Source organism: Shimia sp. (genome assembly GCF_022448905.1).
Taxonomy (GTDB): domain Bacteria; phylum Pseudomonadota; class Alphaproteobacteria; order Rhodobacterales; family Rhodobacteraceae; genus Shimia.
Genome location: NZ_JAKVCW010000003.1, coordinates 56,086 through 165,696 on the forward strand (window position 1 = coordinate 56,086; position 109,611 = coordinate 165,696).

General features: G+C 58.5%; 121 protein-coding genes and 1 tRNA gene (2 of these 122 cut by a window edge). 56 read left to right on the forward strand and 66 right to left on the reverse strand.

Annotated elements, in window-relative coordinates:
- Positions 1–92, forward strand: partial view of an adenylate/guanylate cyclase domain-containing protein gene (locus tag MK208_RS04195; RefSeq protein WP_294114214.1) — the end only. 1,639 nt of this gene lie to the left of the window's left edge; only the last 92 of its 1,731 coding nucleotides appear in the window; its start codon lies off the left edge, out of view; it ends in the stop codon at positions 90–92.
- Positions 93–154: 62 nt separating this feature from the next.
- Here MK208_RS04195 and MK208_RS04200 read toward each other — a convergent pair whose 3' ends face one another.
- Positions 155–478 carry a DUF6476 family protein gene (locus MK208_RS04200; RefSeq protein ID WP_294114216.1) on the reverse strand — a complete coding sequence of 108 codons (324 nt, stop codon included), beginning with the start codon at positions 476–478 and terminating at the stop codon, positions 155–157.
- On the opposite strand from MK208_RS04200, the gene MK208_RS04205 reads away from it, so the two are divergent.
- The 3 genes from MK208_RS04205 (at position 477) to MK208_RS04215 (ending at position 3,680) form a co-directional block, all read left to right on the forward strand.
- Entirely contained in the window at positions 477–1,505 is a 1,029-nt protein-coding gene (locus MK208_RS04205; RefSeq protein WP_294114218.1) for an RluA family pseudouridine synthase, read from the forward strand. The genes MK208_RS04200 and MK208_RS04205 overlap by 2 nt on opposite strands.
- Positions 1,506–1,709: 204 nt before the next feature.
- A complete protein-coding gene (gene rpoH / locus MK208_RS04210) occupies positions 1,710–2,606 on the forward strand; it encodes an RNA polymerase sigma factor RpoH (protein ID WP_294114221.1) in 897 nt (298 codons plus the stop codon).
- A 105-nt stretch (positions 2,607–2,711) separates the two neighbouring features.
- Positions 2,712–3,680 carry a Gfo/Idh/MocA family oxidoreductase gene (locus MK208_RS04215; RefSeq protein ID WP_294114230.1) on the forward strand — a complete coding sequence of 323 codons (969 nt, stop codon included), beginning with the start codon at positions 2,712–2,714 and terminating at the stop codon, positions 3,678–3,680.
- 89 nt (positions 3,681–3,769) lie between these two features.
- On the opposite strand, the gene MK208_RS04220 is transcribed toward MK208_RS04215, so the two are convergent.
- The 3 genes from MK208_RS04220 to prfA form a co-directional block, all read right to left on the reverse strand.
- Positions 3,770–4,426, reverse strand: a complete 657-nt coding sequence (locus tag MK208_RS04220) for a DUF4167 domain-containing protein (protein WP_294114232.1) — start codon at positions 4,424–4,426, stop codon at positions 3,770–3,772.
- A 222-nt stretch (positions 4,427–4,648) separates the two neighbouring features.
- Entirely contained in the window at positions 4,649–5,482 is an 834-nt protein-coding gene (gene prmC, locus MK208_RS04225; protein WP_294114235.1) for a peptide chain release factor N(5)-glutamine methyltransferase, read from the reverse strand.
- On the reverse strand, positions 5,479–6,528 hold the full coding sequence (gene prfA / locus MK208_RS04230; RefSeq protein ID WP_294114238.1) for a peptide chain release factor 1: 1,050 nt from the start codon (positions 6,526–6,528) through the stop codon (positions 5,479–5,481). The genes prmC and prfA overlap by 4 nt, the downstream gene beginning before the upstream one ends.
- 118 nt (positions 6,529–6,646) lie before the next feature.
- On the opposite strand from prfA, the gene MK208_RS04235 reads away from it, so the two are divergent.
- Complete coding sequence (locus tag MK208_RS04235) at positions 6,647–6,901, forward strand: hypothetical protein (RefSeq protein ID WP_294114559.1); 255 nt, start codon at positions 6,647–6,649, stop codon at positions 6,899–6,901.
- Here the strand turns inward: MK208_RS04235 and MK208_RS04240 are convergent.
- The 3 genes from MK208_RS04240 to MK208_RS04250 form a co-directional block, all read right to left on the reverse strand.
- The gene (locus MK208_RS04240; protein ID WP_294114241.1) at positions 6,833–7,228 is read right to left on the reverse strand and encodes a DUF1499 domain-containing protein; all 396 of its coding nucleotides are present in this window, start codon (positions 7,226–7,228) and stop codon (positions 6,833–6,835) included. The two genes, MK208_RS04235 and MK208_RS04240, sit on opposite strands and share 69 nt — an antisense overlap.
- Before the next feature lie 133 nt (positions 7,229–7,361).
- Positions 7,362–8,321, reverse strand: a complete 960-nt coding sequence (gene speB / locus MK208_RS04245; RefSeq protein ID WP_294114243.1) for an agmatinase — start codon at positions 8,319–8,321, stop codon at positions 7,362–7,364.
- A gap of 109 nt (positions 8,322–8,430) precedes the next feature.
- Positions 8,431–9,591 carry a M20 aminoacylase family protein gene (locus tag MK208_RS04250; RefSeq protein WP_294114246.1) on the reverse strand — a complete coding sequence of 387 codons (1,161 nt, stop codon included), beginning with the start codon at positions 9,589–9,591 and terminating at the stop codon, positions 8,431–8,433.
- A 65-nt stretch (positions 9,592–9,656) separates the two neighbouring features.
- Here MK208_RS04250 and mazG point away from each other — a divergent pair, with 65 nt between their 5' ends.
- Together mazG and MK208_RS04260 are read left to right on the forward strand one after the other, a co-directional pair.
- On the forward strand, positions 9,657–10,487 hold the full coding sequence (gene mazG / locus MK208_RS04255) for a nucleoside triphosphate pyrophosphohydrolase (RefSeq protein WP_294114249.1): 831 nt from the start codon (positions 9,657–9,659) through the stop codon (positions 10,485–10,487).
- 72 nt (positions 10,488–10,559) lie between these two features.
- Positions 10,560–11,573 carry a Fe(3+) ABC transporter substrate-binding protein gene (locus MK208_RS04260; protein ID WP_294114251.1) on the forward strand — a complete coding sequence of 338 codons (1,014 nt, stop codon included), beginning with the start codon at positions 10,560–10,562 and terminating at the stop codon, positions 11,571–11,573.
- Between the two features lie 54 nt (positions 11,574–11,627).
- On the opposite strand, the gene MK208_RS04265 is transcribed toward MK208_RS04260, so the two are convergent.
- The 3 genes from MK208_RS04265 to MK208_RS04275 form a co-directional block, all read right to left on the reverse strand.
- On the reverse strand, positions 11,628–12,038 hold the full coding sequence (locus MK208_RS04265; protein WP_294114253.1) for a hypothetical protein: 411 nt from the start codon (positions 12,036–12,038) through the stop codon (positions 11,628–11,630).
- Positions 12,039–12,274: 236 nt separating this feature from the next.
- The gene (locus MK208_RS04270) at positions 12,275–13,462 is read right to left on the reverse strand and encodes a membrane dipeptidase (RefSeq protein ID WP_294114255.1); all 1,188 of its coding nucleotides are present in this window, start codon (positions 13,460–13,462) and stop codon (positions 12,275–12,277) included.
- A gap of 87 nt (positions 13,463–13,549) precedes the next feature.
- Positions 13,550–13,990, reverse strand: coding sequence for a hypothetical protein (locus MK208_RS04275; RefSeq protein ID WP_294114257.1), 441 nt, complete (start codon positions 13,988–13,990; stop codon positions 13,550–13,552).
- Positions 13,991–14,147: 157 nt separating this feature from the next.
- Between MK208_RS04275 and MK208_RS04280 the strand changes: the two genes are divergently transcribed.
- A complete protein-coding gene (locus MK208_RS04280) occupies positions 14,148–14,633 on the forward strand; it encodes an NAD(P)H-dependent oxidoreductase (RefSeq protein WP_294114259.1) in 486 nt (161 codons plus the stop codon).
- A 4-nt stretch (positions 14,634–14,637) separates the two neighbouring features.
- On the opposite strand, the gene MK208_RS04285 is transcribed toward MK208_RS04280, so the two are convergent.
- Both MK208_RS04285 and MK208_RS04290 read right to left on the reverse strand, forming a co-directional pair.
- Complete coding sequence (locus tag MK208_RS04285) at positions 14,638–14,970, reverse strand: hypothetical protein (protein ID WP_294114260.1); 333 nt, start codon at positions 14,968–14,970, stop codon at positions 14,638–14,640.
- 200 nt (positions 14,971–15,170) lie between these two features.
- Complete coding sequence (locus MK208_RS04290; RefSeq protein WP_294114262.1) at positions 15,171–15,593, reverse strand: helix-turn-helix domain-containing protein; 423 nt, start codon at positions 15,591–15,593, stop codon at positions 15,171–15,173.
- A gap of 83 nt (positions 15,594–15,676) precedes the next feature.
- On the opposite strand from MK208_RS04290, the gene MK208_RS04295 reads away from it, so the two are divergent.
- A complete protein-coding gene (locus MK208_RS04295) occupies positions 15,677–16,576 on the forward strand; it encodes an NmrA family NAD(P)-binding protein (RefSeq protein ID WP_294114264.1) in 900 nt (299 codons plus the stop codon).
- A gap of 58 nt (positions 16,577–16,634) precedes the next feature.
- On the opposite strand, the gene MK208_RS04300 is transcribed toward MK208_RS04295, so the two are convergent.
- Positions 16,635–18,464 carry a M3 family oligoendopeptidase gene (locus MK208_RS04300; protein ID WP_294114266.1) on the reverse strand — a complete coding sequence of 610 codons (1,830 nt, stop codon included), beginning with the start codon at positions 18,462–18,464 and terminating at the stop codon, positions 16,635–16,637.
- A gap of 128 nt (positions 18,465–18,592) precedes the next feature.
- On the opposite strand from MK208_RS04300, the gene MK208_RS04305 reads away from it, so the two are divergent.
- Complete coding sequence (locus MK208_RS04305) at positions 18,593–19,423, forward strand: fumarylacetoacetate hydrolase family protein (RefSeq protein ID WP_294114268.1); 831 nt, start codon at positions 18,593–18,595, stop codon at positions 19,421–19,423.
- A 69-nt stretch (positions 19,424–19,492) separates the two neighbouring features.
- Here the strand turns inward: MK208_RS04305 and MK208_RS04310 are convergent, their stop codons facing one another.
- Positions 19,493–20,446 (reverse strand): alpha/beta hydrolase, encoded by a 954-nt coding sequence (locus tag MK208_RS04310; protein ID WP_294114270.1) that lies wholly within the window; start codon positions 20,444–20,446, stop codon positions 19,493–19,495.
- The gene (locus MK208_RS04315) at positions 20,446–20,736 is read right to left on the reverse strand and encodes an SCP2 sterol-binding domain-containing protein (protein ID WP_294114272.1); all 291 of its coding nucleotides are present in this window, start codon (positions 20,734–20,736) and stop codon (positions 20,446–20,448) included. The genes MK208_RS04310 and MK208_RS04315 overlap by 1 nt, the downstream gene beginning before the upstream one ends.
- Positions 20,737–20,851: 115 nt before the next feature.
- On the opposite strand from MK208_RS04315, the gene MK208_RS04320 reads away from it, so the two are divergent.
- The 6 genes from MK208_RS04320 to MK208_RS04345 all read left to right on the forward strand — a co-directional run bounded on the left by MK208_RS04320 (position 20,852) and on the right by MK208_RS04345 (position 26,720).
- Positions 20,852–21,400: a tetratricopeptide repeat protein gene (locus tag MK208_RS04320; protein ID WP_294114276.1), complete on the forward strand. Its 549-nt coding sequence runs from the start codon at positions 20,852–20,854 to the stop codon at positions 21,398–21,400.
- Positions 21,401–21,432: 32 nt separating this feature from the next.
- Positions 21,433–24,249, forward strand: coding sequence for a helicase-related protein (locus tag MK208_RS04325; RefSeq protein WP_294114278.1), 2,817 nt, complete (start codon positions 21,433–21,435; stop codon positions 24,247–24,249).
- 4 nt (positions 24,250–24,253) lie between these two features.
- Entirely contained in the window at positions 24,254–24,631 is a 378-nt protein-coding gene (locus MK208_RS04330) for an RNA-binding S4 domain-containing protein (protein WP_294114281.1), read from the forward strand.
- A gap of 52 nt (positions 24,632–24,683) precedes the next feature.
- Complete coding sequence (gene fdxA, locus MK208_RS04335; RefSeq protein WP_294114282.1) at positions 24,684–25,022, forward strand: ferredoxin FdxA; 339 nt, start codon at positions 24,684–24,686, stop codon at positions 25,020–25,022.
- 296 nt (positions 25,023–25,318) lie between these two features.
- Positions 25,319–25,828 carry a CarD family transcriptional regulator gene (locus tag MK208_RS04340; protein WP_294114284.1) on the forward strand — a complete coding sequence of 170 codons (510 nt, stop codon included), beginning with the start codon at positions 25,319–25,321 and terminating at the stop codon, positions 25,826–25,828.
- 121 nt (positions 25,829–25,949) lie between these two features.
- Positions 25,950–26,720, forward strand: a complete 771-nt coding sequence (locus tag MK208_RS04345; RefSeq protein ID WP_294114285.1) for a potassium channel family protein — start codon at positions 25,950–25,952, stop codon at positions 26,718–26,720.
- On the opposite strand, the gene cobS is transcribed toward MK208_RS04345, so the two are convergent.
- Positions 26,717–27,481 carry an adenosylcobinamide-GDP ribazoletransferase gene (gene cobS, locus MK208_RS04350; protein WP_294114286.1) on the reverse strand — a complete coding sequence of 255 codons (765 nt, stop codon included), beginning with the start codon at positions 27,479–27,481 and terminating at the stop codon, positions 26,717–26,719. The genes MK208_RS04345 and cobS overlap by 4 nt on opposite strands.
- Positions 27,482–27,564: 83 nt before the next feature.
- Here cobS and cobT point away from each other — a divergent pair, with 83 nt between their 5' ends.
- Positions 27,565–28,575: a nicotinate-nucleotide--dimethylbenzimidazole phosphoribosyltransferase gene (cobT, locus tag MK208_RS04355; protein WP_294114288.1), complete on the forward strand. Its 1,011-nt coding sequence runs from the start codon at positions 27,565–27,567 to the stop codon at positions 28,573–28,575.
- 21 nt (positions 28,576–28,596) lie between these two features.
- Here the strand turns inward: cobT and MK208_RS04360 are convergent, their stop codons facing one another.
- Together MK208_RS04360 and MK208_RS04365 are read right to left on the reverse strand one after the other, a co-directional pair.
- Positions 28,597–30,477 (reverse strand): cation:proton antiporter, encoded by a 1,881-nt coding sequence (locus tag MK208_RS04360; RefSeq protein WP_294114291.1) that lies wholly within the window; start codon positions 30,475–30,477, stop codon positions 28,597–28,599.
- Positions 30,478–30,506: 29 nt separating this feature from the next.
- Complete coding sequence (locus MK208_RS04365; RefSeq protein WP_294114294.1) at positions 30,507–30,962, reverse strand: Lrp/AsnC family transcriptional regulator; 456 nt, start codon at positions 30,960–30,962, stop codon at positions 30,507–30,509.
- Positions 30,963–31,116: 154 nt separating this feature from the next.
- On the opposite strand from MK208_RS04365, the gene hppD reads away from it, so the two are divergent.
- Positions 31,117–32,214, forward strand: coding sequence for a 4-hydroxyphenylpyruvate dioxygenase (hppD, locus tag MK208_RS04370; RefSeq protein ID WP_294114296.1), 1,098 nt, complete (start codon positions 31,117–31,119; stop codon positions 32,212–32,214).
- A gap of 151 nt (positions 32,215–32,365) precedes the next feature.
- The gene (locus MK208_RS04375) at positions 32,366–34,090 is read left to right on the forward strand and encodes an amidohydrolase (protein ID WP_294114299.1); all 1,725 of its coding nucleotides are present in this window, start codon (positions 32,366–32,368) and stop codon (positions 34,088–34,090) included.
- A gap of 15 nt (positions 34,091–34,105) precedes the next feature.
- On the opposite strand, the gene MK208_RS04380 is transcribed toward MK208_RS04375, so the two are convergent.
- The 3 genes from MK208_RS04380 to MK208_RS04390 form a co-directional block, all read right to left on the reverse strand.
- A complete protein-coding gene (locus MK208_RS04380) occupies positions 34,106–36,859 on the reverse strand; it encodes a hypothetical protein (RefSeq protein ID WP_294114301.1) in 2,754 nt (917 codons plus the stop codon).
- A gap of 215 nt (positions 36,860–37,074) precedes the next feature.
- Positions 37,075–38,364 carry an O-acetylhomoserine aminocarboxypropyltransferase/cysteine synthase family protein gene (locus MK208_RS04385; RefSeq protein ID WP_294114303.1) on the reverse strand — a complete coding sequence of 430 codons (1,290 nt, stop codon included), beginning with the start codon at positions 38,362–38,364 and terminating at the stop codon, positions 37,075–37,077.
- Between the two features lie 244 nt (positions 38,365–38,608).
- Complete coding sequence (locus MK208_RS04390; protein WP_294114306.1) at positions 38,609–39,613, reverse strand: hypothetical protein; 1,005 nt, start codon at positions 39,611–39,613, stop codon at positions 38,609–38,611.
- A 105-nt stretch (positions 39,614–39,718) separates the two neighbouring features.
- Between MK208_RS04390 and MK208_RS04395 the strand changes: the two genes are divergently transcribed.
- Positions 39,719–40,162 carry a hypothetical protein gene (locus tag MK208_RS04395; protein ID WP_294114308.1) on the forward strand — a complete coding sequence of 148 codons (444 nt, stop codon included), beginning with the start codon at positions 39,719–39,721 and terminating at the stop codon, positions 40,160–40,162.
- A 14-nt stretch (positions 40,163–40,176) separates the two neighbouring features.
- Here MK208_RS04395 and MK208_RS04400 read toward each other — a convergent pair whose 3' ends face one another.
- Positions 40,177–40,842, reverse strand: coding sequence for a TetR/AcrR family transcriptional regulator (locus MK208_RS04400; protein WP_294114310.1), 666 nt, complete (start codon positions 40,840–40,842; stop codon positions 40,177–40,179).
- Between the two features lie 64 nt (positions 40,843–40,906).
- Between MK208_RS04400 and MK208_RS04405 the strand changes: the two genes are divergently transcribed.
- Genes MK208_RS04405 through MK208_RS04420 form a run of 4 tightly spaced genes read left to right on the forward strand, consistent with a single transcriptional unit; the run spans position 40,907 to position 44,848 of the window.
- Positions 40,907–42,220 (forward strand): NAD(P)-binding domain-containing protein, encoded by a 1,314-nt coding sequence (locus MK208_RS04405; RefSeq protein ID WP_294114312.1) that lies wholly within the window; start codon positions 40,907–40,909, stop codon positions 42,218–42,220.
- Positions 42,220–43,128 (forward strand): bile acid:sodium symporter family protein, encoded by a 909-nt coding sequence (locus tag MK208_RS04410; RefSeq protein WP_294114313.1) that lies wholly within the window; start codon positions 42,220–42,222, stop codon positions 43,126–43,128. The genes MK208_RS04405 and MK208_RS04410 overlap by 1 nt, the downstream gene beginning before the upstream one ends.
- Entirely contained in the window at positions 43,125–44,063 is a 939-nt protein-coding gene (locus MK208_RS04415; protein ID WP_294114315.1) for an SDR family oxidoreductase, read from the forward strand. Before MK208_RS04410 ends, MK208_RS04415 begins: the two co-directional genes overlap by 4 nt.
- A gap of 2 nt (positions 44,064–44,065) precedes the next feature.
- Positions 44,066–44,848 carry an SDR family NAD(P)-dependent oxidoreductase gene (locus tag MK208_RS04420; protein WP_294114318.1) on the forward strand — a complete coding sequence of 261 codons (783 nt, stop codon included), beginning with the start codon at positions 44,066–44,068 and terminating at the stop codon, positions 44,846–44,848.
- Positions 44,849–44,879: 31 nt separating this feature from the next.
- Here the strand turns inward: MK208_RS04420 and MK208_RS04425 are convergent, their stop codons facing one another.
- Both MK208_RS04425 and MK208_RS04430 read right to left on the reverse strand, forming a co-directional pair.
- On the reverse strand, positions 44,880–47,168 hold the full coding sequence (locus tag MK208_RS04425) for a calcium-binding protein (protein ID WP_294114321.1): 2,289 nt from the start codon (positions 47,166–47,168) through the stop codon (positions 44,880–44,882).
- A 229-nt stretch (positions 47,169–47,397) separates the two neighbouring features.
- Positions 47,398–47,481: transfer RNA gene (locus MK208_RS04430), tRNA-Tyr, on the reverse strand.
- Positions 47,482–47,619: 138 nt separating this feature from the next.
- Here MK208_RS04430 and rlmB point away from each other — a divergent pair.
- The 3 genes from rlmB (at position 47,620) to MK208_RS04445 (ending at position 49,575) form a co-directional block, all read left to right on the forward strand.
- Positions 47,620–48,399 (forward strand): 23S rRNA (guanosine(2251)-2'-O)-methyltransferase RlmB, encoded by a 780-nt coding sequence (rlmB, locus tag MK208_RS04435; protein ID WP_294114322.1) that lies wholly within the window; start codon positions 47,620–47,622, stop codon positions 48,397–48,399.
- A 108-nt stretch (positions 48,400–48,507) separates the two neighbouring features.
- A complete protein-coding gene (locus tag MK208_RS04440; protein ID WP_294114325.1) occupies positions 48,508–48,867 on the forward strand; it encodes a hypothetical protein in 360 nt (119 codons plus the stop codon).
- A gap of 240 nt (positions 48,868–49,107) precedes the next feature.
- Positions 49,108–49,575: a CoA-binding protein gene (locus MK208_RS04445; protein WP_294114328.1), complete on the forward strand. Its 468-nt coding sequence runs from the start codon at positions 49,108–49,110 to the stop codon at positions 49,573–49,575.
- Here the strand turns inward: MK208_RS04445 and MK208_RS04450 are convergent.
- The 7 genes from MK208_RS04450 to hisA all read right to left on the reverse strand — a co-directional run bounded on the left by MK208_RS04450 (position 49,572) and on the right by hisA (position 54,781).
- The gene (locus MK208_RS04450; protein WP_294114329.1) at positions 49,572–51,305 is read right to left on the reverse strand and encodes an ATP-binding protein; all 1,734 of its coding nucleotides are present in this window, start codon (positions 51,303–51,305) and stop codon (positions 49,572–49,574) included. The genes MK208_RS04445 and MK208_RS04450 overlap by 4 nt on opposite strands.
- 109 nt (positions 51,306–51,414) lie before the next feature.
- Entirely contained in the window at positions 51,415–51,951 is a 537-nt protein-coding gene (locus MK208_RS04455) for a hypothetical protein (RefSeq protein ID WP_294114331.1), read from the reverse strand.
- A gap of 66 nt (positions 51,952–52,017) precedes the next feature.
- On the reverse strand, positions 52,018–52,335 hold the full coding sequence (locus MK208_RS04460) for a phosphoribosyl-ATP diphosphatase (RefSeq protein ID WP_294114333.1): 318 nt from the start codon (positions 52,333–52,335) through the stop codon (positions 52,018–52,020).
- Positions 52,332–53,129: an imidazole glycerol phosphate synthase subunit HisF gene (gene hisF, locus MK208_RS04465; RefSeq protein WP_294114336.1), complete on the reverse strand. Its 798-nt coding sequence runs from the start codon at positions 53,127–53,129 to the stop codon at positions 52,332–52,334. The genes MK208_RS04460 and hisF overlap by 4 nt, the downstream gene beginning before the upstream one ends.
- Positions 53,130–53,213: 84 nt before the next feature.
- Complete coding sequence (locus MK208_RS04470) at positions 53,214–53,681, reverse strand: DUF2867 domain-containing protein (RefSeq protein ID WP_294114339.1); 468 nt, start codon at positions 53,679–53,681, stop codon at positions 53,214–53,216.
- A gap of 69 nt (positions 53,682–53,750) precedes the next feature.
- A complete protein-coding gene (locus MK208_RS04475) occupies positions 53,751–54,062 on the reverse strand; it encodes a hypothetical protein (RefSeq protein WP_294114342.1) in 312 nt (103 codons plus the stop codon).
- The gene (gene hisA / locus MK208_RS04480; protein WP_294114343.1) at positions 54,059–54,781 is read right to left on the reverse strand and encodes a 1-(5-phosphoribosyl)-5-[(5-phosphoribosylamino)methylideneamino]imidazole-4-carboxamide isomerase; all 723 of its coding nucleotides are present in this window, start codon (positions 54,779–54,781) and stop codon (positions 54,059–54,061) included. The genes MK208_RS04475 and hisA overlap by 4 nt, the downstream gene beginning before the upstream one ends.
- Before the next feature lie 171 nt (positions 54,782–54,952).
- Between hisA and MK208_RS04485 the strand changes: the two genes are divergently transcribed.
- Complete coding sequence (locus MK208_RS04485; protein ID WP_294114345.1) at positions 54,953–55,345, forward strand: DUF2147 domain-containing protein; 393 nt, start codon at positions 54,953–54,955, stop codon at positions 55,343–55,345.
- A gap of 66 nt (positions 55,346–55,411) precedes the next feature.
- Here MK208_RS04485 and MK208_RS04490 read toward each other — a convergent pair whose 3' ends face one another.
- Positions 55,412–55,948 carry a peroxiredoxin-like family protein gene (locus MK208_RS04490; RefSeq protein ID WP_294114347.1) on the reverse strand — a complete coding sequence of 179 codons (537 nt, stop codon included), beginning with the start codon at positions 55,946–55,948 and terminating at the stop codon, positions 55,412–55,414.
- Positions 55,949–56,041: 93 nt separating this feature from the next.
- Here MK208_RS04490 and MK208_RS04495 point away from each other — a divergent pair, with 93 nt between their 5' ends.
- Positions 56,042–56,767 carry an AraC family transcriptional regulator gene (locus MK208_RS04495; protein WP_294114350.1) on the forward strand — a complete coding sequence of 242 codons (726 nt, stop codon included), beginning with the start codon at positions 56,042–56,044 and terminating at the stop codon, positions 56,765–56,767.
- Positions 56,768–56,849: 82 nt separating this feature from the next.
- Here the strand turns inward: MK208_RS04495 and hisH are convergent, their stop codons facing one another.
- Entirely contained in the window at positions 56,850–57,488 is a 639-nt protein-coding gene (hisH, locus tag MK208_RS04500; RefSeq protein ID WP_294114352.1) for an imidazole glycerol phosphate synthase subunit HisH, read from the reverse strand.
- Between the two features lie 82 nt (positions 57,489–57,570).
- Positions 57,571–58,176, reverse strand: coding sequence for a TetR/AcrR family transcriptional regulator (locus MK208_RS04505; RefSeq protein ID WP_294114353.1), 606 nt, complete (start codon positions 58,174–58,176; stop codon positions 57,571–57,573).
- A 97-nt stretch (positions 58,177–58,273) separates the two neighbouring features.
- Here MK208_RS04505 and MK208_RS04510 point away from each other — a divergent pair, with 97 nt between their 5' ends.
- Entirely contained in the window at positions 58,274–58,912 is a 639-nt protein-coding gene (locus tag MK208_RS04510) for a DUF2306 domain-containing protein (protein ID WP_294114354.1), read from the forward strand.
- Positions 58,913–58,954: 42 nt separating this feature from the next.
- Here the strand turns inward: MK208_RS04510 and MK208_RS04515 are convergent, their stop codons facing one another.
- Both MK208_RS04515 and hisB read right to left on the reverse strand, forming a co-directional pair.
- A complete protein-coding gene (locus MK208_RS04515) occupies positions 58,955–59,794 on the reverse strand; it encodes a DUF1963 domain-containing protein (RefSeq protein ID WP_294114356.1) in 840 nt (279 codons plus the stop codon).
- A gap of 118 nt (positions 59,795–59,912) precedes the next feature.
- A complete protein-coding gene (gene hisB, locus MK208_RS04520) occupies positions 59,913–60,500 on the reverse strand; it encodes an imidazoleglycerol-phosphate dehydratase HisB (RefSeq protein ID WP_294114358.1) in 588 nt (195 codons plus the stop codon).
- Between the two features lie 131 nt (positions 60,501–60,631).
- Here hisB and MK208_RS04525 point away from each other — a divergent pair, with 131 nt between their 5' ends.
- A complete protein-coding gene (locus MK208_RS04525) occupies positions 60,632–60,871 on the forward strand; it encodes an Lrp/AsnC ligand binding domain-containing protein (RefSeq protein WP_294114360.1) in 240 nt (79 codons plus the stop codon).
- Between the two features lie 23 nt (positions 60,872–60,894).
- Positions 60,895–61,278: a nuclear transport factor 2 family protein gene (locus MK208_RS04530; protein ID WP_294114362.1), complete on the forward strand. Its 384-nt coding sequence runs from the start codon at positions 60,895–60,897 to the stop codon at positions 61,276–61,278.
- On the opposite strand, the gene guaD is transcribed toward MK208_RS04530, so the two are convergent.
- Entirely contained in the window at positions 61,275–62,561 is a 1,287-nt protein-coding gene (gene guaD / locus MK208_RS04535; protein ID WP_294114364.1) for a guanine deaminase, read from the reverse strand. The two genes, MK208_RS04530 and guaD, sit on opposite strands and share 4 nt — an antisense overlap.
- Before the next feature lie 143 nt (positions 62,562–62,704).
- Here guaD and mgtE point away from each other — a divergent pair, with 143 nt between their 5' ends.
- Together mgtE and MK208_RS04545 are read left to right on the forward strand one after the other, a co-directional pair.
- Complete coding sequence (gene mgtE / locus MK208_RS04540) at positions 62,705–64,093, forward strand: magnesium transporter (protein WP_294114365.1); 1,389 nt, start codon at positions 62,705–62,707, stop codon at positions 64,091–64,093.
- A gap of 13 nt (positions 64,094–64,106) precedes the next feature.
- Positions 64,107–64,664, forward strand: coding sequence for a 5-formyltetrahydrofolate cyclo-ligase (locus tag MK208_RS04545; RefSeq protein ID WP_294114368.1), 558 nt, complete (start codon positions 64,107–64,109; stop codon positions 64,662–64,664).
- A 3-nt stretch (positions 64,665–64,667) separates the two neighbouring features.
- On the opposite strand, the gene MK208_RS04550 is transcribed toward MK208_RS04545, so the two are convergent.
- The gene (locus MK208_RS04550; protein WP_294114369.1) at positions 64,668–64,925 is read right to left on the reverse strand and encodes a DUF333 domain-containing protein; all 258 of its coding nucleotides are present in this window, start codon (positions 64,923–64,925) and stop codon (positions 64,668–64,670) included.
- Here MK208_RS04550 and MK208_RS04555 point away from each other — a divergent pair.
- The 4 genes from MK208_RS04555 to MK208_RS04570 all read left to right on the forward strand — a co-directional run bounded on the left by MK208_RS04555 (position 64,916) and on the right by MK208_RS04570 (position 69,942).
- Positions 64,916–66,316, forward strand: a complete 1,401-nt coding sequence (locus MK208_RS04555; protein WP_294114370.1) for a hypothetical protein — start codon at positions 64,916–64,918, stop codon at positions 66,314–66,316. The two genes, MK208_RS04550 and MK208_RS04555, sit on opposite strands and share 10 nt — an antisense overlap.
- Positions 66,317–66,394: 78 nt before the next feature.
- The gene (locus tag MK208_RS04560; RefSeq protein ID WP_294114371.1) at positions 66,395–67,213 is read left to right on the forward strand and encodes a TIGR00282 family metallophosphoesterase; all 819 of its coding nucleotides are present in this window, start codon (positions 66,395–66,397) and stop codon (positions 67,211–67,213) included.
- Between the two features lies 1 nt (position 67,214).
- Entirely contained in the window at positions 67,215–68,102 is an 888-nt protein-coding gene (locus MK208_RS04565; RefSeq protein WP_294114372.1) for a DMT family transporter, read from the forward strand.
- Positions 68,103–68,163: 61 nt separating this feature from the next.
- On the forward strand, positions 68,164–69,942 hold the full coding sequence (locus tag MK208_RS04570; protein ID WP_294114373.1) for an SLC13 family permease: 1,779 nt from the start codon (positions 68,164–68,166) through the stop codon (positions 69,940–69,942).
- A gap of 197 nt (positions 69,943–70,139) precedes the next feature.
- Here the strand turns inward: MK208_RS04570 and lpdA are convergent, their stop codons facing one another.
- From lpdA to MK208_RS04605, 7 genes are all read right to left on the reverse strand, one after another.
- On the reverse strand, positions 70,140–71,870 hold the full coding sequence (lpdA, locus tag MK208_RS04575; RefSeq protein ID WP_294114375.1) for a dihydrolipoyl dehydrogenase: 1,731 nt from the start codon (positions 71,868–71,870) through the stop codon (positions 70,140–70,142).
- A gap of 11 nt (positions 71,871–71,881) precedes the next feature.
- Positions 71,882–73,141 (reverse strand): dihydrolipoyllysine-residue acetyltransferase, encoded by a 1,260-nt coding sequence (gene aceF, locus MK208_RS04580; protein ID WP_294114377.1) that lies wholly within the window; start codon positions 73,139–73,141, stop codon positions 71,882–71,884.
- A 23-nt stretch (positions 73,142–73,164) separates the two neighbouring features.
- Positions 73,165–75,819 (reverse strand): pyruvate dehydrogenase (acetyl-transferring), homodimeric type, encoded by a 2,655-nt coding sequence (gene aceE / locus MK208_RS04585; protein WP_294114378.1) that lies wholly within the window; start codon positions 75,817–75,819, stop codon positions 73,165–73,167.
- A gap of 199 nt (positions 75,820–76,018) precedes the next feature.
- Positions 76,019–77,371 carry a nucleobase:cation symporter-2 family protein gene (locus tag MK208_RS04590; RefSeq protein ID WP_294114380.1) on the reverse strand — a complete coding sequence of 451 codons (1,353 nt, stop codon included), beginning with the start codon at positions 77,369–77,371 and terminating at the stop codon, positions 76,019–76,021.
- 64 nt (positions 77,372–77,435) lie between these two features.
- Positions 77,436–77,945, reverse strand: a complete 510-nt coding sequence (locus MK208_RS04595) for an ureidoglycolate lyase (RefSeq protein ID WP_294114383.1) — start codon at positions 77,943–77,945, stop codon at positions 77,436–77,438.
- The gene (gene puuE / locus MK208_RS04600; RefSeq protein ID WP_294114384.1) at positions 77,942–79,357 is read right to left on the reverse strand and encodes an allantoinase PuuE; all 1,416 of its coding nucleotides are present in this window, start codon (positions 79,355–79,357) and stop codon (positions 77,942–77,944) included. Before puuE ends, MK208_RS04595 begins: the two co-directional genes overlap by 4 nt.
- A 129-nt stretch (positions 79,358–79,486) precedes the next feature.
- Positions 79,487–80,413 (reverse strand): LysR family transcriptional regulator, encoded by a 927-nt coding sequence (locus MK208_RS04605; RefSeq protein WP_294114560.1) that lies wholly within the window; start codon positions 80,411–80,413, stop codon positions 79,487–79,489.
- A 162-nt stretch (positions 80,414–80,575) separates the two neighbouring features.
- Here MK208_RS04605 and gph point away from each other — a divergent pair, with 162 nt between their 5' ends.
- Together gph and MK208_RS04615 are read left to right on the forward strand one after the other, a co-directional pair.
- Positions 80,576–81,229, forward strand: a complete 654-nt coding sequence (gph, locus tag MK208_RS04610; protein ID WP_294114387.1) for a phosphoglycolate phosphatase — start codon at positions 80,576–80,578, stop codon at positions 81,227–81,229.
- A 104-nt stretch (positions 81,230–81,333) separates the two neighbouring features.
- A complete protein-coding gene (locus MK208_RS04615) occupies positions 81,334–81,909 on the forward strand; it encodes a PA14 domain-containing protein (protein ID WP_294114389.1) in 576 nt (191 codons plus the stop codon).
- Positions 81,910–82,025: 116 nt separating this feature from the next.
- On the opposite strand, the gene MK208_RS04620 is transcribed toward MK208_RS04615, so the two are convergent.
- The 5 genes from MK208_RS04620 to MK208_RS04640 all read right to left on the reverse strand — a co-directional run bounded on the left by MK208_RS04620 (position 82,026) and on the right by MK208_RS04640 (position 84,662).
- Entirely contained in the window at positions 82,026–82,700 is a 675-nt protein-coding gene (locus MK208_RS04620) for a hypothetical protein (RefSeq protein WP_294114391.1), read from the reverse strand.
- 44 nt (positions 82,701–82,744) lie between these two features.
- Entirely contained in the window at positions 82,745–83,491 is a 747-nt protein-coding gene (locus tag MK208_RS04625) for a hypothetical protein (RefSeq protein ID WP_294114394.1), read from the reverse strand.
- 61 nt (positions 83,492–83,552) lie between these two features.
- Entirely contained in the window at positions 83,553–83,993 is a 441-nt protein-coding gene (locus MK208_RS04630; RefSeq protein ID WP_294114398.1) for a hypothetical protein, read from the reverse strand.
- 92 nt (positions 83,994–84,085) lie between these two features.
- Positions 84,086–84,379 carry a hypothetical protein gene (locus MK208_RS04635; RefSeq protein WP_294114400.1) on the reverse strand — a complete coding sequence of 98 codons (294 nt, stop codon included), beginning with the start codon at positions 84,377–84,379 and terminating at the stop codon, positions 84,086–84,088.
- A 43-nt stretch (positions 84,380–84,422) separates the two neighbouring features.
- A complete protein-coding gene (locus tag MK208_RS04640; RefSeq protein ID WP_294114402.1) occupies positions 84,423–84,662 on the reverse strand; it encodes a ribbon-helix-helix protein, CopG family in 240 nt (79 codons plus the stop codon).
- A 315-nt stretch (positions 84,663–84,977) separates the two neighbouring features.
- On the opposite strand from MK208_RS04640, the gene MK208_RS04645 reads away from it, so the two are divergent.
- Positions 84,978–85,319, forward strand: a complete 342-nt coding sequence (locus MK208_RS04645) for a hypothetical protein (RefSeq protein WP_294114404.1) — start codon at positions 84,978–84,980, stop codon at positions 85,317–85,319.
- Between the two features lie 4 nt (positions 85,320–85,323).
- Here MK208_RS04645 and parE read toward each other — a convergent pair whose 3' ends face one another.
- Positions 85,324–87,282, reverse strand: coding sequence for a DNA topoisomerase IV subunit B (gene parE, locus MK208_RS04650; protein WP_294114405.1), 1,959 nt, complete (start codon positions 87,280–87,282; stop codon positions 85,324–85,326).
- Positions 87,283–87,666: 384 nt separating this feature from the next.
- On the opposite strand from parE, the gene MK208_RS04655 reads away from it, so the two are divergent.
- The gene (locus tag MK208_RS04655; RefSeq protein WP_294114407.1) at positions 87,667–88,104 is read left to right on the forward strand and encodes a hypothetical protein; all 438 of its coding nucleotides are present in this window, start codon (positions 87,667–87,669) and stop codon (positions 88,102–88,104) included.
- A gap of 122 nt (positions 88,105–88,226) precedes the next feature.
- On the opposite strand, the gene MK208_RS04660 is transcribed toward MK208_RS04655, so the two are convergent.
- Both MK208_RS04660 and MK208_RS04665 read right to left on the reverse strand, forming a co-directional pair.
- Positions 88,227–89,003, reverse strand: a complete 777-nt coding sequence (locus tag MK208_RS04660) for a transporter substrate-binding domain-containing protein (protein WP_294114409.1) — start codon at positions 89,001–89,003, stop codon at positions 88,227–88,229.
- A 232-nt stretch (positions 89,004–89,235) separates the two neighbouring features.
- Positions 89,236–90,537, reverse strand: a complete 1,302-nt coding sequence (locus tag MK208_RS04665) for a dienelactone hydrolase (protein WP_294114410.1) — start codon at positions 90,535–90,537, stop codon at positions 89,236–89,238.
- Positions 90,538–90,776: 239 nt separating this feature from the next.
- On the opposite strand from MK208_RS04665, the gene ppk2 reads away from it, so the two are divergent.
- Positions 90,777–91,730: a polyphosphate kinase 2 gene (ppk2, locus tag MK208_RS04670; RefSeq protein ID WP_294114413.1), complete on the forward strand. Its 954-nt coding sequence runs from the start codon at positions 90,777–90,779 to the stop codon at positions 91,728–91,730.
- Here the strand turns inward: ppk2 and MK208_RS04675 are convergent.
- The gene (locus tag MK208_RS04675; protein WP_294114415.1) at positions 91,727–92,371 is read right to left on the reverse strand and encodes a DUF2461 domain-containing protein; all 645 of its coding nucleotides are present in this window, start codon (positions 92,369–92,371) and stop codon (positions 91,727–91,729) included. The genes ppk2 and MK208_RS04675 overlap by 4 nt on opposite strands.
- Before the next feature lie 107 nt (positions 92,372–92,478).
- On the opposite strand from MK208_RS04675, the gene MK208_RS04680 reads away from it, so the two are divergent.
- A complete protein-coding gene (locus tag MK208_RS04680) occupies positions 92,479–93,876 on the forward strand; it encodes an MATE family efflux transporter (RefSeq protein ID WP_294114417.1) in 1,398 nt (465 codons plus the stop codon).
- Between the two features lie 75 nt (positions 93,877–93,951).
- Here MK208_RS04680 and MK208_RS04685 read toward each other — a convergent pair whose 3' ends face one another.
- Both MK208_RS04685 and MK208_RS04690 read right to left on the reverse strand, forming a co-directional pair.
- Complete coding sequence (locus tag MK208_RS04685; protein WP_294114419.1) at positions 93,952–94,359, reverse strand: hypothetical protein; 408 nt, start codon at positions 94,357–94,359, stop codon at positions 93,952–93,954.
- 28 nt (positions 94,360–94,387) lie between these two features.
- Entirely contained in the window at positions 94,388–95,590 is a 1,203-nt protein-coding gene (locus MK208_RS04690; protein WP_294114562.1) for a pyridoxal phosphate-dependent aminotransferase, read from the reverse strand.
- Between the two features lie 81 nt (positions 95,591–95,671).
- Between MK208_RS04690 and MK208_RS04695 the strand changes: the two genes are divergently transcribed.
- The 3 genes from MK208_RS04695 to MK208_RS04705 all read left to right on the forward strand — a co-directional run bounded on the left by MK208_RS04695 (position 95,672) and on the right by MK208_RS04705 (position 96,961).
- A complete protein-coding gene (locus MK208_RS04695; RefSeq protein ID WP_294114420.1) occupies positions 95,672–96,073 on the forward strand; it encodes a helix-turn-helix transcriptional regulator in 402 nt (133 codons plus the stop codon).
- Between the two features lie 5 nt (positions 96,074–96,078).
- Complete coding sequence (locus MK208_RS04700) at positions 96,079–96,372, forward strand: succinate dehydrogenase assembly factor 2 (RefSeq protein WP_294114421.1); 294 nt, start codon at positions 96,079–96,081, stop codon at positions 96,370–96,372.
- A gap of 91 nt (positions 96,373–96,463) precedes the next feature.
- On the forward strand, positions 96,464–96,961 hold the full coding sequence (locus MK208_RS04705; protein WP_294114422.1) for a winged helix DNA-binding protein: 498 nt from the start codon (positions 96,464–96,466) through the stop codon (positions 96,959–96,961).
- 181 nt (positions 96,962–97,142) lie between these two features.
- Here the strand turns inward: MK208_RS04705 and MK208_RS04710 are convergent, their stop codons facing one another.
- Together MK208_RS04710 and MK208_RS04715 are read right to left on the reverse strand one after the other, a co-directional pair.
- Positions 97,143–97,913 carry a DUF1194 domain-containing protein gene (locus MK208_RS04710; RefSeq protein ID WP_294114424.1) on the reverse strand — a complete coding sequence of 257 codons (771 nt, stop codon included), beginning with the start codon at positions 97,911–97,913 and terminating at the stop codon, positions 97,143–97,145.
- Complete coding sequence (locus MK208_RS04715; protein WP_294114426.1) at positions 97,880–98,308, reverse strand: VOC family protein; 429 nt, start codon at positions 98,306–98,308, stop codon at positions 97,880–97,882. The genes MK208_RS04710 and MK208_RS04715 overlap by 34 nt, the downstream gene beginning before the upstream one ends.
- 207 nt (positions 98,309–98,515) lie before the next feature.
- Between MK208_RS04715 and MK208_RS04720 the strand changes: the two genes are divergently transcribed.
- From MK208_RS04720 to MK208_RS04730, 3 genes are all read left to right on the forward strand, one after another.
- On the forward strand, positions 98,516–99,349 hold the full coding sequence (locus MK208_RS04720) for a thymidylate synthase (RefSeq protein ID WP_294114428.1): 834 nt from the start codon (positions 98,516–98,518) through the stop codon (positions 99,347–99,349).
- Between the two features lie 2 nt (positions 99,350–99,351).
- On the forward strand, positions 99,352–99,828 hold the full coding sequence (locus MK208_RS04725; RefSeq protein ID WP_294114430.1) for a dihydrofolate reductase: 477 nt from the start codon (positions 99,352–99,354) through the stop codon (positions 99,826–99,828).
- Between the two features lie 120 nt (positions 99,829–99,948).
- Positions 99,949–100,248, forward strand: coding sequence for a hypothetical protein (locus MK208_RS04730; protein WP_294114435.1), 300 nt, complete (start codon positions 99,949–99,951; stop codon positions 100,246–100,248).
- A gap of 78 nt (positions 100,249–100,326) precedes the next feature.
- Here MK208_RS04730 and MK208_RS04735 read toward each other — a convergent pair whose 3' ends face one another.
- A complete protein-coding gene (locus tag MK208_RS04735; RefSeq protein ID WP_058240518.1) occupies positions 100,327–100,533 on the reverse strand; it encodes a cold-shock protein in 207 nt (68 codons plus the stop codon).
- A gap of 210 nt (positions 100,534–100,743) precedes the next feature.
- Between MK208_RS04735 and MK208_RS04740 the strand changes: the two genes are divergently transcribed.
- Positions 100,744–101,058 (forward strand): ArsC/Spx/MgsR family protein, encoded by a 315-nt coding sequence (locus tag MK208_RS04740; protein ID WP_294114564.1) that lies wholly within the window; start codon positions 100,744–100,746, stop codon positions 101,056–101,058.
- A gap of 52 nt (positions 101,059–101,110) precedes the next feature.
- On the opposite strand, the gene MK208_RS04745 is transcribed toward MK208_RS04740, so the two are convergent.
- The 6 genes from MK208_RS04745 to thrS all read right to left on the reverse strand — a co-directional run bounded on the left by MK208_RS04745 (position 101,111) and on the right by thrS (position 106,206).
- Positions 101,111–101,635: a DoxX family protein gene (locus MK208_RS04745; RefSeq protein WP_294114441.1), complete on the reverse strand. Its 525-nt coding sequence runs from the start codon at positions 101,633–101,635 to the stop codon at positions 101,111–101,113.
- The gene (locus MK208_RS04750) at positions 101,636–102,400 is read right to left on the reverse strand and encodes a DNA-binding domain-containing protein (protein WP_294114444.1); all 765 of its coding nucleotides are present in this window, start codon (positions 102,398–102,400) and stop codon (positions 101,636–101,638) included.
- A complete protein-coding gene (locus MK208_RS04755) occupies positions 102,397–103,254 on the reverse strand; it encodes a DUF692 domain-containing protein (protein WP_294114446.1) in 858 nt (285 codons plus the stop codon). Before MK208_RS04755 ends, MK208_RS04750 begins: the two co-directional genes overlap by 4 nt.
- 11 nt (positions 103,255–103,265) lie before the next feature.
- The gene (locus tag MK208_RS04760; RefSeq protein WP_294114449.1) at positions 103,266–103,568 is read right to left on the reverse strand and encodes a DUF2282 domain-containing protein; all 303 of its coding nucleotides are present in this window, start codon (positions 103,566–103,568) and stop codon (positions 103,266–103,268) included.
- A gap of 127 nt (positions 103,569–103,695) precedes the next feature.
- On the reverse strand, positions 103,696–104,001 hold the full coding sequence (locus MK208_RS04765) for a DUF2282 domain-containing protein (RefSeq protein WP_294114451.1): 306 nt from the start codon (positions 103,999–104,001) through the stop codon (positions 103,696–103,698).
- Positions 104,002–104,256: 255 nt separating this feature from the next.
- Positions 104,257–106,206, reverse strand: coding sequence for a threonine--tRNA ligase (gene thrS / locus MK208_RS04770; protein WP_294114453.1), 1,950 nt, complete (start codon positions 106,204–106,206; stop codon positions 104,257–104,259).
- A gap of 160 nt (positions 106,207–106,366) precedes the next feature.
- Between thrS and MK208_RS04775 the strand changes: the two genes are divergently transcribed.
- The 5 genes from MK208_RS04775 (at position 106,367) to MK208_RS04795 (ending at position 109,581) form a co-directional block, all read left to right on the forward strand.
- Positions 106,367–107,128, forward strand: a complete 762-nt coding sequence (locus MK208_RS04775; protein WP_294114455.1) for an alpha/beta hydrolase — start codon at positions 106,367–106,369, stop codon at positions 107,126–107,128.
- Between the two features lie 104 nt (positions 107,129–107,232).
- Positions 107,233–108,108, forward strand: a complete 876-nt coding sequence (locus MK208_RS04780; protein WP_294114457.1) for an alpha/beta fold hydrolase — start codon at positions 107,233–107,235, stop codon at positions 108,106–108,108.
- Between the two features lie 20 nt (positions 108,109–108,128).
- The gene (locus MK208_RS04785; protein ID WP_294114566.1) at positions 108,129–108,578 is read left to right on the forward strand and encodes a VOC family protein; all 450 of its coding nucleotides are present in this window, start codon (positions 108,129–108,131) and stop codon (positions 108,576–108,578) included.
- A 59-nt stretch (positions 108,579–108,637) separates the two neighbouring features.
- The gene (locus MK208_RS04790; protein WP_294114459.1) at positions 108,638–109,348 is read left to right on the forward strand and encodes an alpha/beta hydrolase; all 711 of its coding nucleotides are present in this window, start codon (positions 108,638–108,640) and stop codon (positions 109,346–109,348) included.
- A complete protein-coding gene (locus MK208_RS04795) occupies positions 109,345–109,581 on the forward strand; it encodes a hypothetical protein (protein WP_294114461.1) in 237 nt (78 codons plus the stop codon). Before MK208_RS04790 ends, MK208_RS04795 begins: the two co-directional genes overlap by 4 nt.
- On the opposite strand, the gene MK208_RS04800 is transcribed toward MK208_RS04795, so the two are convergent.
- Positions 109,578–109,611 carry the final stretch of an LLM class flavin-dependent oxidoreductase gene (locus tag MK208_RS04800; protein WP_294114464.1) on the reverse strand. Its footprint extends 956 nt past the window's final position, so only the last 34 of its 990 coding nucleotides appear in the window; the start codon falls outside the window, past its right edge; it ends in the stop codon at positions 109,578–109,580. The genes MK208_RS04795 and MK208_RS04800 overlap by 4 nt on opposite strands.

Below are 109,611 nucleotides of genomic sequence, written 5' to 3' on the forward strand. Positions count from 1 at the left end.
AGCTGGCCGCCGTGCGCCTCAAGGGCTACGCCGATCCAATCCCGGTATTTGCCGCGCAGGCTGAGACCAAACAGTTGGAACACCTGCCCTGATCTTCTCATTCCACAAATATCCTGGGGGAGGCGCAGCCTGCTGCGCCGGGGGCAACGCCCCTTTACTCGCTGACCGTCGCCCCAAACGCGCCTGGAGACAATACCACTTCCTGACGCAAAGCGCCGGTGATGCGGTCGTGTATCAAAATGCGGTTGTCCTCGGTCACAATCGCCACCCAGCCGTCGCCCATCGTGACCGCCTGCGCCACCGCGCCGTCTTCCAGCACAAGGTTTTCCGGCAAGATTGGGCCATCTTCACGGAAGCGCATGACAAGCAGGACAACCAAGGCTAAAAGCCCGACAACCATAACCACCGTCATGCCCGTTACCAACAGGCGCAGGAAGCGCAGGTTGGCGGGTTCAATTGGTTCCGGAGAAGAGTCCATGGCTGAGGCCCTTGTAGAATTTGTGATTGCGGACAACCCGCCCAAGCGTCTTGATAAGGCGCTTTCGCGCGATGTGCCAGTGGAAGCCAGTTTGAGCCGCACCCGCTTGGCAAAGCTGATTGCCGAGGGCAGCGTGACGCTGGACGGCGCGGTTGTGACCGACCCCAAGCTCAAAGTGGCGGGCGGCGAGTTGGTAGTGATCACCGTTCCGGTAGCCGAGGAAAGCCACATTGGGCCGGAAGACATCCCGCTTGAGGTGATCTGGGAAGATGATGATCTGATTGTGATCAACAAACCGGCGGGCATGGTGGTGCATCCGGCACCGGGCACGCCCAATGGCACGCTGGTGAATGCGCTGCTGCATCATTGTGGCGACACGCTGTCCGGGGTGGGCGGCATGAAACGGCCCGGGATTGTGCATCGGATCGACAAGGAAACCAGCGGGTTGCTGGTGGTGGCCAAAACCGATGCGGCCCACCAAGGCCTTGCGGCGCAGTTTGAGGCCCACACGGTAGAGCGCTACTACCGCGCGGTCTGTTACGGCGTACCGGATGCCAACGATCCGCGTTTGCGGGGTGTGCGCGGGGTGAACTTTGAGCCTGGAAACATCATGAAAGTGACCACCCATCTGGCGCGGCACAAGACCGATCGGCAACGTCAGGCGGTGTTGTTTGAAGGCGGGCGTCATGCGGTGACACGGGTGCGGATTGTCGAGCCTTTTGGCGATCCAGCGGTGGCCTCATTGGTGGAATGCTGGCTGGAAACCGGGCGCACACACCAAATCCGCGTGCATATGGCCCATGCGGGCCACGGGCTGATCGGCGATCCGGTTTATGGCGGGCGGCGCAAACTGGGCGAAAAGGCGATTGGCGTGAAAGGTGCGGCGGCGGCCAAAGCCTTTGCGCGGCAGGCGTTGCATGCGGCTGTGTTGGGTTTTGAGCACCCGGTGACAGGCGAAGACTTGCGGTTTGAGGCGCCTTTGCCAGAGGATATGGCGCAGTTGATCGCGGACCTTGGCGGACAGTAACGGGCGGAATTCTGTCTGTAACAAACTGCACGTGGCTGTGAGAAATCCTGTCAGCCATGGAAAGCCATCAGCGAAAAACTTACTATGAGAGTCAGAAATTTGCGCGCCGAGGTTGAAACCGTCCGTTAGCGCCCTACATGGATGTTAAAGGTTTAAACATACGCGCATTTAAGCAGCGTAAGACAGACAAGGGAGGCATTCGCCATGAGCAACTACAAAAATCTGCCGGCACCCACACCAGAAGGTGGCCTCAACCGGTATCTTCAGGAAATTCGCAAGTTCCCGCTTCTGGAGCCAGAAGAAGAGTACATGCTGGCCAAACGCTGGGTCGAAGAGCAAGACGCTGATTCCGCGCATAAAATGGTGACGTCGCACCTACGCCTCGCGGCCAAAATTGCCATGGGTTATCGCGGCTATGGCTTGCCACAGGCCGAAGTGATTTCCGAGGCCAACGTCGGTCTGATGCAAGCGGTGAAGAAGTTTGACCCTGAAAAGGGTTTCCGTCTGGCGACCTATGCCATGTGGTGGATCCGTGCGAGCATTCAGGAATATGTGCTGCGCAGCTGGTCCATGGTGAAGCTGGGCACCACCTCGGCGCAGAAGAAGCTGTTCTTCAACCTGCGTAAGGCGAAAGCCCGGATTGGTGCGTTGGAAGATGGCGACCTGCGTCCAGAGAATGTGCAGCGGATTGCCACCGATCTTGGCGTGACCGAGGATGAGGTGATTTCGATGAACCGGCGCCTGTCCGGTGGGGATGCCTCGCTGAACGCACAGGTTGGCACCGAAGGTGAAGGCACCATGGAGTGGCAGGACTGGCTGGAAGATGAAACCGCCAACCAGGCTGCGGACTATGAGGCAAAAGACGAGCTGGACGCCCGCCGCGAGCTTCTAGTGGAGGCCATGCACGTGCTGAACGATCGCGAGAAGGACATTCTGACTCAGCGCCGTTTGGCGGAGAAGGCGGTCACCCTGGAAGACCTGAGCGGTCAGTATGATGTGAGCCGTGAGCGGATCCGTCAGATTGAGGTGCGGGCCTTTGAAAAACTGCAGAAACGGATGCGCGAGTTGGCGGCGTCGCGTGGGATGCTGGCCGCGCATTAAGCGCCTCGCAGATGAAAAACCGAAACCGGCCCCGCAATGGGCCGGTTTTTTGTTGTCCGCTGGAGCGGAGTGGCTAGGGTGGGCGCACCAAATGGGAGCGCTATCATGACCACCTCACCTGTCCGTTGGGGCATCCTCGGAGCCGCCAATTTTGCCAAGACCACCATGGGGCCCGCGATCCATGCGGCCAAGGGGGCACAGCTTGCTGCTGTAGCGTCTTCCAGTGCTGATAAGGTTGCGGGTTTTGCGGCTTTTGCGCCCGGGGTGCGGCATCATCAGAGCTATGAGGACATGCTGGCCGATCCGGAAATTGACGCGGTTTATGTCCCGCTGCCCAATCACCTGCACGTAGAGTGGGGGATCAAAGCGCTGGAGGCGGGCAAGCCGGTGTTGATTGAAAAGCCGGTGGGCATGGATGTGGCCGAAATCGACAAATTGATCAAGGCGCGGGATGCGGCCGGGGTGTTGGCGGCGGAGGCTTATATGATTGTGCACCATCCGCAGTGGCAACGAGCGAAGTCACTGTTGGCCGAGGGCGCGATAGGCAAATTGGTGCATGTGAATGCGGCGTTTTCGTTTTTCAACGATGACACCGGTAACATTCGCAATCAGGCGGCGGCTGGCGGCGGCGGGCTGCGCGACATTGGGGTGTACGTGATGGGCGGCGTGCGGTTTGCCACCGGGCAGGAGCCGGTGCAGCTTGATTACGCGCGGCTGCAGTGGGAGCACGGTGTCGACACCTTTGCCGACATGGGCTTCACCTTTGACGGCTTCACCTATCAGGCCTACACCTCGATCCGTTCAGCGCCGCGCCAAGAGGTGCATTTCCATGGCGAGAAAGGGCTTATGACGCTGACCTGTCCGTTCAACGCGGGCAAGTTTGATCAGGCGGAGTTACACATGTCGATGCCGGATCAGACCAAGCGGATCGAGCGCTTTCCGGTGGTGAACCAATATGTGCAGCAGGTGGAAGCCTTTGGCCGCACCATTCGGGAGGGCGAGACCTATGCTTGGCCGCTGGAGCAGGCGCGAGGCACGCAAGCGATGATGGATCAGGTGCTGGCGCAGGGCTGACGCTGCGCTGTCAGGCACCTAGCAGACAAAAGAAAACCCCTCGCAGGCGTGTGCTTGCGAGGGGTTTGTTGTTTGATAAGCAGGCCGGATTATTCCGCGGCTTTGCTTTCTTCCACAGGCGCAGACTCTGCCGGGGCCTCAGCCTTTTTGGAGGAGCGGCGTGGTTTCTTCTCAGATTTCTCCGCTGGTGCGTCGGCCTTGTCTTCCGCCTTTTTGCGCGGTGCCCGTTTGCGGGGTGCTTTCTTGGGCGCAGGCGTTTCGGCCTCTGGTGTCTCCACCAGATTGCTTTCGGCCACATCCACGATCAGGTCGGGCTGATCCGCTTCGGATGGGTCTACAACGGGCTGCGCGTCGGCTTCGACAGGGGCAGGGGCTTTGTCGCGGTTGCCACCGCCATTGCCTTCGCGTTCCTGACGTTCCATGCGCTCGCGGCGTTCGCGGTCGCGTTCGGCCTGACGTTCGCGGTTCTGGCGGTCCTGCTCTTCGCGGCGCGCTTCTTGTTCGCGCTGCGCTTCGTTCAGCATGCGCTGATAATGTTCGGCATGCTGCTGGAAGTTTTCCGTGGCAACGCGGTCATTGCCCAACTGGCTGTCGCGGGCGAGCTGGTTGTATTTGTCGATCACCTGCTGAGGGGTGCCTCGCACCTTGCCCTCTGGGCCGGAGCTGTCAAACACGCGGTTGACGATGTTGCCGGAGGGACGGTTGCGGTTAGATTTATTCCGCGAACGTGACTTCGAAGATCTCATTGTTTTTGTAATCCAGCCTTGGTCAATGGCAATCGCTCATCCCGTTTCACGCCTCGTGCGCTCTGTCTTCCGGGGGCGACAATTTATGGCTTGATGTCCAATCGGGACCGCCCGCAAATGGGGCATCCACCAAAAGGACACGAACTTGATATTGCGCCTTGGGCGTTCGCACAAGTGCTTTTATCGCGCCAAAGCTTGCAAAAGGGAAAATTTGCGTGGGTTTTAGGCCTTTTGACCGATCACCACGCGGTCGCGCCCGTCCAGATCGGGCTTGATGGCGACGTTTGTCAGGCCCGCTTCGGTGAAGAGGGCGGCCACGTCTGGGCCTTGTTGCCAGCCAACTTCCACCATGAGCCAGCCGCCCGCATTGAGGTGCGCTGGTGCGCCAGCGGCGATTTTGCGATAGGCGGTGAGGCCATCCGCCTCATCGGTGAGCGCCAAGCGTGGCTCATAAGACAGCTCAGGAGCGAGCTTGGGCATTTCGTCGAGTGCAATGTAGGGCGGGTTGGAGACGATCAGGTCGAAGGTGTGGTCCACTTTGCTGAACCAATCGCTTTCCAGCAAAGTCAGACGATCCGCCAGTTCAAACGCCTCGGCGTTTTGCGTCGCCACGGTTAGAGCGGCGGCAGAGAGGTCGGTCGCGACGCCTTTAGCAGTTGGCGCCTCGGCCAGAATGGACAGGATGATCGCGCCGGTTCCGGTGCCCATGTCCAGCACGTTTGCGAAACGCGTCCCAAGGGCCAGCGACACGAGAATTTCGGTTTCTGGGCGGGGATCCAGTGTGTCGGCTGTGACGATGAACTCGTGATTGTAAAACGCGCGTTTGCCAAGCATGTGGGACACAGGCTCGCGGGCTTGGCGGCGAGTCAGCAGCACTTCCAGTGCAGCGGCTTGTTCCGCTGTGGCCGCTTCGCGCAGTTCCAACGTGAGACGGTCGGGGCGTATGCCGGTGGCGTGACTGACCAGAAGGCGGGCTTCTTTGACCGGATCGTTGACCGGGATGGCTTGCAAGACCTCAACAGCGCGTTTCACCAGCGCGGCGATGGTGCCGGTCACCCGTTCATCTCCGCCAGTGCGGTGGCCTGTGCATCGGCCGTGAGTGCGTCGATGGTCTCATCAAGGTCGCCTGCCATCACCTGATCCAGCTTATAAAGCGTGAGGTTGATGCGGTGGTCGGTCATGCGGCCTTGGGGGAAGTTGTAGGTGCGGATGCGCTCGGACCGGTCGCCGGAGCCCACTTGACCGGCGCGTTCGGCGGCGCGCTCATCGGCCAGACGTTGGCGCTCCAGATCAAACAGACGGGTTTTCAGAACCTGCATCGCGATCTCACGGTTGCGGTGCTGCGATTTCTCGGAACTGGTTACAATGATACCAGTAGGAAGGTGGGTGATGCGCACGGCGGAATCGGTGGTGTTCACGTGCTGACCGCCAGAACCGGACGCGCGCATGGTGTCGATGCGGATGTCGTTGGCGTCGATCTGGATGTCCACGTCTTCGGCTTCGGGCAGCACGGCCACGGTGGCAGCAGAAGTGTGAATGCGCCCTCCGCTTTCGGTGGTGGGCACGCGCTGTACACGGTGCACACCGGATTCGTATTTCATGCGGGCAAAGACGTTTTCGCCTTTGATATGCGCCACCACCTCTTTGATGCCGCCCAGTTCGGTGGCGTTCTCTTCGAGGATTTCAAGCTTCCAGCCGCGGGTTTCGGCATAGCGCTGGTACATGCGCAGGAGGTCTCCGGCGAACAAGGCCGCCTCGTCGCCGCCAGTGCCCGGGCGGATTTCCAGAATGGCGGGGCGGGCGTCAGCCGCATCTTTGGGCAGGAGTGCGAGTTGTAGAGCGTGCTCGGATTCGGGCAGGGCGGCGCGCAATTCTGGCAGCTCTTCTTCGGCCAGGTCTTTCATGTCCGGATCAGAGAGCATCTCTTCGGCTTCTTCGATATCGCTGAGAAGCTTTTGGTAGGCCTGCACCTGTTCCACCACCGGCTTGAGATCGGAATACTCTTTGGCAAGCGCGGCAATATCGCCGCTGCCCTCGGCCATCTGGGCCTCAAGGAACTCAAAACGTTGGGTGATCTGATGCAGTCGTTCTATTGGTATCATGCCGCTAAGTGGGACAATACGCGGGTTTGGTCAAGGGCAGGGTTTGCGCTATACTGGGCGTATGAAACAGCTGACCCTGATATTTGCCCTTTTGGCGAGCACGGCCACGGCGGATGGCATGATCAACGGCGTGCCGGTGGATTGTTATTGTACCGACAAACAAGGCCAGCGCATCGAGATTGGTGAGACCATCTGTTTGCAGGTGGATGGGCGCATGTTCATGGCGCAGTGCCAGATGTCGCTGAATGTACCGATGTGGCGGGAGATTTCGCCCGGATGCCTGAGCTCCAGTCTGAAAGCGCCGTTACAGAGCGTCGATCCAAGCCTCGACGCGGTTGGCGTTCACGCCAAAATCCTTGCGTCCAAATCGTGAGCGGCCATAGACCTTGAGCATGTCACCGTCCTGATAGGCGGTGGTGTAGTCGGGGTAGGCCAGGAGTTTGGAGCGGGTCACATAGGTGACCATGCCCTCGTCAACAGAGCCGGCAAGCACGGTGGTGCGCGGCGTACCGACCGCCACTTGATGAAACCGGGCCAAACCGTCGCGGCCAGACATTACCAGACGTCGAACGGAGTTCTCATTGTCGCTGTTATGGGCGACCTGCGGTTCCTTGTGCCACTTGGCAAGATCGCTTGGGGCCACGCGCACGTAGACGGCAAAGCCAATGGCCAGCACAACGATCAACCATAGAAATGTCATTTTCCGCACCCCACTCTCACAGGCTTAAGCGCTGCGCCCCCGTTTTAGAGATCATACGCTTTGACGCGCCAGGTAGATCACCCGACGCCTGCAACCTAAGGGGCGCTTGTGCTGGTTTCCAGAGGGGTGCGAATTAACGCCGCGTCCATCCCCAGAGGCATATCAATTCTAGGGCAATATGCGCCCCGGCCACGGCGGTCGCGCCGGTGGTGTCAAATGGGGGGGAGACCTCGACCACGTCACCACCGACCAGATTGATACCGGCAATGTCGCGCAAGATGATGCTGGCCTGACCACTAGTGAGGCCTCCCCAAACCGGCGTGCCGGTGCCAGGGGCAAAGGCCGGGTCCAACCCGTCGATGTCAAAGGTCAGATAGGTGGGGTGGTCGCTCAGGATGTTGCGGATTTTCTGTGCCACGGCCACCGGACCTGTCTCATGCACTTCCCGCGCGTCGATGATGTTGAAGCCAAGCGTGTCTGGGTTTTCGGTGCGGATGCCAACTTGCACTGAGCGCTTGGGGTCGATCAGACCGTCTTTGACGGCCTTATAGAACATGGTGCCGTGGTCGATGCGGTTGGGTTCGTCATCGGCCCAAGTGTCGGTGTGGGCGTCAAATTGCAACAGGCTCAGCGGACCAAACTTCTCGGCATAGGCTTTGAGGATCGGGTAGGTGATGTAGTGATCGCCGCCCAAAGCAATGCTGGCTGCGCCGCCTGCAAGAATGCCGCGAATGTGGTTGGTCAGCGCCTCGGGGAAGTCGGCCACGCGGGCGTAATCAAAAGCCACATCGCCATAGTCCACGATGTTCAGTTCGCTCATCGGGTCGTAGCCCCAGCCATAGGGCGGGTCAAACGCCTGAATGGCGCTGGCCTCGCGGATGGCGCGGGGGCCAAGGCGGGTGCCGGGGCGATTGGTCACGGCTTGGTCAAAGGGGATGCCGGTCACGGCGATGTCGACGCCGGTGAGGTCTTTGGAATAGCGGCGGCGCAGGAAAGACGTGGCCCCGCCAAAAGTGTTTTCAAAGCTCAAGCCGCGCGGGTCGTCGCGGGTGAAGGCCATATCAACTTGGGTTTTGGCATCTTCCAGTGCCATGGGCGTGTTCCTTCCTGCAGAATTTGATCAAATTTCGCAAATTCCCCGGAAAGGTCAAGCCTGAAGAGGTGGCGCGGGCGATCTTGTGACAAGACCGCCCGCAAATTGCTTACAGCGGCTGCGCGGTTTCCACCAAGCGGGCAAAGAACGACGCGCCGATCGGGGAGATGTCGTCGTTAAAGTCAAACGCCGGGTGATGCAGGCCCGCGCCTTCGCCCGCGCCCAGGAAGAGGTAAGCGCCGGGGCGGGACTCGAGCATGTAGGAAAAGTCTTCTGCGCCCATTTCCATGCCCTGATCCGCGTTTACCGCCACGTCGCCAGCGATGTCGCGCGCCACGTCAGCGGCAAAAGCAGTTTGCGCCTCGTGGTTCACGGTGGCGGGGTAGCCCACGTCGATGTTCAGTTCTGCCTCAAGGCCATAAGCCGCAGCGGTGCCTTTGGTTATTTCGTCCAGACGGCGGTGGATCATGGCCTGCACCTCTTTGTCAAAGGTGCGGATGGTGCCGTTGATAAAGCCGCCATCAGGGATCACGTTGTCGGCGGAGCCGGCGTGAATCTGGGTGACGGAGACCACACATTCGTTGCGAGTGTCGTGGTTGCGGCTGACGATGGTTTGGATGGCGTTGACCATGGCCACCGCAGCGACAACCGGGTCGATGGTGTCTTGCGGGTAGGCGCCGTGGCCGCCTTTGCCTTGCAGCTTGATGGTAAAGCTGTCCACGGCCGCCATGATGGGGCCGGGCGTGGTGTGAAACTCGCCAATTGGAAGGCCAGGCACGTTGTGAATCGCGTAGATGTCTTTCACGTCAAAGCGCTCCATCGCGCCTTCTTCAACCATCACACCCGCGCCGCCGCCGTCTTCTTCGGCAGGCTGGAAGAACAGCGCCACACGGCCGGAGAACTTGCGGGTTTCCGCGAGGTATTTGGCGGCACCAAGCAGCATGGTGGTGTGCCCGTCATGCCCACAGGCGTGCATTTTGCCGTCCACAGTGCTGGCGTGGTCCAGGCCGGTGATTTCATCCATCGGCAGGGCGTCCATGTCGGCGCGCAGGCCCATGGTGGGGCCGTCGCCCTGACCGTTGATGATCGCAACCACGCCGGAGGTCGCAATGCTTTCGTGGATTTCGTCAACGCCAAACTCCTTCAGACGCTCCACCACAAAGGCTGCGGTCTCGTGGCAATCAAACGCCAGCTCGGGGTGGGCATGCAGGTGGCGACGCCAGCCCTTCATTTCGTCGGAAAAATCGGCAATACGGTTTACAACAGGCATGGGTGGACACCTTCTCTGAATGGTCGTTCAGTTAACATCAAAAGCAAATTCCGGAGCGCGACGCAATGGCCGAAGATCCTCTTATCCTCAATCCCAATGGCGGATTGCCGCGTCTTCTGGAGATCATGCGGCGCTTGCGCGATCCGGAGACCGGCTGCCCTTGGGATATTGAGCAGGATTTCGCGACCATCGCACCATACACCATCGAGGAAGCTTATGAAGTTGCGGATGCGATTGAGCGCGAGGCCTGGGACGAGTTGAAGGGAGAGCTGGGCGATCTGCTGTTTCAATCGGTGTTTCATGCGCAGATGGCGACGGAACGAGGCCTGTTCACCTTCGATGAGGTGGCGGACGCAATGTCGGACAAGATGGTGGCGCGCCATCCGCATGTGTTTGGCAACGAAAACCGAGATAAGTCTCCTGAACAACAAACCCGCGACTGGGAAACCGTGAAGGCGGCAGAACGGGCAGGGAAGGCGCAAAAAGGCACGCTGGATGGGGTGGCGCTTGGGCTGCCAGCGTTGCTGCGCGCGGTGAAGCTGCAGAACCGCGCGGCGCGGGTTGGGTTTGACTGGCCGGACATCTCTCAAGTGGTTGACAAAATTGTTGAGGAAGCCGGAGAGCTGGCCGAGGCACGGGACACGCTGTCGCAGGCGGAGATCGAAGAAGAGTTTGGCGACATGCTGTTTGTTATCGCCAATCTGGCGCGGCATTTGAAGATCGACCCCGAGGCGGCACTGCGGGCCACAAACGCCAAGTTTGTCAGGCGGTTTGAGGGGGTTGAGGCCAAGCTGAAAGCCCGCGGGAAGACCCCGCAGGAGAGCGACCTTGCAGAGATGGATGCGCTTTGGGATGAGGTCAAAGCGGAAGAGAAGGCCGCTCGCGCAGGATCGTGATCTTGGTCGCATTGACCTGACTAAAAAACTCGGGCAAGGCTGGGTCATCGTAACTTCCACGTGGGTGATGACATGACAAAAGTGTTTACAACGTCGATCTTTCTGGCGGCCGCAGCGGCCACCGCAGCGCCGGTTCTGGCAGATGAGGTCAACGTTTATTCCTACCGCCAGCCAGAGTTGATCAAGCCTTTGACCGATGCCTTTACTGAAGAGACCGGTATCAAGGTGAATGTGGCCTACCTGAAAAAGGGTATGGTTGAACGTCTGTTGGCTGAAGGGGAACGCTCTCCTGCGGACCTCGTGCTGACCGTAGATATTTCCCGTCTGAACGCGGTGGTGGAGGCGGGTGTCACCCAGCCGGTCACAAGCGACGTGATCACCGCGAATGTGCCAGAAGCCTATCGTGACCCAGAAGGCCACTGGTTTGGTCTGACCACCCGGGCGCGCATCATCTACGCCTCTAAGGATCGCGTAGCCGAAGGTGAAGTAACCACCTACGAAAATCTGGCGGACCCGAAGTGGAAAGGGCGCATTTGCACCCGCTCCGGCACCCATGCCTACAACGTTGCTCTGACTTCCGCGATTCTGGAGCACCACGGCGCAGAAGAGACCAAAGCCTGGCTGGAAGGCGTGAAGTCCAACCTGGCGCGCAAGCCACAGGGCAACGACCGCGCGCAGGTGAAGGCGATCTGGGCGGGGGAATGTGACCTGGCCGTGGGCAACACCTACTACATGGGCAAGATGCTCAAAGACAAAGAGCAGCAGGCCTGGGCGGACAGCGTGAACATCGTGTTCCCGACATTTGAGGACGCAGGTACCCACGTAAACATCTCCGGCATCGCGCTCACCAAGGCGGCGCCAAACAAAGAGAACGCCATCAAGATGATGGAATTCCTGACCGGTTCTAAGGCGCAGGAAGTCTATGCGACTGCTAACTTTGAGTACCCGATTGCACCGGGGACCGAAGCGGACGCCTTGGTTCAAAGCTGGGGTGAGTTTACGCCGGATGATGTGAACCTGATGACACTTGCGGGCCACCGTGGCGAGGCGCTCAAGCTGATCGAGCAGGTTGATTTCGACGGCTAAGCTGGCTGTTGAGCGAGACGAAGAGGGCGGTCTTTGGACCGCCTTTTTTTGGTGTTAGAGTTTTCGCCACGCCGCTGTTGCTGACGAAATGTGAGTTAAGAGGACAAGTAGAACCGCCAATAGGGTGCCCAGACCTGCAGCCGCCGTAACTTTCTCAATCCAGTAGAGTAGGGGAGTAGTAACCGCCCAAATGTGTCCACCACCTTGCTGTGCAACATAGAGAAAAAAGAGGCCGCCCTCCCGCTTTGCATCAATCGCGCCCGTGAAAAAAAATAAAGCGATCCGAAGTAGCCATCCCACGGCAAGTGTTGGTAGCAAAACGAGCACACCGGCCCACCACGATGCAGAGTATTGTCGAAACTCGTAGTCTGCGAGCAACCGACAAAACTCTAACAATTTGAGGGTCAGTCTATGACGCGAGATCGCTTGTATCTTTCGCTTCATCCAAACAATGGGATGAATCATGTGCAGTAACAACTCTTTTCGCGTGATCGTGTTTGGCGGCAAATGCGGTTGCTCCAAGTCTTTAGTTCTTAAAGTGTTGTCCTTTACATAATATCGCAATCGACAAACTCAATGATCTTAAGTTGTTGGCTGTAGCGTCCTTTTTCGGGCGCCACGTGATGTTGGTGACGCATTCGTCTGAATTGTTGAAGCCGCGTCATGCAGGACACCGCGCCGGCTGGGATCGTCGTTCAAGATCATTTCAATCTTGCCCGCAGCACCCGCAGCATGTTCTCGCCCATAACCTTGCGGATTTGTGTTTCGCTCAATCCCGCGTCCATCAGCGCTTGGGTCAGCGCCGCCAACTCGGAGGTGTCAAATGCCGTACCAACAGAACCGTCAAAATCCGAACCCAAGGACACGTGGTTTTCCCCCAATAGGTCCACGGCCGCCTTTACGGTTTTGGCCACGCCCGCCGGGCTGTCGTCACAGGTCACGTCGGCCCAATAGCCGATGCCCACCACGCCGCCGCCCTGATCCATGCCGTTTTGCACAATGGCCTGCATCAGCGCGTCTTCGTAGTTTCGCTTCACCGGGCAATTGCCGTAGATGCCGGTGTGGCTGACGATCATCGGCATGTCGGTCATCTCGATGACCTCGCGCGCCACCTGTGGGCTGGAGTGGGCCACGTCGATCACCAGATTGCGCTCTTCCACGGCTTTCACCACCGCGCGGCCAAACTCGGTTAGGCCTTTGTTGCCAATGCCATGCAGCGAGCCGCCGAGTTCATTGTCAAAGAAGTGCTGCAGGCCAATCACGCGGTAGCCGACGTCTTGCAGCTTTTGCAGGTTGTCGAGGTTGCCTTCCAGAGGGTGGGCGCCTTCGATGCCCAACATGCCGGCGACCACGGTTTTGCCAGCGGCGCGGTCGGCCAGTACCGCGTCCAGCTCGGCTTTGGTGCGCACGATGCGCAGTTCACCGTCAGAGCGCTCCTCTGCGTCATGCAAACGTTCCGCCTGATAGACAGCACGCTCAAAGATGCTGTCCCAGGTGCGGGGCGGCCACATCTGGCCCACGGCCAGAAGCGTGATGTTGTCGCGCGCATCGGCGGAGTTGCTGTCGTAGTTTTGGCCTGCAGGAGATTTGGTCACGGCGGTAAACACCTGCACCGCCACGTTGCCTTCGATCAGGCGGGGCAGGTCGACGTGGCCGCGATTGGCGAGTTCCAGCGGGTCGCGTTTCCACAACAGCGTGTCGGCGTGCCAGTCGCCCACGGTGAGGCTGGCGTGCAGGTTTTTGGCGGCGTCGCTGACCGCGTAGGGTTCGTGGTCTTTGACCGTGTTGCGCGATTTCTCCACATGGCCCGGTGCGACGATCAGAAAGGCGGCCACGGCCACCGCAACAACAAACAACAGGCGTCCCAGCCATTTCCCCAAGGTGCGCATGTGCTCTCCCCCAATGCGTGTGTTTCACCGCAGCCTAGGAGCCACGGCGTGTTTGTCAAAGGTTGACGTTGGGGGACTTGCGTTTGGCTACATACGGACGCAGTTGATCGGCGCTGTGTCGGCGGACAGGATCATGTAGTTGTCTGACGTGAACGTCACTTTGGCGCTGGCATCGCTGCCTTCCAGAAGGGCTTGGCGCAGGCTCTCGGCCTGTTCGCTGCGCAGGGCGTCTTGGCCGTCGATGGTGAGCTTGCTGACGTAGGTAGAAACGGGCGTATCGCTGAGCGTGCTATTGACCAGTTGATAGTCAGACCGATAGCGCGCCTGGGCGCTGACCTCTTGGTCCAATCCGAGGAAGTCGATGTTCACCAAGGCATCCAGACGACCACTGTCTGTGAAAGTCACGTTGGATACGGCGTTATTGTCTACAGTGGATCGCACGCAGGTCCAGGTGCCAACAATCGATTGTGCCGAGGCCAGAGGCGCGGTGCAGAGGGCAAGGGCTGCGGCGGCAAACAGGGCTTTCATGTCGGGTCTCCCTTGGGACAACAGGCGCACAAAACACGCAGAGACTGGTTCTGTAAAGCGTAGTGCAGGAGGTCGCGTGCTTCAATCGTTGAGTGTGATTGTTTCGGGGGGCGACGGGCGGCTATGGTGGCGGTGATGCAACGGCCAAGGGGCAGACATGGCGCAGGTTTTGATTGTCTATCACTCCCGCACAGGGGGCAGCCAGCAAATGGCGGAAGCGGCCTTTGCGGCGGCGCAGACCGAGGGGGAGGCGCGGCTGTTGCGGGCGGAAGAGGCGAGGCCTGAGGATGTGCTGGCGGCGGACGGCTTTCTGTTTTGCGCGCCGGAAAACCTCGCCGCGCTGTCGGGCGCGATGAAGGAGTTCTTTGATCGCTGTTACTATCCGGTTCTTGGGCAGGTCGAGGGACGGCCTTACGCGCAAATGATCTGTGCGGGATCAGATGGAGATGGCGCGGCCCGGCAATTGGCGCGGATTGCGACGGGGTGGCGGCTCAAAGAAGTGCAGCCGCCGCTGATTGTCTGTACCCACGCGCAGACGGAAGAGGCGATTTTGGCGGTGAAGGTGATTGGGGCGGCGGACTTAGAGCGCTGTGCAGAGTTGGGCGCGGCGCTGGGAGCCGGGCTGGCCATGGGAGTGTTTTGAGCGGTCAGTCGGAGGTGCGCTGACACGCAATAGTGTCGCCGTAGGAGGCCAGCGACATTGAGTTTTGGGTCAGGCTGACAACCTTTGTTGGGGTGTCGTCTTCGGCAAGCAGAAACTCTTGCAGTTCCTTGGTGTCCGAGTGGTTTTTGATGTCAAAACCGTCAGCGGTCAGGGAGACCAGCTCTTTTGTCAGGGTTTTGTCTTTTAGGACACCTGAGGGCAAAAGCTCATAGGTGCTGCGCGCTCTGACCACACCGCGGATTTCAATCTGGCTTTCCTCGAAGGCAAGTTCCAAGCGGGTGTCCAGATGGCCGTCTGAGCCGAAAGTCAAAGTCACGTCCAGCTCGCCTTCGTGGTTTTTGTCAAAGCAATGCCACGCGCCCTGAATGCGAGGCTCCGCAGCCTGCAACGACGCTGCAAAAACTGTGGTTATTGCAAAAATTAAAATAGCGCCGCGCATCGTGAAATCCTTACTGGGAGATCCATGGAGAAGTCGTAAATTGGTGTTTTGACTTTCGATAGTTCACCTATCGCAAGTCATTTTTGAAGGGCGTCATACTCGCTTTGCGCCTGTTTGATGTCCGCATCATACTCTACCGCCCAATTTGCCAAACCGGTGATATGGCTCAATAGCGAGTGCCCCAGTGGGGTCAGGCTGTATTCCACAGACGGCGGGCGGGTATCGAACACTTTGCGGTGTACAAGGCCGTCACGTTCTAAGCCGCGCAAAGTGACGGTCAGCATCCGCTGAGAAATGCCCGCTACTGCGCGCAGCAAGGCGCGGAACCGTTCCGGGCCACGCCCAAGACGCAGCACCACCAACACGCTCCATTTGTCGCCAACGCGGTCTAAAACATCCCGTACCGGACAAGCACCGCTGAACTCATTGGCCACCCATGCGTCGACGCCGTCATTCATCGCCTGAATGTCGGAGGTGGTTACTTCTGTGTGCCTATCCAACGAATTAGTGCCTCCTTTTGCCGCCAAACCAAGTCTCCTAAGTGTGGTTCTCAACAGTAACCACCATACCATGGAGAACCACTATGAACCAGACCGTTGCAATTTTCGGCGCCACTGGCGCGCAAGGTGCCCCGGTTGTGCAGGAAGCGCTTGCCAATGGATTGACTGTCCGCGCCGTCGCACGTGACGTTGCCAAAATCTCGGAAATGCATAGCGAAGCGCAGGCTTATGCCGCGACTTTGGATGATGTTGACGCCATTGCCCGTGCTCTGAACGGCGTGGACGCCGCTTTCCTGCACCTGCCAGCTCCGGCCAATCCAGAAGACCCGCAAACTTGGATGACCGCGTTTTTCACTGCAGCCCATCAAGTGAATTTGCCGCTGTTGGTGTTTACAACCGGCGGAACAACAGGAGACCGCTATCCCTCTTCGATCATGATTGACGCGACCACGGGCGGTATGAGGGCGGTTTTGAACAGCGGTATTCCTTCGATTGTGTTGCAACCGACAATCTACTTGGAGAATTTTCTACCCGGTTTCCTAACACCCCGCCTGCAAAGCGAAGGTGTGTTGGATTACCCACCGCTACCGGAAACGATGAAAGTGACCTGGACCTCGCATTTTGATCAGGCCCGGGTGGCAGTGGCTGCGCTGACCCGTCCGGATTTGGCCGGGCAGAGCTTTGAAATTGGCACGCCTGCACCGCTGACCGGTGGTCAATTGGCGGAGTTGCTGGCTGGTTGGGTGGATCGTCCCGTGTCTTTTGTTCCCCAGACCGCAGCGGCGCTTGGCGCACAGGTGGCAGAAGCGTTCGGAAACCCGGGAATGGGGCATATGCTGACCGATATGTACGGTACGCTGGCCACAATGGGGGATGACGACATGTGCATTGATACGCAGCTGGTTGAAGAGACCTTTGGTGTCACGCTGACCACTGTTGCGGACCACATCAAAAGCTGGGGCAAAGCTGCGGCGGCTGCTTAAGGAAAAGGGCCGGGGAGATTTTCCCGGCCCTTTATCATTCGCGCTTTGGCTCGCGGGCTTATTCCATCGCCTCAAGCTCGTCGATCATCGACGAAATCATGCTCAGGCCCTTGTCCCAGAACTTCGGATCAGAGGCGTCCAAGCCAAAGGGCGCAAGAAGTTCTGAGTGGTGCTTGGAGCCACCGGCTTTGAGCATCTCGAAGTATTTGTCCTCAAAGCCTTCGTCGCCCTCGGCATACACCGCATAGAGCGCGTTTACGAGGCCGTCGCCAAAAGCGTAGGCATAGACGTAGAACGGCGAGTGTACGAAGTGCGGGATGTAGGCCCAGAAGGTCTCATAGCCGTCCATGTACTCAAATGCTTCGCCAAGGCTTTCGGCCTGCACCGACATCCACAGCGCGTTGATGTCTTCTGGTGTCAGCTCGCTTTCGCGGCGGGCGGCGTGCAGTTTGCACTCAAAATCGTAGAACGCGATCTGGCGCACCACGGTGTTGATCATGTCCTCAACCTTGCCCGCCAGCAGGATTTTGCGTTGCTCCTGGGTTTCGGCCTTGTCCAACATGGCGCGGAAGGTCAGCATTTCGCCAAAGACCGACGCGGTTTCCGCCAATGTCAGCGGAGTGGAAGACAGCATTTCGCCTTGCTCCGCCGCCAAGACTTGGTGCACGCCGTGGCCCAGTTCGTGCGCGAGGGTCATCACATCTCGGGGTTTGCCGAGGTAGTTCAGCATCACATAGGGGTGCACGTTGGTCACGGTGGGGTGGGCAAAGGCGCCCGGTGCTTTGCCCGGTTTCACACCCGCATCGATCCAGCCTTTGGTAAAGAACGGTTCGGCCAGCTCACCTATACGCGGATCAAATGCGTTATAGGCGTCCATCACGGTTTTCTGGGCAGTGTCCCAATCCACAGTCGTAGGGTCTTCCATTGGCAGGGGCGCGTTGCGGTCCCAGACCTGCATCACCTCTAGACCGAGCCATTTGCGCTTCAGCTCATAATAGCGGTGGCTGAGTTTTGGATAGGCGGCCACAACCGCGTCACGCAGGGCCTCGACCACCTCCGGCTCCACATCGTTGGAGAGGTGACGGCCGGTTTGTGCGGTCGGCATGTTGCGCCAGCGGTCGATGACCTCTTTTTCTTTGGCAGCGGTGTTGTGCACACGGGCGAAGATTTTGATGTTTTCGGCAAAGACTTCGGCCAGTTCGCGCGCCGCCGCTTCACGCTTTTCGCGGTCCGGGTCGGTCAGGAAATTCAGTGTGCCTTCGATGTTGAGCTCTTCGCCGTTCACGTTGAAGGTCAGGCCCGCGATGGTTTCGTCAAACAGGCGCTCCCAAGCGTCGCCCACCACGCCAAGATCATGCAGGAACTTCTCCAGCTCATCGGAAAGCTGGTGTGGTTTCATTGCGCGGATGCGGCGAAAGACCGGCTCATAACGGGCAAGTTCCGCGTTTTCTGCAAAGGCGGCGGAGAGCCTGTCGTCTTCGATGCGGTTCAGTTCCAGCGTGAAGAACACCAGAGGTGTGGAGAAGTTTGTCAGCTTTTCCTGCATGTTGGCCATGAACTGCGCGCGTTCGGCGTCTGTGGTCAGCTGGTAATAGCGCAGACCGGCGTAGGACATGATGCGGCCAGAGGTCTGGCTGATCTTCTCGTTGCGCTGCACACAGGTCAGCAGGTCGCTCGCAGACAGATCGGCCAGCTTGCCTTCGTAATCGGCGGCAAAGGCGGCACATTCGCCTTCCAGCCATTCCAGGTCAGCAGTCAACTCAAGTGCGTCGTCACCTGTATACAGGTCGCTCAAGTCCCACTCGGGCAGGTCGCCAAACTCATTTGCGCCGGAAGAGGCGTTTGCATCGCGCAGAAGATCAGGGGCGGGGAAGGGAAGGTTCAGCATGGAAGCGGCCTTTGTTCAGAAAACTGTTGGGGATCAGATAGGCAGAGCGGGGCGGGAGGTTCAAGAGGGGGTTGCACTCCTTTGCGCAGCGCGGGAGCATGGTGGCAAGTCAAAGACGGAGGATTGAGATGCGGTTTGTACGGTATGGCGAACGTGGGGCAGAGAAGCCCGGCGTGTTGGACAAAGCGGGACAGGTGCGGGATTTGTCCGGCGTGGTGGCAGATTTGGCTGGCGGCGTGTTGGCGGACCTTCCGGATGTGGATCCGGAAAGCCTGCCGTTGGCGGAAGGCGATCTGCGCCTTGGCGCGCCGGTGGGGCAGGTCGGCAAATACCTGTGCATTGGTCTGAACTACTCCGACCACGCCGAAGAGGCTGGGATGGACATCCCCAAAGAGCCGATCCTGTTCATGAAAGCCACCAGCGCCATTGTCGGCCCAGATGATCCGGTGATCCTGCCGCGTGGGTCTGAGAAAGGCGACTGGGAGGTGGAGCTGGCCGTGGTGATTGGCAAGGCAGCGAAATATGTCTCCAAGGAAGACGCGTTGCGCCACGTGGCGGGCTATACCATTGCCAATGATGTGTCTGAGCGCAGTTTGCAGATTGAGCGTGGCGGGCAATGGACCAAAGGCAAGAGCTGCGACAGCTTTGGGCCGCTGGGGCCGTGGCTGGTGACGCCGGATGAGGTGAGCGACGTGCAGGACCTTGCGCTGACTCTGGACCTCAATGGGGAGCGGGTGCAGACCGGCTCCACCGCGTCGATGGTGTTTGGCGTGGCGGAGATTATTTCGTATCTCAGCGAAATGATGACCTTGCATCCTGGCGATGTGATTGCCACCGGCACGCCGCCCGGTGTGGGTATGGGCTTTAAGCCGCCGCGCTATTTGCAAGCGGGGGACGTGATGGAGCTAAGCATCGCGGGTCTGGGCAAACAGCGACAGCGGGTGATGCGGGACGGGTGATGTGCGCCAACGAAGGGACGTGAGGGGCCAGCCCCTCACACGCCCCGAGATATTTGGAGAATGAGAAAGCTAGGTGTTGTGGCTGTCATAAAAGGCGGCGCAGGCGTCAAAGATGTGGGTGCGTGTTTCCGGCACTTCCATCAGGACTTCGTGTTCGCCGGCTTCAATCAGGTCAAGGGTGCCATTTGGCCAGCGGGCCATGCGTTTGTGCACGTCCTCAGTGTTCACAATGCGCTCGTCCGTTCCAAGGAAGGTCAAGCAGGGGATGTCTGGCGAAGGGCGTGCACGCAGGCGTCGGCATTCCTTGAGCGCCTCATAGACCCAGTTGATCGCGGGCCCTGCCAGCGCGAGATCTGGCTGACCGGTCATGTGACGCTGCATGTAGGCATACATGTCGGGGTCTTTGGTCAGGGTGTTGTCCTCAAACGGTTTGTCGAGCACCAGAGTGACGGGTGAGGTGGACGGGGCGAGGCGGCCGTGCAAGCCCAAAGGTTTGCTCACAGCGCCGACAACCCAGGCGGCCGCGCGCAGGTAGGGCGCCAGGCCAATGCCCCACATCGGGGCGGAGAAAGAGGCTGATTTGACTGGCAGGCCTTCGTGCAGGGCGCGCAGGCCAATGCAGCCGCCCATGGAGTGACCCAGCAGGTGCCATGGTTGCGGCAAGTCGAGTTCCGACAGTGCGGTCAACACGGCGGCAACGTCGCGTTGGAAATCGTCAAAGGTTTCGACATAGCCGATATAGCGCGGGTCGACCATGCGGTCTGCCAATCCCTGGCCGCGCCAGTCGACGGCAATCATGGCGTAGCCGCGCGCCGCAAAATCTGCGGCGGCACGGCCATATTTTTCCACATATTCCGTGCGGCCGGGAAACAGCAGCACTGTCCCTTTCGTCGGGCCTTTGGCATTCTCTAAAGGCCAGTGGGCAAAGCGCAAGCGCACCTCGTCATCCGCCGTGACCCAGTAAGCGTTTGCCGCTGGGCCTTCGGCGACGTCGTGATGGAATGGTGCGCTTTGCAAGGACATCAGGCCAGTACGCCGCCCAGTTTCATCGCTGCGCCCATGTCGCCGTCGATGGTCAGCTTGCCGGACATGAAGGCCGCGGTGGGGTTCAACTCGCCTTCGAGAATCGCCTGGAAGGTGTCGACATCTGCGGTCATGGTCACATCTGCGTCGTCGTCGCCAGCGCGCACGCCGTCTGCGTCGATGATGATTGCGCCTTCGCCTTCGATGGCAAATTTGGCTGAGCCGTCAAAGCTTTCGCCACCCAGTTTCGCGGTCAGGGCCTCTACGGCGGAGGAAATGATATCGCTCATCTTCTTGATCCTTCAAATTCTTGTGCACATCTTGGGAATCAGACAGGCACGGGCTACACTGATTTACGTTATGGTCAACTTACGACATCTTCTCAAACCTACCGTTGCGGCATTTGTGCTCTCTGTCACGGTATTTCAATCGCCGGTTGCGATTTCTCAGGAAAGTGACGCAGTTGTGACAGGCGCGGGCGATGAATTGCCGCGCCTGATGGCGGAGCTGCGTGTGGCGGAACCGGCGCGCGCCGAACAGGTGGCGGGGCAGATCCGGCATTTGTGGGATGCCTCGGGGTCGGCCACGGCGGATTACCTGCTGCGTCGCACCCGCAAGGCCATCGACATTTCCGAGATGGAAGTGGCTGTGGAACATGCAACGGCGTTGGTTGATCACGCGCCGGAGTTTGCCCAGGGCTGGGCGGAACGGGCACGGGCCTATTATGCGTTGGATCTCTATGGGCCGGCGTTGAGTGATCTGGAGCAGGTGATTGCCCTGAACCCAACGCATTTTGACGCCATCATGGGCCTCGCGGTGATGCTCGATGAGATGGGCAAGCCTGAGGATGCCTATGAGGCCTATCAACAGGTCGAGGCTATACATCCCTATCAGGCGGGCCTAACAGAAGCCTTGGAGCGACTCGCGCCGCTGGTGCGTGGTCAAGAGCTCTAAGCGACGAATTCTAAGCCAGACGGGGCAGACAGATGGCCGGACAGCGGCAGATCACGGCGGTGTTGGGCCCCACCAACACAGGCAAAACCCATTACGCCATCGAGCGGATGCTGGGCTATCGCACTGGGGTGATTGGCCTGCCGTTGCGGCTTTTGGCGCGTGAAGTCTATGACCGCATCGTGGCCGCGCGCGGGCCGTCTGTTGTGGCATTGGTTACCGGCGAGGAACGCATTGTGCCGCCGCGCGCTCAGTATTGGGTGGCCACGGTTGAGGCGATGCCTGAGGGTCTGGGCGCGGATTTTGTTGCTATTGACGAAATCCAGCTCTGCGCTGATCCTGAGCGGGGACATGTGTTCACCGACCGGTTGCTGCGGATGCGTGGCACGCATGAGACGTTGTTTTTGGGCAGCGACACCATGCGCGGCACCATTGCGGAGCTGGTGCCAGAGGCGCAGTTTATGCGTCGCGAGCGTATGTCGACGCTGAACTATTCGGGGTCTCGCAAGATCAGCCGGATGCAGCCACGCTCTGCCATCGTTGGATTTTCGGTGGACAGTGTTTATGCGATTGCCGAGCTGATCCGCCGTCAAAAAGGCGGCGCGGCGGTGGTGATGGGGGCGTTGAGCCCGCGCACGCGCAATGCGCAGGTGGAGCTCTATCAGAATGGCGATGTGGACTTTTTGGTAGCAACCGACGCTATTGGTATGGGGCTGAACCTCGACATTGATCACGTGGCCTTTGCTTCCACCACCAAGTTTGACGGGCGGCGCATGCGGCCTTTGGCGCCCAATGAGCTGGCGCAGATCGCGGGCCGGGCCGGGCGGGGCATGAGCCACGGCACCTTTGGGGTGACCGGCGAAGCGCCGCCGCTGGATGAGGGTGTGGCCGAGGCGATCATGGAGCATCGCTTCACCCCGGTGCGCAAGCTGAATTGGCGCAATGCGGCGCTGCAATTTGGCACGGTGGATGCGCTTATCAATTCGCTCGAGGTTGGCTCTGACGATGAGTTGCTGATCAAGGCGCGGGAGGCGGATGATTTGCGGGCGCTCAAAACCGTGTCGCGTGAGGCGGAAGTCATGGCGCGGGCAAGTGACGGGCGCTCGGTGCAATTGCTGTGGGATGTGTGCCGCATTCCGGATTTTCGCGGTATCAGCCACGCGGAACACGCGCAGCTGATTGAAAACATTTTTGGTTTTCTGCACGAAAAGGGCAAAGTGCCGGATGATTGGCTGGCGCGGCAGGTAAAACGGCTGGATCGCGCCGATGGTGACATTGACACATTGTCGAAACGTCTGGCGTTTATCCGGACGTGGACATATGTCGCACAACGTAAAAACTGGGTAAGTGACGAAAACCATTGGCGCGGGGAAACCCGCGCGGTAGAAGATCGCCTATCAGATGCTCTGCATGAGCGTCTTACTCAAAGATTTGTGGATCGGCGCACATCGGTTTTGATGCGCCGACTCAAGCAGAAGGAGGCCCTTTTGGCCGAAGTGAATGATAAAGGTGAGGTGACCGTCGAGGGCGAATTCGTCGGTCGTCTTGAAGGATTCCGTTTTATTGCGGACAAAGAAGCCAGCGGTCAGGAAGCCAAGACGCTTAAGTCAGCGAGCTTGCAGGCGCTGGCGCCGCAGTTCCACCTGCGCGCGGATCGGTTTTATAACGCGCCGGATACGGAAATCGACTTTACTGAACAGGGTGGCCTCATGTGGGGCGAGCACGCGGTTGGCAAATTGGTGGCCGGCGCGGAACCTCTGAAGCCGATGATCGACGTGTTTGTCGACGAAGAAGCCGGAGCCGATGTGGCGCAGAAGGTGGAACGTCGCCTGCAGCACTTCATCGACCGCAAAATTGCGGCCCTGTTTGAGCCTCTGCTGAACCTGAGCAAAGACGAAGAACTGACCGGTCTGGCGCGCGGCTTTGCCTTCCGTATGGTTGAAAACCTTGGCATCATTCCGCGGGGCGATGTGGCCACCGAAGTGAAAGAGCTGGATCAGGACGCCCGCGGCACACTGCGCAAGCACGGCATCCGCTTTGGTCAGTTCACCATTTTCATGCCACTGCTGCTGAAGCCAGCCCCAACCCGTTTGCGTCTGGTGCTGTGGTCGCTGGCACAAGGCCTGCAGGACTTCCCGGAATCGCCGCCCCCCGGTTTGGTGACAGTGCCAACCGTCAAAGACGCGCCACGTGGCTACTACGCCATGTCCGGCTACCGTGCGGCAGGCGAGCGGGCGATCCGCATCGACATGCTGGAACGGTTGGCCGATATGCTGCGCAGCGAAGACAGCCGTGGTGGTTTTGAAGCCAAGGCGGATATGTTGTCTATCACCGGCATGACACTGGAACAGTTCGCCGATCTGATGCAGGGCCTTGGCTATGCGGCAGAAAAAGGCGAGCGCGCGAAGGTGAAAGCGGCGCCAGAGGCGGCTCCGGCTGAAGAAGCGGCTGCTGAAACACCTGCAGAAGCGACTGACGCACCCGCGGCGGAAGAGGCACCTGCAGAAACTGAAGCTGCACCAGAAGCTGCTGCGGCCGAAGCACCTGCAGAGGCCGGACCGGCCGAAGAGGCTGCCGAGCCGGAAGTGGAAGTGTTCTACACCTTCACATGGGCTGGCCGTCAGGGTGGCAACCGCAACCAGCAACGTCGTGGCGGTGGCCAGGGCCAGCGTCGCAACGACCGTCAGGGCGACAAGCCGCGCGGCAAGGGTGGCAAGCCAAAAGGCAAAGGTGGCCCGCGTCGTGACAATGGCCCCAAACAGTTCCAGGCCCGTCCTCCGAAAAAGGAGAAGGCGATTGACCCGGACAACCCATTTGCCGCAGCGCTTATGGGGCTGAAAGGCAAGGACTGAGCGCTTGAGCGCTCCGTCCCCCAAACTTCGGGCTGACAAATGGCTTTGGCAGGCGCGGTTCTTCAAGACCCGTAGCCTGTCGGCCAAAGTCATCACTGGCGGGCATCTTCGCGTCAATGGACAGAAAATTGCCAAGGCCAGCCATGGTGTGACAATTGGTGACGTTTTGACCTTTCCACAGGCAAAACGTGTTCGGGTTATCAAGGTCCTGGCGCTTGGCGAACGACGCGGTCCAGCGCCCGAAGCGCAAACACTATATGAAGATTTGACGCCTGAGGAGAAACCTGTTCCGCGTAGCCCCGGCTCTGACGGAAAAGGGCGTCCGACCAAGCGCGATCGCCGCAATCTCGATCTTATGAAGTCTTCCCCGCTTGAAGAATAGGTAACTCTGATTTAGTCAAACCAGTGAACCGACTACAAGTGAGCTAACCCAAATGACCTATGTCGTTACCGACAACTGCATCGCGTGCAAATACACCGACTGCGTAGAGGTATGCCCGGTAGACTGTTTTTACGAAGGTGAGAACACGCTGGTTATCCACCCTGATGAATGTATCGACTGCGGTGTGTGCGAGCCGGAATGCCCGGCAGACGCCATCCGTCCGGACACAGAGCCGGATATGGAAGAATGGGTGGAGTTCAACCGCAAGTATTCTGAACTCTGGCCGGTGATCATCACAAAGAAAGATCCAATGCCAGGGTATGAGGAAAAAGACGGCGAACCTAACAAACTGGAGAAATATTTCTCTGAAGCGCCGGGGGAAGGCGGTTAAGCTGTCCCTGACAGGCCGATTCGGCCTGAAAAGGGGACAAGTTTACTGTCCAAGATGTACAATTCGGCCATAAGAGGCTGATACAAAAGCACAAACTGCCTGTGAAAGTCTGTCGCGCTTTCAAGGGGGCGTTTTTTGTGCTATATTGCTGTTACAGAGGACATAACTGCCTGAGAGCCATCCCTGCATTTGCTGAGGGTGGCTTTTTCTACCAGAGGACATTCCGCATCGGGAAACACCCTTTCCCGAGCGCAATTTTTGTCTGGCAGGATGGGGGCTCACAAAGGAAGTACTGCATGAGCAAATCCAAGAAGAACGAGTTCAGCCCGAACGAATATGTTGTCTATCCGGCACATGGCGTTGGGCAAATCATTTCCATCGAAGAGCAGGAAGTTGCGGGGATGCAGCTGGAGCTTTTTGTGATCTCGTTTGAAAAAGACAAGATGACACTGCGGGTGCCAACCAACAAAGCCACCGAGATTGGCATGCGGTGCCTGAGCAGCCCAGACGTGATTGAACAGGCGATGAAGACCCTGAAGGGCAAAGCCAAGGTCAAACGCGCCATGTGGTCCCGCCGTGCGCAGGAATATGAGCAGAAGATCAACTCCGGTGATCTGATCGCAATTGCCGAGGTTGTGCGCGACCTGCACCGCACAGACGATCAGCGTGAGCAGAGCTATTCTGAGCGTCAGCTGTATGAAGCCGCGCTGGAGCGTTTGACCCGCGAAGTGGCTGCTGTTGCTGATGGTGACGAAGCTGCGGCTGCGAAGAAAGTGGACGACGTGTTGGTGTCCCGCGCCGCATAAGCGTTCTTTCAAATCTTCAAAAGGGATCGCGCCTCGGGCTGCGGTCCCTTTTTTGTGCGCAATCAAACCGTTGCGCGGCTCTCTGTGTTGGCGTTTACTGCCTCTAAGGAGAGAGGCACATATGGAAAACCTCAAGGCAACGGTGGAGCGGCTCTACACGGATCACACGCCGGGCGCGGTGAAATTCCGCTATGCGCTGATCATTTTCGATTTTGTCACCATCCTGTTTTTTATCGCCACTGCCCATGTGCCTTATGGGGCGGGCCTGATCCTCGCCAGCCGTCTAACTGGAGTGATCATCTGCCTCGACCTGATTGCCCGCTGGTGGGTGGCGGAGGACCGGCGGTTTTTCCTAACGCGGATTTACACAATCGCCGATGTGGTGGTGATTGGCTCGCTGTTCATTGACCCATGGCTGTCCGGTGATCTGGCCTTTCTGCGGGTGCTACGCGGTCTGCGCCTGATCCATTCTTACCATTTGCTCTATGACCTGCGCCGGGACAGCCGCTGGTTTCGCACCCATGAGGATGCGGTGATCGCGACGATCAATCTGTTTGTGTTTGTCATGGTGACATCGGCGTCGTCGCTGGTGTTTTTCATCGACAAAGAGGCCACCGCCACGCCCTTCATCGATGCGATGTATTTCACCGTGGCGACACTCACGACCACGGGCTACGGTGACATCACTCTGGACAGTCCTGGCGGCAAGCTGTTTTCGATCTGCGTGATGGTGGGCGGCGTGGCGCTGTTTGTGCAACTGGCGCAGGCGATCATCAAACCGCAAAAGGTCCGCCACAAATGCGAAAGCTGCGGCTTACTGCGGCATGATCCCGACGCGGTGCATTGCAAGCACTGCGGCGCCACGATCTGTATCGAGACGGATGGCGCTTAGAAATACTGCGCCAGGATCACGAGGGTGAAGAGCAGGGTGATTTCGGTGATTTGCTGGGTTGCTCCGAGCACATCGCCGGTCTGTCCGCCAATTTTCACCCGCGCCGTGGCGGAGCACAGGGCCGCCATGACAAAGGCTACACCGGCCAAAACGACACCGGGCACACCAACACAACCAAAGGCGGTCACACCAGCGAGCGCAAAGCCGGTCAGCGCGCCAGTGCGGGGCGCGCGGCCTTGGGAGTGGCTCAACCCGTCGGTGCGGGCATGGGGCAGGGCGGCCATCACCAATGTCATATTGGCTCGCGACAGCATGGCCACAGCCAGCAAACCGAAAAGCCAGACGTCTGCTTCCAGCAAGATCGCAATCGCGCCCCAGCGGGCAGCAATGGACAGGCACAGCGCGATGACGCCGTAGGCCCCAATATGGCTGTCGCGCATGATCTCCAGTCGCCGGACCTTGTCCCAGCCGCCCCAGAAACCATCTGCGGTGTCCGCAAGCCCGTCTTCATGCATGGCGCCGCTCATCACAACCATGGCGGTGAGCCAGACCACGGCGGCCAGAACTGGCGGCAAGCCGATGAACAGCAAGGCGGCGGTGGGCAGAGCTGCCAGCAGCGCCAGAGCCGCGCCTGCGATGCAATAAGCCCATGCGGCACGGGCACCACGGGAGAAATCCGCCTTCACCGGCAGGCGCGTCAGAAGCGCCAAAGCGGTGTTGATGTCGCGGGGGCGAAACGGTGACGTGTCGGAACTGGCCATACCTGCGTCTTTTTCCTCACTTGCCGGGGGCTGGATATGAGGTAAACAGCGCTAACGTCAAAAATTCAACAGGAGCCCGGCCAATGTCCGCAGAATTCACCTCTTTGGCAGAGTTTCAACAGCTTGTGGCGGCGGCGCCCGGCGTCGATCAGCAGGCCATGGGCGAGGCCGAGGCGCGCAACGGCCAGCTGACCAAACCCCCCGGTGCGCTCGGTCGTCTGGAAGATATGGCGATTTGGTATGCAGGCTGGCGTGGCAACCCGCGCCCCAGCATCGACGCGCCGCAGGTGATCATCTTTGCGGGCAACCACGGTGTAACAGCGCAAGGCGTGTCGGCGTTCCCGGCGGAAGTGACCGCGCAGATGGTGTTAAACTTCGAGCGCGGCGGCGCGGCGATCAACCAGTTGAGCAAAATGGCTGGCGCGGATCTGGATGTGATCGCGCTGGATCTGGACACGCCGACTGCCGATTTCACTCAAGGCCCAGCGATGAGCGAAGCGGAGGTTGTGGCCGCGCTGCAAGCAGGCTGGAACGCGGTGAAAGACGACGCGGACCTGCTGGTTGTGGGCGAAATGGGCATTGGCAACACCACCAGCGCCGCCGCCATTGCACATGCGCTGTATGCGGGCGAAGCCGAAGAGTGGGTGGGTCGCGGCACCGGTGTGGATGAAGCCGGTTTGGCGACAAAAGCGCGCGTGGTGCGCGAAGGTGTGGCCGCCAACAACACGCCCAAAGGGCTGGAGGCGCTGCGTTGTCTTGGAGGACGCGAGCTCGCCGGTATGGTTGGGGCCATCGCACGTGCGCGTTTGCTGCGCATCCCTGTGATCCTGGATGGCTTTATCGCAACCGCCGCTGCTGCCGCTTTGGGCGAAGAGGTGGATGACGCGCTGGATCACGTGATCGCCGGCCATGTAAGCGCGGAAAGTGCGCACCCGGCGCTATTGGCGCAGCTTGGCAAAGAGCCAATCCTGAGCCTCAACATGCGTCTGGGTGAAGGCTCAGGCGCGGCGGTGGCAATCAACATCCTGAAGGCGGCCGTGGCCTGCCATTCTGGCATGGCGACCTTTGCTGAAGCCGGTGTGTCCGACAGCTAAACCAATTGGATCGGAGCGCGTCTAGGCGCGCTCCTCTGGGTCACTGTCCAGTTGGGCCAGCAGCACATCCTGCAGCTCTTTCTCCAATGATCGTGCGCGCTTTTTGTAGGCCTCGTTTTTGGACAGTGGCACGTCTTCGCTCCACAGCTGCGCCAACTCCTGCATGGCAAAACGGTCGTGTTTGTAGAACGCCTGTTCGGCCTGTGCGGCCTCATATTCGCTGAGGCCAATGTTTTCCAAAACATAGCGACCGGCACGCAGCGAGCTGTCAAACATCTCCCGCACGATGTCGTCTGCACCGGCTTTGTAGAGGCGATACACGTTGCCGCGATCGCGCGCACGGGCAATGATGTGCAGGTCGGGCCGCTCCCGGCGGGCAAAGGCGACCAGTTTGAGTGACGCCTCCATATTGTCCAACGCCACAACCAGCACCCGTGCTTCACGCAGGCCAGCGGCGTGCAGGATTTCCGGGCGTGTCGGGTCGCCAAAGAAGCCTTTGACGCCAAAGGAGCGCATGTTTTCGATGGCCTTCATGTCGTTGTCCAGAACCACGGTCTGATAGCCGGATGAGCGCACCAAGCGATTCACGATCTGACCAAAGCGGCCAATGCCTGCGATGATCACGGGACCGGTTTCATCCACCTCGTCATGGTCGTGCTGGTCTTTCTTGTCGCTGCGATCTCCGAGCCGTTTGGACAGCACATCGTACAGGATAAACAGCAGCGGCGTGATCAACATGGTGAGCGCCACGATCAACAGGTACTTCTCCGCCGCCCAGGCTGGGATCACATTTTGCTGCTCTGAGAAGGTGATCAGAACAAAGCCAAATTCGCCCGCCTGCGCGAGGCCCAGGGTGAAGAGCCAGAGGTTGCGGTCCCGCAAGCCAAAGGCACGGCCCAGCAGGTAGAGGATTAACGCTTTGATGGCGATCAGGCCCAGCGTGAGGCCGATGATCTGTCCCGGGGCGCGGGCAAAGACGTTGAAGTCGATCTGCGCGCCCACGGTGATGAAGAACAGCCCCAGCAGAAGGCCTTTGAACGGCGCGATGTCGCTTTCCAATTCGTGGCGGAATTCAGAGTTTGCCAGCAGCACGCCAGCGAGGAAGGTGCCAAGGGCAGGGGAGAGGCCCACCAGCTCCATCAACAGCGCAATGCCGACCACAATCAGCAGCGCCAGCGCGGTATACATCTCCGGCAGATGCGCGGCGTGGATGAAGCGGAACACCGGCCGCATCAGGTAGAGGCCGCCGAGCACAATGGAGCCCACAGCGCCAAGCGTTACCAGCGTCACGCCCCAGCCGGGCAACCCGTCGACCAGCGACAGGGCGTGTTCGTCGGTGTGGCCGCCTTCGGCAATTGCGCCGCTGGTGGCAATCTCCATCGCTTCCGGCATCGCCAGCAGGGGGAGCAGCGCCAGCATCGGGATCACGGCAATGTCTTGGGCCAGCAGAACGGAGAAGGTCGAGCGCCCACCGCCGGTTTGCATCAGGCCTTTTTCGGCCAATGTTTGCAGCACAATTGCGGTTGAACTGAGGGCAAAGATCAGGCCGGTGGCAATGGCCACGTTCACAGAGAAGCCCAGGAAGATACAGGCGGTGGCGACGGCGCCGGTGGTCAGGCCAATCTGTAGCCCGCCAAGGCCCAACAGCTTGTCTTTCATCGCCCATAGCGCACGCGGGTCCAGCTCCAAGCCAATGATAAACAGCATCATCACCACGCCAAATTCAGCGTAGTGAAGCAGTTCATCGGCCTCATGCGTGCCAACCAGCCCCAAAACGGGGCCAATCAAGATACCGGCTGCCAAATATCCCAGCACCGAGCCCAGCCCCAACCGGGAGGAAATCGGCACCGCGATCACCGCGGTGATCAGGAAAATAGTGGCGGTATAAAGGGCGTCTTCCATACGTCCTGTGTCCTGTTCTGTCGCGGCGCTTAGGTGGGCAGCGGTGCGTCTCTTTTGAGTTGGTCCATGACAATCTGGCTTTGCACACGGCTTACCGCCGCATGTGGGAGCAAAACCTCATGAATCAAGCGGTTTAGCGCATTAAGATCCTCACAATAGGCGCGCAGCAAATAGTCTGCATCCCCGGTCAAAGTCCATGCGCTGACAATTTCGGCACGGGTGCTGATCAAAGTGGCAAAGCTTTGCGAGTTCTCCGGCCCATGAGTGCCCAGTTGCACCTGAATAAAGGCCTGCACCGATAGGCCCAGCTTTTGTGGGCTCAAACGGGCATTGTAGCCTTCGATATAGCCATCCGCCTCCAGTCTTTGCCGTCGCCGCCCGGCCTGACTGGGCGAGAGGTTGAGGATCTCACCCAACTCCTGTGCGGTGAGGTGGGCGTTTTTCTGAAGCGCGGAGAGCAGGCGCATGTCGATGGCGTCTAGCATCTGCGTATCTTTCGCGTGAATGGTAAGCTTTGTGCGTAGACTACGCGGATTTTGTCGGAATTGCACGTTACTTCGCGGCGTTTCCGCATGATTGGCGGCGTATTCTTGCCTCAGCGAACATCAACATCCAAGAATCCCCAAAAGGAGACGCGACATGGGTCCTTTCCCACATGATGCGCCACGCGCCGAGATTTCCGATTTCAACCCTGCTGGCACCGACGGCTTTGAGTTTGTCGAGTTTGCCCATCCCGAGCCGCAGGAGCTGCGCGATCTCTTCACAAAAATGGGCTATGCCCACGTCGCCAACCACAAGACCAAAGCCATCGAGCTGTGGCAGCAGGGCGATGTGACCTACATCCTCAACAACGAACCAAACAGCTTTGCTGCGCGCTTTGTCGAAGAGCACGGCCCCTGCGCTCCGTCCATGGGCTGGCGCGTTGTGGACGCGCAGAGAGCCTATGAGCACGCGGTGTCCAAGGGCGCGGAAGCTTACGATTCAGACGATAAAACTCTGGCGTGGCCTGCGATCAAGGGCATCGGCGGCTCGTTGATCTACTTCACCGACCAGTATTACGACACCTCGCCCTTCAACGAAGAGTTCGACTGGCTGGTGACTTCCAAGCCGGAAGGTGACGGGTTCTTCTACCTCGACCACCTGACCCACAACGTGTTCAAAGGCAACATGGACAAGTGGTTCAAGTTCTACGGTGATCTGTTCAACTTCCGTGAAATCCGTTTCTTTGACATCGAAGGCAAGTTCACTGGTCTGTTCTCCCGCGCGCTGACATCGCCTTGCGGCAAGATCCGCATCCCGATCAACGAGGACCGTGGCGAGACCGGTCAGATCGTGGCCTATCTGAAGAAATACAACGGCGAGGGCATCCAGCACATCGCGGTGGGCACCAACGACATCTATGCGTCCACCGACAAGATTGCCGACAAGGGCATCAAGTTCATGCCTGGTCCCCCTGACGCCTACTACGATCTGTCCAAAGAGCGTGTGGTTGGCCATGACGAGCCCATCGACCACATGAAAAAGCACGGCATCCTGATCGATGGTGAAGGTGTTGTGGATGGCGGCGAGACCAAAATTCTGCTGCAGATCTTCTCCAAAACGGTGATTGGCCCGATCTTCTTCGAGTTCATCCAGCGTAAGGGTGACGACGGCTTTGGCGAAGGCAACTTCAAAGCGCTGTTTGAATCCATCGAACAAGAGCAGATCAACAACGGCGAAATCCAAGCCGCCGAATAAGCCTCACAGGTATCCTTCCAACCGCGGTTGGAGCGAGGGAAGCGTCGTCCATTCATGCGGTGGGCGGCGCTTTTTTGTGCGCGAAGGTCTGTTGTTTTGTGGTCCCACACTTCTAAGGTGAACTCAGAAGTCCTTTTGAAAGAGTGGTTGCATGTTGAAATTTGCCCTTGGCGCCATGGGCGCTCTGCTTGTGTCAACCGCGGTTCAGGCCGCTGACATGACAATTTACACAGCCCAGAAAATCATCACGATGGAGACCAATATTCCCGAAGCGACGGCGGTGGCCGTCGAAGACGGTCGGATTGTCTCTGTTGGCAGTCTGGACAGCTTGAGCGACTACATCGAAAATCACGGGGCTGTGGTGGATGAGCGCTTTGCCGACAAGGTGCTGATGCCGGGGTTTATTGACCCGCACATTCACCCGTCTTTGCCCGCTGTTCTGACCCAGTTTCCGTTTCTGGCGCCGGATGATTGGCATTTGCCAACCGGAGACTTTCCGGGGGCCAAAACCCATGAAGATTACGTCGCGCGCCTGAAAGAGTTGGTTGCGGCGCATGATGCCTCTGACCATGACGCGTCTGTGCCGTTCATCGCTTGGGGCTATCACCAGCTGTGGCACGGGGAGGTGAAACGTCCGCTGCTCAATGAGCTGTTCCCGGACACGCCGGTCATGATCTGGCACCGCAGCTTTCATGAGGTGATCGGCAATGACGCAGCGCTGGACCTGCTTGGCATCACCGAGGCGGACGCGCAGGTCAATCCGGAGGAGGCAAGTTGGGAAGATGGTCATTTTTGGGAAAACGGTGCCAAAGTGCTCGTCGCCAAAATGCCCTTCCTGTTTGCGCCGGATCGCTACGGCAAGGGCATGGAGAACTTTTATGAGATGCTGCATCAGGCCGGTGTGACCTCAGCCCTGGACATGGGCACAGGTATTTTTGGTGATCCTGAGGGGGAAATTGCACTGATCCGCGCGACTGCGGATCACATCCAGCCACCGACGCGGCTAGTACTGACCCCCATCATCACAGATTTTCTTGCGCGGAAGAAAACGCCGGAAGAGGCGTTGGCGGAGATCGAAGGCTGGCGCGCCGGCAATACCGAGCTGGTGGCAATCAAGGATCACTTCAAAATCATGATGGATGGGGCAATCTTCTCCGGCCTCAGTCAATATAGTTTCCCAGGTTACAAGGACGGGCACGAAGGCATCTGGATGGCGCCGCTCAGTGAGACGGAAAAATGGGCGCGCTTCTTCTGGAACCAGGGGTTTCAGATCCATGCCCATACAAATGGCGACAAGTCGGCTGAGGCGTTGATTGGCATCGTGCAACGGGCTCAGGCGGAAACTCCGCGGTTTGATCACCGCACCACGTTGGAGCATTTTGCTTTTGCCCACGAAGAGCAGCTGCGCCAGATGGGGGCGCTTGGCATGGCGGTCTCCGCCAACCCGTACTACCAGTATATTCTGGCGGACATATATGCGCAGAACTGGCTGGGAGAGGACATCGCCCGCTACATGGTACCGCTTGGTGCAGCGACGCGCCAAAAGGTGACGGTTGCGTTGCATTCGGACAATCCCATGGCCCCGCTCAGCCCACTGGTTTTGGCGGATGCGGCGGTGAACCGGACCACCATCAATGGCATGCAGAATGCGCAGGTTGAGGCTCTGACTGTGCATGAGGCAATGCGCGCCATTACCATTGACGCGGCCTGGGTGATGAAGCGGGAGCACGATCTCGGTTCCATTCGCGCGGGTAAACGTGCGGATTTTGTGGTGCTGGAGGCCAACCCCTATGAGGTGCCCACCACCGACATCAAAGATGTGAAGATTTGGGGCACAGTCTATGAAGGCACCGTGCATCCTGTGGTCGCGGAGTAAAGGAGCGCCGAAGGCTCAGCCCTTTGGCATCTTTAACACCACTTTCCGGTTGCCTTTGGTGTAGTGCAGCTCATCTTGGCTGATGGCGGAGACGCGGCCGCCATCTACGCGGTCACCAACCTGCACCTTCTTGTAGCGCCCACTGGACAAGCGCACCAAGGCGCGGCGGTTGGACGAGGTGCCGTAAACGCCAATCAGGTTCACCTTATTGAGGTTGATTGCGTTCTTGATGGTGGCCTGACGTGCCACCGAGGCGGTGGTCGGAATGTCGGGAACCACCGACGCTGCCGCGGGCACAGCCGCCGCTGTTGTGGTGGTTGTGGAGTTGCTTTCTGGCGCGGCGCGCGCGGCCAGTTGTGCAATGTTTGAAGGCTTCAGGCGCGGCCGCGGGGAGGCTTTGACGGCAAACTGCGTTGGCGTGGTGTCTTTCTCATCCGCCAGCTTGGCGTTTGCCGGGCGCAGTTTGGGACGAACTGCGGCCAGTTCTTCGCGGGTCAAGCCGCCAAAGTTGGCACGTTCATTTTGCTCTTGCAGGTCGCCGGGGCGCAGTTTGGGGCGCAGGGCGGCCAAGCGGGTGCTGTCGGCCTCGCTGATCTGCGATTCCTCACCTACTTTGATGCGTTTGGGATAGGCCACCGGAACCACCGCCGGGCGTCCGGCAAAGACCATCACGCCTTCGGGGTTCAGGGCGCCTTCTGCGGTGGCAATCACCAGGCCGCGTTCATCCAGATCAAAGGTGGTGTCGGCCGCCACAGGGTTCACTTGCGCCCGGGCGGGACGATCGGTGTCCAGTGCCTCTGGCGCAGGCAGGGCCACGGCGTCAAACCCCAGGGTGTCGCGGTCCACAGACGCAATGTAGATGTCATCGCTGCTGTCTGAGGTCAGCTCAAACGGCTGTTCCGGTGCGCGCTGCCAGATGCCGGTTACGGCATACCGGGCCTCGGCCTCCGCGGGATCAACATTGCCGTCGCTCACATCATCCAGCATCGCCTCGATTTCGGCGCTGTCGGTGATGCTCTCCGGTGTGAGCGGCTCCAAAAGAGCGGTGTCCACGTTCTCGGTCGGATTGGGTGTCATGCCATCGGGCACGGTCACCACCATGGGCGCGTCCGTTTCTGGCAGCTCTGGTTCCAGTGACAACTCTGCATCCGCCGAAGTCACATCTTCTGGGGCAGTCTCAGGGGCAGGGACCGCAGCGCTGTCTGCAACTGCGGCGGTTTCAATCGCGGCCTCGGGGGCGGCTGCAATTGACGCAACGGCAACTTCAACGGCTTCAGGCTCGTCCGCCCCAAACAGGCCGGCCAGCCCATCCTCTGTGGCGTAGGTCGCCCACAAGGCCACAATTGCCATCAGCACCAGCAGCAGCGTCGTTAGGATCAGCCCCAGATGTTTCGGCTTGCCCCGCACCTCCTGTGGACGCGCGCCAAACATGGTCATCTTCTGCTTTTCTTTGGCAGAGGCGTCTTTGGCGGCTTTCCTGGCCTTAGATTTGGACAGCTTATTGCCAACCTTCGGCGCAGGACCGGCCACTTTGGTCTTGCTGCGTGCGCTGGCAAAGGTTGCGGCCTCTGCATCAGATGCGTCGCCGGTGTCTACTGCGGCTTCTTCGGACGCGTCGTTTTTTTCGGTCTTAAGACCAGCCACCGCTTTCGCCGGATCAAACCGCAGCGGCGGGGGCTTGCCGTCGCCGGTGCCGGTTGGAATGCTGGGTGCATTGGTGCCACTGACTTTGCGGGTGACACCGCTCAACTCTGGCGCAGCTTTGGCTTCCTCCGGCGCGGCTTTCTGCGCGCGGATTGACGCAAACGCTGCAGCTGGCTCTTCTGGTTTTGGATCTTCCGTGGGCGCGGCTGGTTCGGGTGCCTTGGCTTTTTCGGGCGCAGTTGGTTTTTCTGGCGCGGCCTCAGGTTTGGCCTCGGACTTTGGTGTGTCTGTGTTTGCTGCTGCCGTTTTCTCAGGCTCCGTGGCCTGAGGTTCTGTTAGCTCAACTGGCTCCGGGGCGGGGGCAACCGGTGTCTCAACTTGCGTCTCAGGGACAGTCTCCTGCGGCGTCGCAGGCGTCTCTTCAACAGGCGTCGGCGCGGGCAGCTCTTCGGCAGCCGGCTCCACCGAGGCTGGTGGCGCCGGTGGGATGTCCAGCTTCAGCTCCGCTTGTGGTGTCGCCTCCGGTTTGGGTTCGGGCGTTGGCTCGGGAAGAGGTTCCGGCTCTGGCTCAGGCTCCGGCAGCGGTCCTTCGCTCACAACCAAAATCGCGATCTTGTCGGCCTTGACCTTGATCTCCGCCGCGCGCGCCTGCGCCGTGTCGCCAAAATCCGGCGCGGTGGCAAAGCTGTCTTCGGGTGGGATGGCGCTGAACGCCACCGGATTAAACGCATGCTCCACCGCAAAGGCTTCGGCCTCATCCAGCGTGTCGCGCGCCACGGCCGCCACCTGCGGTGTGCGATCCCGCAGCGCGATGTCAAACACCAGTTGATCCGCACGATAAGGCGTTTCCGCCTCCAGCGCATCCTCTGCCTTCTGGCGGCGCTTTTTCTCGCTCATCCGGCCCGCAGGCAGGGTCAGGTATTTGATCTGATCGTTGGGCAGCACCAGTGTGGTGGTAAAGCCCTCGCCCCCCACGGCCACAGCCTGCGCCCGCAACTGCGCCAGATCCCCTGCCAGATCCGGGCTGTCGAGCCCCACTTCTCCCAGCAAATGCCAGCCCCCCGGCACGCGGGTCAAAAGGCCAATGCCTTCAAAGGAAAGTGTAAGCGCAAGATCCGGAGTCATGCATCAAGCCCTAGCATGCGAGTGATTGGCAAGGCGCGACCTTGCTCAGAATTGTAGGATTTATAGCAAGTTATCGCCGAAGGGGAAGAAAAAGCCGCCGCTATTTGGCCAGCCTTCGGCGGTTTGCGGCCACAAAGTGACCTTGTGGTAAACAAAGACCGCCCCAAACACGTGATTGGGGCGGTCTTCCAAGGCGTTCACCGTACCTGTCAGGCTCAGCTGTGGGCTTTCTTCAGCGCCTGATCCAGATCGGCAATCAGGTCTTCGCTGTTTTCAATGCCAATCGAAATCCGCACGACATTTGGCCCTGCGCCCGCCGCTTCCTGCTGTTCCGGTGTCAACTGACGGTGGGTGGTGGAGGCCGAGTGGATCACCAGGCTGCGCGCATCGCCGAGGTTGGCGACGTGGGAGAAGATTTCCAGGCTGTCGACAAACTTCACACAGGCGTCATAGCCGCCCTTGAGCGCCACGGTGAACAGACCGCCTGCGCCTTTTGGACAGATCCGCTCGACGCGATCATGGTAGGGCGAGGAGGGCAGACCGGCGTAGGTCACATAGTCCACATGCTCATGACCTTCGAGCCAACCGGCAACGGTTTTGGCATTTTCCACGTGGCGCTCCATGCGCAACGACAACGTTTCAATACCCATCAGCGTGTAATGCGCCGCCTGCGGGTTCATGGTCATGCCGAGGTCGCGCAGACCAATGGCGATGCCGTGAAAAGTGAAGGCCAGCGGGCCAAAGGTCTCATGGAAGCGCAGGCCGTGGTAGGCCGGTTCCGGCTGGCTTAACGATGGGAATTTATCAGAGGCGGACCAGTCAAATTTGCCGCTGTCAACAATACAGCCGCCGGTCACGGTGCCGTTGCCGGTCAGGTATTTGGTGGTGGAGTGCACGACCAAGGTGGCGCCCAAGGCAATTGGATTGCAGAGGTAGGGCGTGGCGGAGGTGTTGTCCACGATTAGCGGCACACCGGCGTTGTCGGCCACTTTGGCCAGCGCCTCGATGTCGCTGATATAGCCACCTGGGTTCGCAACAGACTCGCAGAATACCGCGCGGGTGTTTTCATCAATCGCCGCTGCCACTGCGTCCAGATCGTCGGTATCCACAAAGGTTGCGGACCAGCCAAAACGTTTGATGGTTTGGCTGAATTGAGTGATGGTGCCACCATAGAGGCGGGAGGAGGCGACCACGTTGCAGCCCGGCTGCATCAGTGGGAACAGCGCCATGATCTGTGCGGCGTGACCAGACGAACAGCAGACCGCACCCACGCCGCCTTCCAGGGTCGCAATGCGCTCTTGCAGCACGGCCACGGTTGGGTTGGTCAGGCGGGAGTAGATGTAGCCCACTTCTTGCAGGTTGAAGAGCGCAGCCGCGTGCTCGGCGTCGCGGAACACGTAAGCGGTGGATTGGTAAATCGGCGTCTGCCGCGCGCCGGTGGCCGGATCGGGCCGCGCGCCGGCGTGAATTTGCAATGTGTCAAAACCGTATGTCGCTTCAGACATCGTGTGTTCTCCCTAAAATTATCGCGCCAAGTGTTAGGCAGACCCAAGCCATCACGCAACCAAAGTTGGCGCCTTAGATTGCCGAAAGGCGCATTTCCTCAAAATTCCGCAATACCAGAACACATTGGCCGCCAAAACCGCGCTGCCCTGAACACCATTCGGCCCGCTTCTTCTTGCCAAAAATATCCCGGGGTGGGGCCCTCGCAGAGGGCCCAGGGGCAGCGCCCCTCGCATGTACCAGCCGCTAGCGCAGCCAATAGCCGTTTTTCTTCAACGTGTTGCGAATGGCCTGTTCCTTGCGCGGCAGATGCGCCTGATCAAACAAAGCCCGCGCCTTGTGGCCGCGGTTCTGATAAATCATGCGCTTGAACGGATCATATTGCTTCAGCACTTTTTTGATTTTGTTGGGCGCAGTGACCTCTTCGAGCACCTCTACAACCGCATCCCTTTCCCGCGCATAGAGCAGTGGCATCAGCCGGTAGTGACAGCTCACCGATCCATCCAGATACCCCGATGGCAAGGCATCACGCCCACCGCCAAGTCCGTGGATCACCAGCGGCAAAACAATCTGGTCCAGCCAGGGGTAAATCGCCTGACAGGCCAGCTCATCCGGTGGATTGTCACTCACACTTCGGGCGTACTCAAGGAACAGCTCCCCAAACACTTTGGGGCAGCGGTAATAGAAGAATCCCGCGTTGAAATAGAGATACCGCCGCCAGTATTCATCCGGCTGGCTCAGATCCAACGAGCTTTCAAAAGCCAATCCAAAGCGGTCATACAGCGCTTTCCAGATGCCGGTGTATTGCGGCCCATACAGCGGCGGAATCGGCCAGGTGCCTTCCACTCGCAACGACGCCGAAGGTCGGTCAAAATCAAACGGCACCGTGCTCAGCTCGTCCATGATCAACGTGTCTGTGTCAAAAAACACAAACGGTTCGCCGGCGGGCAGGGCGGACAACAGCTCGATCTTATTCCCATAGGCATAAGGCTCGCCAAAGACCGGGGTCTCAAACGGCAAAACCTCCGCACCAAGATCTTCCAGCAGAGCACGCACATCCGGATTGCTGATGCGCGGGTCTTTTTCCCAGCGCGGCCCCGGCACGGGTTCGGCCACAAACAGCTTGCCGGAAAACTTCGGCGACTTGGCGCGCAGCGAGGCTGCAAACAGCGCCGCCTCATACATCAGACGGCCATTTTGGCCGACCACCACCACGTTGAAGACCTGCGATTTCAGCGCTTTACTTGTCATTCTTCTATTGCCCTGCACGATGCTTGCGCCGACTATACGTGGCATAGGCCCGTGGCAAAAGCGGGCATTACACTTTTTGAAGAAATCATAGAAAGGCGTTCGCTTATGCAACTCTTTATGCTGGCCACTCTCTGTCTAGGCGTGTTGGGCACCGCTGCTCTGGCGGAAGACCGCGTGGCCGAAGATCAAACCCCCACCGGCAAATTCCTCACTGCGGGCGAGGTGCGGCCCATCTTGGAGGCAACCAAAACCAGCTGGATTGTTGTGCGCGAATTTGACGGGCAGGATCTGGTGTATTTCACCCATCTGCTGGCCTGGCGCTGCGGGCTATATGAGGTGCAATATGTGATCAACGGCGGCCCGGCGGAGGTCTTTCCGATCCCGGAATGCCCGCCGGATATCGAAAATGCCATGACCATTCCCGAGGACACGCAAATCTTCATCACGCAGCCGCTTGGCTCGGTCAAAACCGTGGACGTGACGCTGCTTTATGATGATCTGGGCACTGACACGGTTGCCTATGAGCGTGCGGCTGTGATGATACCTTAAGGGCGAACCCAGCCTTATGCCCGCTGTGCCGCCGCGTGTATCCCGGCGGTGCAGAAGGCCACCAATTCGTCGAGATGGTTTGCGGCGCTTGATGAGGCGTCACTTAAGACATCCATGCGCCATTGTGAGGTGATCAAGGCCAACATACCCGCAGCCGAATAGACAAAACTGTTGGCCACGGCCGCCCGCGCCTGCGCCGGGTAGAGCGCCGCGAGTTCCTCCACAAAGCGGTTGGCGGTTGGGTCAAAACAGATCGCCGCCAGGTCTTTCCAACGCTCATCCGCCGAAACAAAAGCCACGATCCGCGCATAAGCCACCCATTGCGGCCCGCCCACGTCGATGCGCTCAAAAAACGGTCCAAAGAAACACTCCAGAATGGCGGGCACGGTCAGCGGTCCTTGTACCTTTCGAGCCTCCAGCGCGGCGATACGGGCCTCGCCCAATACATCAGCCCGCCGCGCCACCACACGCCAGAACAGTTCCTCTTTGCTGCCGCCGTGGTGGTTCACCAGCGCGCCTTGCACCTCGGCCTCTGCGGCGATGTCTCGAATCGAGGCCGCATCAAACCCACTTTGGGCAAACACCCGCTCTGCCGCGTCCATAATGCGCGCGCGGGTTTCCAAAGCCCGTTTGGAGGGGGCTCTTTGTCGTTGTTTTTCTTGAGGAATGTCTTTCAGCATAAAAAGAGCTTGCCTTATTTTTAACGAATGTTCAATTTAAAACTCTCTTGGGGAGAGGAAGAAGATGCACACAAGCGACAAATTTGCGCTGATTGGGGCGGGGCCGATGGGGCTGGCGATGGCCAAGGTTCTGAAGGAGCAAGGTATCGCCTTTGACGGCTTTGAGCTGCACAGCGATGTCGGTGGCCTTTGGGACATCGAGGCACCGCGCTCCACGATGTATGAAAGCGCGCATCTGATCTCGTCCAAAACCATGACCGAGTTTGCCGATTTCCCGATGAAGGCGGAGGTGGCCGAATACCCGTCCCATCGCGAGATGGCGCAGTATTTCCGAGACTTTGCGGACCATTTTGACCTGCGCAGTCACTACCAGTTCAACACCGAAGTGGTGCAGGTGGCGCCGTTGGGGGAGAGCGGCGAGGGGTGGAAGGTGATCACCCTTCAGAATGGGCAACAGACAGAGGCGATTTATGCGGGTGTGTTGATCGCCAATGGCACATTGAGTGAGCCCAACATGCCGCAGTTCCCGGGCCAGTTTGACGGCGAGCTGATCCACGCGTCGCAATACCGCCATCCGGAGCAGTTTGCCGGCAAGCGCGTTTTGATCGTGGGCGCGGGCAACTCCGGTTGCGACATCGCGGTAGATGCCGTACACCACGGCGCAAGCTGCGACATCTCCATGCGGCGCGGCTATTACTTTGTGCCCAAATATGTCTTTGGCAAACCGGCGGATACGATGGGCGGGGCGATCAAGCTACCGATGTGGCTCAAGCGTCCGATCGACAGTCTGATCCTGAGCTGGTTTGTGGGGGATCCTCAGAAATACGGCTTCCCCAAACCGGACTACAAACTGTACGAAAGCCATCCGGTGGTGAACTCGCTGGTGCTGTATCACGCGGGCCACGGCGACATTGCCATTCGCGTCGACATCGCGGACATGTCGGGCCACACCGTGACCTTCAAAGACGGCACAGCGGCGGAGTATGACATGATCCTCGCCGCCACGGGCTACAAGCTGCACTATCCGTTTGTTGACAAAACACTGCTGAACTGGCGCGGGGACGCGCCGCACCTCTACCTCAACGCCTTCCATCCGGCGCGGGACGATCTTTTTGTGTTGGGCATGGTGGAGGCCACGGGTCTGGGCTGGCAAGGGCGGCACGAGCAAGCCGAGATGGTGGCGCGCTATATCACTGGTTTGCGGGATGGTTTCAAGGCCGCCAAAAAACTGCAGACTGAGAAATCGGCAAGCTTTGACCGTGCTACTGGCGGCATGGACTACCTCGATCTGCCGCGCATGGCCTATTACGTGGACAAAGCCACCTATCGCGGTGCGGTCACCGGCTGGATCAAATCGCTGCAAACAGGGCAGGGCTGATGGACGCGACCGCCATAGACAGTGTTGCGCTCAACTTCAGCGCCACCTCAATGACCGTGTTAAACGCGGTTTTGGCGGTGGTGATGTTCTCCATCGCCATCGATCTCACGCCCAGTGATTTCCGTCGTCTGCTCTACACGCCACGCGCCTTGTTGACCGGGTTGGCAAGCCAGTTTTTTCTGCTGCCCGCACTGACGTTTTTGCTGGTGCTGGTCACACAGCCGCAACCGTCTATCGCGCTGGGGCTGATGCTGGTGGCGGCCTGTCCGGGCGGGAACATCTCCAACTTCATCACCCACCGCGCCGGCGGCAACGCGGCGCTGTCCGTCTCAATGACCGCCTTTGCCACGGTGGGCGCGATCCTGTTGACGCCACTCAATATTGCGCTGTGGGGCGGCCTCTACGCACCCACGCGGGAAATCCTTCAGGCGACGAAGATTGATCCAGTCTCGGTGGCGATCACGGTTGGCTTCATGCTGGTGCTGCCGCTCGTTTTGGGAGTTACCTTGCGCGCGGCAAAGCCTGCGTTGGCCGCCAAATTACGTGGTCCGCTACAGACCCTGTCGATGGTGATTTTTCTCGCGTTCATCATCTTGGCACTGGCAAACAACTGGCAGAACTTCAAACTCTTCGCAGGGGCAGTGGCGCTGTTGGTGGTGCTGCACAATGCGCTGGCCTTGGCGGGCGGCTATGGCCTTGCGACACTTGCCCGCCTATCACCCTACGATCGCCGCGCCGTCACCATTGAAACCGGTATCCAGAACTCTGGCCTGGGACTGATCCTGATCTTCGCTTTCTTTGGCGGTCTAGGAGGTATGGCCGTGGTCGCCGCTTTCTGGGGCGTCTGGCATGCGATCACTGGTCTTGGTTTGGCCGCGCTGATGAACCGGACAAGGGCCGCACGATGACACGCATATTGATCACCGGCGCCGCTGGCATGGTGGGGCGCAGCCTGTTGGCGGAACTGGCAGACACAGACCATGAGGTTATTGCCTGTGACGTGGCGGTGCCCGAAGACTTGCCAGATAACGCGCGTTTCCGCCCGATGGATGTGACCACTGACGCGCCCTTGCGAGTCATCGCGCGGCACCAGCCGGATGTGATTGTGCATCTGGCCTCCATCGTGACCCCGCCGCCCGGCAGCGGCCGTGACTTTGCCTATGATGTCGACGTGACCGGCACCAAAAACGTGGTCAACGCTGCGCTCGCGGCAGGTACCAAGCGCCTGGTGGTAACCTCATCCGGGGCGGCTTACGGCTATCACGCCAACAACCCGGTGCCGCTCACCGAAACAGACGCTATCCGAGGCAACGAAGAGTTTGCCTATGCCCATCACAAGCGGTTGGTGGAGGAGTTTCTGGCCGACACCCGTCACAACGCGCCACATCTGGAGCAAGTGATCTTGCGGGTCGGCACGGTCTTGGGGCGCGAGACCAATAATCAGATCACTGACCTTTTCCGCCGGCCGCGCCTTTTGGCGGTCAGCGGCAGCGAAAGTCCTTTTGTTTTCATTTGGACCCGCGATCTGGCCCGCATTCTGAGACGCGCCGCCACCAATGGTCCGGCGGGTATTTTCAACGTGGCAGGCGACGGCGCGCTTGGCGTGCAGGATCTGGCCGACATCCTGCAAAAACCCATCCTGCGCCTTCCGGCTTGGGTGTTCAAAGCAGCGCTGGCCAGCGCGCGCCCGCTGGGCCTGAGCCAATACGGACCAGAACAGGTGCGCTTTCTGCAGTACCGCCCGGTGCTGTCCAACGAGGCGCTCAAGCGCAACTTTGGCTACACGCCGGAGAAAACCAGCCGAGAAGTGTTTGACCATTGGCTCAAGGCGCAGGACAAATGAACATGGCCCCAGAAAACTTGCCTCTCAAAACCGCCGTAATCTCTGGCGGGGCAGGCGGTCTAGGCACCGCCCTGTCAACGCAGTTACAGGCCGAAGGCTGGCGTGTGGTTCTGCTGGATTTGAACGTTTCGCACCTGCCTCATACGGCCACCCAGCTGCCGATGAAATGTGACGTCACCGACCCGCGCGCGTTGAAAGATTGCTGCACCAAAATTCTGGCCTGCCATGACAGCATCGATCTGGTGATCTATGGTGCTGGGGTGACAGCCATCGCGCCGGTTGACGACCTGCAGGAGCAGGCCCATCGCCGCCTGTTTGACATCAACTACTTTGCCGCCGCCGCCATGGCCAAAGCCTTCCTGCCCGCGTTGCGCGCCTCCAATGGCACCCATCTGGCGATCACTTCGGTGGCAGGCTTTGCCCCATTGCGTCACCGCGCCAGCTACGCTGCCTCCAAGCACGCCATGACTGGGTTCTTTGCCTCTCTGCGGGTGGAGGAGGCGGTCCACGGCGTGAAAACGGTGATCGCAGCACCAGCCTTCGTTGCCACCAATGTGGGCAATCCCAATGCGGACACAGACGGGCTGACCCGCCCCGGCGCGGCGCAGGATGCGGTGGATGTGGTTACGCCGGATCAGGCCGCCGCCATCATCCTGCGGGGTTTAAAGCGCGGCAAAACCGACATCTTTGTCGGCCGCGTCGCCAGACTGTCAGACGTGATGATGCGGCTGTCGCCACGGCTGTATGATTGGGTCATGGGCCGGGCAATCAAGGCCGACAGGTGATCTCACAAAGAACCACCTGTCGCGCATCTCATCAGGAGGCGTAGTTTCCAACCCAACGGTTGTTGAGGCCTTCCAGCTGTTGGGCAGTCACCCCTTCCAGGAACACGGTTGTTTGGCCGTTGACCTGTACAAACACACCATTGCCGTCCGCGTCGTCCACAAGATTGATGAAGGGCGGCGAGAACTGATCCACTGGCATCGGATCGCCATTGTCGTCGACAAATGTGATGACGTCCTTGTCTTGGCCGTATTGTGTGGTGGGCTCAAAATCCCGGATATGCACGACGGCACCAGCATCTGCGTGGCGGACCACTTCAAAGGTGTTGTAGCCTTCACCGCCTTCCAGAACATCGCCGTTGTCGCCGATCAGGTGATCGTCCCCGTCGCCGCCGATAAGCGTGTCGCTGTCTGTCGGATCCTCTCCGTCGTCCTGGCCATTCAGCAGATCGTCCCCACTGCCGCCTTTGAGCAGGTCAGTGCCTTCACCGGCTTCCAGCGTGTCATCGCCAAATTTGCCCAGCAGGTAATCATCGCCGTCGCCACCTTCTAGCAGGTCGTTGCCGAAGCCACCGCGTAGCGTGTCATCGCCATCGCCGCCATCGACCACATCATCACCATTGCCTGCAAAGATCAGGTCGTCCCCGCCCGCGGCCTCCACTGTGTCATTGCCCCCATAGGCGCGGATGACTTCTGCGTCGTCGGTGCCTGCGAGGTCGTTAGAAGCGCCCGTGCCGTGGTTCGACTGAACCTGAGGTCCCACGAGGTTGCCAAGCCAGCTGTCGATGTTGTCTTGCAGCTCACTGGCGGTGACGCCGGCGACAAAGGCCACATCCACGCCGTCAAGTTGCAGGATCGCACCGCTGCCATCTTCGGCATCATGAATGCACAAGGCGGTGGTGTCCGGATTGTTAAAATCGGAGGCCGGCAATAGCTGTCCGTTTTCATCCAGCAGGGTGATTGTCTCGGCGTCGTTACGGTCCTGCTCGGTTGGGTCAAAATCGGTGATTTGCACCACCTCCGCGCCGTCCGGGTCGACCACGACTTCAAAGTCGTCGATGCCCGCGCCGCCGGTCAGCACATCGCCGTTGTCGCCAATCAGACGGTCGTTGTCATCCCCGCCTTCCAATGTGTCGCTGTCCGCACCGGACACCGCGCCATCGCGGCCATCCAGAAGGTCGCTGCCAATGCCGCCCTTGAGCACATCGGTGCCGGTGCCGGCCAGCAACGTATCATCGCCAGACTTGCCCAGCAGGTAGTCGTCTCCAGAACCACCTTCCAAGGAGTCATTGCCATCCATGCCGCGCAGCACGTCATTACCCGTGCCGCCATAGACAGTGTCGTCACCGGCACCCGCCAGCACACGATCGTCACCGCCGTTGCCATCAACAAGGTCGTCACCGCCATAGGCGCGGATGGCATCGTCGCCTTGGCCGCCGGTCAGTTCTTCCGCACCGCCGGTGCCAAAAATCGGCTCAGGCGTGGGCGCGGACGTGTTGCCAAGCCAGCTGCTTGTGTCGTTGAGCAAATCGCTGGCGCTCACGCCTTCGACCAAAGCCACAGTCACATCGTTGAAACGCAAGAGTGCCCCGGTGCCGTCTTCGGCATCCACAATGGTCAACATTGGCGCGTCGAGTTGGAGGAGATCCTCCAGCGGGATTTGATCGCCGTTTTGGTCCAGCAGAGTGATGGTTTCCACTGCATCGCCGTCAACTGCGGTCAGGTCAAAGTCGCGGATGTGCACCATGGAGTCACTGTTGGGATCAACAATCACCTCAAAGCTGTCCACGCCCGCGCCGCCGGACAGCACGTCGCCATTGTCACCATACAGCAGGTCATTGCCATCGCCGGCTTCTAGCGTATCGCTATCAGTGGCATCTTCGACGCCATCGGTGCCGTCGAGCACATCATCGCCACGCCCGCCTTTTAGTAGGTCAGTGCCGGTGCCGCCGCTCAGACTGTCGTTGCCATCTTTGCCTAGCAGATAGTCGCTGCCTGCCTCGCCAAACAGCCAGTCATCACCTGTGCCGCCGCGCAGGGTGTCCTCGCCCTCGGCGCCATAAAGTTCGTCATTGCCGTCTCCACCAAACAGCAGGTCGTTTCCGGCAAAGGCCTGCATCAGGTCGTTGCCACCATAGCCACGCATCACCTCGTCTTCGATGGTGCCGTGCAGAATGTCACTGCCGCCGGTGCCGGTTTCAGATGTTGGTTCCAGCGGTGGTGTCGTCCCATCCGGGCCTTCAACATCATCATCGTTTTGCGGGGTGGCAACCATGGCGCCCAAGGCCAATGCGGATGTGCTCAGCAACAGTGTAAGTAACATGGAACGATGGTCCTCCTAACGCACAAGACAATGATTTTGTGGAAATCACAGGTTTGTCCTTACACGTTAAGCGGTTGTTTTCAACAAATGGATCGCCGTTAACCTTTAATCATGTGGAAACAGTGTGTTTCTCCGAGTTTGGGCCGGAAAACTGTGGTTTTGGCGCAATATCAAGCACATGGCTGGCGACCACTCTGGCACCAAATATCTACATCGGAAGGGAAGAAAGTGGTGGGCGACCTTGGAATCGAACCAAGCGTGCGTCTCCGCGAGGGAGTTACAGTCCCCTGCCACACCTTGCGGCCTGTCGCCCACTTTCTTGAGGCCCGCTGGCCTCGGTGTGAGGGGGTATTTATTGGCAGTTGTTGGGGGCGTCAACCAGAAAATACCTTGCAGAGCCCGCTTCTTTTCCGCATTGGTGAACCCTCTATATTTTGAAGGTGTCAGAGCGATGAAAAAACCCAAATGGGTCGTGCAGAAAGAGCAGCAGAAACGCAAAGATGCGGCGGAAACCGTCTGGTTGTTTGGCCTGCACGCGGTGCGCGACGCTCTGGCGAATCCAAAACGTGAAAAACTGCGACTCATCGTGACCAAAAATGCCGCGGATAAGTTGGCAGAGGCCATCGCTGAGTCGGGTATGACGCCGGAGGTGGTAGACCCGCGCAAGTTCAACGCGCCGCTCGATCCTCAATCTGTACACCAGGGCGCTGCGCTGGAGGTGAAGCCGCTCAATTGGGGCAAGCTCTCGGATGTGGCCATTGCCGATGACGACCGTCCGCAGCGGCTCATCCTGCTAGATCGCGTGACCGATCCGCACAACGTCGGCGCCATCCTGCGCTCCGCCGAAGTGTTTGGCGCCCTGGCGGTGATTGGCACCCGCCACAACTCTGCACCGGAAACCGGCGCTTTGGCCAAAACCGCCAGCGGGGCGCTGGAACGCCAACCCTATCTGCGCTTGCGCAATCTGGCGGACACGATCACCGAGCTGCAAGCCATGGGCTACATCGTGTTGGGCATGGATGGCGAGGCCGAGGAGACCATCGAAACCGCGCTGGCAGGCCGCCACGATGCTCCCATCGCGTTGGTTCTGGGGGCTGAGGGACCGGGTTTGCGGCAGAAAACCAAAGAGACGGTGGATCAATTGGTGAAGATCAACTTCGCAGGGGCCTTTGGCTCTCTCAACGTGTCCAATGCCGCGGCCGTGGCGCTCTACGCCACCTTGCCACGCTAAAGCACCTCCAAATTCTTCTCCTTCTACAAATATCCCCGCCGGAGGCTCCCATCCGCGCCTCCGGATGCCTAGATGGAATAGGCAGACCATCACTCAGAGGAGCGCGCGGTGCCCCATCCCTCCAAAATCGCCACCTGTTGTTACTGCGGCGCGCGGGCCGCGCTTGTGCTCGCTGGGGACACCCGCCACGAGCTTGCCTGCAGCAGCTGCGGCGCGCCTCTGCACAATCTTAAACAAATGCCTGTGCCGGCGCGGGGCAGGGAGCCGGCGCATTTTTCCCATCCGATCCGCACGCCAAAGTCCAAAGGCAAACCGGCGCATAAATCGGACAAACGCACGGCGCATTCCAAGAAAACTTGGCACGACGCACCCTACGAAAAGAAGAAAAAACCCAAGAAGAAACGCGGCAAATGGGCCAAGGATTTGTTTGAGGATGTGTTTGACGTGATTGAGGATATTTTCGATTGAGCGGAATTCTGCCCAATCCGTTAACCACTTGTTCATGAGAATCTCGCACGCTCTTGTCATCCAATTCTGCGAACATACGTAGTGATACAAGAGACACGGTTTACGGAGCTTCCGTGTTTCCCTTCACTGTCCCTCGTTCCGAACCTGCGCCCAAGATTCCCTCTTGGGCGCTTTTTTTTGCCTGTTGTTCCCTGCGGGCTGCGCTAGGGTGCGGCCACCACTTGCTGACCGGGGCCAACCATGACTGACACCGACGTTTTCCTGCGCGACATCCTCAAGCGCACCAACACCATTGCCGTGGTGGGCGTGTCGATGAACCCGGTGCGGCCCAGCTATTATGTGGCGCGGTACCTGTCGCTTAAGGGCTACACCGTCATTCCGGTCAACCCCGGCCATGCCGGCAAAGAGCTGTTTGGCGCCACGGTGATGCCCAGCCTGAGCGCCATTGAGGAACCGGTGGATATGGTCGATATCTTCCGCCGATCCGAGGCGGTGCCACCGATTGTGGATGAGGCGCTGGCGCAGTTTCCCGCCCTGCAAACCATCTGGATGCAGATTGGCGTGGAACATTCCGAGGCAGCGGCGGTGGCGGAGGCGAAGGGTGTGGATGTGGTGATGAACCGCTGTCCCAAGATCGAGTATCAGCGTCTGTTTGGCGAGCTGCGCATGGGCGGTTTCAACACCGGCGTGATCTCGTCCAAGCTCTAGGCAGCAGGTTTGTCCGCTTTCGGCGCTTTCACCAATTCGCCCATGATCTTGGACAACTCGTCTTTGCGGAAGGGTTTGCCCAGACAGGCGTTCATACCGGCTTTTAGGTAGGCGTTGGTCTGCTCCGGCAGAATATTGGCGGAGAGCGCCACGATGGGTGTCTGTTGGTTGGGCCCGGGATGCGCCCGCAGGATTTCGGTGGCCTCCATACCGTCCATATCCAGCAACTGGATGTCCATCAGGATCAGATCATAGCGTTTGGCGGCACAGCGTTGCAGGGCAGGGCGGCCATCGTCCACCATATCGACCACCACGCCCATGCTCTCCAGAAAGCGGCGCACAATCATCTGATTGGTGCGGTTGTCTTCCACAACCAACACCTCAACGCCGTCAAAGCTCTCAGGCGCAGCCGTGGCCATCTGTGGCTTGCTGGTCTCGGGGGCGTCGGCTGGCACCAGCGGGACAGTGAACCAGAAGGTGCTGCCTTTGAACGGCGCGCTCTCCACGCCAATTTCGCCTTCCATGAGCTCCACAAGCTCTTTGGAGATCGATAGGCCCAAACCTGTGCCGCCATAACGCCGGTTGGTCGCGGAACTGGCCTGTTCAAACTTGTTGAACACCCTCGCTTGCGCCTCCTGTGTGAGGCCAATGCCCTCGTCGCGCACAGCGACATAGAGCAGGCTGTCCCGTACGGACATCTCCAGCGTGACGGCCCCATCCTGAGAAAACTTGATCGCATTGCCGACAAGGTTGGTAACCACCTGATTGAGCCGTGTCGGGTCGCCAGAGATCCAGGCGGGTACATCGGCGGCAATCTCGATGCTTAACGACAGGTCTTTGGCCTTGGCCGCGCCAGATTGTCCTGCGGAAATCGCGGTCAAAAATTCGCGGGTGGAGAACGGAATGCTCTCGATGCTGATGCCATGCGCCGCAATTTTGGAGTAATCCAATACATCATTGATCAGCGTCATCAGGCTGCGGCCTGAGCTGCGTCCTGTGGCGACCAGAGACTTTTGATCTTCGGTGAGATCAGTCTCGTCCAACAGCTGAAGAATACCGGATAACCCATTGAGTGGCGTGCGAATTTCATGGCTCATCTTGGCCAAAAACTCGCTCTTCTCTCGATCTGCGCGTTGAGCTTCATCTCGCAGCTCAATCAGGTGCAGTTCTTTGCGCTCAATCTCGTTGTGAAACAGGGTCAGGCCGGTCATCAGCGTCACCGCCACAGCCGCCACCACAACCATTGAGCCAAACGGCAAGTGGTCTTGCCAAAGCGCCGCGAGGATCAGGTTTATGCTGACTACTCCCGTTGCAACCCAGGCCGCCCGTTTGCCAACCAACAGCAGCGCTAACACGGGCGGACCAATCAGGAAGATCTCCTGCCGCCATTGGTACTGCGTATCATAGATCATCTGAATATTGGTGTGGAACAGATACAGGCCAACAAACGCGATCGTTGCAAGAACTTTGCTTTTGGTGCGATGCCAGATCAGCGGAATAAGGAAATAGGCCAGCACACAGACCATGGAGGCGATGGTGACCGAGGTGGAGAACTGCGTGTCCGAGCTCAGGATGTGCGCATTGTGCAGTGCCGCCACCGACCCGATAATGCCAGAGAACCCACACAAAAGCTTTGCGCGAGTTTCCTCAAAACTGTGGTCCTGTTCCTGCATTGGCCAGAAGTAATCCTGTAGCCGGGCAAGAACCCCATGTGGCGGTTTGCTGGTCATGACATGTTTGGTCTGGTTAACTTGTATGATGACATGCAGTTCAAAGTGTTAAATTTACCTGAAATCCCGTCGCCGCGTGTCGCTATTTCGTTAAGAAATGCAGGCATTTTTACTGTTTCCGGCCTGCCTGCACGACGTGGCGCTCTTCCCAGTTGTATCGGCTGTCTTCCAGTACCGGCGACCAGAACAAATAGCCGCCAAAGCGCCAGGGGTCCAAGACGATGCCCTCGCGCATCTTGCCACCCCTGGCGCTCATCACAACGGTGCTGTGCTCGATCAGGATGGTGTCGTGGTTGGCAATGGCGCGGTGCATGTCCAGCGTCTGAAACCCTTCCAGACGCAGGCGGGTTTGTAGATCATCGGCCCAGTGCCAGCACAGCCCACGTGGGCGCAGGCCCTGATTGACCTTGGCGTTGTGCATCAGCGCGCCGTCGGTGACGTTGTAGTCCTGCCGCAAGACCAGCGAGTAGGTGTAAGCAATCTCCGCCGCCCGTGCCGCTTCGGCAGGGTCCACAACCGGATCAAGGGAGATCAGCGCTTGGGTCAGCCACGCCACATCGGCTGGCGCCTGTTTTTGAGGTGCGCCACACGCCACCAAAACCACTGCCGCCAAAAGCGCCAGTCCCACCCGCAATTTTGCTATCATCTGCTCGCTGCCCCTTGGGTTTTTGCGCGACTATAATCGTGACCGCGCAAATGCCCAAGCGTTTGCTTAACCTTTGGGGCGCGCAGCTTTCTCGGCCACGCCGCTGATGCCCTGACGCCGTGCCAGCTCCGCCAGCACATCGTCCAGCGCCACATCCCGCGCTTCCAGCATCACCAGTAGGTGATAAAGCACGTCCGCCGCCTCATAGGTCAGCTTCTCTTGGTCACCTTTCACGGCTTCAATCACCGCTTCAATGGCTTCCTCGCCGAACTTTTCGGCGCATTTCTCAGGCCCTTTGGCCAGAAGCTTCGCTGTCCAGCTGCTTTCTGGGTCCGCTTTGGCGCGCTCGGCAATGGTTGCGGCCAGATCGTTTAGAACACTCATGTCAGCCTCATCGGAATACCGGCGTCGTGCATATATTGCTTGGCTTCCTGCACGGTGAATTCGCCAAAGTGGAAGATCGACGCCGCCAGGACCGCGCTGGCACCGCCTTTGGTGACCCCTTCGACAAGGTGATCCAGGTTGCCTACGCCGCCGGAAGCAATCACCGGCACGTTCACCGCGTCGCTGATCGCTTTGGTCAGGGGCAGGTTAAAGCCCGCCTTGGTGCCGTCGCGGTCCATTGAGGTCAGCAGGATTTCCCCTGCGCCTTTGGCCACCACCAGCTTGGCAAATTCCACCGCATCAATGGGATTGCCGTCTTTGTCCAAGGCGGCTTTGCGCCCGCCATGGGTGAAGATGCCCCATTTGTTAGGCTCACCGTTTTCGTCATGTCCAATGGTTTTGGCGTCAATTGCACAGACAATGCACTGGCTGCCAAATTGCGCGGAAGCCTCGGCAATCACATCCGGATTGGCCACCGCCGCAGAGTTGAAGCTCACCTTGTCCGCCCCTGCAAGCAACAGACGCCGCACATCGGCCACGGTGCGCACACCGCCGCCCACGGTGAGCGGCACAAAACACTGCTCCGCACAGCGCTGCACCATATCAATCATCACGCCGCGATTGTCGTGGGTCGCATGGATGTCCAGAAAACAGATTTCGTCGGCGCCAGCCGCGTCATAGGCGCGCGCGGCTTCCACCGGGTCACCGGCATCACGCAGGCCAACAAAATTCACACCTTTGACCACACGGCCATCAGCGACATCCAGACAGGGAATGATACGGGTCTTCAGCATATCGGAGCTTTCTCAAAGCGTTGCGCCTCTCCTTAGCGTGACAGGGCGCAACGTGCAATCTGAGACAATCCGATCAAGCTGGGGTCAGGCTGCCCGTGCCACCCGCACCAGCGCATCCCGGGCAATCAAAATGTGAAATGGCATGATTGTCGCCAGATACATCCGCCCAAACAGGTTGTTGCGGTGCACCCAGGTGGCGACAAACACCTTGCCGCCTTCAGACAAAACCGACACGCGGAAGTTCAGGTGGCTGTCATCAAAGCCGGCAATCACTTCGGTGTCGCTCTCACTCTCCACCGGAAAGATGCCCACGCAGTCTTTTCCTTCAGGGGCTTCGGTGCGCAGACCAAAAGGCTTGACCAGGATGGTCCGCAAGTTGGCCAACATCTGCGCCCAGCCGGGGAAATTGGTGACAATCTCGGCAGCCTGGCGCGGAGGCATATCGCTGTCGATGCAATAGCAGTCCAGAAAGTCCTCTGCACCTATGCGCGCGTGCAGGTCGCTGCTTTCCGGAAGCGGGGTGGCGGTGACATCAAAGAATGAAACGGACATCTGCGTCTCCTGAGTTGTTCGCACACTCAACTTGGGAGCCACAACTGGAAACGCCAAGGCGTCAGAAGGTCACGCCTCCTCCTCAGAGCCTGTGGTTTTGCGCCGCAGGTCTTGGCCGATCATCACCAAAAGCGTGAGCACAATCACAAAGCCCACTGGCATGCTCAGCAGCAAAAAACCGGCATTGGCATAGGCGGCATTCAGTTGTGTGGCGATGTTTTCGCCGTCCACCCAGCAGCCATCGGTGTGCATGGCCATGCCAAACTTGCAGCCACTTGCCTCTGCCGTGCTTTGGGCCCACCACACCAGATAGGCTGGCCACACACAGGCGGCCAGCAACAGGGTCAAGACGCCATAGGCAATCTTGCGCCGCAGTCTCACGCTTTCAGAACTTTGAGCGCTTCACCCAGATCAATCGCGCCATCATACAGCGCCCGGCCGGAAATCGCGCCGTTCAGCTCTGCGCCGCAATTTTTCAACGCTTTCAGGTCTTCAACAGAGCTCACGCCACCGCTTGCGATCACCGGGATCGACACCGCTTTGGCCAGTGCCGCAGTGGCCTCGACGTTGGGGCCCTTCATCGCGCCGTCGCGCAGGATGTCGGTGTAGATGATCGCACACACACCATCGTCTTCAAACGATTTCGCCAGATCGATCACGTCTACATCGGTTTCTTCGGCCCAGCCCTTGGTCGCCACTTTGCCGTTGCGCGCATCAATGCCCACGGCGACTTTGCCTGGGAATTCCTTGGCCGCCTCACGCACCAAGTCTGGGTTTTCTACTGCCACGGTGCCAAGGATCACGCGGGACAGGCCTTTGCCAATCCAGCGCTCAATGGTGGCCATGTCGCGAATGCCGCCACCCAGCTGTGCAGGCACGTTGGTCTGCTTGAGGATCTCTTCCACCGGTGTGGCGTTGATCGGAATGCCAGCAAAGGCGCCGTTCAGGTCCACCAGATGCAGCCACTCACAACCCGCTTCGACAAATTCCAGCGCCTGCGCTGCCGGGTTCTCGTTGAATACGGTTTCCTTGTCCATGTCGCCATGCAGCAGACGCACGGCATTGCCATCTTTGAGGTCAATTGCGGGATAAAGGATCATGGGGCAGGGGCCTTCTTATCATGTCGCGCCGAAACCGGCTGTTAAGATTGGTTTTGCATGGTGCCGTCAAAATTGCAACGCGGCGAGACATCACCACCTGACCCAAAGTCAGGGTTGATGCGACTCATAGCCTTGCCGCAGAGTTTCGGGCAAATACACGGGAGGAAAATGATGAAAAAAACGCTAATGGCTGCAGCCATGACGCTTGTTGGGGCCACAGCGGCCTTCGCAGACCCCATTTATGGCACCTGGAAAACCATTCCGGATGACAACGGCAACTACGGCCTGATCTCAGTCGCCGCTTGCGGCAGCAAGATTTGCGGCACGCTGGCCAAATCCTTCAACCCGGATGGCAGCGAGTTGAACTCGCCCAACAATGGCCGCAAGATCATCTGGGATATGGTCAACGATGGTGGCGGCAACTACAGCGGCGGCAAAGTCTACTCGCCGGATCGTGACAAGACCTACAAAGGCAAGTTGGTGCTCTCCGGCAATTCGCTGGCCGTCAGCGGTTGTGTGTTGGGCATCTGCCGCAGCGGCGGCAGTTGGAGCCGCGTGAAGTAACCTATCTCGTCAGACAGAAGAAAAGGCGCGGCAGGACCGCGCCTTTTTTGTTTGCTTGGAGGTCGGTTACACCGCGCCGGTGTATTCGCCGCGTGCGGGGTAGTCGTTCTTGATCGCAAAATCCAACGCCCCCAGAAGCTCGCTGAAATGCGGGCGCACAAACGGCATGGTCTGCACCGAGCCATAATATAGCGCCTGCTCCGGGCTCACCATGAACAGACCCGGCTCGCTGAATAGCGCAGGCTCTTCAATGCCAATCGAGGTTTTACCGCGCGAGGTGGAGATATAAAGACCCCAGTCCTTCGCCACATCCAGCGGCAGATCATAGGCAATGCGCAGGCCGGTGGCACCGATTTTCTCGGCCATGTCCTTGGCGCGCTCTTCGCCATCGCTGCTCACGGCCACGCAAGTCACACCGCGCTCGGCAAAGGCCTCCACCAGCTTTTCCAGCTCTTTCAGGTAAGTGGCGCAGATCGGGCAGTGCAGGCCGCGATAGAAACACACAACGGTGCCGCGCTCAGAGCCTTCTGCGGTCAGGTCAAAGGTGCCACCACCCACAAGTGGCAGGCTCAGGTTGGGGGTTTTTTGACGGGGGATCAGCATAGGGTTGTCCTCTTGTTTTGTGCTTGCTGGACTTATTGTAGGTTTCTGTGTCAAATAAATCCGATTGATCGTGCATAAAATCCGGAATTCCACATGGACCGCCTGACGACACTTGTTGAGAAATTTCACCTCACCGTGCATCCCGCCACGCTGACGGAGGCCAATCTGATCGCCAAAGCAGGCGCGGATGGCACCCCGGCGAGGGTGGTGTTTCTGACACGCGGCACCTGTACGACGTCATGCGCTGGCGAGGTGCTCTTTGCCGCGCATGTGGACTGGATGGGGTTGACCAACCCGTTGATGGCCGCCTTGCCGGATGAGGTGCGCTATGACCTCAGCGGTGAAGAAGACAGCCGCGCCCTGGTGCGCTTGATGGCGGAGGAAACCACCGCCAACCGCTGCGGCGCGCAATCGGTGATCAATCGTCTTGGCGAAGCCCTCATGGTGCGCTTGCTGCGCGACCAGATTTCCCAAGGCACCACTGACGTCGGCTTGCTGGCTGGTCTGGCGGACCCGCGCCTCAGCCGCGCCATTGTCGCCATGCATGATTTTCCGGGCCGGGTCTGGAGCAACGCTGACCTCGCGCAGGAAGCGGGCCTGTCCCTGTCGCGTTTTGCCGAACTCTTTGCCCAAACGGTGGGCGAAACCCCGATGGGCTACCTGCGCCGCTGGCGGCTTATTTTGGCGCACCAGGACATCACCCGCGGCGACCGCGTAGATGCAGTAGCCCGCCGCTACGCCTACAATAGCCCGGAAAGTTTCACCCGCGCCTTTCGCAAAGCCTATGGGGCTGCTCCCACAGCATTACGCGTGGCTTAACTTGGCAGATTCTCAGTCCAGAAATATCCCGGGGTGAATTGCGCGTTTGCGCAAGAGGGGCCGGCCCCTCTCACATCGCCTTTTAAGGCGCCCACGTCAGGAAGTTGCCAATCATCCGCAGGCCAATGTCCTGGCTTTTTTCCGGGTGGAACTGCATGCCCACCATTGTGTCACGCCCGATGATGGCGGTCACGTCGCCACCATAGTCCACATGCGCCAAACGCTCTTCCGGCTTGGTCACGTGGAACTGATAGGAGTGCACAAAATAGGTGTGGTCGCCGCTGTTGATGCCATCAAGCAGTGCGTGCGGGTGGTCAATCACCAGATTGTTCCAGCCCATGTGCGGCACTTTTAGGCTGACATCACTGGGTTCAATCTTCTCAACGTCGCCCTCGATCCAGCCCAGCCCCTTGGTTAGTTCGTATTCATGACCGCGCGACGCCATCAGTTGCATGCCCACGCAAATGCCCAGAAACGGCCGGCCTTTGCCTTCGACCGCTTCCACCATCGCGTCATAGATACCTTTGTGGCCACGCAGCTCGGCGGCACAGGCCGGAAACGCGCCATCACCGGGCAGCACCAAACGGTCCGCCTTGGCCACCACATCTGCATCCGAGGTCACAACAACCTCGCCGCCATGCACCTCTGCGGCCATCCGTTGAAAGGCTTTTTCGGCAGAGTGCAGGTTGCCGCTTTCATAATCGATGATCGCTGTGAGCATGATCTTGGTCCCGTTTTACGTGTCGCTTCCAAGTGAAGCGAAACGCCGCGCGGGTCAAGAGGCTGCGGGGCAGGGTGGCGCTTTAGGTCTTGGCCTGTGTGCCAATCCGGTCAATCAGCGCCATGACTGCCTCAAACGGGCTGTCTTCAATCGGCATGGAGGTGCAGCCAAACTCGCCGCCAATGTAGAGCAGCGTAAAGCCGTGAATCAGCGACCAGACCTGTGCCTCGACAATATGCGGGTCTTCACCCTCCGGCACAAATGGCGCACAGACACCGCGTAGAATGAGATAGGCCTCAGCCTCTTCGCGGTTGTCTTTACGCGGCGCATGGATGCCCAGCCCATGTTCGCCAAACATCACCTTAAGCAATCCACTGTGGCTCAATCCAAACTGCAAATAGCCGCGACAGATGCTGCGCAGACGTTCACGGTCGGTCTGTTCACCTGCTTCAATCGCGTCCGTCATGTATTTGGAAAATATGTCAAACCCTTCCTCGGCAATGGCGGAAATCAAGCCTGACATGCCTGCGAAGTGATGCGCTGGCGCTGCATGTGACACTCCGGCGCGCGCCGCACATTTGCGCAACGTGAGCGCTTCCAGCCCGCCTTCTTCCAACAGGTCAATGCCCGCCTGGATCAGCGCGCGTTTGAGGTCTCCGTGGTGGTGGCGGGTTTTTGCTGTGGTCATGGGCCCAAACTAGCCTGTGACTTGACAGTGTCAAGAAGTTCTGATTTTTACAGCGTCAAGATTAACTTTACGGTGTCAAATTTGATCGGAGTGTCCCATGTATCCCATCCCCAAGCGCCCACTGTTGCCGCGCAGCCTGCCGCTGATCTGGTTCCTGTCGATTGCCATTGCCTTGGCCTCCATGCGGTTTCTGATTGCAGACATCGCCGTGGTGATGCCGATCATGCTGCATCACGCGCTGGAACGGCCGATCTTGATGTATGGTCACATTGCGCTTGCCCCCGTGGCACTGGTGCTCTTGCCCTTGCAGTTCAGCACCAAACTGCGCTTGCGCCTTCCAATGATGCATCGCTGGCTTGGACGGCTCTACGGTCTGATGATCCTGCTGTCCGGCCTGTCGGGTTTCTTCCTGGCTTTGCGCACAGAGGAGGGGCCCGTCGCAGCCTCCGGTCTCGCGGCCCTCGCAGTGGTCTGGCTCAGCACCACCGCCGTGGCGATCTACCTGGCCATCCAGCGTGACATCCCGGCCCACCGCCGTTGGATGATCCGCTCAGCGGCGCTGACCCTGTCCGCCGTCACCTTGCGGTTCTACCTGCCCATTGGCGAACTCACAGTGGGGTTTGACACGGCTTATCCGCTGATCTGCTGGGCCTGCTGGGTGCCCAACATGTTCATTGCGGAGTGGCTGATCCAACGGGAATTCCGCGGGATGAAACCTGGCTGGGAAGCGGCCTGAAGCAACCGGTGGTCTGCGACACAATGGGGCTGGGTACCCTTGTCACTCTTCCTCATGTGCAAAGCTTGCGTCGAACCGCCCCAGGCGCAGATCTTTTGGATTAATCCAAAAACACACGTTTTTGCCCGCGTGTTCAAAGCCGATATCTGGATCGGCACCGATCGAAAACAGCCGGGTAGTGTCTGCATATTTTTTTAGATTTCGACCGCCAAACATTGTGTTGACTGTCACTGAACTGGCCCGATTTTGCGTGTTTTCAGCGGGGTTAAAACGACGTTCTTGCCAGTTATGAAGTGCGGTGATCACGTTCCAATGATGCGATGACAGTTCTCGGTCCATAATTTCGTTGTCAAAATCGTAGTTGTAGTCTTCAAAGTCGCGCAGTTGCACGTTCCACTTGGCATAGCCCTGCGTCGGGGTTTCAAGATACCAATAGGATACGTATTCGGTTTCGATTGTCGGAAAGCGCGGGGTTGGTCTTGGCGGGTACACTGAGACATCTTCCGGCACGTAAATCACCTGAGAGCCCTGTTGACCCATCGTGCCGGAAACGGGGGCATAAATCGTGTCATAGAAGAAAAACAATGTTCCTGTTGTTGGCATTTCGGGCAGGTGATCAAACTTGGCAACTTCGGCCAAATTGATCTGCCCAAGAAAATGCATCGGAACAGTGAGGTCGTCTTCAGTATAGGTCGGCCAATCAATGTCTGGGGGCAGCGTTGGCTCGCCGCCAATCCAACACCCCGGTGCGCCGGGTGTGTCTGCATACACCGTTTTGTAAAACTGAACGCCGCGACAGGTTTCCGCTTTGAGGCGGTTTTCCATCTCTTCGCGTGTGGGGATCCGCTGCCATTCCCGCTGCTGTGCTTCAAAATCATCCATAACACGACACTCAATTCAATCTATGCGTGTTTCTTGTATTGTGGATTGCGAAAAGGCACCATCATAAAAAAGAGCCCGCGCTTGGCGGGCTTTCTCACGTCTTCGATTGTAAGCTAACTTACAGCGCGCCTTTGGTCGATGGGATGGCATCTGCCTTGCGCGGGTCCACTTCCACCGCTTCCCGCAAAGCGCGCGCCACGGCCTTGAAGGTGGCCTCGGCAATGTGGTGGCTGTTAAATCCGTGGATCTGATCCACATGCAGGGTGATCCCGCCGTGGGTCGCAAAACCCTGGAAGAACTCCCGCACCAACTCGGTGTCAAAGGTCCCAATCTTCTGGGTTGGCATCTCCAGATTCCAGATCAGGAACGGACGCGCGGACAGATCAAGGCTCGCTCGCACCTGCGCATCGTCCATCGGCAGGTGGCAAGTGGCATAGCGGCGAATGCCTTTTTTGTCACCCAACGCCTGCGTCAGCGCCTGACCCAGCGAGATACCCACATCCTCAACCGTGTGGTGATCGTCAATGTGGTAATCGCCCTCGGCGCGGATGGTCATGTCAATCAGGCTGTGGCGCGACAGCTGATCCAGCATGTGGTCAAAGAAGCCCACACCAGTCTGGTTGTCATAGGTGCCGGTCCCGTCGAGATTGATCTCTACGGTGATCTTGGTTTCCGCGGTGCTGCGGCTCACGCTTGCCTGACGCATCTGGTCATCCTTCGCTGATAGTCGGCCACCTTATAGGCAGCCCTCCCGCGCGGGCCAAGGGGGCGCAGTTTGCGATTGTGGTCAGGGTGGCATTTGTGCCAGCTTACACCCAAACCGACATGAGGGCTTTTATGACCACCTGCGTCTTTATCCAGATCCGCTGCAAACCCGGCACAACCTACCGCGTGGCCGAAGAGATCGCACTAAAAGAAATCCACTCCGAACTGCACTCCACCAGCGGCGACTATGACCTGCTGATGAAACTCTACATCCCCGAAGGTGAGGATGTGGGCAAGTTCATCAACCACCATATGCTCGACATTCCCAACATCGAACGCACCTTGACGACATTGACGTTCAAAGCGTTCTAGACCCTGCCATACAGGAGACCGCCATGGCCGATTTGGAAACCAACAAAGCCAGCGCCATGGCGCTCTACGATCTGATGTTCAATCAGAACAAGCCACGTGAGGCCGCAGAGGCTTACCTTGGCGAGGAGTACATCCAGCACAACCCGCACGTGGGCGACGGCAAAGAAGCCTTCATCGCTTACTTTGAGCGCATGGCCGCAGAGTATCCCGGCAAGAAGGTGCACTTCAAACGCGCCATTGCCGAGGGCAACATGGTGGTGTTGCACTGCCATCAGGAATGGCCGGGTGACGAAGACTACGCCGGCATCGACATCTTCCGCTTTGATGACAACGGCAAGATTGTGGAGCACTGGGATGTGTTGCAAACCATCCCAGCGACCTCAGCGAATAAGAACGGGTTGTTCTAGACGGGCTTCCCGTTGATCCAGGTGGCGGAGATGGCGCGGTCATCGCCCATCATGATGGTGGGGAAGAGCGCTTCCCACAAATCATTGGCCCGCGCGGACCGCTGCGCAATCTCCGGCGTGCTTGCCAAGTCCAACACCACCAGATCGGCCTCCATGCCGACAGCCAGATTGCCAATCTTGTCTTCCATATGCAGCGCCCGTGCCGAGCCTTGCGTGGCCAGCCACATCAACTCTGCCGCGTGCAGCGGGTTGTGGCGCAGTTGCCCAACCTCATAGGCGCTCGCCATGGTGCGCAGCATCGAAAAACTGGACCCGCCGCCGGTATCACTTGCTAAGCCAACCCGTTGACCGGCGGCGATTAGACCCCCCATGTCAAACAGGCCAGAGCCAATGAAGGTGTTAGAGGTCGGGCAGTGGATCAAACCAGCCCCAACCTCGCGCAGCCGATCCTTTTCACGCTCTTCCAAGTGAATAGCATGACCGTAGAGGCCTTTTTCGCCCAAGAGACCAAATTTCTCATAGGTGTCGAGATAGTCCCGTGCCTCAGGGAACAGATCTTTGACCCAGGCAATCTCGTCGGTCTGTTCACTCAGGTGGGTCTGCATCAGGCAGTCGGGATGCGCTGTCCAAAGACTGCCAAGCGCCTCCAACTGTTCCGGTGTGGAGGATGGCGAAAACCGGGGTGTGATAGCGTAGCTGATCCGGTCCAGGCCGTGCCAGCGATCAATCAGCGCCTTGCTGCCATCATAAGCGCTCTGCGGCGTGTCGCGCAGCCCCTCAGGTGCGTTGCGATCCATACAGGTCTTGCCGGCAATCACCCGCTGTCCTCGGGCCTGCGCCGCCTCAAAGAAGGCGTCCACCGATTCCGGATGAATGGTGCAGTAGCTCGCCATGGTGGTGACGCCGTGTTTGGCAGTGAGGTCGAGGTACATGGCAGATATTTGATCCGCATAAGCCCGATCGCCAAAGCGCATCTCTTCGGGGAAGGTATAACTGTTGAGCCAATCAATCAGCCGCTTGCCCCAACTCGCAATGATACCGGTTTGCGGGTAATGCACATGAGCATCGACAAACCCCGCAGAGATCAGCTTGTCGCCATAGTCGAAAACCTCCGCAGTGAGGTAGGCTTCGCGCATAGCATCTGCTGTGCCAAGCGCCACAATACGGCCCCCCTCAACAACAACCCCGCCATGGCTCTCATGCCGGGCGGCGTCGACACCGGCCTCAAACGGATTGGCGGCAAAGCTCAGCGTCTGCCCAAGCAGTAGGGTCTGTGCGCACATAATTTTCTCCAATCTCTTGAGGGCGGGTCTTTTTTCGGCCCCAACCGGTCGTGTCCCATTGAGTCCCAGCTTTGATTTAATCTATGGTCCGCAGCAAGTCCAAGACCACACAAACTGGTCCTTCGCCAAAAAAGGAGCGCGTCATGTCCAACACAGAGTTGCAGACCGCCCCAGAATTGGACGTGGAAGACTACACCCTGTCCAAAAAACTTGTAGCAGGCGTGCTCTATGCGTTGGAAGCGCAGGACCGCGCCACGCTGGTCGAACTGACAGAGCCACTGCACCCTGCGGATATTGCCGACCTTTTGGAACAGATCAACCCCTATGACCGGCGCCGCCTTGTGGAGCTTTATGGTGAGGAGTTTGACGGGGACATTCTGTCGGAACTTGACGAAGGCCTGCGCGAAGAGGTCATGGGCATCCTCAATCCCGAGGTTCTGGCCGAGGCCGTGCGGGAGTTGGAAAGCGATGACATCGTGGATCTTGTTGAGGATCTCGATGAACCGGCGCAGGAAGCCATCCTTGAAACGCTTGAGGATGCCGACCGTGTCGCGGTGGAGCAGGCGCTCAGCTACCCGGAGAACACCGCGGGCCGTTTGATGCAGCGTGAAACCGTCTGTGCGCCGGAGCACTGGACGGTGGGGCAGGCGATTGACCACCTGCGCAATGCCGAGGAGTTGCCCGAGCAATTCTATCACGTGATCCTTGTCGATCCGCGTATGAAGCCCATCGGTAATGTCACCTTGGGCAAACTCATGTCCTCTCGTCGGGATCTGCCGCTCAAAGACCTGATCGAAGACGTGTTCCAGATCATCCCGGTGACGCAGGACGAGGAAGACGTCGCCTATGCCTTCAACCAGTATCACCTGATCTCGGCACCTGTGGTGGATGAGGATGAGCGCTTGGTAGGGGTGATCACCATTGATGACGCCATGGTCGTGCTTGATGAGGAGCACGAGGAAGATATCCTGCGCATGGCGGGGGTGAGTGATGAGGCCAGCCTGTCTGACACCATCCTTGATGCCGCCAAAGGCCGCGCCACTTGGCTGTTTGTGAACCTGCTGACGGCCATCGTGGCCTCTGGTGTGATCAATCTCTTTGCCGACACCGTGGATCAGATGGTCGCTTTGGCGGTGTTGATGCCGATTGTCGCCTCTATGGGGGGCAATGCCGGCACGCAGACCATGACCGTGACGGTCCGTGCGCTCGCCACCAAAGACCTCACCGCACAGAACGCTTGGCGGGTGATCCGGCGAGAGGTGTCTGTTGGGGCGCTTAACGGCGCGCTCTTTGGTCTGATCATGGCTGGGGTGGCCGGTGTCTGGTTTGGCGTGCCGATGTTGGCGCTTGTGATTGCCGTCGCCATGTTCCTCACCCAAATCGCCGCCGCGCTGGGCGGTATTCTGATCCCCATGGCGCTGGAGCGCTTGAACATCGACCCGGCTTTGGCCTCCGGTCCTTTTGTCACTACCGTGACCGACGTGGTGGGCTTCTTCCTCTTTCTTGGGCTTGCGGCCCATGTGCTGCTTTAACGCGGAGACGTTGTTGATGGACCTGACAGAACAAAAAGCCGCCGCGCGCAAAGCCGCCTTCGCCCGCCGCAAAGACGCCTTTGGCAACGCGGGCCCGGGACAGTCCGCGCATCTCTCCGAAGTGCTGGCAGGCTACCGAGGCGTACCCCTCGCAGGCTACATGCCCATCCGCACCGAAATTTCTCCGCTCGCAGCCATGGCCGAAGCTTCCGCGCACGGCCCCGTCGGGGTGCCCGTGATCCAGGGCGAGGCCATGCCGCTGGAGTTTTCCCGCTGGGAACCGGACGGCGCTTTGCGTGACGGCCCCTTTGGCGCACAGGTGCCTGTCAAGGACAACTACTTTGACCCGGAGATCGTGATTGTGCCGCTGGTGGCGTTTGACATCAAAGGCGGGCGGCTCGGTTATGGCGGGGGGTTTTATGACCGCACGCTGGAACGCCTGCGGTCTCGTCGCGCCACCTTGGCAATCGGCTTTGCCTTTGACGCACAAGAGGCTGACCACTTGCCTTTGGAAGACACCGATCAGCCTCTCGATATGATGATCACAGAAACCCGCATCATCGAGTTCTAAACCTTAGAGGTCCGGGTTGGCTCCGGTCGCATTGATGCGGAAGTACTCCCAGGCATCCTGCTCACCGCCGCCTTTGAACTTACAGACGCCATATTCGTTGCCTTCCGCATCCTTGCGGATCTCATAGCCGTGCCCCTGGTTGATACAGAAGGTCGCCGCAGGGTTGGCCGCATCCGCCGCTTGGTTGGGAGAAGAATAGTCGTCACAGGCGGCCAGCGTTGCCAGCGCGCCCACCGCGGTCAGGGTCAAAATTGGTTTCATCAAAAACATCCTGTGTTGTCGGGTCTTGCCTCAATCTATCGCGCCATACACTCGGAACAAGAGCCTTCCGCCAAACATGCCCGCCAATACGTCATTCTTTGCCGATTGGTGTGCCCGCCTCGCTCTTTGCCCAGTTCGTTCCTGTTGTTGCCATATTTGGTTGCAAAAAATCAGATGAAACACGTTTTAGGGTATTTGGTATGATTAAAGAAGCGTCCCAACCGGTTCAGGTGGTTCTGGTATTTGATAACGCCCGCAGCTTTGGCAAACAGTTTAAACAACTGGAAAGGCTGTTGGCGCCACTGCAAGAGGCACTGCACTCTCACGGTACATGGCAGCACCTCAAAGGCTTCAGCGCGCCTAATTTGTTGGGAGTCTCTTCGGAAAATACGCATGTCACGATTCAGCGTTTTGACAAACCGATGGCGCTTGATGGGTTTGCAAGCATTCTCAGCAATCCATTGATCACCAATCTGCGCCCGGATGTGGCAAAGGCGCTTCTTCAACACAAATGCGCCCTGCTGATCGAGGTGGGACCGGGCAGTGTGCCGGGGTTCACCCAAGCTTTTGCGGCAGCGGGCTTTGACGATGCAATGGCCACGGCGATGGATGATCTGCTCGGCGGCGTTACCAAGCGCGACACCTTTGAGGAACGTATGTTGATAGCGCAGGCTGTGGGCTGTGCGCTGATTGATCAGATGATGCCGAGCGCGGTGCATTGGGGGCAATCTCATCAAGCCTTTGACGGGTCGACCTTTAAGCGCCTTGCCTCTAGTGGGTTCAATCTGCTTCTATATGTGGGGGCCTATCCTTATGACGCACAGCAACTGGAAGATGGCAATGTGCAGCTGGGATTGCGTGGATTGGGGTCGCAGGCGTTGCTTGGCAAAATGGTGATGTGTGCACCAGACACAAAAGACTGGATGGAAAACTACCAAATAATGCTGGCGTTCATCTCCTATTGCCGCAGCATGGGGCGCATGCTTGGTGATAATGAAACGTTCGGCGCTGATGGGCCGGACGCACCTGTGTATGAAGTGCAGCACAATAGCGACATTCCCGAACTGCCGGATGGTTATATTCTGTTGAAGCGGCGATGTGACGAAGCGTCCAAGCCCATGGCACTCAAAACCATGACAAGCAGCGAAAACAATCTTCGCGCCGCCATGCTTGGCAAACGCAATAGGCTGCCGCGTGACATACGCAACCGACCCAGCATTGGCGCGCGCAGCATAGGGGCAAAAGCGCAAATCGCCCGTGGTGCTGCACGCGTTTACAAAGTTGGGCGCTTCGCTTTGGGACTGGCAGTTCTCTATTTTGTACTCACACAGATTCACATTCCCGAAGCCCTGCTTCCGGACAGTTTTGTGGCCTCCAGCGCGCGTCCTTAATGCGTGATCTGACGGAATTTTGCCCAGCGGCACTTCGTGACTTGAGAAGCGCCCGGAACAGCGGTACCCCCATTGTCCATGAAGATTCTTTTCCTCGGTGATGTGATGGGGCGCGCCGGACGCGCGGCTGTGGTGGAACGCCTGCCCAAGCTGCGCGAAGACTGGCGGCTGGATTTAGTCGTGATCAACGGCGAAAACGCCTCCAACGGCATGGGGCTGTCTGGCGCCCACGCCAAGGCGCTGCTCGACGCGGGGGCCGATTGCATCACGCTAGGTGATCATGCCTTTGACCAAAAAGACATGCTGCAGTTCATCCAGAACGAACCGCGTATTATTCGCCCGTTAAACTACGCCCGCGGGGATGTGCCGGGCAAAGGCTTCCGTGTGTTCAACGCCCAAGGCGGACGCAAAGTGCTGGTGGCCCAAGCGCTGGGCCAGGTGTTTATGAAACAGCCCTATGGCGATCCGTTTTCAGCCGTAGATCAGGTGTTGCGCGCGCATCCGCGCGGCGGGTTGGTGCAGGCGGCGATTGTCGACATGCATTGCGAAGCCACTTCGGAGAAAATGGGCATGGGCCATTTCTGTGATGGCCGTGTCAGCCTCGTGGTGGGCACCCATACCCACATCCCGACAGCAGACACCCAAATCCTGCCCGGCGGCACCGCGTTTCAGGCGGACGCCGGCATGTGTGGCGATTACAACTCGGTGATTGGCATGCAGAAAGAAGAGCCCATGCGCCGCTTTGTAACAGGCATGCCAAAATCGCGTTTCACCCCTGCGCTGGGCGAAGCCACGCTGTCCGGGGTCTATGTCGAGACTGACGACCGCACCGGCGCTGCCAAACGCATCGAAATGGTGCGCCAGGGCGGTCGGTTGAGCCAATGCGGGCCAGCCTAAGGTGCCACTGGTCTACTGGATCATTGTCCTTCTGGCGATTGGCACCGGATGGGGTCTGAATCAGCCCTTGGCCAAAATCGCCGTTTCAGAAGGCTATGAGCCGCTTGGCCTGATTTTCTGGCAACTCGTAATTGGAGCGGCGTTCCTGTTTGTGTTGCGATTAGTTACGGGCAAATCCGTGGCCCTACCACGCAACAAGCTCTGGTTCTTCATGCTGATCGCATGCCTTGGCACCATCATTCCCAACAGCTTTTCCTACCGCGCCGCGGCGGAGCTGCCCTCTGGTGTGATGTCGATTGTGATCTCGCTGGTGCCGATGTTTGCCTTTCCGATTGCTTTGCTGATGGGCACCGACCGGTTCAATTGGCTCCGCCTTGGCGGCTTGGTGGCGGGACTCATTGGCGTGATCATCCTTGCCGAACCCGAAGCTTTGCCAGACCCGGCCATGGTGGCCTTCCTCCCCATCGCCGTGGTTGGCCCGCTGTGTTATGCCTTTGAGGGCAATGTGGTGTCCAAATGGGGCATGCACGGGTTGGGCGCGGGCCACGTGCTCTATGGCGCCTCCGTTGTCGGGGCCATTCTCGCGCTGCCACTGGCTTTGGTCTCTGGCCAGTTCATTGACCCGCGCACCGAGTGGAACGCGCCCGAATACGCGTTGGTCTTGTCGTCCGTGATCCATGCTTGTGTCTACACCGCCTATGTCTGGCTGGTGTCCCGCGCCGGTGCCGGCTTTGCCGCGCAAGTCAGCTACGTGGTCACCGGCAGCGGCGTTCTCTGGGCCATGTTGCTGCTCAAAGAACAGTATTCACTCTGGGTTTGGGCCGCATTGGGGCTGATCCTGGTGGGCATGACCTTGGTGCAGCCACGTATCCAAGCTGAAACCGCCTAAAATCTCTTGCCCGACAGGGGCTTCATGGTAAATGTTGGCCGCTGGTAAAGACGGAATTGGTATGGATCTTTTTGCATTTTCGCAGACCACTCAGGCGGTGCTTGCGCTTTTGACCGTGGCGGGCATGTTTGTGCTCTTCCTGCGCGAGGCCTATCCAACCGAAGTGGTGGCCATTGGCGGCGTTGCCGTGCTGCTGTTCCTGGGGGTCCTGCCGTACCAAGCCGCGCTTGACGTGCTCTCCAATCCGGCGCCATGGACCATTGCCGCCATGTTCATTGTCATGGGCGCGCTGGTGCGCACCGGGGCCCTGTCGGCCTTTACGGCACTGGCAGACGGGCAGGCGCAAGAACGCCCACAAGTGGCCATCACCGTGCTCCTGTGTTTTGTGATCCTAGCTTCGGCATTTGTGTCCAACACCCCGGTGGTGGTGGTGATGATCCCGGTCTTCACCCAGCTGGCGCGTACTTTGGGAACGTCGGCCTCTAAGTTGTTGATCCCTTTGAGCTATGCCGCGATCATGGGCGGGACTCTGACGCTGATCGGTACGTCTACAAACCTCTTGGTGGACGGTGTCGCGCGTGATCAGGGATTGGAGCCTTTCAGTATTTTTGAGGTCACGCCGCTGGGTCTGATCATTGTGGTTTGGGGGATGGCCTACCTCTACTTTGTGGGACGACGCCTTTTACCGGAACGCGCCAGCATGGCGGACCTTCTGTCCAACCGCAGCCAGATGAAATTCTTCACAGAAGCGGTGATCCCGCCGGAAAGCAACCTGATAGGCCGGGAAGTCTCCGGCGTGCAATTGTTCAAACGCGATGGCGTGCGTCTAATCGACGTGATCCGCGGGGACACCTCGCTGCGCCGCAACCTCGGCGCGGTCACGCTTCAGGTCGGTGACCGTGTGGTTTTGCGTACCAAGATGACAGAGCTGCTCAGCCTGCAGCGTAATAAATCCCTGAAACGACTTGATCAGGTGGGTGCGGTCGAAACCACCACAGTGGAAGCGCTGATCACACCGGGTTGCAAGATGGTTGGTCGCCGGCTCGGCGCGCTGCGCCTGCGCCGCCGCTACGGCGTCTATCCACTGGCGGTGCACCGTCGGAACCAGAACATCGGCCAACAGCTGGATCAGCTGGTAGTGCGTGTCGGCGACACGCTGCTGCTGGAAGGGGCGCCTGAGGACATCCAACGTCTCGCCACCGACATGGATATGGTTGATGTGTCTCAGCCGTCAGAGCGCGAGTATCGTCGCGGGCATGCGCCCATTGCCTTAGGGGCCATGGTGGGCATCGTGATCTTGGCGGGGCTTGGGGTCGCGCCAATTCTTTACCTCGCCATTCTTGCCGTGGCGGTGGTGCTATTGACGCGCTGCATTGATGCGGAAGAGGCGTTTTCCTTCGTCGATGGCCGTCTGTTGTCGCTGATCTTCTCCATGCTGGCCATCGGGGCAGCTCTTTCACACTCCGGTGCCGTGTCGCTGATCGTGAACAATCTCGCACCAGCTTTGCAGGGCCTGCCACCCTTCCTGCTGATCTGGGCCATCTACCTGCTGACCTCGGTGCTGACGGAGCTTGTGTCCAACAATGCTGTGGCCGTGGTGGTGACGCCCATCGCGGTGGGACTGGCGCAGGCCATTGGTGTGGACCCGCGTCCCTTGGTGGTCGCTGTCATGATTGCCGCTTCGGCTAGCTTCGCGACGCCGATCGGCTATCAGACCAACATGCTGGTCTTTGGACCGGGTGGCTACAAGTTCACCGACTTCATGCGTGTCGGCATTCCGCTGAACCTGTCGATTGGCATTTTGGCCTCCGCGCTGATCCCGTTTTTCTGGCCGCTTTAACGCTGTTGTATCAAGGGGCAACGCGCGGTGCGTTTACCGTTGCGCGTTTTGCGGTGGCGGAAAAACGCACCTCCGCGAAACAGTCGTGATACCGACAATATACCGACGTGATTTTGAGGCCATTTAGGCCGGTTAACAGCCCAACAAAAAACGCGCCGCAGAGGTCTGCGACGCGTCGAATTTTGATCCGGTGTAGATCACTTCTTTTTGCGCGGTGGCATCAAGTCGGTGATCGTGCCTTCAAACATTTCTGCGGCAAAGTTGACCGTCTCGGACAGAGTGGGGTGCGGGTGAATGGTATGGCCCAGATCAACCGCATCCGCGCCCATTTCAATGGCCAGAGCCACTTCTGCAATCAGGTCACCAGCGTTGGGTCCAACGATCCCCGCGCCAATCACGCGCTCGGATTCTTCGTCGAAAATCAACTTGGTAAGCCCTTCAGAACGGCCCAGAGACAGCGAGCGACCGGACGCCGCCCAAGGGAACACTCCCTTGCCAACCTTCATGCCTTCGGCCTTCGCCTGTGTCTCTGTGACACCCACCCAAGCAACCTCAGGATCGGTGTAAGCCACCGATGGGATCACCCGCGCATCAAAGTGGCGTTTGTGGCCCGCAGCCACCTCTGCCGCAACCTTGCCCTCGTGCACAGCCTTGTGCGCCAGCATAGGCTGGCCAACCACGTCACCAATGGCAAAAATATGAGGCACACCAGTGCGTTGCTGACTGTCGACGCCGATGAACCCACGCTCATCCACAGCCACACCAGCCGCCGCCGCGTTGACCTTCGCCCCATTCGGGCGACGCCCCACCGCAACAAGCACTTTGTCAAACGTATCAACCACTTCGCCCTTGGGGCCTTCCATGGTGACCTCAAGACCAGCGTCCGTTGCTTTAACCGCCGTGACTTTGGTTTTGGTTAGGATGGCCTCATAGCGTCCTTCGATCCGCTTGTGCAGCGGTTTAACAACGTCTTTGTCCGCCCCCGGAATAATCTGATCCATGAACTCAACGATAGTCACTTTTGAGCCCAACGCATCGTATACAGTTGCCATTTCCAGGCCGATGATGCCGCCACCCAGCACTAGCAGGCGCTCAGGCACATCTTCCAGCTCCAGCGCGCCGGTGCTGTCGATCACACGTGGATCATCATGTGGGATGAAGGGCAGTGTGACCGGCTCAGAACCGGCTGCAATGACACATTGGTCAAAGCTGACGGTGGACTTTTCGCCGTTGTTGTCGACCTCAATCATGTTGGGCCCAGTGAAAGTGCCATAGCCGTTCACAACCTGAACCTTACGGGCTTTCGCCAAACCACCAAGGCCACCAGTCAGTTGATTTACAACACTTTCTTTCCAACTGCGCAGCTTGTCGAGGTCAACCTCGGGCTTGGAAAAGCTGATGCCATGCTCTGCCATTTCCTCAGCTTCAGTGATCACCTTGGCAGAGTGCAACAGCGCCTTGGACGGGATACAGCCCACGTTCAAACAAACCCCGCCAAGCGAGCTGTCTTTCTCGATCAGCACAACCTTTTTGCCAAGGTCCGCGGCGCGGAACGCCGCTGTGTAGCCACCTGGACCGGAACCCAAAACCACCACTTCGGCATGCACATCACCTGCGCCGGATGCTGTGCCAGTCGCGGCCACAGCCTGTGGCGCTGCAGGTGCTTCTGGCGCGGCCGCTTTGGGTGCTTCTGCAGCGCCCTCTGCTTCCAGCACAAGGATCACGCTGCCTTCGGAGACATTGTCGCCTTCGGCCACTTTGATGTCCTTCACCACGCCAGCGGCAGGAGAAGGCACTTCCATGGTGGCTTTGTCGCTCTCGATCTCGATCAGCGGGTCTTCAGCGGCAACAGTGTCACCGACAGAAACCAGAACGGAGACCACAGGAACTTCGGAAAAGTCCCCAATATCAGGTACTTTGACGTCCATCTTTGCTCTCCTTACCACATCAACTTGCGCATGTCGCCAAGCAGGGTTTTCAGCGTCACGGTGAACCGTGCGGCCAATGCCCCGTCGATGGCGCGGTGGTCGTAGCTGAGCGACAGTGGCTGCATCAGGCGCGGTACAAACTCTTCGCCGTTCCAGACCGGTGCCATTTTGGAGCGGGTCAGGCCAAGGATGGCCACTTCCGGTGCGTTCACGATTGGGGTGAAAGATGTGCCACCGATGCCGCCGAGGCTGGAAATGGTGAAGGTCGCGCCCTGCATGTCGCCGCTCTTCAACTCACCTGCGCGGGCTTTGCCGGACAACTCCATGAGATCTTTGGAGATTTCGACAATGCCTTTGCGGTCAGCGTCTTTGATCACAGGCACAACCAAGCCGTTTGGCGTATCTGCCGCAAAGCCGATGTTGTAGTAGTCTTTCTTGATCAGCTTATCGCCATCCGGATGGATCGACGAGTTCACTTCCCAATGCTGTTTCAGAGCCGACACAGATGCTTTGATCACAAAGGACAGCAAGGTCACGCGATAGCCGTCTTCCTTGGCCATCGTGTCCATTTCCTTGCGGTACTTGTCCAGGTCGGTGATGTCCGCTTCGTCGTTATGGGTGACGTGCGGAATGTTGAGCCAGCTGCGGTGCAATGCCGGACCAGACAGTTTCTTGATGCGCGGCATCTCGACATCTTCGACCGGACCAAACTTGGAAAAGTCGACAGCTGGGATCGGCGGAATGCCCATGCCGCCCTGTGCCGGACCACTGGCGGCAGGCGCCGCTGCCGTGGAACTTTTCAGGAAGGCAGTTACATCTTCACGCAGGATACGGCCTTTGCGGCCGGACCCGTTTACTTTGGCCAAATCCACGTCCAACTGCCGTGCAAAGGCACGCACAGATGGGGAGGCGTGGGTCTTGCCAAACCCGGCATCGGTGACCGCCGCCGGAGCGGGGGCTGCTGCAGGAGTTGGTTCTGCGGCTGCCGTCGCAGCGGCTTCCGCTTTCGGGGCCGGGGCTTCCGCTGCTGCGGTGCCTTCTGCTTCCAGCATCAGGATCAGCGACCCTTCGGATACGGCGTCGCCTTCGGACACTTTGATCTCAACCACTTTGCCAGCCGCAGGGGACGGCACTTCCATAGTGGCCTTGTCGCTTTCAACTTCGATCAGCGGGTCTTCGGCTGCGACCACGTCACCGGCGCTGACCAGGACGGAAACCACTGGAACATCAGTGAAATCGCCGATGTCGGGAACTTTGACTTCAATTGCCATTGCTAATTCTCCTCTCTTCCCGATCACACCAGGCGCGGGTTCGGCTTGGTGCCGTCGATGTCGTATTTGGCCAGTGCGGCCTCAAGGTCTTTCTTGGTCACAGCGCCCTCTTTGTAGAGGTCCACCATGGCTGCAGCTGCGATGTGGTTAGCATCGACTTCGAAGAAGCGGCGCAGGTTCACGCGGCTGTCGGAACGGCCAAAGCCGTCTGTGCCCAGCACGGTGTAGCTGCCCGGCACGCAGGTCCGGATCTGCTCCGCGAAGTTCTTCATGTAGTCGGTGGCCGCAATCACTGGCCCTTTGGCTTTCGCAAGCTGTTGCGCCACAAAGGACACTTTTGGTTCCGCCAGCGGGTTCAGGCGATTGTGGCGGGCCACATCCTGACAATCCCGCGCCAACTCGTTGAAGCTGGTGGCCGACCAGATTTCGCTCGTTACACCGAAGTCCGCCCCCAGCATCTCAGCCGCCTTCATGGCCTGCACCAGAATGGTGCCGGAGCCCATTAGCGTCACGTGCTTCTTGGACGGTTTCTTTACCTCTTTGAAACGGTAGAGACCTTTGATGATCTCGTCTTCCACACCCATCGGCATATCCGGATGGGCATAGTTTTCGTTCATCAGTGTGAGGTAGAAGAACACATCTTCCTGGTCTTCATACATCCGTTTCATGCCGTGCTGCACAATCACCGCCACCTCGTGTTGGAAGGTTGGGTCATAGGAAATGCAGTTCGGAATGGTGCCAGCAAGGATGTGGCTGTGGCCGTCTTCGTGTTGCAAACCCTCGCCATTCAGCGTGGTCCGGCCCGCGGTGCCGCCCAGCATGAAGCCACGCGCGCGGCTGTCGCCTGCGGCCCAGGCCAGATCGCCAATGCGCTGGAAGCCAAACATGGAGTAGTAGATGAAGAACGGGATCATCGGCACGCCGTGGTTGGAATAGGCGGTGGCCGCCGCAATCCAATCCGCCATAGCGCCAGCTTCGTTGATGCCTTCCTGAAGAACCTGACCGTTGGTCGATTCCTTGTAGTACATCATCTGATCGGCGTCTTGCGGCGTGTATTTCTGCCCTTCCGGGTTGTAGATGCCCACCGAGCGGAACAGGCCTTCCATACCAAAGGTGCGGCTTTCGTCCGGCACAATCGGCACGATGTTCTGGCCAATCTGCTTGTCCCGCAGAAGGGTTGTCAGAATACGCACAAAGGCCATGGTGGTGGAAATCTCGCGATCCCCTGTGCCTTTGAGCTGCGCCGCAAATTTGTCCAGCGTGGGGATTTCCAACTTGGGCGATTGGCTCTCACGTTTGGGGAACTCACCGCCAAGCGCTTTGCGGCGGTCCGCCAGATAAGCTTTCTGCGCGTTGTTGAGTTTTACAAACGGCGCGTCACCCACATCTTCGTCGCTGACCGGGATTTCAAAGCGGTCGCGGAAGGCGCGCAGCTGATCCTCGTTCATTTTCTTTTGCTGGTGGGTGGTGTTCTGGCCTTCGCCAGCGGTGCCCATGCCGTGACCTTTGACGGTCTTCACCAACAGACAGGTCGGTTGACCTTTGGTGTCGCTGGCACGTTTGAAGGCTGTGTAGACTTTTTGAGGATCGTGACCACCACGACGCAGGGACCAGATTTGCTCGTCGGTCCAGTCTTTCACCAGCTCGGCGGTCTCTGGGTATTTGCCAAAGAAGTGCTCGCGAATGTAGGCGCCGTCTTTGGATTTGAAGGTCTGATAGTCGCCATCAACGGTTTCGTCCATCAACTGACGCAGCTTGCCGGAGGTGTCTTTCTCCAACAGTTCGTCCCAGCCTTTGCCCCACAGCAGCTTGATCACATTCCAGCCGGCGCCGCGGAAGTCACCTTCGAGCTCTTGCACGATCTTATGGTTGCCGCGCACTGGGCCATCAAGACGCTGCAGGTTGCAGTTCACCACAAAGATCAGGTTGTCGAGGCCTTCGCGTGCAGCGAGGTCAATGGCGCCGCGGCTTTCCGGTTCGTCCATCTCGCCATCGCCAAGGAAGCACCAGACCTTGCGGTCGGCCATGTCGATCAGGCCGCGGTTGTGCATATATTTCATGAACCGCGCTTGGTAGATTGCCATAAGCGGGCCAAGGCCCATGGAGACGGTTGGGAACTGCCAGTAGTCCGGCATCAGCCACGGGTGTGGGTAAGAGGAAAGACCGCCACCGTCCACTTCAGAGCGGAAGTTTTCCAGCTGCTCTTCGGTCAGACGACCCTCCATGAAGGAGCGCGCGTAAATACCAGGGATCACGTGGCCCTGGAAGAACACCAGATCACCACCGTGGATCGCAGATTTGCTGCGCCAGAAGTGGTTCAACCCTATATCATACATCACCGCAGAGGAGGCGAAGGAGGCGATGTGGCCGCCGTATTCGCTGCTCACTTTGTTGCGGCGTACCACAGTCGCCATGGCGTTCCAGCGGTTGATGGTGCGGATGCGCCATTCCATGTCCAGATCGCCAGGAAACTCTTCCTGATCGTCGGTTGGGATGGTGTTCTGATACGGCGTTGTTGCCGAGAAGGGCAGGGTGGCTCCGGCGGCGCGGGCTTGCTGCACCGCTTTGTCGAGCAGGTAATGCGCTCTGTCTGGTCCATCCCGCGCGATGACATCCTCAATGGCGTCCTGCCATTCTTGGGATTCTACCGGGTCGATGTCTGGAAATTCATTCGCCATGCGGCGCTCCTCCACTGAAATCCGCGTTTCGATCCTTATAGTTTAATATTAAACAATTGAGCTAGTGCGCCAAGTGCATGGGTCCCATGCGTGTGGCGCAAGGCTCGGTCAAAAGGATATTGGGGGAGTTTAGCGCAGTTTGCAGACAAAAAAACAGGGACCCGAAGGTCCCTGTAAGTCACTAGAATTAAAGAGTTTGTCAGTCTTCGTGAGGAAGTACCAAGTTCAGCACAATCGCGCAGAGCGCGGTTGGTGCCACAGCCGAGGTCATCAGTGTTTTCACAACACCCGGCAGATATTGCACGGCAGTTGGGACAAGGTTCAGACCCAGACCAACAGCGAGCGACACAGCGATGATCACCATGTTGCGGCGGTTCAGTTCCACTTCGGACAGCACGTTCAGGCCGGCGGAAGCCACCATGCCAAACATCACAATCACACCGCCGCCCAGCACGGGTAGAGGCATGGAGGCGATCACGGCGCCGACCTTAGGCATCAGGCCGCAGAGGATCAGGATGATGCCACCGATGGTCACCACGTGACGGCTCATCACGCCAGTCATGCCGACAATGCCCACGTTCTGCGAAAACGACGTGTTGGGCAGGCCGCCAAAGACGCCTGCGATGGCTGTGCCCAGACCGTCAGCATAGGTTGCGCCCTGGATCTCTGCGTCGGTCGCATCGCGGCCAGCACCGGCTTTGGCGGTGGCGGAGGCGTCGCCCACGGTTTCAATTGCAGACACGATGGAGACCAAGGTCACGGCAATCACTGCGCCGAGGCTGAATTCAAAGCCATAAGGCAGAGGTTTGATGCCGGTCACCCAAGAGGCTTTAGAAATAGTGCTTTGGAACCCCTCGATGGTAATTATGCCTACGAGGAATGCCATCGCGTACCCCACGATCAGGCCCACCAAAATGGCCGCACTGGACAGAGTTCCTTTGGTGAAGAACTTCAGTACCAGAGCCACAACCACCACGGTCAAGGCCACGGTCCAGTGCTTCAAGGAGCCGAAGCTTTCCGCTTCCATCTGGAATTGTGCGGCGCCACCTGCGGCGTATTTGATCGCAACCGGAATGAGATAGAGACCAATTGCCAGGATCACCAGACCGGTGACCAGCGGTGGGAACAGCCAGCGCAACTTGCCAATCACAGAGCCAAGCGCAAAGTGGATGACGCCGCCAATGATACAGGCGGTCAGAGCGACGCTGAGGCCTTGGGTGGCCGCAACGCCAGCCAGCACGCCAACAAAGGCAAAGCTGGTGCCCTGCATGATTGGCAGGCGCGCGCCAACGGGGCCGATCCCTACGGTTTGGAACAATGTTGCGATGCCGGCAAATAGCATGGCCATCTGGATCAGATAGACCTGTTCAGCACCGCCAAAAGCGAGGCCGGCCGCGCCAGCCACAATGATGGATGGGGTTACGTTTGAGGCAAACATTGCCAGAACGTGTTGGAATCCCAGTGGGATTGCCTGCCCCAATGGGGGCGTGACGTTTGGGTCGGAGTATTGTCCGGTCCCTTGTGTTTCCTGAGCTGTCATAGTGTCAGCCATGTCCTTCTCCTGTCGGTCGTAAAGCCCTGCCGCTTCATTTGGCGAGCAGCTTCGGGCGGTTTGGTCAGGGGATACCTGACCCATGGTTTTGATCCGCTACCACCTGGTATGCTGTGTCGAACCAAAATTCTTCGAGGTTGGCGCCGTCGCCAATGCGGTCCACCACGGCAAAAAGGCCGGGGGCTGCAAGCGGGGTCAAAACGCCGTGCCATGTGTTGCGATGGAAGTTGATGGCTTGTCCCGGCTGCGTCTGAAACGCCATGGGGGTATCCGGCTTGCCGCCCAAATCTTTGGCAACAATAACAAGGAATGCGTGTTCGGTCATCGGAATGAAAGCCTGACTTCCGTCCGGATGGCGCTCAACCATATCCAGTGTGTAAGGTAAGCTGCGCGGCTGTGCGTTGAACAGGCTGATGCCCGCGCGCCCATCGGCGAAGTCCATCTCTGCCAGGTCATGATGACGGCCACACATGCCTTGGTTGATGATCTTATCGGCCTCAGGTTTGAGGGCGATCACATCGCCAAAAGGCGCAAAAGCTTCTGCGGTTAGCGGCTGGACGACAATTTCGGTCACGGCAACAGATCCATCAGTCGGAATTCGGCAATGCGCTCAACCTGTTTACACGCTTCTGCAAACTCGGTGGCGCTGTCGTTGTCGATCCGGCGCTCAAAGGCGGCCATGATCGAGGCCTTGGTGTGGTCACGCACCGCAATGATGAACGGGAAGCCGTGTTTGGCGACATAGTCGCTGTTCAATTGGGTGAAGTTCGCACGTTCCTCATCCGTGAGCATATCCAGACCAGCGCCAGCCTGTTCCGAGGTGCTTTCGGCGGTCAGGCGACCGGCCGCTGCCAATTTGCCAGCCAGATCCGGGTGGGCGTTGAGCACGCCAAGCCGCTCTTCGTCGCTAGCAGTGCGGAAGGCACGGCAGAGGGCGTTGTGTACGCCGGCTGCGCAATCATGAGCTGGACCCAGCTCCAGGCCATGGGCACGTTCCGCAATCCAGGCGGAGTGTTCAAAGATGCCGCCGTAGAGTTCCACAAATCGGGATTTTTTCATGGCGCTTGGCCGTTCGAAGCGTTTGTGTGGATGGGTTTGTGCCCAGTGCGCGGCAATCTCAACACGGCGCGGGGTCCAGACGCCCTCAAAGCCTTGAATGTAGTCAAGAAACTGCGCCAATCCGGCGAGTTTGCCCGGGCGGCCAATCAACCGGCAATGCAACCCGATGGACATCATCTTGGGCGCGCCCTCGCGGCCTTCGGCATAGAGTACGTCAAAGGCATCTTTGAGATAGGTGAAGAAGTCTTGTCCTGTCACCCAACCCGGTGCCGTGGCAAAGCGCATGTCATTGGCTTCCAGCGTGTAGGGAATGATTAGTTGGTCCTTGTCACCGTACTCGCGCCAATAGGGCAGGTCGTCATCGTAAGTATCTGAGATGTAATCAAATCCACCGGCTTCGGCGACGAGTCGGACGGTGTTTTCAGAGCAACGTCCCGTGTACCAACCGCGCGGGCGGTCGCCAACAACTTCGGTGTGCAGGCGGACGGCCTCAGCGATGGAGGCACGCTCCTCCTCTTCCGGCATGTCTTTGTGTTCGACCCATTTTAGGCCGTGGCTGGCGATCTCCCAATCCGCAGCCTTCATGGCAGCAACTTGTTCCGGACTGCGCGCCAGAGCGCTGGCCACGCCGTAAATGGTCACGGGGATGTCTTTGCCAGTGAACAGGCGATGCAAGCGCCAGAAACCTGCGCGCGCGCCGTATTCGTAGATCGACTCCATGTTCCAATGACGCTGGCCCTGCCATTGGGCCGCACCTGGAATGTCGGAGAGAAACGCCTCGGACGCGGCATCGCCATGCAAAACGCAGTTTTCGCCACCTTCTTCGTAGTTCAGAACAAACTGAACGGCGACTTTGGCGTCATTTGGCCATTGTGCATGTGGTGGCTTGGGGCCGTAGCCCCGCATGTCCCGTGCGTAACGCGTCACGACAAAACTCCCCTGGTTCGTGATTGCTTCGTTTTAGCTTATAAAACGCCAGGTGACTTTCCAATTTTTCTTGAAAGAGTTGTTGTTGCGAGTGTCGTTGCGCGCGCTCAATTTTTGAGCATATAGAGCCTAAGTCTTTGCCTCATATTGATTTTCTTGTAGTGCGGCCTGAACCCGTGGGGTCATAAACTCAATAAGCAGCCGTGTTTTGGGATCCTGATGGCGGCGGTGCGTGTACAGAAGGGCCATTTGAATAGGCATAGGCGGCGTCTCAGGTAAAACAGGTAGCAATGCTCCTGAGGACAGGTGTTCTGCGATTTCGAACACAGGTTTCAATGTGATGCCGTAGCCTTCCAAAGCCCAGTCGGTCAGCACATCTCCATCATCAGACTCAAACGGGCCTTTCACGGCGAAGCGGCGGGTGCCTTCATCTGTCTCTAAGGGCCACTGAAATTCCGGCGCGCCGGGGTAGCGCAGGTTAAGGCAGTCGTGGGTGCCGTTGGTCAACTCTTCGGGAGTGGCGGGTGTACTACGTTCTGCGAGATACTTCGGCGAAGCGCAGAGAACGCGTGGGCAGTCTGCAATTTTGCGGATCCGAAGGGTGCTGTCCTCAGGAACGCCCAAAAAGAAAGCCACATCAAGGCCTTCGGCGGTCAGGTCGAGTTTGCGGTCTGACAGGCGCAGACGCAGGTCGATAAGGGGGTACTCCTTTTTGAATTCCGGAATCAAAGGCGCAATAAGGCGACGGCCAACCCCCAGCGGGGCAGCAATATGCAGGAGGCCGCGCGGACTTTGCGTGATGGAGTTTACCGCTGCTTCGGCCTCGTCAATGGTTTCAAGGATCTTGCAGGCGCCGTCGTAGAAGGTGTTGCCCTGCTCGGTTGGATTGAGTTGCCGTGTGGTGCGGTGAAAGAGACGGACGCTAAGGTATTCTTCCAATTGGGAAATACGCGAGGAAGCCACGGCTGCGGAAATCCGTTGGTCGCGAGCGGCGGCGGACATGCTGCCAAGTTCGTAAACGCGGACAAAGGTGCGGATGTTGTCGATGTAGGACATGGTGATCTTCAGGCATTTCTTGAAGCTGGAATTGTATTCCACGGTATCCCAAATAAGTCGTCAATGCCAGTGTGACCGAGGGTCGGAGTATTTGGTGCTTTTCATTGCCTGACGTGCGTGCTTGAAATCCGCCAAAGTCTTTTGACGCGGGAGCAGAACGACATGCAGACAGTGATCTTTGATTTGGACGGTACGTTGGTGGATAGCGCGCCGGATATTCGCGCTTCTGTGAACAAGATGCTTGCCGAAGAAGGTTTGCCCGAACTGGATTTGCCCACTGTGATCTCTTTTATTGGCAATGGGTTACCGGTTCTGGTGCAGCGCGTGATGGCGCATTTTCAGATTGCAGAAACGGAGTTTCCTCGACTGAGCGCAAGGGTGCTGGAAATCTATAACGCGTCCACATCTGCGCAGACGGTGACCTATGAGGGGGTGCGCGAGGTTCTGGACGCCTTACGGGCCAAGAGCGTGCGATTGGGGGTTTGTACCAACAAACCCAAGGAGCCGGCGATGCATGTTCTGGAAGAGTTAGACCTGAGCAAATACTTTGATGTTGTTGTGGGGGGAGACACTTTCGAAAAGCGGAAGCCGGATCCTTTGCCACTGCTGGAAACGATTGGAGAGACGCCTATACAGGACGTGCTTTATGTTGGTGACAGCGAAGTGGATGCGGAAACAGCGCAGCGGGCGGGGGTGACTTTTGCTTTGTTTACAGAGGGGTATCGTAAATCCCCAGTCGATGACATTCCCCACGATCGGCGATTTTCATCATGGGATGCGTTTCTGGCGGTGCTTGAGGAGGTACAGTCAGTATAGGCCAAAACGCGCGAGTTCCCTCTTATCTGCGGAACTGTGACTTGCTCATTGGGGGTGGTTGGAATTAGGCTACCCTCAAACGCCATGATGCGAGGAGTTTGCTTGTGAAATCTTTTATTGTCAGTGCTTTGGCCGCTGTTTCTATTTTCATCGGGGGGGCTGTGTCGGCGCAGGTGATTGAGCTGACGCCCGCCAATCCGCAACCAACCGGCGTGAAACAAGGCCTCAAAGTCAACTACTTCACCGGGGAGCGTAATGTGCGCAACCTGAACCAAGCGAAGTCCAAAATTAAGTGGTCCAAGCCGGGTAAGCCTTTGCCTGGATTGAATTTTCCAGACAAAGGGCAGGGCGCGCCGGTGCTGACGTCGGGCAAGCCGATGTTGGTGGTTGCGGACATCAACGGGTATATCAAGTTTGATAAGCCTGGGGTCTATGACCTTGAATTCTTTAGCAATGATGGCTCTCAGGTCTGGATCAGCGGCAAGTCGGTGGCGAAGCTGAACAAGATCACACCATGTGCCAGCGCGGGACGTCCGAAGGTCAACGTGCCAAAGGCAGGATGGTATGATTTCAAGGTGTTATACTGGCAGAAAGAGGGAACCGCGTGCCTCGAAAGCGAGTGGAAAGCGCCCGGTGGGAAGCGCCAGCTGATCCCGAACAGCGCGTTTGGCTACAAGTAAACGCCGATTCAGAAAGGTTAATTGGGGGCTTCGGCCCCTTTTTTTGTGGGCAGAATCCACGTCGGTATTCTGTCGGTATCACGACTGTTTCGCGACTGTGGCGATTTTTGCACCGATTAGCGGCAGATATTCTTAATCTGTGCGTCTTTCCACGGTAGCACCACCGCGTCTGGGCGGGGCAAATTTTCGACCGGGAAATGCGGTGAGAGCAGAGATTTGAGGCGCGCGGTGCGCGGGGCCTCTGGATCAAGCAGGGAACAGCAGAGGTATTCCTCGACCACGGCAGCTTGCTGCTCATATCCGTAGTCCAGGAAGGTCGCGGCAGAGGCACCTTCGAACTGATAGGGATCGGCACCGTTCTTGTGTTCCTGCGCAGCCTTGAACGGGGTGTAGCCAGTGATCTCGCGGTTCTGCCATTGCCAGACGTGCACCATTTCATGGGCAAAGAACATGGCGGCGGTCAGGTGCAGCTTCTCGGGATAGCTCGGCACGTAATCCGGGACCGACCAATCGCGGGAGGTGTAGACGTGCTCATAGAGCACAACACCGGCGGCGGTGGCGGTGATGGTTTCCTCTTTGGGCTCCGGATTGATGCGCTCGCGACAGGCGAGGCGGGGGCGTTTTTCATACTCCCACGTCTGGATGCCGAGCGGCGCGTTTTTGGTGATGCGGATCGGTTTGGTGTCGATGGTGTCGCCCAGAACGTCAGCGGTAAACGCCTGTTCCGTTTCGGTCAGGGACCGGCTGCAGGAGATCAAAGCGAGACAGAAGAAAACGGGCCAGATGCGCATGAGGGGGAGACTAGCAAAGCGCCTTGCGGTGGCAAGGTGGGAAATCACAGAAGGCTGTCGATTGTGCGGCCCAAGCGGAAAGGTGCCGCAAAGGCTACAAGGCAGAGGGCGACGATTTGCAGGATCAACAGGGCGCGGCCGGATTGCAGGCGCTGCCACGCGTCGCGCAGGGCGGTGATGTCCTCGATCAGCGTGTCATAGGTGAGCGCCAGCACGCGGTAGTCGGCGGCGATTTCCGGGCGGGTGGGGGCGATGGTTTCCACCGCCATGATGGTGGGCACGTCGCGGGTGTCAAAGGCGAGGAATTCGGCCATCTCCAGCTCGGCGGCGGCTTGGGACATCTCGGCGTGGTCACGGGCGCTGCCAAACAACAGGGAGATGCCTTCCAGCGGGGCGGCACGTTCTGTGATGGTGAGGAACAGGGGCAGGGCGGTGTTTTCCGCGCTTGAGGCAGAGAGGAATTCGACCTTTTCGCAGAGCGTGGTCAGGTCTGCGTCGGTTGTTTCCGCGCAGTAGCGCAAGCGGAAGCGGGCGGCGTCGGTGTCAAAGGCGCGCGACGCGGTGTAGGCGACGGTGATCTGGCGGTTGAGGGCTGTGCTGTCCTCTTGATAGATGCCCGCCGCGATGGCGACCACGGCGCCAACCCCGCCCAAGGCGACCCAGATCACGTCGGCCATGAGCCAGGCTTTGGTGTCCTCGGTGCGGCGAAAGAGCGTTAGCGCGCCGAGGCAGCCCAGCAGGAAGCAGGCGAGGATCAGGGGCAGTTGGTAGGTTTGCAAAAAGGCGGCCATGAGGGCAGCTTAGCGGCGAATGGCTGAAACAGGGATCACGGCTGCGTGTCGGTCGCACGCGTTATTTAGGCGTGGTGACCAAGCGGCCGCCGTTCATGCACTCGGTGAAGTGGAAATCGTAAAACTTCTGGTCTTGCGCGGCCCCGGCGGCGGAGCCAATGGCGCCACCGACCACGGCGCTGCCAAGCGCGTCGCGGTGATCGCGAGTGCCGATGTAGCCGAGGCCGTAGCCCAGTTGGGTGCCGGTTTGCCCGCCTTGCACACGGCCGCGCATACCGGCGGCGGCGCGGGCGTATTGGTCACAGAAGAGTTCCGTGCGCGGTTGTTTTTGCCCCCACTGGTGCGTGCCTTTGTTGGTGTTTAGGGACGGCTGATTGGAGCGCTGCTGGCTTTCCGGGGACATGAAGTTGTTTTGATGCCGCGCGGAATCCTTGCGGGCTTGGGCCGTGGCGTCGGGGACGGGCAGCAGGAGGATGAGGGTTAGGGTAAGGGCAGGGCGCATGGGGGGGAGTTTGGCAGGGTGTGGCGTGTTCCACAACCTAATGCGGAATGCAGAGCATTCCGCCGCGCCCGACCCTCCCCCATGGGGGGTGCCTATCCTTCAGATTCTGCCCGTCCATTAGACTTGCTCGAGCTCCAGATCGAGCCTGCGGCAAACCCCAAGAGTGCTGTGAGCGTTTGTTTGCTCCAGTCCAAATTTGAGTCGTCATCGGTAAGGAAGAACGTAATAACACTAACTGACAACACAGCGACAATGATGCCGACAGACAAGAAAAGGATCGCCGCCTCTCGTCGCCAACGGTGGTCGATCGATTTCTTTTTGTCGACCTCTTCAAGGGAACCGAGCGAGTGAACTACGAGTTCACTCGCTTCTTTTCCGATATCCACCTTTTCAGTTGTTGTTTGCTTTTTGGCGGATATACTTTGTTCCTCAGCCGAAGTTTACAAACTCGCGTTCCTTGCGAGTGTCTTCAGTTTCAGACCATGCGCCAACATGCATGCCGTCTTCTTTTGCGTCTCGGGCGGTAGAAAGAAGTTCTATCGCCAATCTAAAGACATCGGCTTTGCTACGGCCCGTGGCTTGAGATATTCTTTCGATCTCACCGGCCAGGCGTTGCGAGACGTCAACTGTGAAGCGAAATTTTTGATTGTCGTTAGCAGACTTAGTCATGTGCCTACCTTTCCAATAAACTGAAGCACCAGATTGTGCCTATCTTATATAGTTAGTTCTTTAAGCGTTGCTTTATTAATTCAGTAAAATTTCTGTGAATCATTGAGCTACCTCCCTGTTGTTGCTGGGGCTCTACGCCTCTCTACACGGGTATTCAAACAGAAATGTGGCAAATATCAAGAAAAAGTACAGAAATATTACTGAAAAGAATATTGACCGAACGCTGGCTGCACGCGTAACCTAAAAAATGGAGGAGAACGACCAGCGGGGAGATTCGTGCTATGGTGGAAATGGACATGGTTTTGGAGAGCGTAATTGAAAATCGCAGCACAACAGGATGACGAAGGCCCGCATGAAGCAGTCGTCTTTGAGCAAGATGTTTTGGTAAAGATCGATCAGCTGCCTTTGGGGAAGCAGCAAGAAATTAGTAAGGGGTTTGCCAGTGCCTACGGCCGCGTGCTGGAAAATTTAGCGTTGATGCAGGTCCAGACCTTTTGGAGCGAGAAGCAAAGCCATTTGCTAAATCTCTTTTCCAATCATGGCACGAGAGTAAGCGTTGCGGGCTATGCATTTAATCTGAGAGTTTGTGCGGAGACATTCAGCTGGAAGGTATGGTCGATGAGTGTATGCGACGGTCGCAGAACAATACCGCTTTAGTTCCTCAAACATCCAGCTCCTCCACAAACCGCGCGTTTTCCTGAATGTACTGGAAGCGCTTCTCCGGCTTTTTGCCCATCAGATCGCCGACCAGCGCGTCTGTTTCGCCAGGCTCGTCTTCGTCAATCGTCACACGGATGAGCTTGCGGCTGCCCGGGTCCATGGTGGTTTCTTTCAGGTCTTTGGCGTCCATCTCGCCCAGACCTTTGAAGCGGGAAACGTCGATTTTGCCTTTGCCGCCAAGGCCTTTTTCCAGCCATTCGTTTTTCTCTGCCTCGTCCACACAGTAGACGCGTTTGGCGCCCTGGGTGAGGCGGAAGAGCGGGGGGCAGGCCATGTAGAGGTGGCCGGCGTCGATCATTGGGCGCATTTGGGTGTAGAAGAAGGTCATCAACAGCGCGGCGATGTGGGCGCCGTCGACGTCCGCGTCGGTCATGATGATGACCTTGTCATAACGCAGGTCGTCGACGTTGAATTTGGTGCCAAGCCCGACGCCAAGCGCCTGGGTCAGGTCGTTGATTTCCTGGTTGGTGCCGATCTTGGAGCTGGCCGCGCCCAGAACGTTGAGGATTTTACCACGCAGGGGCAGGAGCGCTTGCGTCTTGCGGTTGCGGGCCATTTTGGCGGAGCCGCCCGCGGAGTCGCCCTCCACGATGAACAGCTCGGTGCCGTCGCGGTTGGTGGCGGAACAGTCCACCAGCTTGCCGGGTAGCCGGAGTTTTTTGGTGGCGGTTTTGCGGGCGGTTTCTTTCTCCTGACGGCGACGAAGACGCTCTTCGGCGCGCAGCACGAGGAAGTCGAGGATGGCGCCGGCGGATTTGGTGTCGGCCGCCAGCCAGTTGTCAAAGTGGTCGCGCACGGCGTTTTCCACCAGTCGCTGGGCCTCGACGGTGGCAAGGCGGTCTTTGGTCTGGCCGACAAACTCCGGTTCGCGGATGAAACAGGAGACAAGGGCGCAGCCGCCGGTGATCAGGTCGTCGCGGGTGATCTGCGCGGCCTTTTTGTTGTTGATGAGCTCGCCATAGGCCTTGATGCCCTTGAGCACAGCGGCCCAGAAGCCAGAGACGTGCGTGCCGCCTTCGGGGGTGGGGACGGTGTTACAGTAGGACTGGATGAAACCGTCGCGCGATGGCGTCCAGTTGATGGCCCATTCGACCTTGCCGGGGACGTTGAAGCGCTCTTGGAAATCCACGGTGCCTGCGAAAGGCTGCTCGGCGTAGGTGGTCGCCTTGTCCATGGTTTCTTTGAGGTAGTCGGACAGACCGCCGGGGAAGTGGAACGTGGCCTCGGTTGGGGTCTCGCCGTCGTCAATCGCAGTTTTCCAGCGGATTTCGACACCGGAGAAAAGGTAGGCTTTAGAGCGGATCGATTTGAACAGGCGGGCCGGTTTGAAACGGTGGGAGCCGAAGATTTGCTCATCCGCGTGGAAGGTCACCGTGGTGCCACGGCGGTTGGGGGCGGCGCCGATTTTTTCGACCGGGCCTTGCGGGATGCCACGGGAGAAACGCTGTTCAAACAGGGTTTTGTCGCGTGCAACCTGTACCACCATCAAATCCGACAATGCGTTCACAACCGACGCGCCCACACCGTGCAGACCGCCCGAGGTCTGATAGGCTTTGCCAGAGAACTTACCGCCCGCGTGCAGGGTGCAGAGGATCACTTCCAGTGCGGATTTGTCCGGGAACTTGGGATGCGGGTCCACAGGGATGCCCCGGCCGTTGTCGCGGATGGTGATCGAATAGTCCTCGTGCAGTTCGACCTCAATGCGGTTGGCAAAGCCTGCAACCGCTTCGTCCATCGAGTTGTCGAGCACCTCGGCGACCATATGGTGCAGCGCGCGTTCGTCCGTGCCGCCGATATACATGCCAGGCCGTTTTCGGACAGGTTCCAGTCCCTCAAGGACTTCAATAGAGGAGGCGTCGTAATCGGTCGGCTGTGTTTCGGCCAGAAGGTCGTTGGGCATTCGCGGGCTGCTCTTGTTGATGTTGCTTGGCGCGCATTATGGCAGGGGTGTGCGGCGGGGGGAAGAGGCTGCGCGCAAGAACGGGCAGGCCGTTTGTAGTTGGGCTGTCAGTCACGAGTGGAGAAACAGGCAGATGGTCTTGAGAGACGCGGATTGCCTCGGATGGGTCTAAAGAGTGGGCGCGATAGCTGGTTAGTGCAATGTTTACGCCCACGTGGGCGCACCGTTGACCGAAGTATGGTTGGCCTGACTTTCGGCGGCTCGTCTCACGAGGTAGCTTTGGCAAGGTTTGGAGGCCGGTTCAGGTAGCAATAGAGGTTGATGGAACGTGATGATTTGCTTTGCCAGCGCGGGAATCAACCCGGCTAGATTAAAGGAACTCTCATGACCCCATCAAGGCGCATCATTGCCGTCGCGATCTTTGTGCTGTGCGCATTGTTTATTGTGCGCGCAAACACGGATGTATTTGTGGATCGCTCGGTTCAGAGCGTTGGCGAAAGGTCTGTGGGAGAGGACGCTGCAACCTATGAAAGTTACCTGCGCGCGCAGGGGTATTATGTTCAAATTTTTGAGGATGGTGACTGGAAGAGCGACCTTCAATTTGCTTTCCCGACGTCGCTGTTTCTGGAACAGGGACACAAGGTACGGGCGTCCTGCCCAGAAGTATCTTGCACATATGTGTCCGGTAGGAAGATCGTCGGTCCACTGGGTAAATTAACCCAGTTCGAACACGTTTACCATGTGGTGTTTGCCAAACGGGATGGCGTCATTGTGTCGGTATTCTTTGACACAAGCCCATGGCGGTATCGAAAATGGGCCTAGATATTCGAAGTCGCGCGGGCGAACCGTTGGTGCCGAAAATGCGCCTACCGGACAAGGAGGGACATTGGGGATGTGTCCGGTGGGGGCGAGATCACGTCAGGCCGTGACAGAGGGGCTGGAGGTCACATGGAGAGATAGTTGTCCGCAAGCGAGTCACGGTATTTGTCGATCCACTTGGTGTTGATCGCCGCGATGGTTCCGTCTGCTTCCAACTCGGTGAAGCAGCGGTCAAAGGCCACGGACATGTCCGGATCGCGGAAGTTCATGGCGTAGTTGGAGGGTTCAAAGATGGCGCGGAACTCCAGCGGTTGGCTGGCGTCTACGCCTGCGGAGGAGCTGGCGTCGCGCAGGCTGGCGGCGTAGGCGGCAAAGAGCATGCCGTCGCCCAGGATGCCGTCGACGCGGCCGCCAAACAGCAGTTTGGATTGGGTTTCCTGGTCGGCCATCTCGCGGTAGGAGCCAAAGGAGCCTTGCGCGTCAGACAGGCCGGGAAGGATGCCGGAGGCACCTTCAAAGGCGGCGATGCTGAGACCGGCGAGGTCATCCAGCGCGCCAAAATTGTTACCAGAAGAGGCGAGATACGACACACCGTTCTGATAAGCGATGTAAGGCGCGCTTTGGGCGCCGTCCATCGGCATACCCATAGGTACGGTCATCACCGCGTCGCCGGTGCCGCCTTCGTAGGTGGCCCAATGGCGGGTGAAGGGTTGCACCACATAGTTCACCTCGTGGCCGCAGTGTTCCATCACACGGGTGACAATTTCGGCCTCGCGGCCTGAGCCGTCGGCGTAGACCATGGGGGGCAGATCTGCCGCCAAAATGGTGACGGTGTCGGCGATGGCAGCGCCGGTGGAAACGGTCAGCGCAATGGCAGAAACCGTGGCAGTCATGAATTTCATTTTGGGTAGCCTCCGAGCAATTCCTACAGCAGCCTAGGCACCCAAGTCTTAACGACATCTTAGCGGGAAATAGGTTTTATTTCGGGTCGTAAACTTATCTAAGTGTCTGTTTTGTATGAAATGTACAGGTATTGTTTTGTCGGGGCGGTTTGTGACAGTTGGAGACAATTCTAAACAATGCAGTTGTGAAAAAGGCGACCGGACTGGTCGCCTTTTGGAGGGAGGAGTGTGCTTACTGCCCCTTGAGGAGGGTCTCAAACCGCAACCCAACTGCGGTGCGGGCCGGGAAGCCTTTCCAATAGGTGTGGTCCGCTTTGAAGGTGCCGTCTTCTTCTGCCGAGAACAGGCCGTCTTTGGCGTTGGGGACAAGGTCGAGATAGGTGGCTTTGTCGCTGTCGCCTTTCAAATGCAGGTCCAGAAAAGCCGTGGCGAAGTGTTGGGTGATGTTGTTCATGCGTGTGGTGTCCCAAACCGCGTCTGCATAGTGGTCAAACGGTGGGAAGCCGAGGGTTTCGGAGGGTTGCCAACTGGCCATGGGGGCGGGGATCGGTGCGGCGGCGTTGTGGTTGGCGTTTTCAAAGGTGAGTAGGTGGCGGTCCGTGCCTGTGGCGTGTTCGAAGATTTCGCGCATGGCCGGGTAAATTGAGACATCATCCACTTCGCCCGCCATCAGGAGGGTTGGTTTGCGCAGGCCCGCGAGGCCTGCGTCATCCCAAAGGCCGTAGTTGCGCCCCCAGGGGCCAATAGAGATCAGCGCTTTGACGCGCTCATCAATCAGCGCTTCGTGCGTGTCCGAATTGCGCACGTTGTGCAGCAGAGTGCCTTGCGGCGGCGCAAAGGGCGCGGCTTCGACACCGGGGGCAAGGCCCGCGCCGCCGAAGATCAACGCGCCATAGCCGCCCATAGAGTAGCCAATCACCGCCGCCGTGTTGGCATCGGTGATCGCGCCAATGGGGCCGTCGAGCGCAGCCATGCTGTTGAGGACAAACTTCTGGTCAATGGGACGGTTGAGCAGGGTGGAGCCAAATGCGGTTTGATCAGCGTAGGTGCTGTCGGTGTGATCGATGGAGGCGACCACGTAGCCCTTAGACGCGAGGTTTTCGCCCAGATGGGAGAGCAGGAGGCGGTTGCCGGGGTAGCCGTGGGAGATCACCACCAGCGGGAAAGGGCCGTCTGCTGTGGGCGTGGCGTCGCGCGCGGCGCGGCCGGTAAGGGTTGCCGAGAGGGACGGGTCACGCAGCACGGTTTCATAGGTGCCGCCTGGTGGGGTGTCTGCCGCGGCGGGATACCAGATCTCTACAGTCAGGGCGCGGTCATAGTGCGCGAGCGTGTCCTCGGTCGAGTTCAGCACGTCGATCTGATCCGGGTGCACAAAGGTCCGCGTTGTGACGCCAACTGGCAGGGTACCAAAAGGGGCAAGCTCCGGGGCGTCGGGGCGGATCAGGTCAATGCGGTCTTGAGCGGAGAGGGATGTGGCTGCGAGGGTCAGTGACACGGCGAGCTTTCGAAAATGGGAGAGAGAAGTACCAAACATGAGCGTCCTCCAATGACTGGCGAAAGTCTAGGGGCACGCAGCGTCTCGATCTACTGCAGCGTGCAATAGGGACGTGGGGTCATTGTGTACTTTGGTGCACCGAAGAGGGGGTGCAAGGCGCCGTTTTTTGTTGGGAATTTGCTGCAAAACAGAAGATTCAGTTGACGTGCATCAAAGAGGAATTTTGCGCGGCGTGGTAGGTCCAACCCATCTCAAGAAAAGCAAGAAAGGAGACGCTTATGGATGACCAGTTGGACGGTGTGGCTCAGGTAAATGACGGTGAAATCAAGGACGTTGCGGAGGCAGCGGATGCAGAGGTGACGGGTGCCGAAAACGAGCCAACGGCGGAGGAGTTGCGCCGTGCGTTTGAGAAGGGCGAGTACCCTTACGCGACCAAATTGTCCCGCCGGTCATACGAAAAGCAGAAGGCGCAGTTGCAGGCAGAGCTGCTGAAGGTGCAGCTTTGGGCGCAGGAAACCGGGCAGAAGTTTGTGATGCTGTTTGAGGGGCGGGATGCGGCCGGTAAGGGCGGTACGATTAAGCGGTTTACTGAGCATTTGAACCCGCGCTCGGCGCGGGTGGTGGCCTTGAACAAGCCGACCGATGAAGAGCGCGGCCAGTGGTATTTTCAGCGCTATATCGACCATCTGCCGACATCTGGCGAAATGGTGCTCTATGACCGCAGCTGGTACAACCGCGCCGGTGTGGAGCGGGTGATGGGTTTCTGTGAGCCCGGCGAATACCTGGAGTTTATGCGGCAGACGCCCGACCTGGAACGGATGTTGGTACGGTCCGGCATTCGGCTTTACAAATACTGGTTCTCGGTCACCCAAGATGAGCAGAAACGCCGCTTCAAGAGCCGCGAAACCGATCCTCTGAAGCAGTGGAAGCTGAGCCCGATTGATAAGGCGTCGCTGTCCAAGTGGGACGATTATACCGAGGCCAAAGAAGCGATGTTCTTTTACACCGATACGGCAGATGCGCCGTGGACGGTGGTGAAATCCAACGACAAGAAGCGCGCGCGTTTGAACTGTATGCGGCATTTCTTGAGCACGCTGGACTATCCCGGCAAGGATCACAGTATTGTGGAGCAGGCGGATCCGTTGATTGTGAACACCGCAAGTCATGTGATCCATCAGGCCGATCACATTCTGGGGGCAGCATTGCACCCGGATACTCGAAAGCCGCGCTAAAGCGCGGCGAGCAGTTGCGTCAGCGGTTGTAGTTTTTGGAAGGCGGTCTCGAGCTGGGGCACGAGGCCGCCTTTTGTTATGTCGCTTTCTTTATAGTCAAACCAGACGGTACAGCTTTTGCGTTTCAGCAAGGCGGCTTGTGGATGGTCTTTGTCAAAGGGGGCGGGGACACGTTTGAGCTCCGGGTCGTCCATTCGGGCCCCTTGGGCTTTTAGGTCAGCGATAGCATCAGAGAGCTGTGCACCCTTGGGGCCATCGACAGCGGCGTGCCAGTGGGTCATCTGGTCTTTGTCAAATCCCATCATGCCACCGCCCACAGACAGATAGTCCCGCCCAATACCAAAGAAATAGCCGACCGGCGGCGTGGACCACAGCATGTGCAGATGCAGGTGGTAGGGCGTTTTGTCTTTGGAAAAGCGCACGTCGCGGTGCGGACGGAAGAGTTTGGTGGTCGGCACTTGGCCGGTTTGCTTTTCAAGCGAGGCCGCCACAGTGTCGAGCAAAGCCAAAGCGGGCGCTTTGAGCTGGGTCTCATAGGTGGGTTTGTTTTCGTTAAACCAATCTTTGGTGTTGCTGTCGGCCAGCGCGTTGAGAAAGGCGCGGCTGTCGGAAATCAATGTGGCAAAGGGATCGGCGGACATGGGGGAACCTTGTTCTATCAATGTGGTCTATGGTGGCAGAGGGCGGATTTTGGATCAACGCAAAGGCGGGCCTTGCTCTGCCTAATTAACAAGCTTACTGCTTGGGCATGACATCAACACAATCGACCTCCCCAATGCGGACGTCTGACCACGTTCGCGCCCTTTTGCGCATTGGCCTTCCGCTGATTGGTGGCCATGTGGCGCAGTTTGGAATCGGGTTGACCGACACGGTCATGCTCGGCTGGTATTCTGTCGAGGCACTGGCCTCTGTGGTGCTGGGCAGCACGTTTTTCTTTGTGATCTTCATTCTGGGATCGGGCTTTGCCATTGCAGTGATGCCTCTGGTGGCTGAGGCGGATGCGGAAGGGGACGAACAAGCCCTGCGGCGGGTGACACGTATGGGGCTGTGGCTGTCGGTGCTCTTTGGCGTGTTGGTGCAGCCGCTGTTTATGCTGTCCGGGCCAATCCTGTTGTCGTTGCAACAGGCCCCTGATGTGGCGGAATTGGCGCAGGCCTATTTGCGGATAGCTGGACTTGGCTTGGTTCCGGCGCTTTTGGTGATGGTGCTCAAGTCTTATTTGGCGGCGCTGGAGCACACCCGTGTGGTGTTCTGGGTCACGGTCGCGGCTGTGCCGGTCAATGCAGTGGTGAACTACGGGCTGATTTTTGGCAACTGGGGCCTGCCTGAGATGGGCGTGCGGGGCGCGGCGATTGCCTCGATCCTCGTACAGTTTGTGTCTCTGGCCGGGGTGATCCTCTATGCTATCAAAGCGTTGCCGCAGCATGATCTCTTTGCGCGCATCTGGCGGCCGGATTGGGAGGTCTTTGCCAAAGTGTTCCGGCTGGGGCTGCCGATTGGCATTACCAATCTGGCGGAAGTGGGGCTGTTCTCGGCCTCCTCCATTATGATGGGGTGGCTTGGCACGGTCACGCTGGCGGCGCATGGTATTGCCCTGCAACTGGCCAGTCTGGCCTTTATGATCCACTTGGGGCTGTCCAATGCGGCGACCGTGCGGGCAGGCAATGCTATGGGGCGCAAAGACGCGGACCATATGGCGCGCGGGGCCTGGGTGGCGATCGTGGCGTCGCTGCTGATGGCTTTTATCGCCGTGGCGATTTTCCTGATCTTCCCGGAGCAGCTTTTGGGCTTCTTTATTGATCCCGAAGAGGTGCAACGTGAGGCGATCATCGCCACAGGTGTGACGCTCTTATATGTGGCGGCGTTGTTCCAGGTGATGGACGGGGCGCAGGTGATGGCCTTGGGGCTGTTGCGCGGCGTACAGGATACCCGGGGGCCCATGGTGATTGCTGCGGTGAGCTATTGGATCATTGGCGTGCCAAGCGCCTATGTGCTGGGCTTTACCTTTGGCATGGGCGGCGAAGGTGTGTGGCTGGGGTTGGTCTGTGGTCTGACCGCGGCGGGCATCCTGCTGATGTACCGCTTCTGGGTCACGGACCTAAACCGCCTGCGAAAGCGGTTCCAAGAGCAAAAGGCGTCGGCTTAACTCCGACGCCCCACATTCTCATTCCACAAATATCCTGGGGCGTCCCATCTGTGATGGGACGGGGCAAAGCCCCTTCTACTTTTTGCCTTTGAGCAAACGGTCCGCCTTTTTGCGCACCAGGACCGAGCGCAGATCATGCATCGCCAGCAGCAATGTGTCGGTGATTTGCTCCAACTGATCCGGCGTGGCTTTGGACTGCACCCACTGAGACGTCAGGTTCAGGTGGTCCACCGTGCGCAGGATGTCGTCCACGGTGCGCTGGTCCAAAAGCGCGCGGCGCTCGGCCATCCAGGCGTTGATTTCGGCCTTGTCTTCCTTGGTCAGCTTGGTGTCCCCATGGGGTTTCACATCGCCGTTCTTGATGTTGACGACCGCGATCTGATCCATTTCGATCCGGCGCTGGCGGTTCTCCGTGTCGACACGGAACACCACAGCGCCGTTTTCGCGGACGCGGAAGTAGTAGTCTGGCAGGTCACTGCTCATGGGCCACCTTTGTGTCTGTTGTCCGCACTCAGCTCAGCGCGGCGCAAAAGGTCTGAATGCGCGTGCAGGCGGTTTTCAGGGCTTCGTCCGAAGTGGCATAGCTGATCCGGAAGTTTGGCGACAACCCAAAGGCGGCGCCAAAGACCACGGCCACGTCCGCCTCTTCCAGAAGCGCATTGGCAAAGGCTTCGTCATTCTCGATCACGGTACCTTTGGGGGTGGTTTTGCCAATCAGCCCAGCGATGGAGGGATAGACGTAAAACGCGCCTTCCGGTGTCGGACAGGAGATGCCGTCGATCTGGCTCAGCATGTCGATCACCAGATCGCGGCGGCGTTTGAAGACCACATTGTTGGGTTCCAGAAACGCTTGCGTGCCATTGAGTGCCTCCACGGCGGCCCATTGGCTGATCGAGCACGGGTTGGACGTGCTTTGCGATTGCACTTTGCGCATTGCGGCGATCAGTTCGACGGGGCCAGCGGCATAGCCGATGCGCCAGCCGGTCATGGCGTAGGCTTTGGACACGCCGTTGCAGGTCAGAGTGCGCTCATAGAGGCCAGGTTCCACTTCCGCCGGGGTGCAGAACTCAAAACCGTCATAGGCGAGGTGCTCATACATGTCGTCGGTCATCACCCAGACATGGGGGTGGCGCATCAGCACGTCGGTCAACTCTTTGAGCTCTTCGCGCGAGTAGCCCGCACCGGTCGGATTGGACGGCGAGTTGAAGATCAGCCATTTGGTTTTGGGCGTGATCGCGGCTTCCAGCTGATTGGCGGTCAGTTTGAATTTGGTTTGCAGCGAGGTCTCGGCAATCACCGGGGTGCCGCCCGCGAGCAGCACCATGTCCGGGTAGCTCACCCAGTAAGGGGCCGGGATGATGACTTCGTCGCCTTCGTTCAGCGTGGCCATCAGCGCATTATAAAGCGTCTGTTTGCCGCCGGTGCCCACAGAGACCTGCGCCGGGGTGTACTCCAGACCGTGGTCGCGCTTCATCTTGGCACAGACGGCCTGCTTCAGCTCTGGAATGCCATCAGGCGCAGTGTATTTGGTTTTGCCTGCGGCAATGGCCGCCACGGCGGCGTCTTTGATGTTTTGCGGCGTGTCAAAGTCGGGCTCGCCGGCGGAGAGGCCAATCACGTCGCGACCTGCGGCCTTCAGCTCGGCGGTCTTTGCTGTCATGGCGATGGTCGGGGACGGTTTCACGCGGGACAGGGTATTGGACAGGAAAGACATTTGGGCCTCGTTTGTAATCACTGGCTCCATGTCTTAGGGTGCGCGCGAATACCGTTCAAGGTGGAAACCAAAGGAATGTAGATGTCACAGGACCAAGTAGAGCCGCTGACCGATGAAGGCTGGTATGGCGAGGATGTGGCGACCTTTGGCGATCGCCTGGCGGCGGCGCGTGAGGCGGCGGGGCTGAAGCAGGGAGAACTGGCAAAGAGGCTGGGGATCAAGCGCGGCACGCTGGCCAATTGGGAAAGCGATTTGAGTGAGCCGCGCGCCAACCGACTGTCGATGATGGCAGGATTGCTCAACGTTTCCGTGGGCTGGTTGCTGACCGGTGACGGTGACGGCGTGGAGATGCCCGGCGACGAAGAGAGTGCCGACACGGATTTGCTCGCGATTGTGCAGGAAATCCGCGTGATCCGCAGCCGCATGAAAAATGATCTTGAAAAACTCGCGCGCTTAGAAAAGGCGCTGCGCAACAAAGTGTGACGACAATGGACATCCCCAAGCCTGCGCCGAATCCGGCAAATGAGACCCACGAGAATCGTCTGAAACGCATGAAAATGCGTTCTATGCGGCGGGGCATCAAAGAAATGGACATCATTCTTGTGCGCTATGCAGAGGACAATTTGTCCGACATGGATGCGGCGACGCTCGATCTCTATGATGCGCTGCTGCATGAGAATGATCAGGATTTATATCAATGGGTTACGGGGCAAAAACCGGCGCCTGATCACTTTTCCGCGATGATTTTGGACATTTCCAAAGCCATCAGTGGCCCAAATTGACGCGAATTTGTGACGTCTTTTGGACGGTTTAACCTCTTGTTGGGCTTTTTCGGCCAATCTGTTTGCTAGACAAAGCTGACGGAGAACAAGAATGAGCTTTCATTCATCTATGGAAAGCGGGACAGAGCAGTCGTTTATGGCTGATTACCTGGACTCGCTGGCGCTTGTCGAGCGCCTGCACCGGCTGTTGCTGGATGTGATCAAAGACGAGTTTGAGCGTGTTGGGGTTATCGAAATTAACGCGGTACAGGCGTTGCTGCTGTTTAACATTGGCGACAATGAAGTGACTGCGGGCGAACTCAAGACACGTGGGTACTATCAGGGCTCCAACGTGAGTTATAACCTGAAGAAGCTGGTGGATGCGGGCTATATGCATCATCAGCGTTGCGAAATTGACCGCCGCTCTGTGCGCGTGCGCCTGACCGACAAAGGTCGTGAAATCCGTGACGTGATTTCCAAGCTGTTTGCGCGCCATGCCGAAGGTTTGCAGGCCAAAGGTGTGCTGGGCGACGACGGGATTGAACAGATCACACACGCTTTGCGCCGTGTGGAGCGTTACTGGACCGACCAGATCCGCTACATCTACTAACATCCCCGGACACCCTAGAAAGGGGAATCCGCGGCTTTTGCGCGTCCGCCTAGAAAGGCTTGGCGCGCTTTTCCTTTTGTGGGTGTCCAGTTTTTCTTGCCGTTTGGGCTGATCCAGCCTGCGCGGCATTTCTTTTGGGCGCCACACTGCCACGCCTGAAGTGCCGATACGGTTGGAAGGGTTACGGGCGCATGTCCAGCTGTCCCAAAACTGTGACCGAGAGTTCCCGCGACAGTTTGCGGCGCATGGCGTTTTCGAAATCGTCAAAGCCATCGGCGACTTCGACAAAAGCGTCTGGTCCTTGGATCAATTCGCGGGTGTAGTAGGCCACCATGTCGCCCGGTTGCGCGGCGAGGTCCGCCGCTTTTTCGCCAAAGGTTTCAATGGCGAGAGCATTTACGATCACGCCGTCGAGGGGGAAAGCGTCATAGGCTTGCTTGGGTGTGAACCCATCATTGTTTTCGCCATCTCCACTCACATCCAGGACCTGCACGTCACAGTCCGGCGCGTCGCGAAACAGGCGGGCGGCATGGCCGACAGCGTGACCCAGCGCTGTGGGGAATTCGGTGGTGGACCGTTTTGAGAGGGCCAGTTTGGCGGCGTTTTCCAGCAAAGTCTGGCGGCTGTCTATCACCGTCCAGTCCAGCAGGGTGCTTTGCTGGGTGCGGCCGCTCCATTCATAGACCGAGAAGGCCACGGATTGCGGGCTGCTGAGAAAGGCGGCTTGGATTTCAGGGGCAGTGAGCGCAGCGGCAAGGCCGCGGCGTTGCAACATGTCCTCATGCGCATCAACGGAAGAGCTGACGTCCAGCGCCAGCAGCAGAGCGATGCGGCACGCAGAGGGGGTGTTCGCGGCAGAGTGGAGAGGGGAGGCCCAGAGGGCCATCCCTAAAAGCGCGATAGAGGCCGCGCGGCGGATCACCAGTGACCGGTGCTCTCCATGCTGGCCCATGGCTCAGCGGGTGCAAGGGCGTCGCCTTGCTGGAGCAGCTCGATTGAAATGTTGTCGGGGGAGCGCACAAAGGCCATGCGGCCATCGCGCGGCGGGCGGTTGATCACCACGCCGTTGTCGGCGAGGTGCTGGCACATCTCGTAGATGTTGCCAACCTCATAGGCGAGGTGGCCGAAGTGACGGCTGTCAGACGGCAGGCCTTCGTCGCCGTCCCAGTTGTAGGTTAGTTCCAGTGGTGCATCATGGTCGCCATCTGCGGCCAGATAGACCAGCGAGAAGCGGCCTTCTTCGCTGTCATAACGTTTGATTTCCTTGAGGCCAAACAGCGCATAAAACGCCATGGAGGCTTCCAAATCCGCGACGCGGACCATCGTGTGCAGGTATTTCACGTGCATCTACAGGTTCCCTTGTTGGTGTTGGCGCTATCAAAGCACGGAGTGCGGCGGAGAATCCAGCGCGAATTCTAGCCTCACAGGGCTGTGATGGTGCGCCTCTCGTCGGGGGCCTGATTTGCAGGCGCTGGCCGGCCTCTATCTCGTTGAATTTGGCGCCCGGTTGCGGCACGATGGCGGGACCACAAGCAGATTAAGGCAGAGCAGACCTTGCAGCAGTATCACGACGCGCTTCGCACCATTCTGGATCAGGGCGAAGAGTCCACCGACCGCACCGGCACCGGCACGATTTCTTATTTTGGCATGCAGGCGCGCTATTCCCACGCGGATGGCTTCCCGCTGGTGACCACAAAGAAGTTGCACCTGCGCTCGATCATTCATGAGCTGCTGTGGTTTTTGTCAGGCGACACCAACATCAAGTACCTGAAAGACAATGGGGTGCGGATTTGGGACGAATGGGCGGATGAAAACGGCGATCTTGGGCCTGTCTATGGCTATCAATGGCGGTCGTTTCCGACGATGCAGGCGTCCGGCATTGCCCACGAAGGTGAGCCGCTGTTTGTGAAGACAGGTGTGGATCAGATTGCCAATCTGGTGGAGATGATCAAAACCGCGCCCGATAGCCGTCGTCTGATTGTGTCGGCCTGGAACCCGGGGGATGTGCCACAAATGGCGCTGCCGCCGTGTCACACCATGTGGCAGGTGCGGATCATCAACGGTAAGCTGCATCTGCAGCTGTATCAGCGCAGCGCGGATATGTTCCTTGGGGTGCCATTTAACATTGCGTCTTATGCGTTGTTGCAGGTGATGCTGGCACATGTGACCGGTTATGAGCCGGGGGACTTTGTGCATTCGATTGGCGATGCCCATATCTATTCGAACCACATGGATCAGGTGAATTTGCAACTCTCACGCACACCAAAGGCTTTGCCGCAGCTGCGGATCAAACGGGAGGTGAGTTCGATTTTTGATTTCACCTACGATGATTTTGAGTTTGTGGGCTACGACCCCGACCCAACCATCAAAGCGGCCGTGGCGGTGTAATTATGATTTCACTGGTTGTTGGACGGGCGCGCAACGGGGCGATTGGGCGGGACGGCGACATTCCGTGGTTCTTGCCTGAAGATTTGAAGACATTTCAGCGGGAAACGCTTGGCGGGGCGATCATCATGGGGCGGGCCACCTGGGTGAGCCTGCCAAAGAAACCACTGCCGAAACGGTTCAATATTGTTGTGTCTTCTCAGCCAGATGCGGCGGAGGTAGTGGTGCCAAGCGTGGCGGAGGCAGTGAAGCTGGCCTATGCGGAGGGCTATCATCGGGTCTATGGCATTGGCGGGTTTGGCATCTACTCAGAGATGCTGCCTTTGGCGGATCGTTTGTTGATTTCCGAGGTGGATATGGACGTGCCAGATGCGGACACGTTTTTCCCGGAGGTGGACCTGGCGCAGTGGCGTTTGGCGTCGTCGCGGGGGCTGCCTGGGGAGGGGCCAAAGTGTGAGGTTTGCGAATATCTGCGCCGCTAACGGCTGCGCAGTTCGACCCGAAGCACATTGTTTCGCAGCAGGAAATTGACAGTTTCCGCGTCTTGGCAGTAGGTTAGCAGAAGTTAACCACGTTGTTTCAGCATTTGGAGCTTGGGCCTTATGACGCGTATTTCTTTGATTGCAGCCGCAGTGACCTTGTCCGTAGCCGCGCCGGTGGCGGCGCAAACCTGGAGCAGCAATGCGCCAGTGATTGGCCCAGTAAACCAGCCTGAGGGGGTGCTGATGCATCCGTATCCGGCGGCTGCGAACTATTGCCCAAGCGGGCTGCAGCCGGTGACCGTGGGCGGTGTGATCTGCTGTGGCAACCCGACAACCGGCGAAGTCTATTACAACGCTGGCGGCAGTCGTAAGCGCAGCTACAGCATGAGCTGCCCGCCTGGCACCAAAGGCTGTTCCTAAGCCGCACCAAAACACAACGCGCGCCACAGGGGCGCGCGCTCGATGCAGAAAGGGGCGCGTAATGGCGCCCCGATCTTGTTACAGAAGTTTGAGTTCACCCGCCATGTCGCGGCCGTCTCGACCTTGGGTCATTTCAAATTCAACTTTTTGATTGTCCGACAGGCCTTTCAGACCGGAACGTTCAACAACGGAAATATGGACAAAAACGTCCTTTCCGCCTTCTTCTGGCTCAATGAACCCGAAGCCTTTGGTGGTGTTAAACCACTTTACGGTACCGCGTGGCATACCGTTCTCCTCTATATTCACTTTTAGTCGATCCGGGCTGGGGCCCGGAGGCGCAAGAAATCACTAGATCTGAAAGCACGTTTTCAGAGGCACGAAAAAAATTGCACCACCTAGAGGATTGCATGGCTCCCGAAAAAATCAAGAAAAACCGCCGTGAATTTCAAAATCAATTGGTTTAAGTCTCAGAAGAAACAGGAAAAAGGGCTCGAGATGACGACGCTTTATGGACTCAAAAATTGCGACACTTGCCGTAAGGCGCTGAAATCATTAGGAAGTGTTGAGTTTGTTGATGTGCGGGCCGACGGAGTGCCACAGGTGACGCTTGAAGCGGCATTTGAGATGTTTGGGGCGGCACTGGCGAACACGCGCTCAACCACATGGCGAAACCTGAGTGAGGAAGAACGGGCGAAACCGGTTTTGGAACTGATTGCTGAGCATCCCACTTTGATGAAGCGGCCGCTGATTGAGCGGGACGGCGTGCTCTATCTTGGCTGGGGCAAGGACACGCAAGCCGCCTTGGCATAATTAAAAAGCCCGCGCTGGTGTGGCGCGGGCTTTAGTAGATTGTGATGGTGGTTCAGGCGGGGTTGCGGCGCTTAAAAATTACGTCGATGGAGATGGGGCCAGCGCCTTTCAGGACCATTACAGCGAACAGGAAGACCCACATTATACGCTGGTCGATCAGGGCTTGGGCGCTGTCAAATAGGGAGCCAAGCGCAACGCCGTGGCCGGTGACGTCGACGATGGTTTGCACGGCGACAAACCCAATCATGCCAATGGCAGCTAGGCGGGTCAGCAAGCCGAGGATGATCAGCACAGGCAGGACAAATTCCGCAACGGTGCCGGCCAGGATCACAAGGCGCTGGAAGACCGTCATTTGTGTGACGTCCCAGACCACGGCTTCGGCGGCTTTGGGGAAGATCTGACCAAAGGCACCCGCAGACGGCGAGAAGATCGAGCCGTCGATTTTCAACATTGCAGAGTTCCAGAAGTAGAAGAACAGCACCATTAGGAAGGTCAGGCGGGCCAGGGTGGGCACAAGCCAGTCGAGCCGATCAAGGCGATCAATGAGGTCTTGGTATAGCGCGATCAGATTGGACATTTAGACCTCCGAAGTTTGCGGAATAGTAAGGTATGTCAGGGCGTTGCCTGACAGAAGTAAAGTAAGGATGGCGCCAAGGTCGAAGGCGGCATCCGCCTCTGTGGCTTTGGCGGCGGCAATGCCCAACGGGTCACCGGCCATCAAGCTTTGCAGGCAAGCGAGACCGCCTGGCGGCAGGGCGTGTGGTTCCGGGTCAAACTCGCGGCGCAGGATGATCACATCCTGAGCGACGGCGTCAGGCTTTGGCCCGTTCTGCATATTGAAGGCCCAGATGGCGTGCAGCGGCCACGGGGAGCTCAGCACGCTGACAGCGGGTGCGAAAGTGAACGTGACCTCGCCGAGGTTCTCGGGCGGTACAGAGGCCAGCGCATCGGCGGCAATGGGAGTAGCGTCGGCGGCGTGGTAGCTTCGACGCAAAGCCAGTTCGAGCTCTGCCACGTCGCCGAGGTATCCGAGGTGGGCCAGTGGCTCAAAGCTGCGGAGGAACTCTGGAAACCCCGCGCCGTAGTGCATCATCAGCGGTGAGGCGGGGGGCGATTGGCGCAGGAAGATGCCGGCAATTGCGTTGAAGTTTTGCTCTCCGATCAGTTTAGCGATGGTTGGGAACCCAGTGGCCAAGGCGTCGGTCAGGGAGACGGCCACGTTGTTGCGATAGACGTCAAAGCGGCGGCCAGCCGGGCGCCCTTCGGCGTCTGACAGGCCCAGCGGGCGGTCTTGTTGACCGTCCAAAATGGCGCTGCGGAAGGTGGTTTGGGTGACAGTCATGCGGTCACCTTGGACAGTGCGGTTTCCGCACGCTCTGCCTCGGCGTGAAGGATGGGCCATTCCGGCACATCGGTGTCCCATTCGATCAGAATGGGGCGGGGACCGGACAGGGACAGGGTGTGATCCAGCAAAGCCCAGACCGGGTCCACAACCGGAGCGCCGTGGCTGTCGATCAACAGCGGTTGGCCGTGGTCATCCTCATCTTCGTCGTGACCGCCGAGGTGAATTTCCCCCACATGTTCAAGCGGATAGTCGGCGATGTATTGTTTGGGATCGTAGTTCAGGTTGGTGGCGGAAACAAAGACGTTGTTGACGTCAAGCAGTAGTCCGCAACCGGAGCGTTTGGCAACTTCGCGCAGGAAATCCGGTTCTGACCAAGTGCTTTCGTCGAAGGCAAGATAACTTGAAGGGTTCTCCAGCATCATCTGGCGACCAATGGTATTTTGCAGTTCGTCAATGTGGTCGCTGACGCGGGCTATCGTGGACTCGGTGTAGGGCAGTGGAAGCAGGTCATTGAGGAACGCGCCGTCGTGGGTGCTCCATGCGAGATGCTCTGAGAACACGGTGGGGTTCAGCCAGCCAACCAGGTGTTTCAGTCGGGCGAGATGCTCTGGATCAAGTCGTCCTTCGCCCCCGATGGACAGCCCGACGCCGTGCACAGATATGGGAAAGCGTTCCGTGAGTTGGCGCAGCTGTGCGATAGGTCGACCGCCATCTCCCATGTAGTTTTCGGCATGAATCTCGAGCCAGCCAACGGTACCAGGGTTCTCAATCAAGTCGCTGTAATGCTGTGGCTTATAGCCGACACCGGGCAGATTTGGCAGTCCTTCTGGAGAAAATGGCGCATCATACATGTGATTGGTCCTTATGAAGGCAAGTCGCGAGGCAAAGACTCAAGCGACGGTGTGCGGGGGGTGCCGTCCGCCATGTCTGGCAGGTCGATGGAAAGGCAAGTGCCAGCGTCCACAAGACTCCAGGCGTTGCCTTGGTAATCAACGGTGGAGGTGCCTGCGCAGGTCGTTCCGGGGCCAGCGGCGCAGCCGTTTTCGCCTGCTTTTGCGATGCCAAAACACTTCTCTTTCTTACCTGCCTCCGCAGGCGCGGTTTGGAGCGCGAGCGCGGTGACGACAGCACCGATGAGGGGAAGTGTTTTGGTGGAATGGGTCATGGTTTTTGGTCCTGAAACATAGGCGTTGCGGGCTGCAAACGTGCGCTCAGGGGCAGTATGGCATTTTTTGTATGTTTTGGGGAGGTTAGGTGAAGCCCCGGAGACACCGGGGCTTCGAAAGTCTGACTTAGGACTTTGGCAGGTCGCGGTCCAGCGCTTCCAGAGAGCCCATGCGGGCTTTGCCGTCTGCCATGGCAGGCAGTTCCATGCCAACACAGGTGCCTGCGTCAACCAGTTTCCAGGCGTTGCCCTGATAATCGGTTGTGGATGTACCGGCGCATGTGGTGCCTGGGCCTGCCGCGCAGTCGTTCTGACCTGCGAGGGAAACGCCGTAGCACTTCTCTTTCTCAGCGGCCACTGCGGTGGTGGCGTGTGCGGACAGGGCTGCTGCTACGGCGCTTGCAACTGCGAGGGTTTTTACGGTGTTGGACATTGGTTCTCTTCCCTTGTGTATGTCTAAAACTCGGCCGCCTAGCTGATCTGTATGTGATCCATTGCTCGGTGGCATGAGTAGAGATTAGGGGGAGGGCAGGTTCAAAGGCCAATCACGGGGCTGTGTGTCACAGATGCGTTAGATGGCGTGACGGTTTCGTGAAGATTCCAGCGCTGGAAGGTTGGTTTTCCGCTCAAACTGAAACAGGCGCGTCCGGTTTCCCGTAACGCGCCTGCTCAAATGTTGCAAAAGCTGTCAGGCCAAATCGGGCGGGGTCGCCTCTTGTGACAATTGGCTCACGATTTCGTCCCAAGACTGGACTTTGCTTTGCTTTTCGCCAAGGCGACGGGTGGAGACTGTGCGCTCTTCCACCTCTTTCTTACCAATGGCCAAGATCACTGGCACTTTGCCCACGGAGTGTTCGCGGACTTTGTAGTTGATCTTCTCATTGCGCAGGTCAGCCTCGGCGCGCACGCCAGCGGCTTTCAGCGCCTCGACCACTTCCAGACAGTAATCATCTGCGTCCGACACAATGGCGGCCACAACCACCTGACGCGGGGCCAGCCAGAACGGCAGTTTGCCAGCGTGTTCTTCGATCAGAATGCCGATGAAGCGCTCAAAGGAGCCCAAAGTCGCACGGTGCAGCATGATGGGGCGGTGCTTTTCGCCATCCGCGCCAATGTAGGTTGCATCCAGACGTTCGGGCAGGTTTGGATCCACCTGAAGCGTACCACACTGCCAGTTCCGGCCAATGGCGTCTGTCAGGGTGAACTCAAGCTTTGGACCGTAGAACGCACCTTCGCCTTCGAGGATCTCAAACTGATGACCGGCCGCGTTACAGGCGTCGCCCAGAGCTTTCTCCGCGTAGTCCCAGCTTTCGTCCGAGCCAATGCGCTTTTCCGGACGGGTGGACAGCTTGATGGTCCAGTCGTTGAAGCCGAGGTCGGAATAGATCTCGGACAGGAAGTCGATGAACTTCTTGGTTTCCGAGGTGATCTGATCTTCGGCACAGAAGATGTGACCGTCATCCTGGGTGAAGCCGCGCACGCGCATGATGCCATGCAGAGCGCCAGACGGTTCATAGCGGGCGCAGGAGCCAAACTCGGCCATGCGCAAAGGCAGGTCACGGTAAGACTTCAGGCCTTGGTTGAACACCTGCACGTGGCAGGGACAGTTCATAGGCTTAAGCGCGTTCACAGCCTTTTCGCGGGCGTGGTCTTCGTCCACTTCCACGATGAACATGTTTTCCTGGTATTTGTCCCAGTGACCGGAGGCCTCCCAGAGTTTGCGATCCACCACTTGTGGAGTGTTGACCTCGACATAGCCGCCGACTTCCTGCTTGCGACGCATATAGTCCTGCAGCGTGGTGTAGATTTTCCAGCCATTTGGATGCCAGAAGATTTGGCCCGGGGCTTCTTCCTGCATGTGGAACAGGTTCATTTCGCGGCCCAGTTTGCGGTGGTCGCGTTTTTCGGCCTCTTCCAGCATGTGCAGGTGGGCTTTGAGGTCTTCTTTGTTTTTGAAGGCCACGCCGTAGATGCGCTGGAGCATCGCGCGGTCGCTGTCGCCACGCCAGTAGGCGCCGGCCACGGACATCAGCTTAAACGCGTCCGCTGGCACCTGACCAGTGTGTTGCAGGTGTGGGCCGCGGCAGAGATCTTGCCAGTGGCCGTGCCAGTACATCCGCAGAGGTTCGTCGCCGGGGATGGCGTCGATCAACTCTACCTTATAAGGCTCGTTGTTGGCCTCGTAGAATTTCACCGCACGGTCGCGATCCCAGACCTCGGTGGTCACAGGCTCACGCTTGTTGATGATCTCTTTCATCTTCTTTTCGATGAGGCCGAGATCTTCTGGCGTAAACGGCTCTTCGCGGTCAAAGTCATAGTACCAGCCGTTTTCGATGACTGGACCAATGGTGACTTTCACGTCTGGCCAGATCTCTTGTACGGCGCGCGCCATGATGTGGGCGCAGTCGTGCCGGATCAGCTCGAGCGCCTCTGCTTCGTTGTCTTTGATCGTGTTGATCGCAATGGTCGCGTCCGCATCAATCGGCCATTGCATGTCCCAGTGCTGACCATCCACGGTTGCGGAAATGGCCTTTTTGCCAAGGGAGGTCGAGATCGACGATGCGACCTCGGCAGGGGTTACGCCGCTCTCGTAAGAACGTGCATTACCATCAGGAAAAGTAAGGGAAATTTCGGCCATCAGCCTCAAGCTCCTCATCAGTTTGGCGCCCACGGAACGCCCGGTTGCGGGTATATGGTTCGCGGACTTCATGAACCTTGCGGCAGGGCAAGTCAAGCGGGGTTTATCCCATCTCCGCAGAGGGTTAAGGTCACGTCAAATTAGGGAGAAACAAAAAGCCATGAGCGTCACGCAGTTTTTTGACACGCCGCAGGGACGGCGCATTGCCTACCACAAAAGCGGCGACACAGGCCCAACGGTGGTGTTTCTGGGCGGGCTGAAATCCGACATGGAAGGCACCAAGGCGGTGCATTTGGAAGCCTGGGCGCAGGCGCGTGGGCAGAAGTTTTTGCGGTTTGACTACTCCGGTCATGGCGAGAGCAGCGGCGCGTTTGAGGATGGCTGTATTGGTGATTGGCATGAAGACACGGTTGCGGCGATCACCGCGCTGACCGAAGGGCCGTTGATTGTGGTTGGGTCGTCGATGGGGGGCTGGCAGGCACTGTTGTTGGCCAAGGCGCTGCCGGAGCGCATTGCGGGGATGGTGACCATTGCCGCTGCGCCGGATTTCACCGAGGACAGCTATTGGGCTGGGTTTACACCTGAGCAGAAAGCGCAGCTTGAAGCGGAAGGGCAGGTGGCGTTGCCGTCTGATTATATGGAGCCCTACATCATCACCAAGCGCATGATTGAGGATGGACGCAACAGGCTGGTACTGCGCACGCCGTTGGCGTTGCCGTTCCCGGTGCGGTTCCTGCAAGGCACAGAAGACACGGCGGTGGACAGCTCCGTGGCCTATCGCTTGCTCGATCACGCGGAAGGAGAGGATATTCAATTGCTTATGGTCAAAGGAAAGGATCATCGCTTCTCTGATCCAAATTGTCTAAAATTGATTGAAAGTAAGGTTGAGGAGGCGATTTTGGCCCCTCAAGTTTCACAATGAGAACATTTGGGCGTTTTTTAGGTCGGCTGCTTCTGGTTGTGGTTTTGTGCGTGGGGGCGGTTTTTGTTTTTGGCCCTTATGAGCAGATATCCTTGACGCCCACGGTGCAGGATGCCGACATCGGCGCGGATGTAGACGCGTATTTCGCTGCGCAGGAAGCGCGGTTTGAGGACATCACCCCGGGCACGGAAAAGCGGGTGATCTGGCATGCGGCGCGCGATGAAAAAACGCCTTTGGTGCTGGTTTACGTGCATGGGTTTTCGGCCACGTCTGAGGAAATCCGCCCGGTGCCGGATCGGGTGGCCGAGGCGCTTGGTGCAAACTTGGTTTACACCCGGCTTCAGGGGCACGGACGTGACGGGGCGGCATTGGCGCAAGCCACGGCGCAGGGCTGGGTCAATGATTTAGCGGAAGCCTTAAACGTGGCGCGTCGGATTGGCGATGATGTGGTGGTGATGGGAACATCCACCGGAGGCACTGTGATGGCGGCGTTGGCGGATCAGCCCGACGTTATGGCAGATGTGAAAGGCATGATCTTTGTATCTCCAAACTTTGGGATCAAATCGCCTGCTGCCAAATTGCTGACTTGGCCAGCAGCGCGTTATTGGGTGCCTGTCGTGGCCGGAAAAGATCGCTCTTTTGAGCCGGCAAACGCGGCCCACGCGACCTATTGGACACATGCGTACCCAACAGTGGCCGTCATGCAGATGGCTGCTTTGGTGAAAGAGGTGTTTGAAAAGGACCATGGGAAAGCGCTGGTGCCATCGTTGTTTTGGTTCTCCGAAGGTGATCAGGTTGTAGAGGCAGCCCGCACGCAGGACGTGGCGACACGCTGGGGTCGGGAGGCTAGAGTGGATATTCAACAACCAATGGCGGGGTCAGACCCTCAGGAACATGTGATTGCTGGAGACATTCGATCCCCTGCCGAAAACGAACGTACGATTGAGGCTTTTGTGCAATTTATCAATGGATTGAAGTGATGAGTTTAAGTGTTCAAAAGCTGGGCCAACGGGTGAGTTTGATCACTCTGGCTGTCAAGGAAGTGCAAGCTTCTGCACGGTTTTACGATGCGCTTGGATGGCAACGCGCCACCGGGCCGGATGATCCGGAAGAGGTGGTGGCGTACAACCTGATTGGCCAAACCCTGGGACTTTATTCCAAAGCAATGCTGGCGGAGGATTTGGGCATTCCGGAAGACGCCATCGGCGGGTTTTCTGGCATGACGCTGTCACACAATGTGCACACCAAAGAAGAGGTTGCGCCACTTTTGGAGCTGGCCGTTGCCGCAGGTGGACGCATTCTGAAGCCGGCAGGTGACATCTTCTGGGGTGGGCACATTGGCTATTTCTGCGATCCAGATGGCCACGTGTGGGAAGTCGCGTTCAATCCGTTTTCGCCACTGGCCGAAGATGGCGCGTTTCGTTGGGGCGGATATGGCGCTGAGGCTTGACCTAGAGGGCCGCTCTGTCACAGTGACGGACAACAAAAAGACCAGATAAGGGGTTGAGCATGCAGGAACCTATCGTTCTGCTGCCTGGGATGATGTGTGATGCGCGGCTGTTTGCGCATCAGGTCGCGGATTTGTCGAAAGATCACATGGTGACGGTGGCGCCGATCACGCAAGGGGAGCGGATCAGCGAGATTGCTTCGGCGTTGATCCCGCATCTGCCGCCTAAGTTTGCGCTGGCCGGTCTGAGCATGGGCGGCATCGTGGCGATGGAATTGCTGCGCAAGATCCCGGAGCGGATCATACGGATTGCCTTTATGGACACGAATCCTTTGGCCGAAACCCCTGCGACGGCGGCCACTTATGAGCCCATGATTGTGGGGGCGCGGGCCGGGCGGCTGGACGAGGTTTTGGCAGGTTTTATGCGGCCTGAGTACCTGGCACCGGGTCCACAGCGCAACGAGGTGCTGGGCAGGGTGCTGGCGATGGGCCGCAGCCTGGGAGCGGAGACGCTGGTGCGCCAAGCGCGGGCGTTGCAGCGGCGGCCGGACCAACAGGGCGCTTTGCGTCGATGTAAATGTCCGGCGCTGGTGTTATGCGGCGAGCATGACGGGCTGACGCCAGTGAAACGACACAGCTTTATGGCGGAGCTGATCCCCTATGCCGAGTTGGAGATCATTCCGGGTGCGGGGCATTTGCCGACTTTGGAGCAGCCGGAACTGACCACGCAGGCGTTGCGCAAGTGGATGGAGCAGCCACTGGTGTTACGGTGAGCCGCGCGCCGCGCGATCTTAAAGGCAAGCTGCAGCGGTTTCGCGCCTGGGTGCGTTTGCGGGTGCCGCCGGGGTTTCGCTTGCTGCTTTGTATCCTGCTGATTGTCTTCGGGATTTTTGGGTTCTTACCTGTCTTGGGCTTCTGGATGCTGCCGCTGGGTGTGGCTGTGGCGTCGCTGGACCTGCGATGGCTGCGGCAGACATGGGACCGATTGCGCGGCAAGGACCGCTAGGGGCTCATGTTGCGCAGGATGTCTGCGGCC

Excerpts from the sequence above, each read along its gene's own strand:
- MK208_RS04735 (WP_058240518.1), bottom strand. The coding sequence starts at position 100,533 with ATGCCACGCGGTACCGTAAAGTGGTTTAACACCACCAAAGGCTTCGGG.
- MK208_RS04260 (WP_294114251.1), top strand. The coding sequence starts at position 10,560 with ATGACAAAAGTGTTTACAACGTCGATCTTTCTGGCGGCCGCAGCGGCC.
- gph (WP_294114387.1), top strand. The coding sequence starts at position 80,576 with ATGCAGACAGTGATCTTTGATTTGGACGGTACGTTGGTGGATAGCGCG.
- cobS (WP_294114286.1), bottom strand. The coding sequence starts at position 27,481 with ATGGCCAGTTCCGACACGTCACCGTTTCGCCCCCGCGACATCAACACC.
- MK208_RS04455 (WP_294114331.1), bottom strand. The coding sequence starts at position 51,951 with ATGATAGCAAAATTGCGGGTGGGACTGGCGCTTTTGGCGGCAGTGGTT.
- MK208_RS04340 (WP_294114284.1), top strand. The coding sequence starts at position 25,319 with ATGAGCAAATCCAAGAAGAACGAGTTCAGCCCGAACGAATATGTTGTC.
- hisB (WP_294114358.1), bottom strand. The coding sequence starts at position 60,500 with ATGCGTCAGGCAAGCGTGAGCCGCAGCACCGCGGAAACCAAGATCACC.
- mgtE (WP_294114365.1), top strand. The coding sequence starts at position 62,705 with ATGTCCAACACAGAGTTGCAGACCGCCCCAGAATTGGACGTGGAAGAC.
- MK208_RS04205 (WP_294114218.1), top strand. The coding sequence starts at position 477 with ATGGCTGAGGCCCTTGTAGAATTTGTGATTGCGGACAACCCGCCCAAG.
- hppD (WP_294114296.1), top strand. The coding sequence starts at position 31,117 with ATGGGTCCTTTCCCACATGATGCGCCACGCGCCGAGATTTCCGATTTC.
- MK208_RS04425 (WP_294114321.1), bottom strand. The coding sequence starts at position 47,168 with ATGTTACTTACACTGTTGCTGAGCACATCCGCATTGGCCTTGGGCGCC.
- cobT (WP_294114288.1), top strand. The coding sequence starts at position 27,565 with ATGTCCGCAGAATTCACCTCTTTGGCAGAGTTTCAACAGCTTGTGGCG.
- MK208_RS04400 (WP_294114310.1), bottom strand. The coding sequence starts at position 40,842 with ATGCTGAAAGACATTCCTCAAGAAAAACAACGACAAAGAGCCCCCTCC.
- MK208_RS04240 (WP_294114241.1), bottom strand. The coding sequence starts at position 7,228 with ATGACATTTCTATGGTTGATCGTTGTGCTGGCCATTGGCTTTGCCGTC.
- speB (WP_294114243.1), bottom strand. The coding sequence starts at position 8,321 with ATGGCACTGGAAGATGCCAAAACCCAAGTTGATATGGCCTTCACCCGC.
- MK208_RS04380 (WP_294114301.1), bottom strand. The coding sequence starts at position 36,859 with ATGACTCCGGATCTTGCGCTTACACTTTCCTTTGAAGGCATTGGCCTT.
- MK208_RS04495 (WP_294114350.1), top strand. The coding sequence starts at position 56,042 with ATGGACCGCCTGACGACACTTGTTGAGAAATTTCACCTCACCGTGCAT.
- MK208_RS04655 (WP_294114407.1), top strand. The coding sequence starts at position 87,667 with ATGACCCCATCAAGGCGCATCATTGCCGTCGCGATCTTTGTGCTGTGC.
- MK208_RS04750 (WP_294114444.1), bottom strand. The coding sequence starts at position 102,400 with ATGACTGTCACCCAAACCACCTTCCGCAGCGCCATTTTGGACGGTCAA.
- MK208_RS04560 (WP_294114371.1), top strand. The coding sequence starts at position 66,395 with ATGAAGATTCTTTTCCTCGGTGATGTGATGGGGCGCGCCGGACGCGCG.
- MK208_RS04395 (WP_294114308.1), top strand. The coding sequence starts at position 39,719 with ATGCAACTCTTTATGCTGGCCACTCTCTGTCTAGGCGTGTTGGGCACC.
- MK208_RS04570 (WP_294114373.1), top strand. The coding sequence starts at position 68,164 with ATGGATCTTTTTGCATTTTCGCAGACCACTCAGGCGGTGCTTGCGCTT.
- MK208_RS04675 (WP_294114415.1), bottom strand. The coding sequence starts at position 92,371 with ATGTCCGCCGATCCCTTTGCCACATTGATTTCCGACAGCCGCGCCTTT.
- MK208_RS04235 (WP_294114559.1), top strand. The coding sequence starts at position 6,647 with ATGATCAACGGCGTGCCGGTGGATTGTTATTGTACCGACAAACAAGGC.
- MK208_RS04295 (WP_294114264.1), top strand. The coding sequence starts at position 15,677 with ATGAACCAGACCGTTGCAATTTTCGGCGCCACTGGCGCGCAAGGTGCC.
- MK208_RS04695 (WP_294114420.1), top strand. The coding sequence starts at position 95,672 with ATGTCACAGGACCAAGTAGAGCCGCTGACCGATGAAGGCTGGTATGGC.
- MK208_RS04620 (WP_294114391.1), bottom strand. The coding sequence starts at position 82,700 with ATGCGCATCTGGCCCGTTTTCTTCTGTCTCGCTTTGATCTCCTGCAGC.
- MK208_RS04775 (WP_294114455.1), top strand. The coding sequence starts at position 106,367 with ATGAGCGTCACGCAGTTTTTTGACACGCCGCAGGGACGGCGCATTGCC.
- MK208_RS04220 (WP_294114232.1), bottom strand. The coding sequence starts at position 4,426 with ATGAGATCTTCGAAGTCACGTTCGCGGAATAAATCTAACCGCAACCGT.
- MK208_RS04715 (WP_294114426.1), bottom strand. The coding sequence starts at position 98,308 with ATGCACGTGAAATACCTGCACACGATGGTCCGCGTCGCGGATTTGGAA.
- MK208_RS04445 (WP_294114328.1), top strand. The coding sequence starts at position 49,108 with ATGACTGACACCGACGTTTTCCTGCGCGACATCCTCAAGCGCACCAAC.
- MK208_RS04510 (WP_294114354.1), top strand. The coding sequence starts at position 58,274 with ATGTATCCCATCCCCAAGCGCCCACTGTTGCCGCGCAGCCTGCCGCTG.
- MK208_RS04705 (WP_294114422.1), top strand. The coding sequence starts at position 96,464 with ATGAGCTTTCATTCATCTATGGAAAGCGGGACAGAGCAGTCGTTTATG.
- rpoH (WP_294114221.1), top strand. The coding sequence starts at position 1,710 with ATGAGCAACTACAAAAATCTGCCGGCACCCACACCAGAAGGTGGCCTC.
- MK208_RS04450 (WP_294114329.1), bottom strand. The coding sequence starts at position 51,305 with ATGACCAGCAAACCGCCACATGGGGTTCTTGCCCGGCTACAGGATTAC.
- MK208_RS04250 (WP_294114246.1), bottom strand. The coding sequence starts at position 9,591 with ATGCCTGTTGTAAACCGTATTGCCGATTTTTCCGACGAAATGAAGGGC.
- MK208_RS04410 (WP_294114313.1), top strand. The coding sequence starts at position 42,220 with ATGGACGCGACCGCCATAGACAGTGTTGCGCTCAACTTCAGCGCCACC.
- MK208_RS04550 (WP_294114369.1), bottom strand. The coding sequence starts at position 64,925 with ATGAAACCAATTTTGACCCTGACCGCGGTGGGCGCGCTGGCAACGCTG.
- MK208_RS04280 (WP_294114259.1), top strand. The coding sequence starts at position 14,148 with ATGGCGCAGGTTTTGATTGTCTATCACTCCCGCACAGGGGGCAGCCAG.
- MK208_RS04755 (WP_294114446.1), bottom strand. The coding sequence starts at position 103,254 with ATGTATGATGCGCCATTTTCTCCAGAAGGACTGCCAAATCTGCCCGGT.
- MK208_RS04325 (WP_294114278.1), top strand. The coding sequence starts at position 21,433 with ATGGCCGGACAGCGGCAGATCACGGCGGTGTTGGGCCCCACCAACACA.
- MK208_RS04345 (WP_294114285.1), top strand. The coding sequence starts at position 25,950 with ATGGAAAACCTCAAGGCAACGGTGGAGCGGCTCTACACGGATCACACG.
- MK208_RS04605 (WP_294114560.1), bottom strand. The coding sequence starts at position 80,413 with ATGTCCTACATCGACAACATCCGCACCTTTGTCCGCGTTTACGAACTT.
- MK208_RS04515 (WP_294114356.1), bottom strand. The coding sequence starts at position 59,794 with ATGGATGATTTTGAAGCACAGCAGCGGGAATGGCAGCGGATCCCCACA.
- MK208_RS04760 (WP_294114449.1), bottom strand. The coding sequence starts at position 103,568 with ATGACCCATTCCACCAAAACACTTCCCCTCATCGGTGCTGTCGTCACC.
- thrS (WP_294114453.1), bottom strand. The coding sequence starts at position 106,206 with ATGGCCGAAATTTCCCTTACTTTTCCTGATGGTAATGCACGTTCTTAC.
- MK208_RS04200 (WP_294114216.1), bottom strand. The coding sequence starts at position 478 with ATGGACTCTTCTCCGGAACCAATTGAACCCGCCAACCTGCGCTTCCTG.
- prfA (WP_294114238.1), bottom strand. The coding sequence starts at position 6,528 with ATGATACCAATAGAACGACTGCATCAGATCACCCAACGTTTTGAGTTC.
- parE (WP_294114405.1), bottom strand. The coding sequence starts at position 87,282 with ATGCCCAACGACCTTCTGGCCGAAACACAGCCGACCGATTACGACGCC.
- hisH (WP_294114352.1), bottom strand. The coding sequence starts at position 57,488 with ATGCTCACAGCGATCATCGATTATGAAAGCGGCAACCTGCACTCTGCC.
- MK208_RS04525 (WP_294114360.1), top strand. The coding sequence starts at position 60,632 with ATGACCACCTGCGTCTTTATCCAGATCCGCTGCAAACCCGGCACAACC.
- MK208_RS04300 (WP_294114266.1), bottom strand. The coding sequence starts at position 18,464 with ATGCTGAACCTTCCCTTCCCCGCCCCTGATCTTCTGCGCGATGCAAAC.
- MK208_RS04375 (WP_294114299.1), top strand. The coding sequence starts at position 32,366 with ATGTTGAAATTTGCCCTTGGCGCCATGGGCGCTCTGCTTGTGTCAACC.
- MK208_RS04640 (WP_294114402.1), bottom strand. The coding sequence starts at position 84,662 with ATGACTAAGTCTGCTAACGACAATCAAAAATTTCGCTTCACAGTTGAC.
- MK208_RS04420 (WP_294114318.1), top strand. The coding sequence starts at position 44,066 with ATGGCCCCAGAAAACTTGCCTCTCAAAACCGCCGTAATCTCTGGCGGG.
- MK208_RS04680 (WP_294114417.1), top strand. The coding sequence starts at position 92,479 with ATGACATCAACACAATCGACCTCCCCAATGCGGACGTCTGACCACGTT.
- MK208_RS04360 (WP_294114291.1), bottom strand. The coding sequence starts at position 30,477 with ATGGAAGACGCCCTTTATACCGCCACTATTTTCCTGATCACCGCGGTG.
- MK208_RS04530 (WP_294114362.1), top strand. The coding sequence starts at position 60,895 with ATGGCCGATTTGGAAACCAACAAAGCCAGCGCCATGGCGCTCTACGAT.
- aceE (WP_294114378.1), bottom strand. The coding sequence starts at position 75,819 with ATGGCGAATGAATTTCCAGACATCGACCCGGTAGAATCCCAAGAATGG.
- MK208_RS04215 (WP_294114230.1), top strand. The coding sequence starts at position 2,712 with ATGACCACCTCACCTGTCCGTTGGGGCATCCTCGGAGCCGCCAATTTT.
- rlmB (WP_294114322.1), top strand. The coding sequence starts at position 47,620 with ATGAAAAAACCCAAATGGGTCGTGCAGAAAGAGCAGCAGAAACGCAAA.
- MK208_RS04740 (WP_294114564.1), top strand. The coding sequence starts at position 100,744 with ATGACGACGCTTTATGGACTCAAAAATTGCGACACTTGCCGTAAGGCG.
- MK208_RS04485 (WP_294114345.1), top strand. The coding sequence starts at position 54,953 with ATGAAAAAAACGCTAATGGCTGCAGCCATGACGCTTGTTGGGGCCACA.
- MK208_RS04415 (WP_294114315.1), top strand. The coding sequence starts at position 43,125 with ATGACACGCATATTGATCACCGGCGCCGCTGGCATGGTGGGGCGCAGC.
- MK208_RS04365 (WP_294114294.1), bottom strand. The coding sequence starts at position 30,962 with ATGCTAGACGCCATCGACATGCGCCTGCTCTCCGCGCTTCAGAAAAAC.
- ppk2 (WP_294114413.1), top strand. The coding sequence starts at position 90,777 with ATGGATGACCAGTTGGACGGTGTGGCTCAGGTAAATGACGGTGAAATC.
- mazG (WP_294114249.1), top strand. The coding sequence starts at position 9,657 with ATGGCCGAAGATCCTCTTATCCTCAATCCCAATGGCGGATTGCCGCGT.
- guaD (WP_294114364.1), bottom strand. The coding sequence starts at position 62,561 with ATGTGCGCACAGACCCTACTGCTTGGGCAGACGCTGAGCTTTGCCGCC.
- MK208_RS04590 (WP_294114380.1), bottom strand. The coding sequence starts at position 77,371 with ATGGCTGACACTATGACAGCTCAGGAAACACAAGGGACCGGACAATAC.
- MK208_RS04745 (WP_294114441.1), bottom strand. The coding sequence starts at position 101,635 with ATGTCCAATCTGATCGCGCTATACCAAGACCTCATTGATCGCCTTGAT.
- MK208_RS04665 (WP_294114410.1), bottom strand. The coding sequence starts at position 90,537 with ATGTTTGGTACTTCTCTCTCCCATTTTCGAAAGCTCGCCGTGTCACTG.
- MK208_RS04660 (WP_294114409.1), bottom strand. The coding sequence starts at position 89,003 with ATGAAATTCATGACTGCCACGGTTTCTGCCATTGCGCTGACCGTTTCC.
- MK208_RS04460 (WP_294114333.1), bottom strand. The coding sequence starts at position 52,335 with ATGAGTGTTCTAAACGATCTGGCCGCAACCATTGCCGAGCGCGCCAAA.
- lpdA (WP_294114375.1), bottom strand. The coding sequence starts at position 71,870 with ATGGACGTCAAAGTACCTGATATTGGGGACTTTTCCGAAGTTCCTGTG.
- MK208_RS04385 (WP_294114303.1), bottom strand. The coding sequence starts at position 38,364 with ATGTCTGAAGCGACATACGGTTTTGACACATTGCAAATTCACGCCGGC.
- MK208_RS04315 (WP_294114272.1), bottom strand. The coding sequence starts at position 20,736 with ATGAGCGATATCATTTCCTCCGCCGTAGAGGCCCTGACCGCGAAACTG.
- MK208_RS04470 (WP_294114339.1), bottom strand. The coding sequence starts at position 53,681 with ATGTCCGTTTCATTCTTTGATGTCACCGCCACCCCGCTTCCGGAAAGC.
- MK208_RS04275 (WP_294114257.1), bottom strand. The coding sequence starts at position 13,990 with ATGAAAGCCCTGTTTGCCGCCGCAGCCCTTGCCCTCTGCACCGCGCCT.
- MK208_RS04685 (WP_294114419.1), bottom strand. The coding sequence starts at position 94,359 with ATGAGCAGTGACCTGCCAGACTACTACTTCCGCGTCCGCGAAAACGGC.
- aceF (WP_294114377.1), bottom strand. The coding sequence starts at position 73,141 with ATGGCAATTGAAGTCAAAGTTCCCGACATCGGCGATTTCACTGATGTT.
- MK208_RS04630 (WP_294114398.1), bottom strand. The coding sequence starts at position 83,993 with ATGCGCCCTGCCCTTACCCTAACCCTCATCCTCCTGCTGCCCGTCCCC.
- MK208_RS04725 (WP_294114430.1), top strand. The coding sequence starts at position 99,352 with ATGATTTCACTGGTTGTTGGACGGGCGCGCAACGGGGCGATTGGGCGG.
- MK208_RS04765 (WP_294114451.1), bottom strand. The coding sequence starts at position 104,001 with ATGTCCAACACCGTAAAAACCCTCGCAGTTGCAAGCGCCGTAGCAGCA.
- MK208_RS04710 (WP_294114424.1), bottom strand. The coding sequence starts at position 97,913 with ATGGGCCAGCATGGAGAGCACCGGTCACTGGTGATCCGCCGCGCGGCC.
- hisA (WP_294114343.1), bottom strand. The coding sequence starts at position 54,781 with ATGATCCTTTATCCCGCAATTGACCTCAAAGATGGCAATGCCGTGCGT.
- MK208_RS04305 (WP_294114268.1), top strand. The coding sequence starts at position 18,593 with ATGCGGTTTGTACGGTATGGCGAACGTGGGGCAGAGAAGCCCGGCGTG.
- MK208_RS04405 (WP_294114312.1), top strand. The coding sequence starts at position 40,907 with ATGCACACAAGCGACAAATTTGCGCTGATTGGGGCGGGGCCGATGGGG.
- MK208_RS04390 (WP_294114306.1), bottom strand. The coding sequence starts at position 39,613 with ATGACAAGTAAAGCGCTGAAATCGCAGGTCTTCAACGTGGTGGTGGTC.
- MK208_RS04625 (WP_294114394.1), bottom strand. The coding sequence starts at position 83,491 with ATGGCCGCCTTTTTGCAAACCTACCAACTGCCCCTGATCCTCGCCTGC.
- MK208_RS04790 (WP_294114459.1), top strand. The coding sequence starts at position 108,638 with ATGCAGGAACCTATCGTTCTGCTGCCTGGGATGATGTGTGATGCGCGG.
- MK208_RS04505 (WP_294114353.1), bottom strand. The coding sequence starts at position 58,176 with ATGACCACAGCAAAAACCCGCCACCACCACGGAGACCTCAAACGCGCG.
- hisF (WP_294114336.1), bottom strand. The coding sequence starts at position 53,129 with ATGCTGAAGACCCGTATCATTCCCTGTCTGGATGTCGCTGATGGCCGT.
- MK208_RS04730 (WP_294114435.1), top strand. The coding sequence starts at position 99,949 with ATGACGCGTATTTCTTTGATTGCAGCCGCAGTGACCTTGTCCGTAGCC.
- fdxA (WP_294114282.1), top strand. The coding sequence starts at position 24,684 with ATGACCTATGTCGTTACCGACAACTGCATCGCGTGCAAATACACCGAC.
- MK208_RS04270 (WP_294114255.1), bottom strand. The coding sequence starts at position 13,462 with ATGCGCACCTTGGGGAAATGGCTGGGACGCCTGTTGTTTGTTGTTGCG.
- MK208_RS04310 (WP_294114270.1), bottom strand. The coding sequence starts at position 20,446 with ATGTCCTTGCAAAGCGCACCATTCCATCACGACGTCGCCGAAGGCCCA.
- MK208_RS04265 (WP_294114253.1), bottom strand. The coding sequence starts at position 12,038 with ATGATTCATCCCATTGTTTGGATGAAGCGAAAGATACAAGCGATCTCG.
- MK208_RS04690 (WP_294114562.1), bottom strand. The coding sequence starts at position 95,590 with ATGTCTTTCCTGTCCAATACCCTGTCCCGCGTGAAACCGTCCCCGACC.
- MK208_RS04490 (WP_294114347.1), bottom strand. The coding sequence starts at position 55,948 with ATGCTGATCCCCCGTCAAAAAACCCCCAACCTGAGCCTGCCACTTGTG.
- MK208_RS04700 (WP_294114421.1), top strand. The coding sequence starts at position 96,079 with ATGGACATCCCCAAGCCTGCGCCGAATCCGGCAAATGAGACCCACGAG.